93 protein-coding genes, 4 tRNA genes and 3 rRNA genes (2 of these 100 only partly in view) are annotated in these 115,343 nt (G+C 37.3%); 45 read left to right on the top strand and 55 right to left on the bottom strand.

The features are described 5' to 3' along the window. Window positions 1–551, top strand: partial view of an SDR family oxidoreductase gene (locus PFY10_18590; protein WBV56205.1) — the 3' portion only. It extends 184 nt beyond the left edge of the window; the window shows 551 of its 735 coding nt (coding positions 185–735); its start codon lies beyond the left edge, outside the window; its stop codon occupies window positions 549–551. A gap of 61 nt (window positions 552–612) precedes the next feature. Here the strand turns inward: PFY10_18590 and PFY10_18585 are convergent, their stop codons facing one another. Beyond that, complete coding sequence (locus tag PFY10_18585) at window positions 613–1,449, bottom strand: helix-turn-helix domain-containing protein (protein ID WBV56204.1); 837 nt, start codon at window positions 1,447–1,449, stop codon at window positions 613–615. 160 nt (window positions 1,450–1,609) lie between these two features. Between PFY10_18585 and moaA the strand changes: the two genes are divergently transcribed. The 5 genes from moaA to PFY10_18560 are packed head-to-tail and all read left to right on the top strand — an operon-like array spanning window position 1,610 to window position 5,925. Continuing rightward, complete coding sequence (moaA, locus tag PFY10_18580; protein ID WBV56203.1) at window positions 1,610–2,596, top strand: GTP 3',8-cyclase MoaA; 987 nt, start codon at window positions 1,610–1,612, stop codon at window positions 2,594–2,596. Window positions 2,597–2,598: 2 nt separating this feature from the next. After that, window positions 2,599–3,798, top strand: a complete 1,200-nt coding sequence (locus tag PFY10_18575; GenBank protein WBV56202.1) for a molybdopterin molybdotransferase MoeA — start codon at window positions 2,599–2,601, stop codon at window positions 3,796–3,798. 8 nt (window positions 3,799–3,806) lie between these two features. After that, window positions 3,807–4,283 (top strand): cyclic pyranopterin monophosphate synthase MoaC, encoded by a 477-nt coding sequence (gene moaC, locus PFY10_18570; protein WBV56201.1) that lies wholly within the window; start codon window positions 3,807–3,809, stop codon window positions 4,281–4,283. Then, window positions 4,264–4,866 (top strand): NTP transferase domain-containing protein, encoded by a 603-nt coding sequence (locus PFY10_18565; GenBank protein ID WBV56200.1) that lies wholly within the window; start codon window positions 4,264–4,266, stop codon window positions 4,864–4,866. Before moaC ends, PFY10_18565 begins: the two co-directional genes overlap by 20 nt. Before the next feature lie 18 nt (window positions 4,867–4,884). Next, window positions 4,885–5,925: a HesA/MoeB/ThiF family protein gene (locus PFY10_18560; GenBank protein ID WBV56199.1), complete on the top strand. Its 1,041-nt coding sequence runs from the start codon at window positions 4,885–4,887 to the stop codon at window positions 5,923–5,925. 8 nt (window positions 5,926–5,933) lie between these two features. Here PFY10_18560 and PFY10_18555 read toward each other — a convergent pair whose 3' ends face one another. From PFY10_18555 to PFY10_18510, 10 genes are read right to left on the bottom strand one after another with little or no spacing between them, the layout of a single operon-like run. Beyond that, entirely contained in the window at window positions 5,934–6,479 is a 546-nt protein-coding gene (locus PFY10_18555) for a DUF488 domain-containing protein (GenBank protein ID WBV56198.1), read from the bottom strand. A gap of 20 nt (window positions 6,480–6,499) precedes the next feature. Then, window positions 6,500–7,417: a bestrophin family ion channel gene (locus tag PFY10_18550; protein WBV56197.1), complete on the bottom strand. Its 918-nt coding sequence runs from the start codon at window positions 7,415–7,417 to the stop codon at window positions 6,500–6,502. Beyond that, window positions 7,417–8,658: an OFA family MFS transporter gene (locus tag PFY10_18545; GenBank protein WBV56196.1), complete on the bottom strand. Its 1,242-nt coding sequence runs from the start codon at window positions 8,656–8,658 to the stop codon at window positions 7,417–7,419. The genes PFY10_18550 and PFY10_18545 overlap by 1 nt, the downstream gene beginning before the upstream one ends. 6 nt (window positions 8,659–8,664) lie before the next feature. After that, entirely contained in the window at window positions 8,665–9,153 is a 489-nt protein-coding gene (locus PFY10_18540) for a molybdopterin-dependent oxidoreductase (protein ID WBV56195.1), read from the bottom strand. 37 nt (window positions 9,154–9,190) lie between these two features. Next, a complete protein-coding gene (locus PFY10_18535; GenBank protein WBV56194.1) occupies window positions 9,191–11,584 on the bottom strand; it encodes an FdhF/YdeP family oxidoreductase in 2,394 nt (797 codons plus the stop codon). A gap of 27 nt (window positions 11,585–11,611) precedes the next feature. Next, window positions 11,612–11,962 carry a hypothetical protein gene (locus PFY10_18530; GenBank protein WBV56193.1) on the bottom strand — a complete coding sequence of 117 codons (351 nt, stop codon included), beginning with the start codon at window positions 11,960–11,962 and terminating at the stop codon, window positions 11,612–11,614. Next, a complete protein-coding gene (gene fdhD / locus PFY10_18525; protein ID WBV56192.1) occupies window positions 11,959–12,834 on the bottom strand; it encodes a formate dehydrogenase accessory sulfurtransferase FdhD in 876 nt (291 codons plus the stop codon). The genes PFY10_18530 and fdhD overlap by 4 nt, the downstream gene beginning before the upstream one ends. Window positions 12,835–12,879: 45 nt before the next feature. Beyond that, the gene (locus PFY10_18520) at window positions 12,880–13,296 is read right to left on the bottom strand and encodes a molybdenum cofactor biosynthesis protein MoaE (GenBank protein WBV56191.1); all 417 of its coding nucleotides are present in this window, start codon (window positions 13,294–13,296) and stop codon (window positions 12,880–12,882) included. Between the two features lie 5 nt (window positions 13,297–13,301). Further along, window positions 13,302–13,544 (bottom strand): MoaD/ThiS family protein, encoded by a 243-nt coding sequence (locus tag PFY10_18515; protein ID WBV56190.1) that lies wholly within the window; start codon window positions 13,542–13,544, stop codon window positions 13,302–13,304. A 16-nt stretch (window positions 13,545–13,560) separates the two neighbouring features. Continuing rightward, a complete protein-coding gene (locus PFY10_18510; protein ID WBV56189.1) occupies window positions 13,561–14,349 on the bottom strand; it encodes a sulfite exporter TauE/SafE family protein in 789 nt (262 codons plus the stop codon). Window positions 14,350–14,698: 349 nt separating this feature from the next. Between PFY10_18510 and PFY10_18505 the strand changes: the two genes are divergently transcribed. The 3 genes from PFY10_18505 (at window position 14,699) to PFY10_18495 (ending at window position 15,966) form a co-directional block, all read left to right on the top strand. Beyond that, window positions 14,699–14,773 (top strand) — tRNA-Pro (locus tag PFY10_18505). A gap of 9 nt (window positions 14,774–14,782) precedes the next feature. Further along, window positions 14,783–14,856: transfer RNA gene (locus PFY10_18500), tRNA-Arg, on the top strand. Window positions 14,857–15,141: 285 nt separating this feature from the next. After that, entirely contained in the window at window positions 15,142–15,966 is an 825-nt protein-coding gene (locus PFY10_18495; GenBank protein ID WBV56188.1) for a 5'-nucleotidase, lipoprotein e(P4) family, read from the top strand. A 76-nt stretch (window positions 15,967–16,042) separates the two neighbouring features. Here PFY10_18495 and PFY10_18490 read toward each other — a convergent pair whose 3' ends face one another. The 8 genes from PFY10_18490 to PFY10_18455 all read right to left on the bottom strand — a co-directional run bounded on the left by PFY10_18490 (window position 16,043) and on the right by PFY10_18455 (window position 28,993). Then, entirely contained in the window at window positions 16,043–16,879 is an 837-nt protein-coding gene (locus tag PFY10_18490) for an SH3 domain-containing protein (protein WBV56187.1), read from the bottom strand. A gap of 17 nt (window positions 16,880–16,896) precedes the next feature. Then, window positions 16,897–17,724 carry a 50S ribosomal protein L11 methyltransferase gene (gene prmA, locus PFY10_18485; protein WBV56186.1) on the bottom strand — a complete coding sequence of 276 codons (828 nt, stop codon included), beginning with the start codon at window positions 17,722–17,724 and terminating at the stop codon, window positions 16,897–16,899. 112 nt (window positions 17,725–17,836) lie between these two features. Next, complete coding sequence (locus PFY10_18480) at window positions 17,837–18,550, bottom strand: 3-ketoacyl-ACP reductase (GenBank protein ID WBV56185.1); 714 nt, start codon at window positions 18,548–18,550, stop codon at window positions 17,837–17,839. Between the two features lie 143 nt (window positions 18,551–18,693). Then, entirely contained in the window at window positions 18,694–20,277 is a 1,584-nt protein-coding gene (locus PFY10_18475) for a calcineurin-like phosphoesterase C-terminal domain-containing protein (GenBank protein WBV56184.1), read from the bottom strand. 43 nt (window positions 20,278–20,320) lie between these two features. Continuing rightward, window positions 20,321–21,772 carry a SusD/RagB family nutrient-binding outer membrane lipoprotein gene (locus PFY10_18470; protein WBV56183.1) on the bottom strand — a complete coding sequence of 484 codons (1,452 nt, stop codon included), beginning with the start codon at window positions 21,770–21,772 and terminating at the stop codon, window positions 20,321–20,323. Between the two features lie 11 nt (window positions 21,773–21,783). Continuing rightward, window positions 21,784–24,756, bottom strand: coding sequence for a SusC/RagA family TonB-linked outer membrane protein (locus PFY10_18465; GenBank protein WBV56182.1), 2,973 nt, complete (start codon window positions 24,754–24,756; stop codon window positions 21,784–21,786). Window positions 24,757–25,107: 351 nt separating this feature from the next. Next, window positions 25,108–25,854, bottom strand: a complete 747-nt coding sequence (locus PFY10_18460; protein ID WBV56181.1) for a glycerophosphodiester phosphodiesterase family protein — start codon at window positions 25,852–25,854, stop codon at window positions 25,108–25,110. A gap of 64 nt (window positions 25,855–25,918) precedes the next feature. Further along, complete coding sequence (locus PFY10_18455; protein ID WBV56180.1) at window positions 25,919–28,993, bottom strand: carboxypeptidase-like regulatory domain-containing protein; 3,075 nt, start codon at window positions 28,991–28,993, stop codon at window positions 25,919–25,921. A 242-nt stretch (window positions 28,994–29,235) separates the two neighbouring features. On the opposite strand from PFY10_18455, the gene ligA reads away from it, so the two are divergent. The 4 genes from ligA to PFY10_18435 all read left to right on the top strand — a co-directional run bounded on the left by ligA (window position 29,236) and on the right by PFY10_18435 (window position 37,038). Continuing rightward, complete coding sequence (gene ligA / locus PFY10_18450) at window positions 29,236–31,242, top strand: NAD-dependent DNA ligase LigA (protein ID WBV56179.1); 2,007 nt, start codon at window positions 29,236–29,238, stop codon at window positions 31,240–31,242. A gap of 107 nt (window positions 31,243–31,349) precedes the next feature. Further along, window positions 31,350–33,632, top strand: a complete 2,283-nt coding sequence (locus PFY10_18445; GenBank protein ID WBV56178.1) for a T9SS type A sorting domain-containing protein — start codon at window positions 31,350–31,352, stop codon at window positions 33,630–33,632. A gap of 91 nt (window positions 33,633–33,723) precedes the next feature. Further along, complete coding sequence (locus PFY10_18440) at window positions 33,724–36,276, top strand: T9SS type A sorting domain-containing protein (protein WBV56177.1); 2,553 nt, start codon at window positions 33,724–33,726, stop codon at window positions 36,274–36,276. Between the two features lie 114 nt (window positions 36,277–36,390). Next, complete coding sequence (locus PFY10_18435; protein WBV56176.1) at window positions 36,391–37,038, top strand: MgtC/SapB family protein; 648 nt, start codon at window positions 36,391–36,393, stop codon at window positions 37,036–37,038. Between the two features lie 24 nt (window positions 37,039–37,062). Here PFY10_18435 and PFY10_18430 read toward each other — a convergent pair whose 3' ends face one another. Further along, window positions 37,063–37,545 (bottom strand): copper resistance protein NlpE, encoded by a 483-nt coding sequence (locus PFY10_18430; GenBank protein ID WBV56175.1) that lies wholly within the window; start codon window positions 37,543–37,545, stop codon window positions 37,063–37,065. A 160-nt stretch (window positions 37,546–37,705) separates the two neighbouring features. Here PFY10_18430 and PFY10_18425 point away from each other — a divergent pair, with 160 nt between their 5' ends. Together PFY10_18425 and PFY10_18420 are read left to right on the top strand one after the other, a co-directional pair. Next, window positions 37,706–39,844, top strand: coding sequence for a S46 family peptidase (locus PFY10_18425; protein ID WBV56174.1), 2,139 nt, complete (start codon window positions 37,706–37,708; stop codon window positions 39,842–39,844). A gap of 175 nt (window positions 39,845–40,019) precedes the next feature. Then, a complete protein-coding gene (locus PFY10_18420) occupies window positions 40,020–40,814 on the top strand; it encodes a hypothetical protein (GenBank protein ID WBV56173.1) in 795 nt (264 codons plus the stop codon). A 206-nt stretch (window positions 40,815–41,020) separates the two neighbouring features. On the opposite strand, the gene rrf is transcribed toward PFY10_18420, so the two are convergent. The 7 genes from rrf to PFY10_18385 form a co-directional block, all read right to left on the bottom strand. Next, a 5S ribosomal RNA gene (rrf, locus tag PFY10_18415) occupies window positions 41,021–41,129 on the bottom strand. Window positions 41,130–41,290: 161 nt separating this feature from the next. Then, window positions 41,291–44,045: ribosomal RNA gene (locus PFY10_18410) — 23S ribosomal RNA — on the bottom strand. A 172-nt stretch (window positions 44,046–44,217) separates the two neighbouring features. Next, window positions 44,218–44,291: transfer RNA gene (locus PFY10_18405), tRNA-Ala, on the bottom strand. A gap of 85 nt (window positions 44,292–44,376) precedes the next feature. After that, window positions 44,377–44,450 (bottom strand) — tRNA-Ile (locus PFY10_18400). 214 nt (window positions 44,451–44,664) lie between these two features. Continuing rightward, a 16S ribosomal RNA gene (locus PFY10_18395) occupies window positions 44,665–46,181 on the bottom strand. The 16S, 23S and 5S rRNA genes sit together here with 2 tRNA genes alongside, the layout of an rRNA operon. Before the next feature lie 588 nt (window positions 46,182–46,769). Continuing rightward, window positions 46,770–47,684: a metallophosphoesterase gene (locus PFY10_18390; GenBank protein WBV56172.1), complete on the bottom strand. Its 915-nt coding sequence runs from the start codon at window positions 47,682–47,684 to the stop codon at window positions 46,770–46,772. 293 nt (window positions 47,685–47,977) lie between these two features. Next, entirely contained in the window at window positions 47,978–50,845 is a 2,868-nt protein-coding gene (locus PFY10_18385; GenBank protein ID WBV56171.1) for an insulinase family protein, read from the bottom strand. A 282-nt stretch (window positions 50,846–51,127) separates the two neighbouring features. On the opposite strand from PFY10_18385, the gene PFY10_18380 reads away from it, so the two are divergent. From PFY10_18380 to PFY10_18290, 19 genes are all read left to right on the top strand, one after another. After that, window positions 51,128–52,453 (top strand): sigma-54 dependent transcriptional regulator, encoded by a 1,326-nt coding sequence (locus PFY10_18380; protein ID WBV56170.1) that lies wholly within the window; start codon window positions 51,128–51,130, stop codon window positions 52,451–52,453. A 442-nt stretch (window positions 52,454–52,895) separates the two neighbouring features. Further along, on the top strand, window positions 52,896–54,590 hold the full coding sequence (kdpA, locus tag PFY10_18375; GenBank protein WBV56169.1) for a potassium-transporting ATPase subunit KdpA: 1,695 nt from the start codon (window positions 52,896–52,898) through the stop codon (window positions 54,588–54,590). Window positions 54,591–54,769: 179 nt separating this feature from the next. Further along, window positions 54,770–56,809 carry a potassium-transporting ATPase subunit KdpB gene (gene kdpB, locus PFY10_18370; GenBank protein WBV56168.1) on the top strand — a complete coding sequence of 680 codons (2,040 nt, stop codon included), beginning with the start codon at window positions 54,770–54,772 and terminating at the stop codon, window positions 56,807–56,809. Window positions 56,810–56,820: 11 nt separating this feature from the next. Beyond that, complete coding sequence (gene kdpC / locus PFY10_18365; GenBank protein WBV56167.1) at window positions 56,821–57,378, top strand: potassium-transporting ATPase subunit KdpC; 558 nt, start codon at window positions 56,821–56,823, stop codon at window positions 57,376–57,378. A gap of 233 nt (window positions 57,379–57,611) precedes the next feature. Next, window positions 57,612–58,982 (top strand): outer membrane beta-barrel protein, encoded by a 1,371-nt coding sequence (locus PFY10_18360; GenBank protein ID WBV56166.1) that lies wholly within the window; start codon window positions 57,612–57,614, stop codon window positions 58,980–58,982. 26 nt (window positions 58,983–59,008) lie between these two features. Continuing rightward, window positions 59,009–60,094, top strand: a complete 1,086-nt coding sequence (locus PFY10_18355) for a porin (GenBank protein ID WBV56165.1) — start codon at window positions 59,009–59,011, stop codon at window positions 60,092–60,094. 57 nt (window positions 60,095–60,151) lie between these two features. Next, window positions 60,152–61,261, top strand: a complete 1,110-nt coding sequence (locus PFY10_18350; GenBank protein WBV56164.1) for a sensor protein KdpD — start codon at window positions 60,152–60,154, stop codon at window positions 61,259–61,261. Between the two features lie 5 nt (window positions 61,262–61,266). After that, window positions 61,267–62,982 carry an ATP-binding protein gene (locus PFY10_18345; GenBank protein WBV56163.1) on the top strand — a complete coding sequence of 572 codons (1,716 nt, stop codon included), beginning with the start codon at window positions 61,267–61,269 and terminating at the stop codon, window positions 62,980–62,982. A gap of 616 nt (window positions 62,983–63,598) precedes the next feature. Further along, window positions 63,599–64,486: a hypothetical protein gene (locus tag PFY10_18340; protein ID WBV56162.1), complete on the top strand. Its 888-nt coding sequence runs from the start codon at window positions 63,599–63,601 to the stop codon at window positions 64,484–64,486. A 17-nt stretch (window positions 64,487–64,503) separates the two neighbouring features. Continuing rightward, window positions 64,504–64,767 carry a hypothetical protein gene (locus PFY10_18335; protein ID WBV56161.1) on the top strand — a complete coding sequence of 88 codons (264 nt, stop codon included), beginning with the start codon at window positions 64,504–64,506 and terminating at the stop codon, window positions 64,765–64,767. Further along, window positions 64,740–65,099 carry a hypothetical protein gene (locus PFY10_18330; protein ID WBV56160.1) on the top strand — a complete coding sequence of 120 codons (360 nt, stop codon included), beginning with the start codon at window positions 64,740–64,742 and terminating at the stop codon, window positions 65,097–65,099. The genes PFY10_18335 and PFY10_18330 overlap by 28 nt, the downstream gene beginning before the upstream one ends. A 43-nt stretch (window positions 65,100–65,142) precedes the next feature. Beyond that, on the top strand, window positions 65,143–65,904 hold the full coding sequence (locus PFY10_18325; GenBank protein WBV56159.1) for an AraC family transcriptional regulator: 762 nt from the start codon (window positions 65,143–65,145) through the stop codon (window positions 65,902–65,904). A gap of 24 nt (window positions 65,905–65,928) precedes the next feature. Then, window positions 65,929–67,077 (top strand): NAD(P)/FAD-dependent oxidoreductase, encoded by a 1,149-nt coding sequence (locus tag PFY10_18320; protein ID WBV56158.1) that lies wholly within the window; start codon window positions 65,929–65,931, stop codon window positions 67,075–67,077. Window positions 67,078–67,224: 147 nt separating this feature from the next. After that, a complete protein-coding gene (locus PFY10_18315; GenBank protein ID WBV56157.1) occupies window positions 67,225–68,538 on the top strand; it encodes a DUF389 domain-containing protein in 1,314 nt (437 codons plus the stop codon). Between the two features lie 107 nt (window positions 68,539–68,645). Continuing rightward, window positions 68,646–69,494 (top strand): hypothetical protein, encoded by an 849-nt coding sequence (locus PFY10_18310; protein WBV56156.1) that lies wholly within the window; start codon window positions 68,646–68,648, stop codon window positions 69,492–69,494. Between the two features lie 9 nt (window positions 69,495–69,503). Then, a complete protein-coding gene (locus PFY10_18305; GenBank protein ID WBV56155.1) occupies window positions 69,504–70,061 on the top strand; it encodes a YdeI/OmpD-associated family protein in 558 nt (185 codons plus the stop codon). Between the two features lie 2 nt (window positions 70,062–70,063). Then, complete coding sequence (locus PFY10_18300) at window positions 70,064–70,729, top strand: hypothetical protein (protein WBV56154.1); 666 nt, start codon at window positions 70,064–70,066, stop codon at window positions 70,727–70,729. Window positions 70,730–70,749: 20 nt separating this feature from the next. Then, window positions 70,750–71,097 carry a hypothetical protein gene (locus PFY10_18295; protein WBV56153.1) on the top strand — a complete coding sequence of 116 codons (348 nt, stop codon included), beginning with the start codon at window positions 70,750–70,752 and terminating at the stop codon, window positions 71,095–71,097. A 14-nt stretch (window positions 71,098–71,111) separates the two neighbouring features. Next, window positions 71,112–71,261: a hypothetical protein gene (locus tag PFY10_18290; protein WBV56152.1), complete on the top strand. Its 150-nt coding sequence runs from the start codon at window positions 71,112–71,114 to the stop codon at window positions 71,259–71,261. Between the two features lie 54 nt (window positions 71,262–71,315). Here the strand turns inward: PFY10_18290 and PFY10_18285 are convergent, their stop codons facing one another. The 3 genes from PFY10_18285 to PFY10_18275 form a co-directional block, all read right to left on the bottom strand. Further along, window positions 71,316–71,879: a cysteine hydrolase gene (locus tag PFY10_18285; protein ID WBV56151.1), complete on the bottom strand. Its 564-nt coding sequence runs from the start codon at window positions 71,877–71,879 to the stop codon at window positions 71,316–71,318. Between the two features lie 11 nt (window positions 71,880–71,890). Continuing rightward, the gene (locus PFY10_18280; protein ID WBV56150.1) at window positions 71,891–73,156 is read right to left on the bottom strand and encodes an MFS transporter; all 1,266 of its coding nucleotides are present in this window, start codon (window positions 73,154–73,156) and stop codon (window positions 71,891–71,893) included. 91 nt (window positions 73,157–73,247) lie between these two features. Further along, a complete protein-coding gene (locus tag PFY10_18275) occupies window positions 73,248–73,862 on the bottom strand; it encodes a TetR/AcrR family transcriptional regulator (GenBank protein WBV56149.1) in 615 nt (204 codons plus the stop codon). Window positions 73,863–74,051: 189 nt separating this feature from the next. Between PFY10_18275 and PFY10_18270 the strand changes: the two genes are divergently transcribed. Both PFY10_18270 and PFY10_18265 read left to right on the top strand, forming a co-directional pair. Then, window positions 74,052–74,687 (top strand): LysE family translocator, encoded by a 636-nt coding sequence (locus PFY10_18270; protein WBV56148.1) that lies wholly within the window; start codon window positions 74,052–74,054, stop codon window positions 74,685–74,687. Window positions 74,688–74,847: 160 nt separating this feature from the next. Further along, window positions 74,848–76,734, top strand: a complete 1,887-nt coding sequence (locus tag PFY10_18265; GenBank protein ID WBV56147.1) for a hypothetical protein — start codon at window positions 74,848–74,850, stop codon at window positions 76,732–76,734. 74 nt (window positions 76,735–76,808) lie between these two features. Here the strand turns inward: PFY10_18265 and polA are convergent, their stop codons facing one another. The 23 genes from polA to tssO (PFY10_18150) form a co-directional block, all read right to left on the bottom strand. Continuing rightward, window positions 76,809–79,634 (bottom strand): DNA polymerase I, encoded by a 2,826-nt coding sequence (polA, locus tag PFY10_18260; protein ID WBV56146.1) that lies wholly within the window; start codon window positions 79,632–79,634, stop codon window positions 76,809–76,811. Between the two features lie 114 nt (window positions 79,635–79,748). Continuing rightward, on the bottom strand, window positions 79,749–80,252 hold the full coding sequence (locus PFY10_18255) for a hypothetical protein (GenBank protein ID WBV56145.1): 504 nt from the start codon (window positions 80,250–80,252) through the stop codon (window positions 79,749–79,751). Between the two features lie 9 nt (window positions 80,253–80,261). After that, on the bottom strand, window positions 80,262–81,914 hold the full coding sequence (locus PFY10_18250) for a hypothetical protein (protein WBV56144.1): 1,653 nt from the start codon (window positions 81,912–81,914) through the stop codon (window positions 80,262–80,264). A gap of 47 nt (window positions 81,915–81,961) precedes the next feature. Next, window positions 81,962–82,357 (bottom strand): hypothetical protein, encoded by a 396-nt coding sequence (locus PFY10_18245; protein ID WBV56143.1) that lies wholly within the window; start codon window positions 82,355–82,357, stop codon window positions 81,962–81,964. 53 nt (window positions 82,358–82,410) lie between these two features. Beyond that, window positions 82,411–82,824 (bottom strand): immunity 70 family protein, encoded by a 414-nt coding sequence (locus tag PFY10_18240; GenBank protein WBV56142.1) that lies wholly within the window; start codon window positions 82,822–82,824, stop codon window positions 82,411–82,413. Between the two features lie 25 nt (window positions 82,825–82,849). Beyond that, entirely contained in the window at window positions 82,850–84,406 is a 1,557-nt protein-coding gene (locus tag PFY10_18235; GenBank protein WBV56141.1) for a hypothetical protein, read from the bottom strand. 1 nt (window position 84,407) lies between these two features. Continuing rightward, window positions 84,408–84,665, bottom strand: coding sequence for a hypothetical protein (locus PFY10_18230; GenBank protein WBV56140.1), 258 nt, complete (start codon window positions 84,663–84,665; stop codon window positions 84,408–84,410). Then, window positions 84,640–85,530, bottom strand: a complete 891-nt coding sequence (locus PFY10_18225) for a hypothetical protein (GenBank protein ID WBV56139.1) — start codon at window positions 85,528–85,530, stop codon at window positions 84,640–84,642. The genes PFY10_18230 and PFY10_18225 overlap by 26 nt, the downstream gene beginning before the upstream one ends. An 8-nt stretch (window positions 85,531–85,538) precedes the next feature. Beyond that, entirely contained in the window at window positions 85,539–87,704 is a 2,166-nt protein-coding gene (locus PFY10_18220) for a phage baseplate assembly protein V (GenBank protein ID WBV56138.1), read from the bottom strand. A gap of 248 nt (window positions 87,705–87,952) precedes the next feature. Continuing rightward, entirely contained in the window at window positions 87,953–88,366 is a 414-nt protein-coding gene (tssD, locus tag PFY10_18215; GenBank protein ID WBV56137.1) for a type VI secretion system tube protein TssD, read from the bottom strand. A 326-nt stretch (window positions 88,367–88,692) separates the two neighbouring features. Further along, complete coding sequence (locus PFY10_18210; GenBank protein ID WBV56136.1) at window positions 88,693–91,026, bottom strand: TonB-dependent receptor; 2,334 nt, start codon at window positions 91,024–91,026, stop codon at window positions 88,693–88,695. Between the two features lie 123 nt (window positions 91,027–91,149). Then, window positions 91,150–92,145 carry a DUF2931 family protein gene (locus tag PFY10_18205; protein ID WBV56135.1) on the bottom strand — a complete coding sequence of 332 codons (996 nt, stop codon included), beginning with the start codon at window positions 92,143–92,145 and terminating at the stop codon, window positions 91,150–91,152. Between the two features lie 73 nt (window positions 92,146–92,218). Then, window positions 92,219–93,187 carry a hypothetical protein gene (locus tag PFY10_18200; protein ID WBV56134.1) on the bottom strand — a complete coding sequence of 323 codons (969 nt, stop codon included), beginning with the start codon at window positions 93,185–93,187 and terminating at the stop codon, window positions 92,219–92,221. After that, window positions 93,180–94,859 carry a DUF2235 domain-containing protein gene (locus PFY10_18195; protein WBV56133.1) on the bottom strand — a complete coding sequence of 560 codons (1,680 nt, stop codon included), beginning with the start codon at window positions 94,857–94,859 and terminating at the stop codon, window positions 93,180–93,182. The genes PFY10_18200 and PFY10_18195 overlap by 8 nt, the downstream gene beginning before the upstream one ends. A gap of 2 nt (window positions 94,860–94,861) precedes the next feature. Then, complete coding sequence (locus PFY10_18190) at window positions 94,862–96,799, bottom strand: phage baseplate assembly protein V (protein ID WBV56132.1); 1,938 nt, start codon at window positions 96,797–96,799, stop codon at window positions 94,862–94,864. Window positions 96,800–96,850: 51 nt separating this feature from the next. Continuing rightward, window positions 96,851–97,699: a lytic transglycosylase domain-containing protein gene (locus PFY10_18185; GenBank protein ID WBV56131.1), complete on the bottom strand. Its 849-nt coding sequence runs from the start codon at window positions 97,697–97,699 to the stop codon at window positions 96,851–96,853. A gap of 60 nt (window positions 97,700–97,759) precedes the next feature. Beyond that, complete coding sequence (locus PFY10_18180) at window positions 97,760–100,255, bottom strand: ATP-dependent Clp protease ATP-binding subunit (protein WBV56130.1); 2,496 nt, start codon at window positions 100,253–100,255, stop codon at window positions 97,760–97,762. 85 nt (window positions 100,256–100,340) lie between these two features. Next, window positions 100,341–100,493, bottom strand: a complete 153-nt coding sequence (locus tag PFY10_18175) for a hypothetical protein (GenBank protein ID WBV56129.1) — start codon at window positions 100,491–100,493, stop codon at window positions 100,341–100,343. A gap of 191 nt (window positions 100,494–100,684) precedes the next feature. Beyond that, window positions 100,685–101,089, bottom strand: coding sequence for a type VI secretion system tube protein TssD (gene tssD / locus PFY10_18170; protein ID WBV56128.1), 405 nt, complete (start codon window positions 101,087–101,089; stop codon window positions 100,685–100,687). Between the two features lie 267 nt (window positions 101,090–101,356). Next, window positions 101,357–103,756 carry a type VI secretion system protein TssR gene (gene tssR, locus PFY10_18165; GenBank protein WBV56127.1) on the bottom strand — a complete coding sequence of 800 codons (2,400 nt, stop codon included), beginning with the start codon at window positions 103,754–103,756 and terminating at the stop codon, window positions 101,357–101,359. 44 nt (window positions 103,757–103,800) lie between these two features. Next, window positions 103,801–104,712 carry a PKD domain-containing protein gene (locus PFY10_18160; protein WBV56126.1) on the bottom strand — a complete coding sequence of 304 codons (912 nt, stop codon included), beginning with the start codon at window positions 104,710–104,712 and terminating at the stop codon, window positions 103,801–103,803. A gap of 45 nt (window positions 104,713–104,757) precedes the next feature. Then, window positions 104,758–105,279: a type VI secretion system TssO gene (gene tssO, locus PFY10_18155; protein WBV56125.1), complete on the bottom strand. Its 522-nt coding sequence runs from the start codon at window positions 105,277–105,279 to the stop codon at window positions 104,758–104,760. A gap of 3 nt (window positions 105,280–105,282) precedes the next feature. Then, complete coding sequence (gene tssO, locus PFY10_18150; protein WBV56124.1) at window positions 105,283–105,813, bottom strand: type VI secretion system TssO; 531 nt, start codon at window positions 105,811–105,813, stop codon at window positions 105,283–105,285. A gap of 185 nt (window positions 105,814–105,998) precedes the next feature. Here tssO (PFY10_18150) and PFY10_18145 point away from each other — a divergent pair, with 185 nt between their 5' ends. The 9 genes from PFY10_18145 (at window position 105,999) to PFY10_18105 (ending at window position 114,102) form a co-directional block, all read left to right on the top strand. Beyond that, window positions 105,999–106,670, top strand: a complete 672-nt coding sequence (locus PFY10_18145) for a response regulator transcription factor (GenBank protein ID WBV56123.1) — start codon at window positions 105,999–106,001, stop codon at window positions 106,668–106,670. Between the two features lie 140 nt (window positions 106,671–106,810). Then, window positions 106,811–107,101: an integration host factor subunit beta gene (locus PFY10_18140; GenBank protein ID WBV56122.1), complete on the top strand. Its 291-nt coding sequence runs from the start codon at window positions 106,811–106,813 to the stop codon at window positions 107,099–107,101. Window positions 107,102–107,467: 366 nt separating this feature from the next. Further along, on the top strand, window positions 107,468–109,027 hold the full coding sequence (locus PFY10_18135) for a ribonuclease E/G (protein WBV56121.1): 1,560 nt from the start codon (window positions 107,468–107,470) through the stop codon (window positions 109,025–109,027). A 75-nt stretch (window positions 109,028–109,102) separates the two neighbouring features. Next, complete coding sequence (locus tag PFY10_18130; GenBank protein ID WBV56120.1) at window positions 109,103–109,579, top strand: OsmC family protein; 477 nt, start codon at window positions 109,103–109,105, stop codon at window positions 109,577–109,579. Between the two features lie 130 nt (window positions 109,580–109,709). After that, entirely contained in the window at window positions 109,710–110,339 is a 630-nt protein-coding gene (locus PFY10_18125; GenBank protein WBV56119.1) for a CoA pyrophosphatase, read from the top strand. Window positions 110,340–110,366: 27 nt separating this feature from the next. Next, the gene (locus tag PFY10_18120; protein WBV56118.1) at window positions 110,367–111,173 is read left to right on the top strand and encodes a lysophospholipid acyltransferase family protein; all 807 of its coding nucleotides are present in this window, start codon (window positions 110,367–110,369) and stop codon (window positions 111,171–111,173) included. 16 nt (window positions 111,174–111,189) lie between these two features. Continuing rightward, a complete protein-coding gene (locus PFY10_18115) occupies window positions 111,190–111,624 on the top strand; it encodes a hypothetical protein (GenBank protein WBV56117.1) in 435 nt (144 codons plus the stop codon). Window positions 111,625–111,633: 9 nt separating this feature from the next. Beyond that, entirely contained in the window at window positions 111,634–112,971 is a 1,338-nt protein-coding gene (locus tag PFY10_18110) for a Mur ligase family protein (protein ID WBV56116.1), read from the top strand. 348 nt (window positions 112,972–113,319) lie between these two features. Beyond that, a complete protein-coding gene (locus tag PFY10_18105; protein WBV56115.1) occupies window positions 113,320–114,102 on the top strand; it encodes a C-type lectin domain-containing protein in 783 nt (260 codons plus the stop codon). 56 nt (window positions 114,103–114,158) lie between these two features. Here the strand turns inward: PFY10_18105 and PFY10_18100 are convergent, their stop codons facing one another. Continuing rightward, on the bottom strand, window positions 114,159–114,611 hold the full coding sequence (locus PFY10_18100) for a lipocalin family protein (protein ID WBV56114.1): 453 nt from the start codon (window positions 114,609–114,611) through the stop codon (window positions 114,159–114,161). Window positions 114,612–114,649: 38 nt separating this feature from the next. Further along, on the bottom strand, window positions 114,650–115,343 hold the 3' portion of the coding sequence (locus PFY10_18095; GenBank protein WBV56113.1) for a nitronate monooxygenase. Its footprint extends 371 nt past the window's final position; the window shows 694 of its 1,065 coding nt (coding positions 372–1,065); the start codon falls outside the window, past its right edge; it ends in the stop codon at window positions 114,650–114,652.

The following is a 115,343-nucleotide window of genomic DNA, read 5'->3' as shown; positions in this document are numbered from 1 at the left end:
CGAAAATACCAGACATTGAAACGTTGGCAAAAGAAGTTGCGGAAAGCGGAAATAAAATTGATGTACTTGTGCTGAACGCAGGTATAGCGAAACAACACTCCATTGAAGAAACGACTGAAGAAGTTTTTGATGATTTGTTCAACATCAATGTAAAAGGCTTATTCTTTACTTTGCAAAAACTAATTCCGCATTTAGCAGAAGGAGCTTCCATAATCCTGATCTCTTCCGGAGTTTCAGTCAGTGGATATGCACAAATGGGAGCTTATGCTGCAACAAAAAGTGCCGTTGATGCTATTGCCCGTACAGCAGCAACAGAATTGGCAGACAGAAAAATCCGAGTCAATACCGTAGCTCCGGGATTAACTGATACCCCGATGAATCATCAAACACCTGAGGATATTAAAAATGCTATCGCAGCAGCAGTTCCGCTGAAACGAATCGGGGAAGCTGAAGAAATAGCCAATGCTATTGTTTTCCTGGCCTCAAAAGAAGCGTCTTATATTTCGGGTTCGTACCTGTCCGTAGACGGAGGAGTAACCATTCGCAGATAATAAAATAGCAAACGGCATCCTTTAAAGATGCCGTTTTATTTAATTAAATAGATTATTAAACTTAACTCTTATCCATTGTTATTCTATAATTCTTCGGAGTCCAGCCTGTCTGTGTTCTGAAAAAATATGAAAAATGAGAGAAATTATTAAACCCAAGCTCAAAAGCTATTTCTTTGATTGATTTATTTGAACTGTGTAATAATTTCTTTGCTTCCAATACTATTCTTTGCTTTATAAATTCCAATGGAGATATTTTATACTGTTTCCTGCATAGAACACCTAGATAATTGGGCGTAATACATAGCTTTTCAGCATAAAAAGCTACACTTTTTTGTGTTTTGTAATAGGTTTCGACCAGTTCATGGAACCGGAAAGCAGGGTTATTATGGTCACTCAATGCAGATTTTCCATACATCTGCTCTATCCAAAGATTGATCATCAGAGCCAAAAGCCTCACCCTTGCATTAATAAGTTCAGGAAATACCATTTCCGAATGTATCTCTTTACGGATGGCATCAAATTCCATACTGAACTTTTCATAAGCTTCCTCGTTTGACTGGATCATTTCATAGGTACTGTGAGGGGAAAAAGTATGTTTTAATGTCGGAGAAAATGTTTCAAGAATAGAGTCATTAATGATCAATCTTCTGCCACTTGCATTTGAAGGCAGATCCCATATGTATTTTCTATTGGGAAGGTGAACAAATAATTGCCGGGAATTTAAAATATAGGTATCTATGTCGGTAACACAATTCCCTTTTTCACAGTCATCTAAAAGTATAATTGTAAAAGAATGATCGGGAAAACGATTAAGTTCGGAAGAACTTATTGTATCCTGATACACAACATACACATCTTTAATCTGATCTTTTAATGTTTTAAAATTATCGTGTGACATTTTCTATTTTAATGACGGATAAAGTTACTTAAAATAGATATGAATAAGAATCTATATCCGGAATTGTGAAATAAATATGGTCTATTATCTGCAATTATAGAATTTCCCTTCCCGAAGGGAAACATTCAGTATATTTGTAATAAGACTTATTTTATTTAAAATGTTGACAGATAAATTTGGAAGGAATATCAACTATCTAAGGCTTGCTATTGTAGACCGGTGTAATCTCCGGTGTACGTATTGCATGCCGGAAAAAGGTCTTACCTGGATTAAGCAGAATGAATTAATGACCGATGAAGAAATGCTGAGGATCTGTTCGGTATTTACAGCCATGGGAGTAGATAAAATCAGAATAACGGGAGGAGAACCATTTGTCAGAAAAAACTCTATTGACCTCATCAAAAATATATCACAATTAAACGGACTTACTGATCTCAGCATAACCACTAATGGCCTTCTCACCGAGCCATATATTCCGCAGCTTAAACAATACGGAATAAAATCTGTCAATCTAAGTCTTGATACAATGGATAGGGACCGTTTTTTCAAAATTACCCGGAGAAATAGTTTTGATAAGGTAATGAAAACTTTAGATAGTTTATTACAGCATGATATAAAAGTAAAAATCAATACCGTGGTAATGGAAGGACAAAATACCGAAGATATTATTCCGTTGGTTCTGCTTACAAAAGGTCTTCCGGTAGAGGTGCGCTTTATTGAAGAGATGCCTTTTAATGGCAGCGAAACAGATGTTTCCCTGAATTGGAACTTTACAAAAATTCATAGCTATATAAAAGATCATTTTCCTGACATCCAAAAGACAGTTGATCCTAAAAGTTCAACATCATATAATTATAAGATTCCTGGTTTTGACGGAGGTATAGGGATTATTGCAGCTTATACCCGTTCATTTTGCGGAGACTGCAACAGGATAAGAATCACCCCTTCCGGTATTCTGAGAACCTGTTTGTATGAAGGGGGCGGTATCAATCTGAAGGATGAAATCCGTATGGGAAAAACAGATGAAGAGCTGAAAAATATAATTATCAGCAGCATACACCAAAAACCAAAGGACGGTTGGGAAGCTCAAAAACTGAGTCTGACCGCATCACAAATACATCAGTCAATGGCAACTATAGGAGGATAATTATGGAAATGATCAGTGTACAGCAGGCAGAAAAAATTATCTTTTCGCAGATAAGAGATTTCGGAACAGAAGATATTTCCTATGAAAATGCCTTGGGAAGAATTTTAGCAGAGGATATTTTGGCAGATCGTGATTTACCACCTTTTGACAGACCTACGGTGGATGGAATTGCGATCAGTTTCAAATCCTATGAAAAAGGAGTGCGCAACTTTACCATCAAAGCTGTACAGGCAGCGGGTGAAGCTCCGGTTTTTATTGATGAAGAAAATAACTGCGTCGAAATTATGACCGGTGCTGCATTGCATTCTTCAATGGACACCGTGATTCGTTATGAAGATATCCTGATCAACAACAATGTGGCAAACATCAATATTGATGTAAAAAAAGGGCAGAATATCCACCTGAAAGGAAGGGATAAAAAAGTGGGAGAGATACTGGTAAAAGCCAATCAGGCTATAACACCGTCTATTCTCGGGATTGCCGCGTCCGTCGGAAAGACATTTCTGAAAGTGAAAAAGCTTCCGAGGGTGGCTATTATTTCCACAGGAGACGAAATGGTGCCACCTGACAAAACCCCTACCCCATTTCAGCTGAGACGTTCCAATGGAATTACCATACAATCTGTTTTGGAAAAATATAGGATCAGTGCTGACTGGCTGCATTGGAATGATGATCTTGAACTCATAAAAAAGGAACTTTCCCAATGTATTGACCGTTACGATATTTTACTAATGAGTGGCGGAGTTTCTATGGGAAAATTCGATTATCTGCCCAAGGCTTGTGAAGAGCTGGGAATCGAAAAACTTTTTCACAAAATAAAGCAAAGACCAGGAAAACCATTCTGGTTTGGAAAAAGCCGGAACGAAAAATTAGTTTTTGCATTCCCGGGAAATCCGGTTTCCGTATTTATGTGCCTGTACCGGTATTTTATTCCCTGGCTGGAAAAATCTTTAGAAATCCCGGAAACAGTACGGTATGCCGTTTTACAAAATGATATAGACTTTCCTTTTCCATTGCAATATTTTGCCCAGGTAAAACTCAGTGTGAATCGATCGGGACAAGTAATTGCAGAATCAGTGAATACCAATGGTTCCGGAGATTTCTCCCATCTTGCAGAGACCCATGCATTTATAGAACTTCCTCTGGAAAAAAATGAATTTAAGAAAGGCGAAGTCTATACCATCTGGAAATATAATTTTTAATTGTACTCATGACAAATTTTTCACATCTTAACGAAAAGGAACAACCAGGTATGGTGAATGTGGGTGATAAAAAAGTTACCCACAGGAAAGCAACCGCCAAAGCTATTGTGATAATTCCTGAAAATATTCTGGAAGCGCTTCAAAAGGATGACTTTAAAACTAAAAAAGGTTCTGTGTTTCAAACTGCCATCATTGCAGGGATAATGGCCGCAAAAAAAACAGGTGACCTTATCCCGCTGTGCCATCCTATTGGTATGGATAATTGTGAAATAGATATTGAAATCAATTCTCAGAATGAAATTGAAATCTACTGTACTGCTGAGATTGAAGCTAAGACCGGCATCGAAATGGAAGCCCTGACAGGGGCATCTGTGGCAGCACTTACCATCTATGACATGTGCAAAGCAATGAGCCATGATATTACGATCAAAGAAATACAACTCATCGAAAAAACAGGAGGAAAAAATGATTTCAAAAGAGACTGATTTCCCCAGACTCAACGGGCTGGTACTGGCAGGAGGAAAAAGCCGGCGAATGGGAAATCCTAAAGATAAAATCAACTGGCATGGCAAAGAGCAGAGGTATTATGCGGCTGATCTTTTAGCTCCATTTTGTGAGGAAGTCTTTATTTCCTGCAGACAGGACCAGCTGGAAAATTTTAATAGTGATTACAACGCCCTTACCGATACTTTTCTGGACATGGGCCCTTTTGGAGGAATACTTTCGGCATTGCGCTCCCAGAGAGATAAAGCATGGCTGGTAGTAGCCTGCGATCTTCCTTTGCTGGATAAAAATGCATTAGAATTTCTGATACAATCCAGAAACCCTGAAAAAGCGGCAACAACCTACGAAAGCCCTTTTGACGGACTACCTGAACCATTAATTACAATCTGGGAACCTAAAAGCTATCCTCTGCTTCTGAATTTTTTGGGATCAGGAAATACCTGCCCAAGAAAAGTTCTTATTAACAGTGATACGTTAATCCTGAAAACAGATAACCCGGATTCTTTAATGAATGTAAATACTCCTGAAGATATGGCAAAAGCACAGGAGATTTTAAGAAAATAAATTTAATTAAAGGCTGATATGAATACCTCTCTTGAACGTTATCATTGCCAGATGGCTTTACCCGGATTTGGGATAGCTTCTCAGGAACTCCTTAAAAATGCTAAAGTTCTCATCGTGGGCATGGGAGGACTTGGATGTCCTTCAGCACAGTATCTTGCTGCTTCTGGTATAGGAACGATTGGTCTTGCAGATGACGATATTGTTTCTGAAAGCAACCTGCACCGCCAGATTTTGTATACTCCGGAGGATATCGGGAAATCAAAAATTGACATTGCCACCAAAAAATTACAGCAACAAAATCCATTAGTGAAAATCACTCCTTTTAATTTTCGGGTAACTTCCGAAAATGTCATGGATTTAATTTCTGATTTTGATCTGATTATTGAAGGAACAGATAATTTTGAAACAAAATGCTTGCTGAACGACGCTTGCGCTTTAACCGGAAAACCTTTGGTTTATGGTGCTATTTACCAATATGAAGGCCAGGTAAGCATATGGAATGTTAAGCAGAAAGACGGTACATACTCACCCAATTACCGCGATGTTTTTCCTAATGCAGAAGAATCAAAGGTTCCCAACTGCAGAGAAGGCGGAGTACTTCCTACACTGGCAGGAATTGTAGGATGCATGCAGGCAAATGAAGCTATAAAATATTTTACAAATCCTGAAGATTTATTGGCAGGAAAACTCTGGATGATGAATATGCTGAATGGCAAAACCCAAATTATTAAATTAAGAAAACTTGCCGTACCCATTACAAGCTTATCTCAGACAGTTGAGACCATTACATTTGAACAGTTGATGCAGGATAAAGATCACTTTGAAATCATAGATGTCCGCACTCCAGAAGAGCATGAAGAGTTTAATATTGGAGGAGTCAATATAGCTGTAGATGAGCTACAACATCATTCAGAATATATTTCCGGGCTTACCCGGCCTATTTTAGCTTATTGCCTATCCGGAAAACGCAGCGCAGAAGCAGTGAGGAAAATTAAAAGTCTTTTTCCTGAGAAGGAAGTGTTTTCTTTAAAAGATGGTATTCACAAAATACACAGATAAAACAAAAACTAATCAAATAAACTTTCGTCGGAATAAAAAACTTTGCCATCACTTATTCTTGCCGGTGAAGTGTAAGGATGTTCTTCTGTTTTACCGACATTCATTATATGCTCGACTTTCCAGCCCTTTGCTTTAAGATAATCTGACACCATAGCCCTATGGCAGCTCCACCATACCGCTTCCGAACACATAAAAGCCGTAATTTTTTCCCTAGCAATATCTTCAAGTTTTTCTATAGCCGCTACAAATTCTCCGGTTTGCATATAATCGGCGTACCCACGGAAAGATTCATTCCGCCACCGGCTGTTTATTGAATCCGGCTGTACCTTTCTCCTTCCTCCCAATTCTTCAAGATGGGCATATCCTATACTATTTTCGCGTAGGTGTATTTCCAAATTTTCTCTATTAAACCATGGATATCTTTTTGATCCCGGAAACCGCCGGATATCAACCAGCATCTCAATCTTAAACGAATTAAGTATTTCAATAAAGTATTCTAATGAATGAACAGAATGTCCAACTGTATAAATCAATTGCTTTTCTGAAGCTTCCATACCTGTCTTTTGAGAAGGGATCAATCAATAATATTCTGGGTATTCTTTCTGGAAACAGCAATATGTTCTCCCACCATCTCATGAATGGTCTCGTCAATCATGATACACATGCTGTTAAGAGCTAAATCATTCGCATCTGTTCCGAACGGCTCCTCGATTTCATCCGCTATCGCTTCAAATGCAACAAATGTATACGCAACAAATACAACAATAAGAGGGGTAAACCATCCAAGAGAATCTACAAGTCCGAAAGGCAACAGAAAACAGTATATATATACAGTCCGGTGCAGTAAAACCCTGTAGCTGTATGGAATAGGGGTAGAAATTATTCTTTCACAACCTCCTAAGATATCAGAAAGCTTATCAAAGTTTTCATCAAAACGTGCCTGCTGGATAGAATCCATTCCCCCTTCATCTTTTAGCTTCTGAACCCATTCTGCAAGAAGGCGCATAATAACAGCCGGTTTATATTTTGATGCAGCAACAAGTTTCAGCTGATCTTCGTTAAGCCTGGATTTTAAATCTTCATAAGCGTCCGTTCCTCTCAGCTGGTGTTTCAGTGCAAAAACAAATGCACCCAGCAACTGCACAAAATTGTGAACTGAATCCTGATCTTCCTTTATATTTTTCAGCGTGATTGCCTGGCGGGTCAGTGCCCTGGAAGTATTCAGCAGAGCGCCCCACAGCTTTCTTCCTTCCCAGAACCTATCATAGCTGGCATTGTTCCTGAATCCCAGGAATAAGGCCAGTACAAAACCGAACAAGGTAAGTGGTGCAGGATTTAACGGAACTTTAAAAGAGAAAATGATTCCATGAAAATAAGTGACCAATAAAGAAAGAATTAAAAGCAATCCCAACCGGGGAAGCAATGCAGGCAAAACAGAGCCGTGCCAAACAAAAAGCATTCTGAACCAATGTTCTTTTTTTCTTATGATCATTATTTTTGCCTTTCTTTTTTCAATTGATTAATATTCATTTTCATCAGAACCGAAACAATAAGTGCGATCACGAACATTCCTGAAAAAACCTCTAAGGTAGTCGTTAGGGATCCGGTCTGTTTTTTAACATAGTCATATATCGAGGGACCGGCTACCCCTGCTAATGCCCAGGCTGTAAGCACAAATCCATGTATTGCACCTAATTGTTTTGTACCAAACAAGTCTCCCAGAAATGCAGGAAGTGTAGCGAAACCTCCACCGTACATTGTAATAACGGTAAAGAGAATAGCAAGAAATAAAATTTCTATGGAAATTTGAGGTAAGAAATAATAAGCTAAAATCTGAAATACAAAAAATAAAATATAGGTATTAGCCCTTCCCAGGTAATCTGATAAACCAGACCAAAGCAATCTTCCAATCCCGTTGAATACGCCAATTAAACCCACAACTGCAGCTGCCTGCAAAGCGGTATAATGAAGTTTCTCCTGAGTCATCGGACTCGCTGCCGCAATAATTGCAATACCACAGGTAATGTTAATAAACATCATGATCCAGATATAATAGAATCGTTTTGTCTTCAATGCAGTTTTTGCATCTATATAGGCTATATCATTTGTTGCGGTCTTACTTTCGGAAGGATTAAACCCTTTGGGCAAATAACCTTCCGGTGGTTTTTCTATGTAACTTGAAGACAAAAGAATCACAACCAGATAAATACTTCCCAAAATATAAAAAGCATTAGAAACACCTACTTTTTCAAATAAAATTTGCATCAGGGGACCGAATATCAAAGCTGAAAAACCAAATCCCATTATTGCCATTCCTGTTGCCAGGCCACGCCTGTCAGGAAACCATTTTACCAGGGTGCTTACCGGTGTTATGTATCCAATTCCTAATCCTATACCCCCTATGAATCCATAGCTGATCAAAAATAAAGGCAGGGATACAATTTGTACGGCCAGCCCAGAACCTAAGATTCCCACTCCGTAAAAAATTCCCGCAACAGTTCCACTTTTTTTAGGTCCTACTTTTTCTACCCAGGTTCCCATAAACGCTGCGGATAAACCAAGTAATAGAATGGCAATTTTAAATGCCCACTTTATGGTTCCTTCATCTATTTTAAAAATCTCTCCCACAGGATTTGTCATTACAGAATAGGCATACACAGAGCCTATAGAAATATGAATACCGATTGCAGAAGCAGCTATCAGCCAACGATTTTTAAGTTTCGATGAGTCCATTTACAATTAATTTTTTATTGAACTAATAAAAATTTCTCTAACCTGATAAGAACTTCTTGCCGGCTTCTTTTCCCCTTCCGCAATAATCCTGAGGGGACCTTTTTCCTTTGGCAAAGGTTTCCCATCTACAGTATCTGCAATAATGACATTTTTATCCTGAATGGAAGCGTCCAGCTCTGCCAGTGAAAATAAAACCTGATAACCATCCGAACATTTTATCAGTACATATTTTGAAAGGTTTTCTGCTCCATGAAGTGCTTTTCCGGACGGAACTCCTGCCTTTTCCAAGACGTCCAGGATAGGAACCCCCGTAAAAATATGTGAGCTTCCATCTTTGTCCTTCATTACGGCGTCTTTTCTCGGCATTTTTGAAAGGTCGGATACGCTTAAATCCAAAGGATGGGCAACTTCACCGGAAACTTTTAATTTGAATTCTGTCTGAGCTGACAGCAATCCACAAAAAGAAAATATGAAAACAAAAAACAGTCTTCTCATGTCTATAATCTGTTTAAGCAATAAAATATTTCACGCATTACTCCACACTTGTTCCGGCTGCTGCAATCACATGGTCATCAATCTTTTTAAAAATATCAGGATCATGTTTTCGGATTTTAATGCGGACATATTTTGAAGCCGGCATATTGGCTCCGTTAACTACATTATTGATTGATACCAGAACGTTGGTTTCCGGGAAATAGGTCATGGTGCTTTTCTGTGGAATAGGATATTTTACGACAATGAAAAGCGGTGCAATCCTTTCGATACCATCATCATAATTGAAAAGATCTACATGATCCCCTTCTTTAAGACCTGCCTTTTCGATATCTTTTTCATTCATCATAACGACCCTCCTTTCATTGAAGATCCCGCGGTAACGGTCATTTAAACCATAAACAACCGTATTGAACTGATCATGGGTTCTGGTTGTTCCCATCAGGTATTCGTCATCTGCAAGCGAATTATCCGGTACAGCAGTTATATTGAAAGCAGCTTTGCCCGGGTAAAATTCACTATTGAAGATCCCATCTCTGGGCCCGTTCGGAAGATAGAAACCTCCTTTTTGCACTACCCTTTTGTTATAATTTTCAAATCCGGGAATACATTGCTCAATATCGTGACGAACGGCATCATAGCTGTTGATAAACTTATCCCAATCCACAACTGAGCGTTCCCCTAACACCGCTTTCGCCATTCTGCAGGCAACATGGGTTTCATTGATCAGGTTTTTTGAAATAGGATCGAGAACCCCTCTTGACCATTCCACAACGCCCATTGAATTTTCTGTGCTTACATGCTGAAGTTCCCCATTGATCATATCTTTTTCACTTCTGGAGATGACCGGTAAGATCAAGGCTTCCTTCCCGTGGATAAGGTGGTTTCTATTTAATTTTACTGAAACAATCACAGACATTTCAAGACTGCGCATCGCTTCTGCTGTAAAAGTGGTATCTGGTGCAGCAGAAAGAAAATTACCTCCCATGCAGAACATGAATTTCACTTTACCTTCATGCATCGCTTTGAGTGCATTTACAACATCATATCCACCTTTTCTTGGTACTTCAAAGCCGTAATATTCCTGCAGCCTATCCAATTGTTCCTTCGTTGGATGATGGTTAATAAGTAACGTCCTGTTACCCTGAACATTGCTATGCCCTCTAACCGGACACGCACCTCCACCCTGAATTCCTATACTTCCTTTCATCAATAGGAGATTCACAATATTGTAAATCATTTCCACACCATTATGCTGCTGTGTAATTCCCATTCCCCAACAAATGATAATCCTTTTTTTTGAGGCAATCATTTGTGCAGCTTCTCTCAAGCTCTCAACCGGAATACCACATTCTTCCGATAAAAAGTTGAGATCATATTTTTTTAATTCCTCAACCAATTCATTAAATCCGGCGGTGTTGTTCGCTATAAAATCCTGGTCAAGAACTTTTCCCGGATTTTTAGCTTCTTCTTCCAGCACAAGAATTTGCAGTGCTTTTAAAAGCGCCATATCTCCATTAATCCTAACAGGAAGATACAGATCTGACAATTCATATGGTTTATTGAGCAGAGCCCGAACATCCTGAGGATTTTTGAATCCTTTTAATCCGGCTTCGGGAAGCGGATTGACAGCCATAATTTTTGCTCCGTTTTTCTTTCCTTTAGTTAGGGCGGAGAGCATTCTTGGTGAATTGGTCCCGGGATTCTGCCCTATGATTATGATAAGATCCGTGTCATAGAAGTCTTCTAGCTTTACGGTTCCTTTTCCAATACCTATACTTCTTGATAGAGCATAACCGGAAGTTTCATGGCACATATTAGAACAGTCCGGAAAATTATTGGTTCCGAATTCTCTGGCAAACAACTGGTAAACCCATGTTGCTTCATTACTTGTTCTTCCGGATGTGTAAAATATGGCTTCGTCGGGCGAGTCCAGAGCGTTTAGTTTTTCAGAGATTTTCTTAAAAGCATTATCCCAGCTGATTGGCTGATAATGTGTTCCTCCTTTAGGCAGATACATAGGCTCCGCTATTCTTCCCAACTGGCTGATTTCAAAATCTGTCATCTTTGCCAAATCATATACGGAGTTTTCTTTGAAAAAGTCAGCCCCGATCTTTTTTGAAGTCGCTTCTTCTGCTAAGGCTTTTGCCCCGTTTTCACAATATTCGCCCAATCTGGAACGTTCGTCATCCGGGTCTGGCCACGCGCAGCTCGGACAATCGAAACCATCAAACTGATTCATACTGAAAAGAGCTCTCCCTCCACGAAGAACAGAGGCATTCAGCACCAACTGATCCAATGAATGAATAACTGCAGGAACTCCTGCTGCCCATGCTTTTGGTGGTTTCAGCTTCAGATCCAGCAGTTTATAAGGTGGTTCTGCAGAAGGTAATCTGCTGATCTCTTTTTTATTGAATATATCTTTGTTTTCCATAATTTCTACATTTAAAAAGATGAAAAATTAGCATTTTATGTTCGGGTTGGGATAATTGTCACTTTGGTCTTCCACTGTATTATCAATACATACAAAATCTTTTTCTATCAAGAGTTTGATTTTTCCGGTCTGCCCTTCAAAACCGACTCTATCCGTGGAAATCCATTCCGTGATCATTGTTGCCGGCATTTTCAGAACAATCCTGTTTTCAATGAAAGCCGCGGAGAGATCCACATCTTCTGTTCTTTCGATAGAGTAAATAAACGGACGGTCCACAAATTCCGTAAAGCTGGAGATCATTCCGTCTTCTCCTAATTTTGCCACTTCGGATTGGGTAAGACGAAATCTCATCGAGTTATCTTTAATTCTTATTTTCATAATACATTTTCAATTTTAAAATGGCTGCCGGAATGGTAAATATTAAACCGGTTGTCCCGGAGAAAGCCTAATAAAGTGATATCAAATTCTTTTGCCAGATCTACCGCAAGGCTGGAAGGAGCTCCTATTGCTGCAACAATGGAAATACCGGCCATTGCCGCTTTCTGAATAAGCTCAAAACTGGCTCTTCCACTCAATACCAAAATTTTATCATGAAGCGGCAGGAGCCCTGCTGATAATGCATGACCGATGAGTTTATCCAAAGCATTATGTCTTCCCACATCTTCACGCAACGCCAGAAGGTTACCTTCCCGGTCAAAGATACCGGAGGCATGTATACCGCCTGTAGCACTAAAATTATTCTGGAAAGACTGTAGCTTTTCAGATAATTGATACAGGGTTTCCAGAGAAACCTCTATATTTTCTTTTGTCTGGTTATGAAAAGAACTCACTGTTCTTATAGATTCAATGGATCCTTTTCCACAAACCCCACAACTGGAAGTAGTATAAAAGTTCCTGTCAGCATTCATAAGGTCAGGAACAAAACCTTCTGCAAGTTCAACAATGATAATATTTTCGCTGTTCCTGGCACATTCTGCCTGAGGAGCGTATATGCTTTCAATTTGTTTATGGTCAAAAATAATCCCTTCCGTAAATAAAAAGCCAGCAGCCAGCTCTGCATCATTACCAGGTGTTCTCATTGTTACAGATATATTCCTCGATTCTTTTTTATCTGCTAAATGATAGACCACCCTTATTTCTAAAGGTTCCTCAACAGAAACATCATCCGTATATTGGAAACTGCTGTTGTCCTTAACTTTGACGATTTCTATCTGCTTTACCGATTTATTTGATAACAGATGGGCTTTCATAATTTAATAATTGATACTTAAAGATACAAAATTTTATTCCTCAAATTACGGGTGGGCTGAAACCCACTCTTCTCCATTATCAAAAATTTCTTTTTTCCAGATGGGAACGTTTTTTTTTATATTTTCAATAACATAGCTGCACGCATCAAAAACAGTATTCCGGTGACCATCGCTCACCACGATTATCACTGCTGCATCACCAGGAAATAAAATCCCTGTACGGTGATGAATTACAATATTTTTTACCGAAAATAAGGAAATAGCTTCATCTGCTATTTTCCGCATCTCCTTAACCGCCATAGACTCGTAACATTCATATTCCAAACGGATGACAGCCTGGCCTTTCGTATGATTTCTTACCGTCCCTACAAATGACGCAATCCCTCCATATGCAGGATCGGAAGCAAGGGTAAAGCAATTTGTAAGATCCAGTATATTTTCTGTTATTTTAATATCAACCATAGTTGTTACCCTCCGCTTACCGGAGGGATTATTGCTATTTCGTTAGAGACTTCAATGATCTGATTGTCCTCCGCATATTCATCGTCAATGGCAATAAAATAGGATTTTAGTTTTTTAAGATCCGGAAAATCTTTTTCCAGAAACTCCTTGAGTACTTTGACGCTTGCTCCTTCATTTATTTCTATTTCTTTTTCTGAACCTCCGAAAATATCTTTCGTTATTCCGAATGCTAATATTTTAATTATCATTTTTACATTTAGCTTTTTACCAATATTTTATTAAAACATTTATCCCGGCCACCAGTACCAAAATAGCGGTCATTCTTTTGATGACCAAAGGATTCCATTTCAGGGACATTCTGGAACCTACCTGTCCACCGATAAATACGGCAAAACATAAACTCAGAATTCTGAAATAATCCATATCGGCAGAGAGTTTGGATAACTGTCCGAAAATCCCTGACACTGAATTGACCAGGATGAAAACACTTGATGTTGCTGCAATTTTTCGTGGAGTATCCCATTTCATAAGGTTTAAGAGAGGGGAAAGAAAAATTCCCCCACCAATGCCTACCAATCCAGATAAAAATCCTATTCCACCTCCCAGGAGTCCGTTTTTGAATAGAGAAGTGCCCGTACGTTCCGGGTGATCTTCTCCATTTTTTAAATCTGTTCTTATCCAAAGCAACAATGCCGCAATGATCAAAGTGATCCCTAATATCAGAAAAAAAGTTTCCTGGCGTATTTTTAAAACCGCTCCCAAGAATGCCATAGGAACACTTATAATGGTAAGCGGTATTATTTTCCTCCAGTCCGTCTGCTTATTTCTGATGTAAATGAATACCCCTCCAATGACCACAATAACATTACAAATAAGTGCCGTTAAACGTATTTCCTGGTAAGGAAGGTTATACATGGCAAGAACTGCAAGATAACTGGATCCTCCGCCAAAACCCACGGAAGAATAAATGAAAGCGATGATTAAAAAAAACAAAAAGATCTCCCAATGCCCCATATATTTTGCAGAAATTAATTTTCTTACAATAATACTCATTTTTAAGGCGCCATCCACGGTTGTTACATAAAGTTTCTGCTACAATTTGTGAGAAGAATGTTGTAAATTGTTTATTTAATGTATTGATTGTTTTGTGAGCAGATGATTTTGTCAATTTTTTACATTTAATAAATATTAACCATACTTACCATATAAAAGTAATTTGATTGACCTGCATTGCAAAACAAAAAATCCCTTATACATTTAACATAATGATTAAAAGCCTTATAGCAAGTCTTTCGTTTAATTAAAAAATATTTTATTGATTTTTATTTTTATAATTCAAAAAAACTCTATATATTTGCACCCACAAAAAACGACGTAAAATTCGTTTCAGATGACCTTTAATCGGGGCGTAGCGTAGTCCGGTCATCGCGCCTGGTTTGGGACCAGGAGGTCGCAGGTTCGAATCCTGCCGCCCCGACTTTTTCAAGGGTGCGTAGCTCAGCTGGATAGAGCATCTGCCTTCTAAGCAGACGGTCAAAGGTTCGAATCCTTTCGCGCTCACTTTTAAACTCACAATTTTTATTGTGAGTTTTTTTATGTCCTATAACTTCAATTAATTTATCAGACAGGATAGAGCATCCCGATTTCAATCGGGACGGTCAAAGGTTCGAATCCTGAGTTTTTTTGTGCTCCATATTCACCATATTTTTATGTCATAAAAACACTGATTATATACTACTTAACTTTCTTAAATTTTCAAAGAGACAAATATTTATCCGGCAATCTATCCATTTAATTGCAGCAAAAACCAAATAGCCCTAAATTTGTTTTCTCTATATTAATTCAATGAAAAATTTTAAATTCATTATCGCAAACTGTTTGTTTGTTTTGGTATTATCTTGCAAAACAGCAGCTCCGGTTTCAAACGTTTCTGTCCAGGACGGTCCTTCTCAGAATCTTGGGCGTGACGGAAAAATATACGCTGCGTTTTATCAGCAACGGGCAGCAGAATACGAAGCACTTTGTCTCCAGGCATATAATATAGCCAGGCTCCGTTTGGATGAAGCTTTACTACAAAAATCAGAAAAACCTTTAGCTATTGTTTCAGATATTGATGAGACTTTTTTAGATAATTCTTATTATGCCGTTGAACGTTCTAAGATGGGAAAGGGTTATGACCAGGCCACCTGGGAGGAATGGACCGCTAAGGGAATTGCAAAACCGCTTACGGGCTCTCAGGAATTTTACCAATATGCCGCTGGCAAGGGTGTTCAGGTATTTTATGTAACCAATCGTCTGGAGCAGGAACGTGCAGGAACAGTAAAAAACTTGAAGAAATACAATTTCCCGCTTCAAAATGATACCAACCTTATCCTCCGTGCAAAGGAAAGCAGTAAAGAAAACCGAAGAGCTGATATTGCTAAAGATTATAATATTGTTTTATTGTTGGGAGATAATCTTTCTGACTTCTCCGGCATATTCGACAAAAAATCAGAAACAGAAAGGTCTGCTGCAGTAAAGAATTCAGCAAAGGATTTCGGAAAAAAATTCATTATCATTCCTAATGTTGGTTATGGTGATTGGGAATCTTCATTTTATCACTACAAATATGATTATACTGACCAACAGAAAGACTCAATGATGTATAATGCAGTAAAAACTACTCCTTAAAATAAGAAAGTCTTTTTTACAGTTTTATCTATACCTGATAAATAACAAAAAATCCCGCTGTTTTACAGCGGGATTATTATTTTAGTTGGTAAGAAGTTCCATTCCAGAGATAGGTTTTTGAGGAATATTTTTTCTTTTCCCTGTCTTTTTCATCCTTTTCCATTTCCTCCATTTTGAAGATAATGGTATTAGGAGATCCTCCTTTATCATTGGGAAATATAAAATTTTCACTGTGATAATAAACATCGGCATCTCCAACATTCATCAGCTGCGGCAATGCAATTAACTTTTTATCTTTAAACAATACATATTGGTCGTAGCTGGCAATACCACACGCTTCCCCGGAAACCACAGCTTTTAGGGTAAGCTCCACATTTTGCAGTTTATGGTTGCTTTCTACGGTAAAAGTTCCATAGCTCAATTCTTCCCCACGTCCTGTATTAAAGAAAACCTCATCTACCAGGGTATTACCTTCAAGCACTTTAATACTGGCTATATTTTGTTTAAAATTTTCCCCTGATCTTTTATCCTTTCTGTTTTCAGTTTTTGAAAGACCAAAAAGAAAATCATATCCGTTTTTATTTCTGTATCCTACACAAAGATTTCCGCCCCAGATGTACCCTTCAGCAACCTGTTCTCCCTTCTGATAGGATATTTTATACCAGTTGGAAGACCTTTCTCCTAATTTTAAAACTACTTCTTCTTTCTTAACAATAAGAATCTGCTGATTGGTTTGCAAAGAGTCGAGAATTTGTGCATCTACTTTAGGCTCCTGCCTTACCCTCGTCCAATCGGTAAATATTTTTTGTGTTTTATTTTCCTGAAAATTAAAAACCCCGTAAGGGTATTCCTCCTCCTGTGCTGAAAAGAACTGCAGAAGACCCAAAAATAAAACAATGAAAAGAGATTTCATACAATAATTTTATATTCTTATTTTTCAAGCAATAAGCTTACCCACTCTTCTCTCTGCAGCTGTTTTTTTAACTCAAGGTTATTTGCCTTACATACTTCAAGAATATCATCTACATCGAAGAAGCACAATCCTGACAGCAATAATTTACCCCCGTTATTTAAAACAGAAACATAAGTAGGAATATCTGAAATCAAAATGTTACGGTTGATATTCGCCAAGATAACATCATAATGCTCTTTTCCCAGATTCTCTGCGGTTCCCTGCTCAATATCAAGGATAACATTATTTCTTTCAGCATTTTCTTTAGAATTTTCAACAGACCATTCATCAATATCAATAGCTTTCACATCATCAGCTCCCTGTTGCTTTGCATAAATGGCCAATACTGAAGTTCCGCAGCCCATATCCAAAACCTTTTTACCATGAAAGTCAATATCCATCATTTGCTGGATCATGAGATGGGTCGTAGGATGATGTCCGGTTCCGAAAGACATTTTAGGCTGGATAATGATTTCATGCATTCCGGGTACGGAATCATGAAATTCAGCTCTGATCAAGACTTTATCATCAATATTAATGGGTGAGAAATTTTTCTCCCATTCCTCATTCCAGTTGATGTTTGGCATTTCCTGGAAAGTATATTCAATTGTTACATTTTCATTTTCAAAAAGAGGCAGTGCCTTCAATTCATTTTCATTAAATAAATCTTTCTGGATATAACCCAGAATTCCTTCCAATTCTTCCGTAAAACTGTCAAAGCCTATTTCGATAAGTTCTGCCATTAATATTTCATTCCATGGTTGAAGCGGAGAAATTCTGAAGTTGAATTCTAAATAATTTTGCATGTGATCAATTTGGTACAAAAATAAAGAAAAGCGGGTTAAAACCCGCCTGTATTCATATAAAATAAATCATTCAGCAAATAGCTCATCTATCTGTATTGCTAAAGATCTTTTCTTATGGATTTGTAGAAAAAATAGAACCGTTTGCAATTAATGCTCTTCTGTTCATTTTCAGGATATCTCTTACCCATTCTGCGAAATCTTCCGGCTGAAGAACTGTTTCAGGGTTTCCATCTGTTAATCCTCCCTGAATGCTCATATCGGAAGCAATAGTACTTGGCGTTAAGGTTACGACACGGATATTCTGCTTTCTCCATTCTGCCATCATGGATTGTGAAAGAGAAATAACGGCAGCTTTTGAAGCTGCGTAAGCTGACATATTTCCTCCTCCTTTTAAACCGGCCGTGGAAGCAACGTTTACGATATCTCCTTCTCCTTTTTCTTTCAGAAACGGATATACTGCTTTTGCCGCATAATACACCCCAAAAAGATTGGTTTTAATAACCTGTTCCCAGGTTTCAGAAGGCATTTCTTCGATCGTTCCAAAATCTCCGATCCCAGCGTTATTGATTAAAATATCTACACCTCCAAGTTCTTTTACTAAAGATTCGATACCGGCTTTTACTGCTGATTCGTCATCAACACTGAAAATAGCATACGCCGCATTGACCCCAATATTTTTAATTTCTTCAACAGTCGCTTTTAAGTTGGCTTCATTTCTGCCTGTAATGGCAACATTTACTCCTTCATTCGCCAAAGCCAAAGCAACTGCTTTTCCTAAGCCTCTTCCACCACCTGTTACAATGGCATTTTTTCCTTTTATGTTCATAATAATACTTTTTCGTCATACAAATTTACGAAAGCATATTTTGTTTAAAGATGAATCATGTGAATGTTTTTCCACGATATTCTTTAAAATAAAACCGGCTTACAGAAGCCGGTTCTCAGAAAGTATAGTAAAAAAAGAATAAATTAAGGAATAAGCACGGGTTCTTTCACTTCGAATTCTTCAGAAGCTGAAAACTGGTTTCCATACATATCCATAGCTCTCACTTCCACCTTGTGCTTCCCTAGTGCTAATTTATTAGTAAATCCACCGATCCATATGTGTTTTGCCATTTCAGGATTTGAGGGTCTTCTTCCCGGGAAAAGATTCTGTGTGGTATCCCATTTGAATACGGACAAAGCAAAATTAGGATCGATCGTTTCGTCATACTCCATATCTTTCCATTCCGCATTATCTATCCTGTACTCCACTTTATCTTTTTTACTCCCCATAAAGAAGTTGGCAAGAATTTTAGCTGATGTTTTTGATGGATAAGGAATGACCTTCGGAACATACAACTTTATCTGATAGTCATCAGGTTTACCAGCTGTTTTGTATTTAACTTTATACTGGTTATCCGCAAAACTTATGAATGAATATCCTTTGGCTGTTCCGTCTCTCATCGTAGAAGTAGGCAATCCCATTTCATCAGGAGTTCCGGAATACCAGTCACCACAAGTTGTTCCTACATTATATTCATGAAGGTCTTTAGCTCCATTCCAACCTGCTTTTTTGCCATAAAAGATCTGCTGTTGGATATGAGTATGTGCTGATAAAAGAAGCGCGTTAGGAAAAGGGCTTAAAAAATCAAACAATTTCTGACGGTCCGCATTTCTGAAATTATCTTCATTAGTATGTTCCAACGGAATGTGGAAAGAGATCACAATCAGTTTGTTTTTATCCACCAGCTTCAGGTCATTTTCAATGAATTGCAGCTGATCATTTCGGAATCCTCCCCAATATCCTTTTCCGTCTCTCGGATCCGGATAAAGAATATCGTCTAAAATAATAAAATGTACATTCCCGTAATTAAAAGAATAATTGGCAGGTCCAAAATTAGCTTCAAAAGTTTCGTCTGAAAACTGATCTTCCTTTGCATCATAATTCATGTCATGATTTCCCATTACATTGTACCATGGTAAACCAATCTCTTTCATGACATCAGCATACGGTTTCTGAAGGCTCAGATTATCTCCTACAAGATCTCCAAGACTGATTCCCAGAACCGCATTCTTTTTTGTGTTCTTTACTTCATTTACAATTCCTCTTTTGAAATAATCCAGTTCTTTCTCCGTATAAGGCTGAGGATCTCCAAAAACCAGGATATCAAAGTTTTTATCCTCCTTTTGTCTGTACAATGCAAAGTTGAGCTCTTTTGGTAACTCTCCTGTCGGCAGCGTTCCTTTGTATTTAAAATCCGAAGGAGATCCTTTTGGTTTGTAATGATAGTAATATTGAGGTAAATTATTACTGTTAACAGGTGTCATATAACCCGATGGTTTGATCACAAAAATGGTTTGATTTTCACTAACCGGTAAGCTATATCTTCCATTTTTATCTGTTAAAACAACCTGGGCACCGTTAGATACCGCAACTCCTTCGATTCCTTTCTCACGGCTTTCTTTTTTTTGATTTTTATTCATGTCTTCGTACACATAGCCGGATACGGAAGTTTGTGACCATGCCATTGCTGAAATCAGAAGGCATGGCATTAATAATTTAATATTCATAGGATGATTTATTTTTATTAAGATGTATTACTTCAGGTTTTTATTAGTTATTCCACCAGGTTTTAATATTGATATTATCTCCTCCCATCTGCTGAACAGCAGCCTGATAGTTTGCTGTATTTAAAACTTTTGGATTAGGTGGATACATCAACCTTTGGGGCAGATTCCCATTGTTAAGGAGACCTCCATTATTGGGAAGTACAGGAAAACCGGTTCTTCTCTTTTCAAACCATTGTTGCTGATCTACAAAGAACAATGCAATATATTTCTGAAGCATAATCCTGTCGATATTTCCATTATAAGCGACATTCGGATTCGCAAAATAATTTGCAGGTACAACAGCTCCCCATTGTTCTATTGCAGCCTTTACCCCATTTTCATAAAAGGTCTGGGCATTTCCCTGAATGATTCCTTTGTTTGCTAATTCCGAAAGGATGAACTGCAGTTCTGCATAAGGATAAATGAGAATATTCAGCGGAGCTTTTGCTAGATTCTGATTCATATTGGACGGTTGATAACTGAATATCGTTCCATAAGCATAACCTGATGGAGCACCTTTATACCCTATATTCTGCTGGCTGGCAATATCTTTAGCCTGGCCGAAAAACATAGCCAGACGTGGATCGTTATTCGCTTTCAGAGCTTCTACAAAAAATTCCGAAGCCGCTCTTCCTGTAGTAAAATCCTGAGGCCTTGCAATAGGAGGAAGAAGTGGTGATACTCCTGTAATATTGAGCTTTGCTGTCTCATTGTTATTTTGAAAGAGAGGATATGTGGCAGGATCATTTACAATCTCCTGAATTCGCTGATGAACATTTACTTCTCCGTTTTTCTTCAGGATTCTTGTCAGCAACCTCAACGACAAAGAATTACAAAACTTCTTCCAGTTTATAATCCCATTGGCATCCGATTCTGCCTTATAGAAAAGATCATTCCCTGTAAGTGGCTTATTGGTAATAAAAAGTGCATTGGCTGCTTTCAGATCATCCAGCAATCGAATATAAATGTCTTTTTGTTTATCAAATTTAGGCTGTGATATCCCATCGTCTAATCTTGAAGCTTCAGTAAAGGGAATATCACCATAGGTATCTGTAAGATTGGAATAAATCCAGGCATTTAATACCATAGCAATAGCCTGATAATTCTGGTCTTTTTCTACTATTGCTGCCTCTTTCAGGTCTTTTACCTGTTTCAGCCATTTATATGAGTTATTCCAGAATCCGGCTCCTGTATTTTCGGTAATATAATACCGGCTCAACGAATTTCCTTCATTCGGAAAATCAAGTGACACCTGCATAATGTCAAACGTAAAATCATTGGCTCGCATGTAATTAACGGAAGCCATGTTATATTGAATAGGAACAAGTAATTTAGCCGCTACCGGATCACTTATCCTGCTTTCGTCAATATTTACTTCATCAAGACTTCTGCTGCAGGAAACAGGGATAAGAACTATTCCTGAAATTAATAATATGTTGAGTAATAATTTTTTCATGATTTTCAATTTTAAAATTTAACATTAAGCTGAATTCCCACTGTTCTGGCCGTAGGCAGCTGTCCCATTTCCACTCCCGGTGTAATCTGGCTGTCATTAAGAGTTGCAGCTTCAGGATCGAATAACGGGAACTTTGTCCACATCCAAAGATTTCTTCCAAATAATGCTATTGTAAGATCGGTCAGTTTAAGCTGCTCCGTTACACTTTTAGGAAAAGTATAAGATATTCTTGCATCCCTTAATTTGACAAAAGAGGTATCAAATGAGTTGGTTTCTACATTGGCTCTTCTGTAATAATCAGCGTAATAAGCCGAAACGGCGACACCTTTGGTGTTTGGTGAGTAAGATCCGTCAGGATTTTGTACCACTCCTTCTCCTACGATCAGACCATTCGGATTATCTCTTCCGATCAGGGTATGCGTTAATTTGCCCTGTTCAGTCATTTTGTGATGCGACTGGGAATAGGCCATTCCTTTGTATTGTCCGTCAAAAGAAAAGCTGACGGTAAAATTCTTGTATCTGAACTCGTTTTGAAGACCGGCCCTCCATTTCGGATATGCATTTCCTATCTTTTTCATCTCAGTTGGCTTCGCTGTTAAGCCGTCACTTCCATATAAAACCTGTCCGTCAGGTGAATACATCAGTCCATAGCCATACATATCTCCCAATGATCCACCAACTACTGCATTATAATACACCACTCCACCTACACTGCCTAAAGTATAAGGCTGTCCTTGAAATTCATCCGGAAGTGAAAGGATCTTATTTCTGTTCATTGACCAGTTCGCATTTACACTCCACGAGAAATTTTTATTTTTAACGGGAAAGGTATTTAAAGTCATTTCCAATCCCCTGTTTCGTATCTCCCCTGCGTTGATGGTTCTTTTACTATATCCTGTTTCATACAGAGCCGGGATATCAACGATCTGGTCCTTAGAATTGTTCTGGTATGCGGTAATGGAATAGCTGATCCTGTTTTTAATTATACTGAAATCCATTCCGGCTTCAATATTGGTAAGCATCTCAGGTCTCAGGTTAGGATTAGGAAATAAAGAGGGAGCCTCTACTGATCCGGAGAACACACTGTTGTTATAATATTTTATAAGTTTATAAGGGCTTGTGTCATTTCCAACCTTTGACCAGGAAGCCCTTAATTTCCAGTAATTGAACTGGTTTGAGCTAAGTTTGAATATGTCTGAAAGAATAAAAGAAAGCCCTGCTGAAGGATAAAAATAGGATCTGTTGTTTTTAGGAAGTGTGCTGCTCCAATCATTTCTTGCCGTAAGGTCAAGGAAGATCTTATTCTGATACCCCAAAGTCACCAAACCATAGGCACTATTGACCTGCTTATCGTTTGGAGTTGCAAATTTTGTAATGTTGGCAATGCCATTGGGCAGTGTATAAACTCCCGGCTTCAAAAGACCGTCGGCGAGATAATCATACATCGTGTATTCGGAATAACGGATATTTCCTCCTACTGATGCACTGAAATCAAAATCTTTAAATGTATTTTTATAAGTAAATAATAAATCGTTATTAAGATCCATCTGTTTAATATGCTGCTCCCTGTACATTCCCTGAAGATAGTTGGCAGAACTCCATGGCCTTTGCTGAGTACGTTCTTCATTGGTGAGCTCCATACCGGATCTGAACATGACCTCAAAGTTTTTGGCCAATTTATAGTTAAGGTTTATGTTTCCTGTGATAAAATTCTTATCCACCCCGTTTAACATTTCGTAGGCGATCATGTATGGATTATCAATATAGGAACTGAAGGGATGGATCTGATCCACCTGGTATTTATCTTTTTTCCATATTGGCCGATACCAGGCAAGATCTACATTCGGGTTCTGGAAAATCATGAAGTAGGAAATCGATTGATTGCTGTAACCTGTCGCAGGCAGGTTATCACTTGTCATTTTATTATAGTTGAATTTAACTCCTATTTTTAATTTTTCATTGATCTTATGGTCAAAAGAAATCGCTGCATTAAATCTGTCGAAACCCGTATTAGGCATCATCCACTCATTTTTAAGATAGGTTAATGAGGACCTGAAAGAGGTATTTTCATTGGATGCCTCTACAGCAATATTGTTTGAAAATGTGCTACCTGTTTGCCAGAAGCCTTTGATATTGTCTTTGTAAGGTCTCCATAATTCTCGTTCCGCACTCTGACCTTCCAATGTGGGATCATATTGAAAATAATATTGGCCTGCAAATTTCGGCCCGAATGCACTACTAGTACCACCGGTATTTACTCCATCCGGTGAAGCCCCATACGAATAGAAATAATTCCCTTTCGAATCCTTTTGCATAGTCCCCTGACCATACTCATATTGATAGTCCGGCCATTTTAGCACTGTATCATAGCTTGAATAGGAATTTAAGGTAACCTGTATCTTTCCCTTTTTGGTTTTTCCGGATTTAGTTGTGATCATTACTGCACCTCCCGCACCTCGTGATCCGTATAAAGCTGCTGCGGTAGATCCTTTTAAAACTGTTATTGTTTCAATGTCATCAGGGTTGATGCTGTTGATTCCATTCCCGTAATCAATAGGTAAATCAGCTTTTGCTCCTGCTCCATAGGCTGAAAATCCGGTACCTGTGGTTGAATTGCTTAATGGAACACCATCCACTACGATAAGTGCATTATTCTGATCCATATTCATCGAGATATCACCTCTAAGTTTGATGAGTGAGCTTCCTAAAGGCCCCGCTCCCGCTGTTTGGATCTTCAAACCGGCAACTTTACCTTCAAGAGCCTGAGCCCAGTTATTATTCTGGGTTTTTAACAGCTCTTCAGATTTGATGGTTTCAGCAACATATCCTAAAGATTTATCGTGTCTTTTAATACCTAAAGCAGTAACGACCACTTCATCAATATTTTTAATGGTATCTTTCCTGGCTTTCTGTTGGGCTGTCAGGCTGGAACTAACTAATCCCAAAAATGATAAAAACAATAGTTTCTGTTTCTGTTTACGCATATCTTTTTGTTTGCGCAAAAGTAAAAGCTACTGGTGAAGATGATTTTAATACTATTTTAACATTTATTAAAAAAATATTAAACACAATATGAACTTATTATCAACAAGGGTTTGTACTTTTCTGGTTAACAGCACATTAAAATGATGAATATTATTTAATGTGATATGCATAGCTTATTTCATTATCTTTATTGTCTTTTTATGATACATTACTTTCACATCACAATAAAAATCTAGTAATCAAATACTTGATCACCAGAACCGTTCTCATCTGAATGTATATTATAAAAAAAGCAGCTTGCCATGGGCAAGCTGCTAAAAAATATCTACGTTTAAATAAACTTTTAAGGTCTATTTACCTTTTAACTGATCAGGAATATTTGTTGTAATAAAACCGATTCCCTGGCTTTTTAATTTCTCATAAACCGCAATATCATTCACAGTCCATGAATTGGTAATTAAACCCAATTCTTTAGCTTCGGAAATCCATGTCGGATTTTTGTCGAAAACACTGTAATGATAGTCCATCCCGTCCAGACCTTCATTTTTAATCTGTTCCGGAGACAATTCTCCATTAAGGTATTGAACTTTAAATTTCGGTTCTGCCTTTTTAATTTCTTTACAAATATTCAGGCTGAAAGAAATAAATTCACTCTGAGATTCCAGTTTCAGGTCCTTTATTGTTTTGATTGTTTTTTGAACCAGCTCATCTTCTTTTTCTTTTGTCTTATCGGGCTTAATTTCAACAATCAGTCTAAGAGACTTATCTTTCTTTCCCTGTTTCAGATAATCTTTAAGGGTCGGGAAGTTTTCACCGTTTGAAAGCTTCACTTTTTCTAACTCTTTGAAGTCTGTTTCGGAAATTTCCATTTTTCCATGGTGCTCATCATGGTTAACGACCAGGACTCCATCCTTTGTCATTCTCACATCGAATTCAGCTCCATAAATCTTAAGCTTTTGGGCATTCTCCAACGATTTTAATGAATTTTCGGTGGTTGGAGGTTGTGTTTGCCAATAACCTCTGTGTGCGATAATCTGGGTTTGTGCCTTCATTGCAACTGTACTTAAAACTGCTAACCCTAAGATAAAATTTTTCATAATATAATCAGATAATTAAAAATGTCAAAGTCCGGGACTTTGACATAAAGGTAGTATTAAAATTTTAGAAAGTATATTTCGCTCCTAACTGAATCTGGTAAGGATTACCTGATAAAGGTTCTAATCCACTGGTATTCAGTTTATATTGATATTGTTGTGTTGCTGCATCAAATCCTGTAATTCTATACAATGCTGTATTTCCATAGGATTTATTGACTCCCCACTCTTTATTAAGAAGATTGGCAACATTAAAAATATCAACTGAAAGTTCAAATCCACCAATTTTTTCAAACTTGATCTTCTTAGCAATACGGATATCCCATACTCCATAGAAACCGTTCTTACCTCCATTACGTTCAGCAATTTTGTTATTGTAATCGCTGATATAGTTTTTCAATGCTTTACCTACTTCAGGGTTATCAATTAAAGTCTGTGTAAGATTCGGGAATATGTATGCCAGATCGTTCGTATCAACAAAATCTCCGTTCGTATTTCCTCCGGAAGTCACTGAGAATCTGGTTCCTCCTATCCCTGAATATCGTATACCTACGGTAAATCCAAAAAAGGTAGGTGAATTCCCATACAATACCACCTTATTACGGAACTGATTATCGGAATAGGTCATTCTCAGATTTCTCGGGTCACTTTCAACCATTGTGGATAAAGTTGCAGAATTGGCAACATTCCCATTATATGAGGTATTATCCTTGATATCAGACCATGTGTAGCTTGCTGTAATTTCTCCATCTTTGTAATAACGGTAACTTGTATCAAATACAAACGAAAACTGATTTACTTTCCCGTCGCTTACAAGTTCAAGTACCCTTCCGAAATTATTATTAATTCTGCCTGCTTTCCAATCAACAGTTCCATTAGCATTTACTGTATTCAGAGGAACAAAAACACCTCTTCCCCCTTCATTATTTAATGTAAAATAAGGATTGGCTACCATGTTTCTGTCATAATAGAAATAATTGTTTCTTCCTAAGGCAGCATAAGCAGCAACACCCGCTCTGAATCTTTCATTAAAGAAGTGAGTATAGGAGATATTCGCCTTATAAACGATTGGAATTTTAGCATCTTTACCTGTATAATTAATGGTAGGAATCTGATATTGTGATAAAGTAGGAACAGTTCCGTAATCATTCCTATAGCTGGTGAAGTTCGGGACAGGAACATCTTTACCAGTCACATCTACCGTTGCCAAGTGTCTTCCGTCAAATACAAGGTTGTTGATCACCATATAATTGTTGATATCCGAAGAGAAGATTCCTGCACCAAATTTCAAGAAGTCTTTGCTTTCTTCATTGATATTCCAGTCAAATTGAAATCTGGGTTGAATAACAAATGATTTAATACGGTTATCGGTTCTGATTCCCATTTGATCATATAGCTTTTGATTAAGCTCGGCTTTAGGATATCCACCATAATCCAGCCTTAAACCAGCCATTAAGTCAAGTCCTTTAGCAATTTTTGTTTGAATCTGACCATATACGCCAACATTCCAAATGTTCGATTTTACAGAAGGATCATCCATTAAAGGAACCTCTCTGTAAAACCTGTAAGGCGTAAGGTTATTAAAATTATCAATTCCTAAGAATTGAAATCTTCCGTTCACCTCGCTACCATAAATAGATTTTGATTTCGTGTACATCAGGTCGATACCTGCTGTATATTTAATCTTATCTGTATTATAGTATAAATTGTCTACGATCTGGAATACATTATTTCTAAAGCTTTCCTGTCCGAAACGGTGTCCGCCGATCTGGATATTGGTTGTAAGGTCCTTTCCATCAATGGTAGACGGTACACGTTCTACAATTGCCCTGGGAACAGCATGCCCCAACTGATTGTTCTGGTAGCTGTTCTGGTAAGTATATAAATATTGTGCTTTTAATTCATTGGTAAGATTTGACTTCAGATTTGATCTTAAGGTTAATAATAAGCTATTATCCAGGTTTTTATCATTTCCATATGATTCAAAAAAGTTGATGGCTGTGTTATCTGCCAATCCGTTTTTATTAAAATCATAAGTAAAGTTATTTCTTAAGGTTAGTAAGTTTTTAGGGTTGATCTGCCAGTCTAAACGTAGGAATCCGGCATCAGAATTCCTTACTTTATCAAAGCTTCCGAATTGCGGAGTATTTCCGACACCATATTTAGCTCTCCCAATATTTAAAACCTGATTAAGTGTTTCATTGGTTACATTAAACCTTAAAGCATCATCTTTAGTTCTTACATCTGCAATGATCAAAGGCCTGGAATCCAATTGATGATCCCATGCGGCAAAGAAATGCAACTTATTTTTAATAATCGGACCTCCTAAAGATACCCCGAACTGTGAGGTTGAAAAGTCGTTTACCCTTTCATTTCCCCTGATATCATATTTGCTGGATAACCATCCTGTTCTCAGATATTCCCAGGCACTTCCCGTAAAGGTATTGGTTCCTGATTTCGTTACAGCACTCACCGTACCTCCTCCACTTCTTCCCAATGTAACATCATACTGGTTGGTCGTAATTTTAAATTCACGTACTGCTTCAATTGAAATGGAATAGGGTGCGCCACTTCGGCTGGTTGTAGATCCTGCAGAAGTTGGATTCTTGGCAGTCATTCCATCGATGGTAAAGTTGGTTGAAGATCCTAATTGTCCTGATAAATTCCCTCCCTTTCCACTTAACGGAGACAATTCTGTAAGATTGGTAAAGTTTCTTCCATTAACTGGCAATATTCCCATGTTTTTAGCAGAAATAGCTGTTGCCGCACCAAGATTTCCGATCTTATTTTTAAGGTTTCCCGTTACAACTACGGTTTCAATTACCTTTTCATGATCCCCAAGATTAACATCTACGGTAACCTGATCTCCAAAATTGACATTGTAGCCCTCTCTTTTTTCATCGTTTACAATAACCGTATAAGGACCACCAAGAGGAATTTCTTTAAAAATATACTCTCCTTTTGAATTGGTTTCAGTTTCTGTTCTAAAACCTGTAGACTCATTAACGATGGTTACCTTTACTTTTTCCTGGGCTTTAGTCCCGGTGATTTTTCCGGTAATGGATGCCTGTGTGGTCTGTGCATAAGCCATTGTACCAAAGCTCAAAAACAATAATCCCAATACAATCTTTACTTTTCTCATCTTTTCAAATTAGCTGGGGCAAAGGTATTGGGTCTGTACAAGCTTGCTATTTAAGGAAATTTTAACATTTCTTTAATTAAATTAGAACGATATGTTAAGCTATTACTAACAAATAAAATAAAGAAATGGCAATCAACAACTTATCATGTATTACAAATTTTTAATGTATCCATATTATTTAATTATGTTATTTTCTTAATGATATTAGTTTTAGCTATTTTTGCTTAAAAGAAAAAATAGCAATGTCCGAAAACATTCAACAAAAGATAGAACAGCTTCGTAAAGAACTTCATCAGCATAATGAAAATTATTATTTACTGGATGAACCTACCATTTCAGATTTTGAATTTGACCAATTATTAAAGGAACTTCAGGATCTCGAAGCAAAGCACCCGGAATTTTATGATGCCAACTCTCCCAGTGTACGTGTTGGAGGTGGGATCACTAAAGTCTTTCCTACTATTCAGCATCAGTTCAGAATGTATTCCCTGGATAATTCCTATGATTTTGATGATCTTGAAGACTGGGAAAAGCGAATTATTAAAACGATTACCGGCCCCGTGGAATTTGTTGCAGAATTAAAATATGATGGTGCTTCTATTTCTATTTTGTATGAAAATGGTAAACTGATACAGGGAGTTACTCGTGGAGACGGTTTCCAGGGAGATGAGATCACTGCTAACGTACGTACTATTTCAGATATTCCTTTGACATTGAAAGGAGATTTTCCGTATCGTTTTTTCATGCGTGGGGAAATATATCTGACGAGAAAAAATTTCGATAAAATCAATAAACTAAGAGAGGAAGAAGGATTAGATCCTTTTATGAATCCACGAAATACGGCAAGCGGAAGTTTGAAAATGCAGGATAGTGGTGAGGTAAGAAAACGCGGGCTTTCTTCTGTATTGTATCAGTTTATTTCCGAGGAAATTCCGGCAGAAACGCATTGGGAATTGCTTCAAAAAGCTCAGACCTGGGGTTTCAAAACTTCCCAACAGGCAAAACTTTGTAAAACTTTAGATGAAGTAAAAGATTTCATTACTTTCTGGGATACAGAACGACATAATCTTCCTTTTGAAATTGATGGAATTGTACTAAAAGTAAATTCTTTACAACAGCAGAGACAACTTGGATATACTGCAAAATCACCTCGCTGGGCAATGGCCTATAAATTTAAAGCTGAAAAAGTAGAAACGGAATTACAAAGTGTATCCTATCAGGTCGGAAGAACAGGAGCCATTACTCCGGTAGCTAATCTGAAACCTGTTCTATTGGCAGGAACCACTGTTAAGAGGGCATCTCTTCATAATGAAGATATCATTAAAAAGCTGGATCTGCATGAACACGATTTTGTTTATGTAGAAAAAGGAGGTGAAATTATACCCAAAATTGTGGGTGTCAACAAAGACAAAAGAACAGAAAAAAGCAGGGAAATCGAATACATTAAACATTGTCCTGAATGCGGAACCGAACTTATAAAAGTGGAAGATCAGGCGATTCATTTCTGTCCGAATGAACTCCACTGCCCTCCGCAGGTAGTAGGAAGAATGATTCATTATGTTTCAAGAAAGGCTTTAAACATAGAAAATTTAGGGAGCGAAACCATTGAACAACTCTACCGGGAAAAATTAATTGAAAATCCGGCAGACTTTTACACTTTAACCAAAGAACAATTACTTCCGCTGGAAAGAATGGCTGAAAAGTCGGCACAAAATATTATCTCAGGAATTGAAAAATCTAAGGAAATTCCTTTTGAGAAAGTATTGTATGGAATCGGTATCAAACATGTAGGAGAAACAGTTGCCAAGAAACTGGTTAAAAACTTCCCTACTATTGATGACCTGAAAAATGCAACTGCCGAAGAATTGTGTCAGGTGGAAGATATAGGAGGTAAAATTGCATATAGTATTGAAGCGTTCTTCAATAATCCGGAAAATATTTTAATGATTGAACGCTTAAAAACCTACGGTGTTCAGCTTGAAAAAGGAGAAAGTACCAACGAAGTTTTATCCCATGTTCTGGATGGAAAAACATTCCTGTTCACCGGAAAACTGTCTCTGTTCACAAGAGAATCTGCAGAGGATATGGTGGAAAAACACGGTGGAAAAAATATTTCTGCGGTTTCTAAAAACCTTAATTATCTTGTTGTGGGCGAAAAAGCCGGCAGTAAATTGAAAAAAGCTCAGGATATCGGGACTATTGAGATCCTTGATGAACAACAATTTTTAGATTTGATAGAAAATCAATAAAAAAAACAGACATTTTAACAATAATTAAATAATAAGCCATTGATATATACTATTGATGGCTTATTTTTGCTTTTTAAAATAAAAAAATAACTACTAACTAGTAATACATGAAAAAAATCTACTTAATCATTTCTCTGATTATATTTGCTATGTTTCAGGCACAGATTGTGAATATTCCAGATGCTAATTTTAAAGCCAAACTTCTGTCAGCAAACACAACAAACGGGATCGCATACAACAATAACCACCAAAAAATTGTAATTGATACAAACGGAGATAGTGAAATTCAGGTTTCAGAAGCATTGAATGTATCAGAACTTTTTATTCCCGGTCAAACAGGTAATATGATTGCTGATCTTACAGGTATCAATCAGTTTACCAATCTTACGGCTTTAAGTGCTTTTAATAATGCTTTGACTAATCTTCAAATAACAGGATTATCCAACCTTACACTTATACATGTAGCCAACAACAATCTTACTAACGTTTCTTTTGATAATTTGAACAGTCTGCAGACTTTATCTATCGCTAACAATCAACTTTCTGGTTTCTCAATTACTAACTCCCCCAATCTACAAAGTCTCTCATGTAGTGGAAATCAATTAGTATCGGTAGATATTTCCAATTTCCCAAATCTGGTCACTTTAGAATGTAATAATAATTTAATTACAACATTAATTTTAAATAACAATAATAATTTGACAAACATTGTTGCCTCACATAATAAGCTTGTAACCATTCCGTTTGGGGAGGCTCCTAATGTGGCAAATTTATATATTGATTATAATCTTTTTACTACAATTGATGTGGGACAACTTACACAGCTTGGTAATTTTAATTTTTCTAATAATCCCAATCTCGTAAGCTTTAATATTAAGAACGGAAAAAATAACTATACTCAAGGAGCAACTCCATATTTTTCAAACACACCAAGTTTAAGTTATATATGCGTTGATGATATCGAGTTGGGAGCGATAAATGCACTGGTCAATTATTACAATCAGCCTAATGTTGTATTAAACTCATATTGTTCTTTTGCTCCCGGAGGAAATTCTTATACCATACAGGGAAGCACGAAATATGATTCCAATAATAATGGTTGTGACATCAATGATCCTATAAAAGCGTTTCAAAAATTCTCAATAACAAATCCTTATAATGCCGGTAATATGATAGCAAATGCTTCAGGAAATTATTCAATTCCAGTTCAAGCCGGCAATTATACCATTACACCTGTATTAGAAAACCCTACTTATTTTAATATTTCACCAACAAATGTAACTGCAAATTTTCCTACACAAACAAGTCCCCTTACTCAAAATTTTTGCATGTCCGCCAATGGAACACATAACGATCTAGAAATTATCATTATTCCTGTGACTGCTGCTGTACCAGGTTTTGATACAAAATATAAAGTTTTTTTCAAAAATAAAGGTAACACATCACAATCGGGAACTTTAGTTTATAATTTTGATGACAATCTGATGAATTATCTAAACTCCACGATTGCTCCAAACACTCAGTCAACTGGAATATTATCCTGGAATTTTACCAATATTTTACCCTTCGAGACTAAAGAAGTTACATTAACCTTTACATTAAACACACCAACACAAACACCACCCTTAAATGGCGGAGATCTATTGCACTACACAGCACAGATTAATGGAGGTACAGATGATACACCAACAGATAATATATTTACTTTAAATCAACCTGTAGTTAATTCTTTTGATCCCAATGACAAAACATGCCTTGAAGGAACCTCAATTGCACAAGCAAAAGTTGGAGATTACGTTCATTACCTAATCAGATTTGAAAATACAGGGACAGCCAATGCGAAAAATATTGTGGTAAAAGACGAAATTGATCTTACGAAATTCGATTTATCCAGTTTGATTCCTCTTAATGGAAGCCATAATTTTGTAACGAGAATCAATGGAAATGTAGTCGAATTTATTTTTGAAAACATTCAGCTTCCTTTTGATAATGCGAATAATGACGGATATGTTTCATTTAAAATCAAAACAAAATCTAATTTGGTTATCGGAGATAGTTTCAGTAATACAGCCAAGATCTATTTTGATTATAATGCGCCTATCATTACGAATACTGCTACAACTTCTGTTCAGAATACCTTAGGAACATCCGAAATTACTAATGATAAAGACCAGTTCAGTATCTATCCGAATCCGGTAAAAGATATTGTATTCATAAAGTCAAAAGAGAAGATTGTAAAGGCAGAAATCTATGATACAGCTGGAAGGATTTTAAATTCAATAAGCGTAAGCAATAATTCTGTCAACACCTCTGAACTTGCTAAAGGAAGCTATATGATCAGATTGTTTACAAAAGATCAGGTTATGGTACAGAAATTCATAAAAAATTAATTTCAATTAAGTATATTTTTTAGATACCATTAAATAGCAATTAAGTAATGCTAAAAAAACTCACATAAAAAATGATAAACCAATAAAATTTATGAAAAAACTTTACCTCATTCTTTTCGTAAGTATTCTGCCTATATTTAAAGCACAAATCTTAAATATTCCAGATCCGAACTTTAAATCTTATTTATTATCTGCAAATAATACAAATTATATCGCTCTCGACGTTAACCACAATCCTGTTGCTATAGATCTTAACGGCGACAACGAAATTCAGGCTAGCGAAGCAAGTTTAATAAAAACTCTTGATATTAATGGAACAACGAGTACAGTGGGATCGCAAATCGGCGATATTACAGGTATTAAAAGTTTCACAAATCTTACGAAACTCTCTGTACAATTTATACCGAACAATAACTTCACCTCTTTTGATGTTAGCGGGATGACTTCCCTTACAGAATTATTTGCTGCTGGTTATTATCTTTCAGCGCTTAATGTAGATAATTGTACCGGTCTTAAGAAATTGAATATTCAAGGTGGAAATTTCCAGACACTTACTTTAAATATTCCCTCTTTAACACATTTGTCTATTTCAGAGTATTTAAATTATTTAAATTTTCAAGGTTGCCCAAATATCAAAGTCCTAAATTTAGAACGAGTATTGCTAAGTAATATTAATCTAAGCGGTATAAATAATTTAGAAGAAGTTACGATTTCAAGTTATGGTTATTCATGGTTAAATAATACTATAAATATTAGTGGCTGTAATGATTTAAAAAAAATCTCCCTTTTTGGCCCGGACATACAATCTTTATCTGTTTCCAATAACCCATTGCTCACAGAAATTACCTCCAATTATAGCACTACAGTTCCTAATGTAACAATATCTAACAACCCACTACTAAAAAGTATTTCACTGGTTGATAATGAAATTACAAACCTGACAGTAACCGGATCCCCATTGCTCGAAATTTTTGATGTTGATGAAAATGCTCTTAACAGTATTGATTTAACAGGTTTTCCTATTCTTACAACTGTAAAGTGTTCAGAGAACCAACTCACACTATTAGATTTGAGTTCTAATCCTTTACTTTCTTACTTAGATTGTTCGGATAACAATATAAAGATTTTAAATTTTAAAAATGGAGGACAAGGTGTTCCATATAATTTCAATATTGATGATAATTCAGAATTACAATATGTATGTTGTGATTTACAGCATACCAATGCTGTTTTATCCTACTTGAATATGTATGGTTATACTAATGTTAATGTTAATTCTTATTGTTCTTTTACTCCTGGTGGAACTTTTTACACCATAAATGGAGACACAAAATACGATTCCAACAATAATGGCTGTGATATTTCGGATCCAGGAAAAGCATTTCAAAATTTCTTGGTTACAAGTGGGTCTTCCACTGCTAATTTTATTGCAAATTCGGCAGGTGTCCATTTCATACCGTTACAAGCTGGAACTCACACTATTAGTCCTATACTCGAAAATCCTACTTACTTTAATGTCTCGCCAGCAAATTTAATAACCACCTTTCCTACTCAAGCAAGCCCATTTACACAAAACTTTTGTTTAACGGCTAATGGAATACATAATGATTTGGAAATTATGATTATTCCAATTGAATCAGCAAGACCTGGATTTGATACAAAATATAAAATTGTTTACAGAAATAAAGGAACTTCCGCACAATCAGGAACCTTAGCTTATAATTTCAATGACAATCTAATGAATTATCTAAGCTCCACGATTGCTCCTAATTCACAGTCAACTGGAATCTTATCCTGGAATTTCAACAATATCTTACCTTTTGAGACTAAAGAAATTACAGTAACCTTTAAATTGAATACTCCTACACAGACTCCTCCTTTAAACGGTGGTGATGTACTGCATTACACAGCACAAATCAACGGAGCTACAGATGATACTCCTTCAGATAATACATTTACATTAAACCAAATCGTTGTCAACTCTTTTGATCCTAATGATAAAACCTGTCTGGAAGGCTCTTCTATCACTCAGGCACAAGTCGGAGATTATGTTCATTATTTGATGAGATTTGAGAATACAGGAACGGCCAATGCTCAAAACATTGTCGTAAAGGATGAGATCGATACTTCAAAATATGATATATCCAGCTTAGTTGCACTGAATGGTAGCCATAATTTTGTAACGAGAATCAATGGAAATGTAGTCGAATTTATTTTTGAAAACATTCAGCTTCCTTTTGATAATGCGAATAATGACGGATATGTTTCATTTAAAATTAAGACAAAATCCACTTTAAATATTGGTGATAGTTTCAGTAATACTGCCAAGATCTATTTTGATTATAACGCACCTATCATTACGAATACTGCTACAACTTCTGTTCAGAATACCTTAGGAACATCCGAAATTACTAATGATAAAGACCAGTTCAGTATCTATCCGAATCCGGTAAAAGATGTTGTATTCATTAAGTCAAAAGAGAAGATTGTAAAGGCAGAAATCTATGATACAGCAGGAAGGATTTTAAATTCAATAAGCGTAAGCAATAATTCTGTCAACACCTCTGAACTTGCTAAAGGAAGCTATATGATCAAATTGTTTACAAAAGATCAGGTTATGGTACAGAAATTCATAAAAAATTAAATCACTTTACATCAATAAACGAAAGACTGCCTTAAGAAGCAGTCTTTTTTTATATGCTTGAACGATCACGTAAGAATTTATTGTATTTTTATTCAAGGTTTTAATTATACACCCATGGATTTTCTACAAGATCACTATTCCATTCAAAATGAACTGATACTGATATTTATTTCAGTTATGCTCGGGCTTTTTATCGGTGCTGAACGTGAATATAGAAATAAGTCTGCAGGACTCCGCACGTTTATTCTGGTATGTTTCGGATCTTGTCTTTTCACCATATTATCAATCAAAATAGGAGTTCAGAATCCAGATCGTCTGGCAGCCAATATTATTACCGGTATAGGTTTCTTGGGAGCAGGGGTCATTTTCAAAGGAGATAATAAAATCGATGGAATTACAACGGCAACAACCATCTGGGCAACTGCTTCAATAGGAATGGCTGTGGGTTCAGGATATGTATACTTTTCGTTGCTGGGCACTACATTGGTCCTTCTTGTCTTGAGCTCGCTAAGTTATTTGCAGAATTTTATCGACAATAATCATAAAATCAGGGAATATAAAATATCTATCTCCGCTTCTGATCACATCAGTCATTGTGAGGAATTATTCAGGAATAATCATTTAAAATTTCTTATCATGAGACAGCAATATTCCAAAGACAGTTTAATTACGACCTGGAGACTTACGGGGAATACCCGGCAACACGAGCTTTTGATTAAGCAAATGATGAATGACCCTAAAATTATGTCCTATCAATTTTAAAATAAAAAATAAAGGCAGCAGCCTTTATTTTTTATTGAAAACATACAGATCTTTATTGGGACCGGTAATCTCCTTTCCATCCAAATCAAGCTGAGTAAGATGGTTTTCACCTACCTTGTATTTGTAATTAGCGGATTTTCCTTTTAAAGTCACAATACTGCCCGTTTTATCCCACTCCAAGGTTCCTTTATCTTCATTCTTTGATTTTCTGTCGATATATTCTTCTGTAATATGGAACGTATTATCCTTATTCAATGTGAGAGAAGTTTTGATCCCCGGGCAATCTGCACATGGAACCACAGCCTCATAAGTTCCGTTCCAATCCAATGAATTCTGAGAGTTATGCCCATCAATCAAAGCGTTGCCAGCCACTGAATCCAACGGTTTTTGGATCGAAGCTGAATCTGTTTCCGGGGCAGAAAATATTTCTCTTTGTTTTTCTTTGGGTGAACATGAAGCCAGTAATATGGCCAGTACAGTTCCGGATAAAAAAGTTTTGTTTTCCATAAATATTGTTTGTTACTGGTTATTAAATAACGGAATCCATCCCATTATATTTTTCAATACAAATTATTAAATGCCATTATCAATGAATCTACCTCGTTTTCAGGATGACTTGTAACTTATAATCCTAATTTTCTTCGTAAATTGGACAAAATTTTTGATTATGATAAAAAAGATACTTTTATCTGCATTTCTTTTGCCTGCCGCAATGGCTTTTGCCCAACAATATGGGGGAATGTGGATTCCAACGGAGCTGAATGAAAAGGAAATGAAAGACCTGGGAATGAAAATCTCTGCAAAAGACATCTTCAATCCTCAAAAGGCCAGTATTAAGGATGCCGTTGTTCAATTTAACGGTGGCTGTACAGCAGAAATTATTTCTCCTAAAGGACTTTTATTAACCAATCATCACTGTGGCTTCGGACAAATTCAGGCACATTCTACAGTACAAAATGATCTCCTTTCCAATGGATTCTGGGCAACGAATATGAGCACCGAGCTTCCTAATCCCGGATTAAAAGTAGATTTTATTGTAGATATCAAAGAAGTAACCAATCAAATTCTGGAGGGTACGGATCATCTTTCCGAACCTGATCTTTCAAAAAAAATCAACAACAATATTGAGATATACAAGAATTCTCAAAAAATAGAAAATTATCAGTCTATCACTGTAAAGCCTATGTATTATGGAAATAAATACTATGCTTATACAATAGAAACTTATAAAGACATCCGTTTGGTAGGAGCACCGCCACAAAGTATAGGGAAATTCGGAAGTGATACGGATAACTGGGTATGGCCAAGGCATACGGGAGATTTCTCCATGTTCAGAATTTATGCAGATAAAAACAATAAGCCTGCAGAATATTCCAAAGATAATGTCCCTTATGTACCTAAACATTTTCTACCTGTTTCCATCAAGGATAAGAATGAAAATGATTTCACATTTGTATTTGGCTTTCCGGGAAAAACCACTGAGTATCTTCCATCAATTGCAGTTGAAAAAATCATGAATGAGATTGATCCTGCAAAAATTGCAGTCCGCGATGTCGCTTTAAAGACTTTGGATGAAAAAATGCGTGTGGACAATGCAACACGTATTAAATATGCTTCTAAATATGCTTCAGTGGCAAATTACTGGAAAAAATGGATTGGAGAAGTAGAAGGCCTGAAAAAGTCTAATGCTGTAGAAAAGAAAGTAATGTACGAAGGATCCCTGGTAGCTAAAAATCCGGAAATCAAAACAACATTAGACCAGCTGAATAAGCTATACACTGAGCAGGCTCCTTATGCTTTAAATAATGCCTATTATTCTGAGTTAATTAAAAATGCTGAGACATTAGCATTAGCTAATATGTATTCCAACTATATCTTATCCGTAGAAGCAGGAAGAATGGATGAGAAGGAAATTACAGCATTTAAAAATAAGCTGACTTCTTTCTATAAAGATTACAGTCCGGAGCTTGATGCAAAAGTAACTGCAAAGCTCCTTGCTCTGTATGCCAACAAAACAAACGCTCAGTTTTTACCAGCGGGATTTGATAAATTTAAAAACGAAGCACAGAACATTCAGAATATCGAAGAGATTTCTAAAAACTCTATCATTACCGGCAGAACAGCTGTAAATGGAGCTTCTTTAAGTGCAGATATTGACAAGGCATTTTCTAATCAGGATAAACTGGTAAGAACATTAAAAAAAGACCCTGTTTATCAATTATTTTCAAATATCAAAGACACTTATTCAAAAACAGCTGATCCTCAGTATACCTCAATCCAGACAAAAATTGATGCGCTGCAGAAAAAATTCATGCAACAGCAAATGTCGACCGATAAAGACAGAAAATTCTTCCCTGATGCCAACTCCACACTTCGTGTGACTTACGGTAAAGTAAAAGGTTCAAATCCGAGAGATGCTGTTTCTTATGGTTATCAAACTCATTTGGCAGGAGTTATAGAAAAATACATTCCGGGTGATTATGAATTTGATGTTCCTAAAAAGTTAATCGATCTTTACAATAAAAAAGATTTTGGAAATTATAAAGATAAGGGAGGTGATGTTCCTGTAGGATTTACGGCAACCAATCATACCACAGGAGGAAACTCAGGAAGTCCGGCTCTTGATGCTTACGGAAATCTAGTAGGATTAAATTTCGACAGACAATGGGAAGGAACTATGAGTGATATTAATTATGACCCCCGTTTTAGCAGAAACATCATGGTTGACACCAAGTACATTCTATTCATCATTGAAAAATTTGCCGATTCCAAGTGGCTGATTGACGAAATGAAAGTTATCAAATAATTCTTATCCATAATAAGATGTTTTAAACCCTATCTAAAGTTAGATAGGGTTTTTAATTGAAAAGATAATCTTTCCTTATCCAGGAGCAGTTAAGCGCAATTTAAGGATAGGTAAAATCTATATAAAATAACATACCGATCACTGAACAGTATGTATTTTTAATAAAAACTTTTTTATGAATGATAACCATCTTAAAATGTGTACGGAATGTGGTATACAATATCCAGAAAGCTATCAGGGCAATCTTTGCCTAATTTGTAATGACGAAAGACAATCAGTCCCTCAAAGCGGACAATCGTGGACTGCCCATGAAAAGCTTCTGGAAAAGCATAGCATAAAAATTAAAAAACTGAATAATAACCTTTACGAACTGGTTGTTAATCCGAGGTTTTCTATTGGACAGCGGGCCTTGCTGGTACTTTCTAAAAACGGAAATATATTATGGGATTGCATTCCCCTTCTTGATGAAGCAGCTATTGCATTTATTAATTCTAAAGGAGGCTTAAAAGCTATTGCTTTCTCTCATCCACACTATTATTCCAATATGAAAATGTGGGCAGATACCTTTAATTCTAAAATTTATATTCATCAAAACGATAAAGAATGGGTTGTAAATGGAGGTGATTTTGTAGAATACTGGACCGGTCATCAGCTTAATCTATGGAATCAATTAAAGCTTCACAATATTGGTGGCCATTTTGAGGGAAGTTCTGTCATAGAAATACCATGGATGAGCGAAAACGGAACGCTTTTAATTGGGGATACCATGTATCTTTCCCCATCCATGAATCATTTTGCTACAATGAGAAGCTATCCCAACAGAATTCCTCTTCCTTTAAATGAAATTAAAAGAATCGAAAAACGTTTTGAAGAAATAAACTATGATACCATCTACGGCTTTTATTCTTATCAGAATGTAGAAAAGAATGCCAGAGAAGTTGTAGAGAAGTCATTTAGCAGATACCATTGAGGAGTGAAGAATTATGAATGATAAATAATAAATGATGATTGATAATTGATGAATGATCTTTTATCATTTATAATTCATCAATGATCAGTGATCATTGATCTTTTATTCCTATGGTATGGTGTAGTAGGTATAGATATGTATAGGTATAGGTATAGTTATAAAACAAAAAAGTCTCATACAAATTCATGTATGAGACTTTTAATAAAAACTGGCGGCGACCTACTCTCCCGCTTGTCGCAGTACCATCGGCGCTGGTGGGCTTAACTTCTGTGTTCGGAATGGGAACAGGTGAGCCCCACCGCTAAAACCACCCTAAAGAAGGTATATAAGATATCAGAGGCTAGATTTCAGATTTCAGACCTATTATAAAGTCTGTTATCTGATGTCTTGTATCTGACATCTGTTTTATCGGTAAATTTCATCACAAAGGCAAAACCAGTATTGCACTTATAAGACTTGAATTAGTGTAACCTATAGGCTATAAATCTACGGGTAATTAGTACTACTCGGCTATGCTGTTACCAACTTTACACCTGTAGCCTATCAACGTGGTCATCTCCCACGACCCTTAAAAGATGTCTCATCTTGAGGCGAGTTTCGCACTTATATGCTTTCAGTGCTTATCTCTTCCAAACATAGCTACTCAGCGGTGCACCTGGCGGTACAACTGATACACCAGAGGTTTGTTCAATTCGGTCCTCTCGTACTAGAATCAAGCCCTCTCAAACATCTAACGCCCGCAATAGATAGAGACCGAACTGTCTCACGACGTTCTGAACCCAGCTCGCGTGCCACTTTAATGGGCGAACAGCCCAACCCTTGGGACCTTCTCCAGCCCCAGGATGTGACGAGCCGACATCGAGGTGCCGAACCTCCCCGTCGATGTGAGCTCTTGGGGGAGACTAGCCTGTTATCCCCGGAGTACCTTTTATCCTATGAGCGATGGCCCTTCCATACGGAACCACCGGATCACTATGTCCTGCTTTCGCACCTGATCGACTTGTAGGTCTCACAGTCAAGCACCCTTATGCCATTACACTCTACGCACGGTTACCAAGCGTGCTGAGGGTACCTTTGAAAGCCTCCGTTACTCTTTTGGAGGCGACCACCCCAGTCAAACTACCCACCACGCAATGTCCTTCCTAAAGGAAGTTAGGCTCCAAGTAAGTAAAGGGTGGTATTTCAACGTTGACTCCACAAACACTAGCGTGCCTGCTTCATAGTCTCCCACCTATCCTACACATTACTTACTCAAAGTCAATACGAAGTTATAGTAAAGGTTCACAGGGTCTTTTCGTCCCATTGCGGGTAATCGGCATCTTCACCGATACTACAATTTCACCGAGCTCGTGGCTGAGACAGTGCCCAGATCGTTACACCATTCGTGCAGGTCGGAACTTACCCGACAAGGAATTTCGCTACCTTAGGACCGTTATAGTTACGGCCGCCGTTTACTGGGGCTTCAGTCAAACGCTTCGCTTACGCTAACGCCCTTCCTTAACCTTCCAGCACCGGGCAGGTGTCAGACCCTATACAGCATCTTTCGATTTAGCAGAGTCCTGTGTTTTTGATAAACAGTCGCCTGGGCCTCTTCACTGCGGCCACCATTGCTGATGGCGTCTCTTCTTCCGAAGTTACGAGACTATTTTGCCTAGTTCCTTAGCCACGACTCACTCGAGCACCTTAGGATTCTCTCCTCGACTACCTGTGTCGGTTTTGGTACGGGTTGCTTCACTTCGGCTTTTCTTGGAAGCACTTTCCCTGCAGCAGCTTCGCCCGAAGGCTAGGCCTTGACTATTCCGTCAGTCTCCAGCAGGTACGGCACTCCGTCCCCTTTTTAGTGTGAGCAAGTATGGGAATATTAACCCATTGTCCATCCACTACCCCTTTCGGGTTCGCGTTAGGTCCCGACTAACCCTCAGCTGATTAGCATGGCTGAGGAAACCTTAGTCTTTCGGTGAGGGGGTTTCTCGCCCCCTTTATCGTTACTTATGCCTACATTTTCTTTTCTGTCCGCTCCACAATACCTCACGATACTGCTTCGGCGCAAACAGAATGCTCCCCTACCAGATGTACAATGTACAAATCCATAGCTTCGGTAATATGTTTATGCCCGATTATTATCCATGCCGGACCGCTCGACTAGTGAGCTGTTACGCACTCTTTAAATGAATGGCTGCTTCCAAGCCAACATCCTAGCTGTCAATGCAGTCCAACCGCGTTGCTTCAACTTAACATATATTTGGGGACCTTAGCTGTTGGTCTGGGTTCTTTCCCTCTCGGACATGGACCTTAGCACCCATGCCCTCACTGCTGATCAACATTTATTAGCATTCGGAGTTTGTCAGGAATTGGTAGGCGGTGAAACCCCCGCATCCAATCAGTAGCTCTACCTCTAATAAACTTATAATCAACGCTGCACCTAAATGCATTTCGGGGAGTACGAGCTATCTCCCAGTTTGATTGGCCTTTCACCCCTACCCACAGGTCATCCGAAGACTTTTCAACGTCAACCGGTTCGGTCCTCCACTCTGTGTTACCAGAGCTTCAACCTGCCCATGGGTAGATCACAAGGTTTCGCGTCTAATCCTACTAACTATCCGCCCTATTCAGACTCGCTTTCGCTCCGGCTCCGGACCTGAAGTCCTTAACCTCGCTAGTAAAATTAACTCGTAGGCTCATTATGCAAAAGGCACGCCGTCACCCAACTTGTGGGCTCCGACCGCTTGTAGGCGTACGGTTTCAGGTTCTATTTCACCCTTCTATTCGAAGTGCTTTTCACCTTTCCTTCACAGTACTTGTTCACTATCGGTCTTTCAGGAGTATTTAGCCTTGGAGGATGGTCCCCCCATATTCAGACAGGATTTCACGTGTCCCGCCCTACTCATTTATCATCTATATATACCTTTCGAATACCGGGCTATCACCGTCTATGGCCGCACTTTCCAGTACGTTCTTCTAAATATATAAAGACTTTTGGGCTAATCCGCTTTCGCTCGCCACTACTTACGGAATCTCTTCGATTTCTTTTCCTCCGGGTACTTAGATGTTTCAGTTCTCCGGGTTTGCTCCTCTTACGAGGTAATACATCTTCAATGTATTGGGTTGCCCCATTCGGACATCTGCGGATCAATTCGTGTGTGCCAATCCCCGCAGCTTTTCGCAGCTTACCACGTCCTTCGTCGCCTCTGAAAGCCTAGGCATCCGCCATACGCCCTTAACGATTTCTTTCCTATTTTTAGGTTACTCAAGCACTTATAAGTGCTCGGTTTTCTCTTTGTGATGTCTTTACCGTTAATGTCAATGATCTTTATTTCTTCTGTATTAATGTAAAACGTATTCATGTATCAATGACGGCTCTCGTCATGAGGTTTACATGCTTCTTTTTTACATATACAAACTGTGGAGAATAAGGGAGTCGAACCCTTGACCTCCTGCGTGCAAGGCAGGCGCTCTAGCCAGCTGAGCTAATTCCCCTCTAGTAGACTTCAGATATCAGATCCTAGATCTCAGACTTAATGTCTCATGTCTTATATCTGATCTCTTCCCGTCTTATAATTAGTAGTCTCGGGCAGGCTCGAACTGCCGACCTCTACATTATCAGTGTAGCGCTCTAACCAGCTGAGCTACGAGACTGTCTTGTTAGACTTGCAGATTCAAGATCCCAGATATCAGACTTACATGGTCTTTCTTCTTCTATCTTTCCTCTTGTCTCTCTTCCCTTTACTAATTTCTAGTGGGTGTTGTATTTTTTTATATATCAACCAAATAAAAAACTAAAGCTTCTCTTTAAGTAAGTACATGGTACACTTAAGTACCTTTATTTTGTTTAACGTTCTTCAACGCTCTAAAATGAGATGTTCCAGCCGCACCTTCCGGTACGGCTACCTTGTTACGACTTAGCCCTAGTTACCTGTTTTACCCTAGGCAGCTCCTGTTACGGTCACCGACTTCAGGTACCCCAGACTTCCATGGCTTGACGGGCGGTGTGTACAAGGCCCGGGAACGTATTCACCGCGCCATGGCTGATGCGCGATTACTAGCGATTCCAGCTTCATAGAGTCGAGTTGCAGACTCCAATCCGAACTGAGACCAGCTTTCGAGATTAGCATCCAGTCGCCTGGTAGCAGCCCTCTGTACTGGCCATTGTATTACGTGTGTGGCCCAAGGCGTAAGGGCCGTGATGATTTGACGTCATCCCCACCTTCCTCTCTACTTGCGTAGGCAGTCTCACTAGAGTCCCCAACTGAATGATGGCAACTAGTGACAGGGGTTGCGCTCGTTGCAGGACTTAACCTAACACCTCACGGCACGAGCTGACGACAACCATGCAGCACCTTGAAAAATGTCCGAAGAAAAGCCTATTTCTAAGCCTGTCATTTCCCATTTAAGCCTTGGTAAGGTTCCTCGCGTATCATCGAATTAAACCACATAATCCACCGCTTGTGCGGGCCCCCGTCAATTCCTTTGAGTTTCAAACTTGCGTTCGTACTCCCCAGGTGGCTAACTTATCACTTTCGCTTAGTCTCTGAATCCGAAAACCCAAAAACGAGTTAGCATCGTTTACGGCGTGGACTACCAGGGTATCTAATCCTGTTCGCTCCCCACGCTTTCGTCCATCAGCGTCAGTTAAGACATGGTAACCTGCCTTCGCAATTGGTGTTCTAAGTAATATCTATGCATTTCACCGCTACACTACTTATTCCAGCTACCTCTACCTTACTCAAGACCCGCAGTATCAATGGCAGTTTCATAGTTAAGCTATGAGATTTCACCACTGACTTACGAGTCCGCCTACGGACCCTTTAAACCCAATAAATCCGGATAACGCTTGCACCCTCCGTATTACCGCGGCTGCTGGCACGGAGTTAGCCGGTGCTTATTCGTATAGTACCTTCAGCTACCCTCACGAGGGTAGGTTTATCCCTATACAAAAGAAGTTTACAACCCATAGGGCCGTCATCCTTCACGCGGGATGGCTGGATCAGGCTCTCACCCATTGTCCAATATTCCTCACTGCTGCCTCCCGTAGGAGTCTGGTCCGTGTCTCAGTACCAGTGTGGGGGATCACCCTCTCAGGCCCCCTAAAGATCATTGACTTGGTGAGCCGTTACCTCACCAACTATCTAATCTTGCGCGTGCCCATCTCTATCCACCGGAGTTTTCAATATCAAATGATGCCATCTAATATATTATGGGGTATTAATCTTCCTTTCGAAAGGCTATCCCCCTGATAAAGGTAGGTTGCACACGTGTTCCGCACCCGTGCGCCGCTCTCTAGATCCCGAAAGATCTATACCGCTCGGCTTGCATGTGTTAGGCCTCCCGCTAGCGTTCATCCTGAGCCAGGATCAAACTCTCCATTGTATGTTTGTCTGACTCACTCAAAGTTTTGACGCTTTAGTTTTTCCTTACTTGGTTGTTATATTGTATTTCAATGATCTCTCTTCTTCCGCTTTTCTCTAAAGCTTTTTTTCTGTCGTTTTTGCTTTAGATTTGCGAGTGCAAAAGTAATTAATGTTTTTGAACTGACCAAATGTTTTTGAAGAAAATTTTAAAGTTTTTTCTGTAACCTTAATCCATCTCTAACACTTATCTCAATTTTACTCCGCGCTCCCTTAATTGGGACTGCAAAGATACAAACTATTCTCAATTTTCAAAATAAATTATTATTTATTTTTTTAAATCTTTCGTTTATAATTACCCTCTTCTGCGCTACCTACTATCTCTCGTTTTCAGTGGGGCAAAAGTATAAACTTTAATGATACCGGCCAAGCTTTTGATAAACTTTTTTAACATAATATTCATAACTCATTGACTACCGGAGACAAAACTTTTAATTGGCATTGCGAAAATTAAAAATAATAAGACAATCCAGATTTCAGAATGTTTATAAAGTACTGTAAAAACAGAGACTGACTTAAAAAGCCAGTCTCTGTTTACATTATATATATATTAATAATGATGAATTATGTATTCATTCTCAAATGAGCCGTCATCATAAAATTTTAATATAGCATATCCCGGTGGTGTTTCCTGATAATAGAAAGGTTTCGCGGAACGCTTATCACCTTCCCCCCACCAAAATCCTGACATAGCTCCGTTACAGAAATAATATACATCATTATACCATGCTCTGTCGAGGAGATGCTGATGACCACTAAGACAGCCTTTCACTTTATCTTTATGCTTATAAAACAAGTCTTTCAATGCATTATGGTCTTTATGCTGCCCTCCTTCCCAGAATCCTGTAACCGTAAGTATAGGATAATGCGACATAATTAATGCATATTCTCCCTGCGGAATATTTTCTAATTGTTGTTTCAGCCAGTTCATTTGTTCAGGATCAAGGGTAATACTAGAGTTATTGCCATCCAACATTATAAAATGCCATTTCTCTTTTTTAGCACTGTAATAACGCTTAGGCATTTTAAGCCTTTTGGCCGCATAGGGAACTCCATGCATTTCATCTGATTTTTCACCTGCCCACCAGATGTCATGATTTCCGACGCAACTATACATATCATAGTCTGCAATTTCCTTCATACAGTTATCCCAGGCATTCCACTGGTCATATACTTCCTGACGGGTAGAGTTTTCCCGGTCCACAGCCATAATGGAGTCTCCTGTGTTAAGGAAGAAATCTACTTTCCTGTTTTTGATTTCTTTAAGACATTTTACAAACCGCTCCATTATTTTAGGATCTGCCGGTAAGTGTACGTCTGTAATGTGAGCTACCGTAAACAGCAGTTTCTTTTTTTTGCTTATATCATCCTTCGGAGCTTCGGCCAGCAAGCTGGCTGCAGGTCCTCCCAGAAGTACCCCTGAAATGGCAAGCGGAATATTTGTCAAAAATTTTCTTCTTTTCATAGTCAATGTTTCTCTGATACCAGCGTTGTATATAATTTTATCTTCAAAGACAATACAGCAACAGTTCCATATACAGAATACCAATAATATTTCGGTGGACAAATTTGACTCAATATTTACAAATAAAAATTTCTTACATATTATAAAATTGTTAAGCTCCCATTAATTTTTTACTGCAGTGTTCAATAATGCAGAAAAAAGCATAGCTTATATTTTTAATCAAAGATTATGAAATATTAAACCCCGAATTTCTTCGGGGTTTAATATGATTAGTATATTATATATATTAATATCTAATGTCCAAAAATATCTTTTAAACTGACTTCTTTAAAACTCCCCATTTTATTGACAGCGTCCATATCAAGATTTTCTTTTTTGCCAAGAATAGCTGTATTAAAACGCAAGGGTTTTATTTCTGTCCGGTAAAATTCTTTTATCCCGTTAAAATCCAACTTTTGAATTTCCTCATACATATCTTCTCTGAAATCATGACTAATTCCGATTTTCTTTAATCTTAATGTATTAAAGAAAATGTTCGTTCTGGTAATTCTCGTAGAAGCGATCTGTTTCAGAGCTGTACTTTTTGCATTTTCAAATTGGATGGGCACTTCAGGGAGTTCATTCATCAGTTCAGACATCGTATCTACGGCAATCTGTAGCTTATCAGGCTGTGTCCCAATATATGTCGTTACATAATCCGGGTGTCCGGATTCTGAATTTGCAGCATAAGAAACGTATGCTGAATAGGCTAAGCTCTTGCTCTCCCGGATCTCCTGAAATACAATGGAAGACAATCCCCTTCCAAAATATTCGTTGAAAACGTTAATCTTACCCAAGTTAGCAGTATTGATATTGTGCCCTCTCCCGATTTTGCTCATTTCAACCTGTACCATATCATAATTGATGAAATTCACTTTCCCATCGGTTTCAGGCTCTGGATATTTCTTAGGCTCCGGAATTTCAAGGCTTGAAACCTCAACATAATTGTCAATATACGTTTTGAAATTCTCCAGATTTTTTCCATAAAAGAATATCTGGTATGGAAACGCAAATATTCTTTTCATCCTGTCCGTAAATATTTTAACTTCACTGTTTTGAAGTTCCTCTTTAGAAATCACATCTGTAAACCTGGAAAATTCGCCCAACTTGGTGTAATTCGTTAGAGCTGTCATGATCCGGTTTTTATCTTTTTTCATCGCTTCACGGTTTTCAAGAACTGTTTCTACAAACTGTTTGTAGATTTCCTGCTCCGGCTTTACGTTATACATCCAATGTTGAAGAAGGCGAATTCCTTTTTCAATGTTTTCCTCCAAACCGCTCAATGAAATCGTTAACTGATCATTGGTCGTTTTAAAATCATTACTCACACCAATTTTAAAGAACTCTTTCTTCAGATCTTCAGGAGCATAATCTTCAGTTCCCAAATATTGTAGCAGCTGCGTTGATATTGCCAGATCACGATCATGATCACTTCCAAGTGGGAAAATGAAATAGACCTGTGCTATATCGTTATATTTGTTTTTGACAAAGCTAAGTTTCTTATCCTTAACCTGTCCGGTTATGATCTCTTTATCATAATCAATAAATTCAGGTTGAATATCTTCCGTTTTTTCCGCTAAAATCTGTTTTAAAAATTCCGATTGAGCATCTCTGTTAATTTTAATCGGTGTAATTCCGGGGTTTTCAACCCTGATCAGCTTGTCATTAACTCCTTTTTCCTTATTTATCAGAACATAATTGTCCTTAAAAAAATCATTGGCAAAATGAATAACATCCTGTTTTGTGAATGAAGCATATACATCCATTTCATTAAGCTCCTCTTCCCAGGTTCTTCCTTTTATATAGGTATCATAGAGATTGGTAGCCAAACCATCAGCGGTTTCAAGAGCCTTCATTCTCTGAAGTTTGAAATCATTGATGATGGCAGGAAGCATCCAATCCGGAAATTCTCCTCTTTTGATCAGTTCTATCTGCTCCAAAACCATATCCTTTGCATCTTTCAAAGATTGGGTTTCTTTAGGAACAGCCACAATTGAAAAATATCCATATTGCTTTAATCCTACTGAAAATGCCTGTGCCCATAACATCCGTTGGGTCTGATTAATATTAAGGTCCAGTAATCCGGCTTCTCCCCTGTTACTCATAATATTTGCAGTAATATCTGCCAACATAGCTTCCCGGGATCCATAGCTATCCGTTCTCCAGGCCATCTGAACCCTCGGTGTGGTAGGACTTTTTACAGTTCTTTCTACAATTCCCCGGAGAGGCTGTTCTACCACCGGAGTTTTCTTTGGTAATTCTTTATAAGGAATTGTTCCGAAATATTGATCTATAAGCTGAATCGTACGTTCATAGTCAAGATCACCAACCATGACCATGGCATAGTTATTAGGAACATAATATTCATCGAAATATTTGTGAATCGCCTTCATGGAAGGATTTTTCAAATGTTCGGCTTTTCCCAGAGTTGTTTGTTGGCCATTGGCATGGGTAGGAAAAAGAGCATCCATCAGTTCATAATTTACTAACCTAGAGTCATTATCCTGCGCCCGGTTAAATTCTTCGTATACTGATTCCAGCTCGGTATGAAAAAGGCGTAACACAATTTCTGAAAATCGCTCTTTTTCAACTTTCAGCCATTTCTCAAGCTCGTTACTGGGAATGTTGTTTTTATAAACCGTCTCATCAAACCACGTATGAGCATTAGTTCCGCTTGCTCCCAATGATGAGATCACTTTATCATATTCATTCGCTATAGCATATTGACTGGCGTCCTGGGATACCTCATCTATTTTTTTATAGATTTCTTTCTTCTTTTCAGGATCTGCCTCTGCCTTATGTTGTTCGTACAATTCTGAAATCTGATCTAACAAAACCTTTTCTTTTTCCCAGTTTTGGGTTCCGATTCCTGAGGTTCCTTTAAACATCATATGCTCCAGATAATGGGCAAGCCCTGTATTATCAGAAGGATCATTGTTACTTCCGGTTCTTACGGGAATATAGGTCTGAATCCTTGGCGAATCAAAATTCTGGGCAAGAAATACTTTTAATCCGTTTTTAAGGGTATAGATTCTGACTCCGTTTTCATCGTGAGTAATGGTTATATATTCGTAGTTGTTTTTATCAGTATGAATTGTTTCCTTGTATCTTTTGTCCGTCATATGTAAATTCATTTTCATTCATTAAAATAGAATGCTTTACAAATGTAAGGAATACTAAAAGAAAGCATATTACTTTTATAATTATTACATCTATGATGGCAATTCAAAAAGTGGAATTGCTGAATTGCCAATTTGCCGAATTGAAAAGGCTATTTATTACCCACCAGGATCATATGGTACTTTATCCAATAGTACATTTTACAATAAATAAAATCTCTCACATTCGGTTTGTATCTGTAAGTTTGATTAAGTTTGCATCAGGTTTTACCTAAAATTTATACCATGTCCGGAAATATTCTGATCATCGATGATGAGCTTAAACTTCTCAAACTTTTGGGAATGATTCTTTCTCAGGAAGATTTTAATGTTAAAGAAGCGTCTACTGCCCGTTCTGCCATGACGATGCTTGAGCAATACGAATTTGATGTTGTTTTAAGCGATGTCCGGCTTCCGGATGCATTTGGAGTTGAGCTTGTAAAATCCATTAAAACAAAATATCCGCATCAGGAAGTTATTCTTATGACTGCCTTCGGAAATATTACGGATGCTGTTCAGGCAATGAAAAACGGCGCCTACGATTACCTGGTAAAAGGGGATGATAATGATAAAATTATTCCTTTGGTGTATAAAGCACTGGATAAAGTAAGGGATAATAAATCTAAAATTGTCCAGAAGAAGGATTCACAAAAAGGATTTAATCAGATCATCGGTCATTCACCTGCCATCCTGGAGGCTAAAAAATTAGCGGAAAGGGTTGCTCTAACGGATGCTACAGTACTTTTAACAGGGGAAACCGGAACAGGAAAGGAAGTCTTTGCCAACGCTATCCATGAAGGAAGTGAGAGAAAGAAAAATAATTTTGTTGCCATCAACTGTTCTGCATTCAGCAAAGAAATTCTTGAAAGCGAACTTTTTGGCCATAAACAAGGTTCATTTACGGGAGCGGTAAAAGACAAAAAGGGTTTGGTAGAAGAAGCTAATGGCGGGACTTTATTTTTAGATGAAATCGGAGAAATGCCTATAGAGCTTCAAGCTAAATTACTCCGTGTTCTTGAAACCCATGAATTCATTAAAATGGGTGAAACCAAGGTTTCGAAGTCAGATTTCAGGTTGATCGCTGCTACAAACAGAAACCTGGAAGAAGAAATAAAACAAGGAAACTTTAGAGAAGACCTGTATTTCAGATTGAATGTCTTTGAGATTAGCCTACCTCCTCTTCGTGAAAGGAAAGAAGACTTAAAAATTCTTGCAAAGAATTTTATTGATATGTTCTCTCATAAATTGCACCTCAACGCTGTACAGGTGTCTCCTGAGTACTATAAAACACTGGAAAAAAATGACTGGAAAGGGAACATCCGCGAATTGCGAAATACGGTAGAAAGAAGTTTGATATTAATGAACGAGAATATTCTGAATGCTGAGAGCCTTCCGCACTACTCAGAAAAAGTGACCGGTGATAAGGATTCTTTAAGCATCCGTTCCCTAGAAAAAGAACATATACAAAAAGTTTTACATTATACTAAAGGAAACAAAGCCGAGGCTGCAAGACTTCTGGAAATCGGTATTGCCACATTATACCGCAAGCTGGAAGAATACGGATTACGATAAAACCGAGCCTATCATTTTAATAAAGAGCCTATCATTTTGATAGGCTTTTTTGTTTTCAACACCTTTTCAGAATACCAATAAAACACTGTAATACAAAACATTAAAATAAAAAACAAAAGAATGGATTCTTTTTTGGCATTAAGGATAACATAATAAATATTTTAAAATGACTATTTCAAAAAAAACATTCAAAACACGGCGTCATTCGAAGTTCAGCTTCCTGATCGTGTCTTATGTACTGTTTACCCTTTTAACCTTAATTATGATAAGATGATGTTGATAATTTTATTAGTCCTGAGCGCCATTTTATTTTGGCTATTGTATAAGTCCGTTGAATTTTTTGATAAAATATAAAGCTATGTGGAGTTTGTTTTTTCTTTCAATACTGGCCTTCGTGTATATCTGCTATGTTCTTATAAAACCAGAAAAATTTTAATCTATCATGAACACAGAAATTTTAGGCATCATAGCGATGTTTGTTATCACATTGGTAATAGGAATATTTTTAGGAAAATATATTGCTAATGTTTATGGCCATAAAAAAACTTTTTTGGATCTTGTTTTTCAGCCCATTGAAAAATTAATTTATAAAATATCCGGAATTAACCCTAACCGTCAAATGACATGGAAGCAAAATATGTTTGCCATGTTGAGTATCAATCTGGTTTGGTTGATTATTGGATTTTTCATTTTACTCAATCAATCCTGGCTTCCTTTAAATCCCGACGGAAACCCTAATATGTCTCCCGATCTTGCTTTTAATACGGCAATATCATTTTTAGTCAACTGTAACCTTCAGCATTATTCAGGGGAAACGGGTGTCAGTTATTTAAGCCAGCTGTATTTAATGTTTCTTCAATTTGTAACTGCTGCAACCGGAATGGCTGCTATGGCCGTACTTTTCAAAGCATTTAAAGAAAAGACAACAACAGAATTGGGAAACTTCTTTGATTTTTTTACTAAATCCATGATCAGAATCCTGATCCCAATAAGTATTGTTGTTGCTCTGATTCTTTCTGCCAACGGAAGTCCGATGACTTTTGAAGGAAAAGATCACATCACTACTCTGGAAGGACAAAAAGTTGATATCTCCAGGGGTCCCGCTGCGGCTTTTATTGCCATCAAGCATTTGGGAACGAATGGTGGAGGCTTCTTTGGAACCAATTCGGCACATCCTCTTGAAAATCCTAATTACTTAACTAATATGACAGAAATGGTCACTCAGATGATCATTCCATTCGCTTTAGTATTCGCATTGGGATTTTATTTAAAAAAGAAAAGACTTTCATGGACGATATTTTCAGTAATGACCATAGGCTTTCTGGCATTGGCCACTCCTACCATCTTAAATGAAATCCATGGAAATCCACTGATCACACAGATGGGTGCTGATCATCAGCTAGGTGCAATGGAGGGCAAAGAAATACGTTTTGGAAGTGCTGCTTCGGGATATTGGAGTATTGCTACAACTGTTATTTCTACAGGCTCAGTCAATGCAATGCACGACAGTATGATGCCTCTTTCAGGAATGAATCAGCTTCTTGCTATGATGATCAACTGTTTTTACGGAGGTTGTGGTGTCGGAATTTTAAACTATTTCATTTTTATTATTCTGGCTGTGTTCATTAGTGGATTAATGGTGGGAAGAACACCCGAGTTTTTGGGTAAAAAAATCGAAGCCAAAGAAATGAAAATTGCGATGATTGTGGCTTTATTTCACCCGTTTTTAATTCTTGTGGGAACAGCATTAACGGCTTATTTCCCTGAGTTCGGAGCCAAAACGCTGAATAACCCGGGATTCCATGGCTTCAGTGAAATGCTATATGAATTCACTTCTTCATCTGCCAACAACGGATCAGGGTTTGAAGGATTAGGCGATAATACTCCATGGTGGAATATCTCTACAGGAATAGTACTGCTGCTTTCAAGGTTTATACCTATTATCGGTCCTATCGCAATTGCAGGATACCTGGCTCAGAAGAAATATATCCCTGAAAGTGCCGGTACTTTAAAAACAGATACTGCAACTTTCGGATTTATGACTCTCGCGGTGATACTTCTGATAGCAGCATTATCTTTCTTCCCTGCATTGACACTGGGACCTATTGCAGAGCAAATCCAGTATTTTTCTAAATAAACGTGAACACTACCAAGTAAAAATCAACAGTACCATTAAGGATCTGAAATCAAGGAAATTCAAACTAGTCTGATATCATAGAAACATTCACTTGAATAATATTATCCATACCTCACCTTATTATTTTAACCAACCTTAATGGTTCCTCTTGATTAACAATTATATAATTCTTTTCAACAATGAAAAATCAATCACAAACATTATTTCAAAAAGATTTGGTCAATGAGGCTATCAAACAGTCTTTCGTAAAGCTGAATCCGAAAATTATGTTTAAAAATCCAGTGATGTTTCTGGTAGAAGTCGGAACCGTCGTTATGCTCATCGTAAGCTTATTCAGCTTAACGGGTGATAAAACACAGGGTAGCTTCTTATATAATTTTTTAGTATTTATCATTTTATTCTTCACCGTATTGTTTGCCAACTTTGCTGAAGCCATTGCTGAGGCAAGAGGAAAAGCCCAGGCTGATACCCTTCGAAAAACACGTGAAGAAACTCCTGCTAAACTAATTGTTGACAACAAGCCCGGATTTCAGGTAGACACTACATTAAAAATGTCTGCTGAAATGAAGTTAGGAGATATCTTCCTTTGTGAAGCTGGTGACCAGATTCCTATGGATGGTGAAATCATCGAAGGGCTCGCAACAATTGATGAGTCAGCCATTACTGGGGAAAGTGCCCCGGTCATTCGTGAAGCAGGTGGTGATAAAAGCTCTGTAACCGGAGGTACCAAAGTACTTTCAGACCGTATCAAAGTGAAAGTAACCACAAAACCCGGTGAATCTTTTCTTGATAAAATGATTGCCCTTGTTGAGGGTGCATCCAGACAAAAAACACCTAATGAAATCGCATTAACCATACTTTTAGCCGGGTTCACCCTTACTTTTATAATCGTTACCCTTACTTTAAAACCCTTTGCAGACTATGCGCAAACCCCAATTACTATTGCGGCATTTATATCCCTTTTCGTTTGTTTGATCCCGACAACAATTGGAGGTTTGCTTTCTGCAATCGGTATCGCCGGGATGGACCGAGCTTTAAGAGCAAATGTGATTACCAAAAGTGGTAAAGCTGTAGAAACAGCCGGAGATATTGACGTTCTGCTTCTGGATAAAACAGGTACCATCACCATTGGGAACCGTAAAGCAACCCAATTTCATCCTGCCAATAACATACGACTTGATGAGTTTATTAAAGCGGCAGCTTTAAGTTCTGTAGCGGATGAAACACCGGAAGGGAAATCAATTATTGAACTGAGTGAACTACAGCCTCAGGACCTGATTGTCTCCAGCCCAACTTATATCGATTTTACGGCAGAGACAAGGACGTCAGGGATTGATTTCGAAGATACACGTATCCGAAAAGGAGCTTACGATACGATTAAAAAATTAACTGAAAAAGCAGGAAATATCTTTCCTCAGGAAACTCAGGATGCAACCACTAAAATTTCTGAAAACGGAGGAACTCCGTTGGTGGTGTCGGTTAACGAGAAAGTATGGGGAGTAATTGAACTACAGGATATCATTAAAACAGGAATCCAGGAACGTTTTCAGCGTTTAAGAAAAATGGGTGTAAAAACCGTAATGGTAACCGGAGATAATCCTTTAACGGCCAAGTTTATTGCAGAAAAGGCAGGTGTTGATGATTTTATCGCTGAAGCTAAACCTGAGGATAAAATGAACTACATCAAAAAAGAACAGCAGTCCGGAAAACTGGTTGCGATGATGGGAGATGGAACGAATGATGCACCGGCTTTAGCTCAGGCAGATGTAGGTGTTGCAATGAACAGTGGGACACAAGCAGCGAAAGAAGCCGGAAACATGGTAGATCTTGATAATGACCCTACGAAGCTGATTGAAATTGTAGAGATCGGAAAACAATTATTGATGACCCGTGGAACTCTTACCACTTTCAGCATTGCGAACGATGTGGCTAAATATTTTGCTATTATCCCTGCATTATTCATCACTTTTATTCCAGCTCTTCAGAAGTTGAATATCATGAATCTTCATAGCCCTGAATCTGCGATATTATCTGCGATCATTTTCAATGCGGTTATCATTCCTGCACTAATTCCATTGGCATTGAAAGGTGTGGCTTATAAACCCATTGGTGCGAGTGCATTGCTCAGAAGAAATCTTTTGATCTATGGTTTAGGAGGTGTAATCGTTCCATTCATCGGAATAAAACTTATTGATCTGTTTATCAGTTTATTCTTTTAAAATTTAAAACAATGAAAATTTATTTTATTTCAGCATTAAAATTAACATTCGTCATGCTGGTTTGTACTGGCTTTTATTTACTTTTTGTATTGATAGGTTCAAAATTACTTCCTACACAGGGAAATGCAGAAACCATTACTTATCGGGACCAGAAGTTCTACGCTAATATCGGACAGGAGTTCAAGTCGCCAAAATATTTTCACAGCCGTCCATCCGCAGCTAATTATAATGCAGCGGGGAGCGCCGGAAGCAATAAAGGACCAGGTAATAAAGAGTATCTGGAAACAGTTCAAAAGAGAATCGATACTTTAAAAATGCAGAATCCTGAAATGAAAGATACAGAAGTACCTGTAGAGCTTGTTACCGCCAGTGGAAGCGGGTTGGATCCTGATATTTCAGAAGCAGGAGCTCTTTACCAGGTAAAAAGAGTGGCAAAAGAAAGAAATCTTTCTGAGGCCAGAATTGAAAGTCTTGTTAAAACAAATACTGAAAAACCCCTATTGGGACTTTTTGGACCTTCAAAAGTCAACGTACTGAAGCTTAACATTGCTTTAGATAAATTACAATAGAAACAGATCTCCTTTACATTAAAATTTAGTAATCAAAAGAGAACCTCAGCTTATAATGAATTCTGTAATCTAAAATTCTAACTAAACGGATATCAAAGTTTCCATTACGAAAAGATTTAGTTTCTATATCATAAAAATATTCCTATCGTTTACAGAATTCATTTTTTTAACCCCCTTTTATAGTGGAAAGCCTTTTCCACCATTACTGCAACACATTATTATCAATATTTATAATGAAATCAAAAACTTTTCATGCAGCATGTTTCTTAGGACTTACTGCTTTGAGCCAAATCAACGGCCAGGAAATAAAAAAAGATTCCCTTCTTGGCAAACCCAAAGATTCATTAATCACAAAAACGGAATCCAGAACTCCTTTTGATGGATATGACCTGACGTGGATCAACGGTCAGAATCGTCAAACCGATTTTCCTTTAACCCTAAAAGACAAAGATGGAGAAACTATACTTACAGGTGTAACCTATGTGGACGCTTATTACAATTATGATTTTAACCGCCCAAAAGATAACACACACACTATTTCCTCAGCTATAGGACGTTCTAATGAAGTGACCATTAATATGGCTAGTATTGGTTTAGAGACCAATTATAAGAATGTAATCGGCCGTTTATGGTTACAATACGGACAAATGGGCTCTATCGTTCAGGATCTTGATGGAACTGTAAATCACGGTAAAAATACGAGCGTAGGTAATTTAAAATATATCCGTGAAGCAGCAGCAGGTTATCACTTTAATGTAATGCACGGCTTGAATGTGGAAGCCGGAATTTTCATGAGCTATATCGGTTTGGAAAGTTATGTACTGGGAGAAAACTGGAACTACCAGAGAAGTTTGGTGTGCGATTTTACCCCTTTCTATTTTCAGGGAGCAAGAATTCAGGCTTATCCTTCAAAAAAATTCAAAACTGAGATCTGGGTTCTCAATGGATGGCAAACTTACAATTCCTGGAATACGGGGCTTGGTTTAGGGGTTTCCAATTATTATCGTCCTACAGAGAATCTACAGCTGGTAGCTAATTTTTATCTTAACGGAAAAGATACAAGAAACAACCCTGGAGTTCGCCGTTTTCACCACGACCACAGTATTGTAGCCAGATACTATAAAAATAAAGAAAGCAAAGGCTTATCACAGGCAGCATTCAGTATCAATAACCATTACGGGTTTCAAAGTGGAGGCGGTATAAAGGCCAGGGACAATTATATGATTGGTACTTCTGTTGCTAACAGACTCTGGTTTCACCATAATAAAATTGCTTTAACTTTAAGAGCGGATGCGGTTTCGAATCCGGGAGCTTATTTAGCATTTTCACCTTCTCCTGTTGCTCAGAATGATTTCAACGATGCAATTGCATCAGGAGAAAAACTTAAAATGTTTCAGGGAACAGCAACAGTAGATATCATGCCTAATCAGTTTGTGACCTTCAGATTAGAATATGGCTTCAGAAAAAGCAATATCCCCTATTTTGCCGGAAGAGAAGGAACAACCAGTCCGGATGGATGGATAGATACTCCTATAGAATCATGGAGACCGGATCTGAGAAAGTCTGACAGCAGATTTACACTCGCTGTAATGTTCAGATTGTAATAATATCATTTAACTATTAAAACCACATGAAAAAATATATTGTTGTTGGAATACTATTAGGATTTTTTTTTCCGAAAGCACAATCTTCAGATTCAATGAAACTGAGTCCTAAAGTAAAATTTTCTGCTTATGCAGAACTGTTTTACACTTATGATTTCAATGAACCCAGTAATCATCTTCGCCAAAATTTCTTGTATTCCTACAACAGACATAACGAAGTAAATCTTAACTTAGGTTTGGTAAAAGCTTCTTACGAAAGTGATCATCTCCGTGCCAATTTTGCCTTGATGGCGGGAACTTATGCACAAGATAATATGGCAGCAGAACAGAACGCCTTACGTTATGTAAATGAAGCAAATATTGGAATTAAAATTTCAAAAAATAAAAATTTATGGATCGATGCGGGGATAATGCCTTCTCATATCGGATGGGAAAGCGCAATAGGAAAAGACAACATCAATCTGACCAGAAGTCTGGCCGCTGAAAACTCCCCTTATTTTGAAACCGGTGCCAAAATTTCTTACACTTCAGATAGTGGAAAATGGTTTTTAAGCGGATTGATATTGAACGGATGGCAGAGGATAGCGAAGCCGGAGGGAAATCAAACCATTTCTTTCGGACATCAGCTAACCTTCAAACCTAATGATAAAATAACACTAAACAGCAGTTCATTTATAGGAAATGATAAGCCAAAAGACGATAAAAGAATGCGATACTTCCATGACCTACATGGGATTTTCCAGGTGACAGAACAGTTTTCTACCGTAATAGGTTTTGATATCGGTGCGGAACAGAAATCAAAAGGAAGTGAGCAATATAATATCTGGTATACTCCCAATGTCCTCATGAAATATCAGCTTGACAATAAGTGGACCTTAGGTGGAAGATTAGAATATTATAATGATAAAAACGGGGTCATTATCAATACAAAAACACCAAACGGATTTCAAACCTTTGGGTATTCTGTGAATGTTGATTATGCCATTTTAAAAAACGTCCTCTTCCGTACAGAAGCCAGAGGCTTTACCTCTAAGGATGCGATCTTTGTAAAGAATAATGAAATGCAACAAGGTAATTTTTTCATTACAGCAAGCCTTGCAGCCTGGTTTTAATAATATCATTTAATCACATAAAAAGTGTTTAAAATCAAATTAAAAAGAATAAAATCAATGTCTTCAGCAAAACAATTTTTAGAACTGATTCAAAAATCCAAAAAGGGAAAATTCAAGATCTATATTGGAATGAGTGCAGGCGTGGGAAAAACCTTCCGAATGCTTCAGGAAGCTCATGCCCTGTTACGAAATGGTATTGATGTAAAGATTGGTTATATTGAGACCCACGGTCGGGAAGAAACCGTGGCATTGGTTGATGGCATTCCTGAAATAGCAAGAAGATCTGTCTTCTACAAGGGTAAAAATCTTGAAGAAATGGATCTTCAGGCTATTATTAATGAGCATCCGGAGGTAGTTCTTGTCGATGAGCTGGCTCATACAAATGTTGAAGGTTCAAAAAATAAGAAAAGATGGCAGGACGTCCTTGAAATTCTTGATAATGGGATCAATGTGATCAGCGCAATGAACATCCAGCATATTGAGAGCCTAAATGAAGAGGTAAAAAAGATTACCGGTGTGGAGGTTACTGAGCGTGTTCCGGATAAAGTTCTAGCCCTTGCTGATGAAGTTGTGAATATAGATCTAACGGCTGATGAGCTTCTCACGCGGTTGAAAGAAGGAAAGATCTATAAAAAAGATAAAATTCAGACAGCACTGAACAATTTCTTTCAAAGCGGACATATTCTTCAGCTCCGGGAACTTTCCTTAAAAGAAGTTGCTACCCACGTTGAACGAAAGGTAGAAACGGAAATTAAAACTGAAAACTTTAAGCCTATAAAATTCCTCGCCTGCATAAGCAGTAATGAGAAAATTGCCAAAAATATTATCCGGAAAACAGCACGTCTGGCAAGTTATTACAACAGTCCGTGGACAGTGTTATATGTACAGAAACCTTCGGAAAATCCGGAAAAAATAGCTCTAAATAAGCAACGATATTTAATTAATAATTTTAATTTAGCACAGGAAATGGGGGCTAAAGTAATCAGGATAAAGGAAAACAGCGTTCATAAAGGGATTCTGGATTATGTGATCCAGCATAATATTACAACGGTTTGCATTGGAAAACCACATTCTCATTTCTGGCAAAGAATTTCGGGATATAGCTGGATTTATACCTTAATGAACCGATTGAACGAACGACAGATAGACATTATCATTTTATCTTAAGAGTAATGAAACTTAAAACTAAACTCACATTAGGCGTTGGTCTTTTATTTTTACTGATTGTTTTACTGTCAGTGATCGGTTCTGTGTACATCAATAAACTAAAATCAGACACCGAGAAAATCCTTACAGCCAATTACAACAGCCTTGAGTATTCTAAAAATATGCTGATTGCCCTGGACAGAATGAGCACAGACAGCGTTGTTTCCGTCAGAGATTTTGAAAAAAATAATGCACTACAGGAACATAACCTTTCAGAAATCGGCGAAAAAGAAATCACTCAGAATCTGAAGATCCACTTCAGCAGTTATCTGAAGCAACCTGATTACAAAAAAGAAAAGCTTATCCGTGAAGATTTAGTAAAGATCATGTCTCTGAACATGAAAGGAATTGAGCGTAAAAGTGACATTGCTATTGTTACTGCTGAACGCGCCACATTCTGGATCGTAAGTTTAGGAACCGTATGTTTTCTTATCGCTTTTATCCTCTTATTTAATTTGCCACAGACTATTGCTGAACCCATCAACCAACTGACCTTCAGCATCAAGCAGATCGCCAATAAAAATTATAATGAAAGGGTTCATTTTAAAGGAAGTGAAGAATTCAATGATCTGGCCAACTCTTTCAATATCATGGCAGAGAAATTACAGGAATACGAAAGCAGCACCCTTTCCACACAGCTGATGGATAAAAAGCGGATCGAAACATTGGTTAATAATATGCATGACGCTGTCATCGGCCTTGATGAAAATCATTACATCTACATGATCAATGATGAAGCTTTAAAAATCACCAACCTTCGTAAGGAAGAAATTATTGGTAAAACAGCTCATGAAGTTGCTGTAAACAATGATCTGATCAGGGAGCTGCTTAAAAATATGGACCATCCTGTAAAAGATCCGATCAAAATTGTCTCTGATAATAAGGAGAACTATTTCGAACAGGAAATTGTTCCCATTAATATTGCCAAAACAGGCGAAAAGGAAAAAAAATATATCGGAAAGGTAATCCTTCTCCGGAATATCACCCCTTTCAAAGAGCTGGATTTTGCAAAAACCAATTTTATAGCAACGATTTCCCATGAGTTAAAAACCCCGATTGCGGCTATAAAAATGGGGGTTCAGCTTTTAGGGAATCAGAAATTCGGAGAACTTAATGATCAACAACAAGAATTATTGAAAAGCATCAACGATGACGGGCAAAGGCTCCTTGATATTACAGGTGAGCTTTTAAATCTGTCGCAGGTGGAAACCGGAAATATCCGTCTGAATATCAAAAGCTGCTCACCGAAAGAAATTGTTGCTACCGCTATTAAAAATGTTGAAAAACTAGCGGAACAAAAGAATATTTCTATCAGCACCGACTTTCTCACAAGTGAAGAAGATCTTGTTTCCGCAGATTTTGATAAAACCGTTTGGGTGATGAATAACTTCCTGAGTAACGCCATTAAACATTCTTTTCAGGATGAAAACATCCGGATACTCGTGGAGAAGTCTGAAGCAATGATCTTATTTAGCATCACAGACACAGGAAGCGGAATTGATGAAAAATACCACCGCCAGATTTTCGACCGCTACTTTCAGGTACCGGGAGAACATCAGAACGGAACCGGCCTAGGGCTGGCCATTTCGAAAAACTTTATTGAAAAACAACATGGTGAAATTGGAGTAAAAAGTGCACCCAACCAAGGAAGTACTTTTTATTTTGGGTTGCCGGTGGCTTAGATTAAAATTTTAGGATAAGATTTCATAAATTTGGTTGTTATAATTTAACAGCCAAATTTAGCATATCAAGTAAGGTGATAATGAAAGAAATCCATTTTTATTCAAATAAGATTAAAAGCTTATTTCTACTCATTGTTTCAATTGGTTTTTGTTTACTACTTAGTCAATTTTATAGAAAGTTAGGAAATGACGGCTTAGGTAAAATTATTCTATTTTACCTTGGGTTCACTATCTTCATTTTTTCATCCATTCTTTCAATACTGTTATTATTAAGAACAAAACCATTGCTTACTATTACTGATGCGGAGGTCATAATTCATAACCTATTAAGAAAATCTGTTTCAGTAAAATTTGAAGAAATTTCAAAATTTCTCGTATCCGACACAAGATACCGTGGAATTAAAACAACTGAACATATTTATATTGTTATGAAATATTCAAAAAAAGAACCATCGAAAGTATTTTCGGGCTATTTTAATGTCGAACATATGATACAAACTGATAATTTGAATATTAAAACAAATAAATTACTAGAAATATTAAATAAAAAATTGAAGTCTTACCAAGTATAAAGTAATTTCAAAATTGTAATATATTAATAAAAAACTAACTACTAATGATTCCAGAAAATCTTATTGAGTTTTTATACTGGGTAAAAGAAAATACCGAGACTCTATGGAGTGAAGACCTTGAGACTTCAGGCTGTGAAGAATGGATTCATGGTGCTAAATGGATACCATTAACTGATCAGCAAATTGATGAAGTTGAGAAAAAGTATTCAATACAATTTACTCCCGAACATAAAGAGTTCTTACGAATTTTACATACCATTGACAAAAAAGAAAAAATTGAATATACTGAAGATGGTGAAGATGATGCAGAAACATTGATTGAGGAAAACTCACTTTTTTATAATTGGCTGCAAGATGATGATGAAATTAAGAAAATGCTAGAGTGGCCTTATCGTACAATTTGTGAAGATGTAATTGGCAAAAATCAGGTTTGGCTTAAATCATGGGGAAAGCGCCCCTCAGAAAAAGAGGAAAGAAAAAAAACATTCACGGATTGGTATAATGAAGCACCCAAATTAGTTCCAATGCACAGACATCGGTTTGTAGTTGGTGATGGCTCTTTTATGCACAACCCTGTTTTATCGATATGGGGCTCTGACATAATTGTTTATGGATGGAATTTAAGAACCTATTTACTTAATGAATTGAAATATCACTTAGATATTTATGAAACAGTCTACGATGAAACTGAAAAAGAGAATGTAATCAGTTTCATTCCACAAGTCAAAACAATATTTGAAGAAGATTATATTTTTGATGAGAATAAACACATCCCTTTTTGGGAAGAACTTATTTTACTTTGGACTTCAGGCTGGTCCTCCTTTGGTTTAAAATTTCCTGGTCAAGATGATTCTAGTGTATTTCCCATAATGAGAACTTATATTCCTGAAGATGGAGAAAATCAACAAAAGACCTTTGACGATTTTAAATAAAGTTAAAATTCCCAATTATGAAAGTAGAACTAATTCCCGTTATAGAAATCACCAATTATGATCAAGATATTCCCACCCCCTCTATCAGGTCCATATTGGAATATGCTGATGAATGGGAAAATTATCATATTTCTATTAATTTAAGTGCAGGTTATACAAAACAATTAAAACCTTATTTTAAAGGATCTTCCTTTTATAAAATTTCTGAAATTTCTGATGCTGATCTATTAAAAATTATCAAAAAAAAATTGCCGTGGAACAAACTGAAGAAAGCGGATTAGTACATCTTATTTCTCCTCTGGATGGAGGATATGTTCTTAAAATAGATGCTAGAGATAAATATTTTCCTCAATGCTGTTGTGGACTGGATGATATAAAGAGTTGGGAAGAATTACTATCAGAAGATTCTGACAGTTATTTTTATATTGACCACCCTTCCCCTATTGTTACCCAGAATGAAAATCAAATTATTTTCGATTTTAGTGATAGTAGTATAAGTGAGGCTTTTACTCCACCTATTGCAGAAAAAATACTTATAGTTGATAGAATTCTATTGGACAAGGCGATTGAAGTCGTAAAAAATGAAGTTAATTTATTTGCAGAAAGGCTTTAAAAAAATAAATTAGAAAATTTAAATATTCCTGAAGTATTAATTTATGGAACTGACTAATAATCTTATCTATGCTTCTCAACTGCCTGAGCCTTCTCTTAAAGACTTTGTAGAAAGTTTCTGGATGTTGGATAATCCGTCAGAAACAAAAGAAACTATTCTTTTACCTGACGGAAGGATAGATATTATATTGTCACAGTCATCCACAATGCCTTTTCATATTGTTCTTTTAGGCATTGGAACACATCCTGAGGAAATTGTAATTGCTGAAAAATCCAGAACCTTTGCAATTAGTTTTAATTTACTGGCAACCGAATATATACTTCACGAAACTGTTTCTGATATTTTAGATTATGCTAAAAACCTGCCTGATAATTTCTGGGGTTTCACAGTGGATGATATGAACGATTTTAATCAGTTCTGTAAAAAAGCAACAGAGAAAATAGCATCTGAACTTTCTCTGCGGAAAATTGATGAGCGGAAACGGAAGCTGTTTGACCTTATCTACTCTGCCAACGGAGATATTTCTGTGAAAGAACTTTCTGAAAAGGTGATATGGAGTGAACGGCAGATCAACCGTTATTTTAATCAGCAATACGGTATTTCCTTAAAGTCTTATTGTGGAATTCTCAGATTCAGAGCCTCTTTTACACATATTAAAGAAGGAAAACTTTTCCCCGAACAAAACTTTAGTGACCAATCTCATTTTATAAAAGAGATTAAAAGGCTTTCCGGATTTCTCCCCAAAGAACTCAGCCAAAATAAAAACGACCGATTTATACAATTTTCTGTTCTTCCCGGGAAGTAATTTTGCTTCATAATTTAATAGATTATGATAATACAAAATAAAAAAATAGCCATTATTGGTGGTGGTCCCGGCGGGCTTACTTTGGCAAATCTCCTGCAGATCAACAAAGCTGAAGTTCAAGTTTATGAGCGTGATGAGCATAAAGATGTCCGTGTACAGGGAGCAACTTTGGATCTGCATGAAGAATCAGGACTGGAAGCTTTAAAAAGAGCCGGGTTAATGGATGCTTTTATCGCTCACTACCGTCCAGATGCGGGAAAATTAAAAATTTTAGACAAAGACCTTACAGTTTATCTCAATGAACATGACTCAGTGAATTCACATAGTGAAGACCGTCCTGAAATCGATAGGGCTCCATTAAGAAAAATTCTGTTGGAAGCACTTACTCCGGGAACCGTGGTTTGGGATAGTCAGTTTTTATCTATGGAAAAACAAGGTGATGGCTGGAGGCTTTATTTTAAAAACGGGAAATCGTATGATGCAGACATCGTTATTGCCGCTGACGGAGCCAACTCCAGAATACGACCTTATATTACAGATATTCAGCCTGTTTATTCAGGAATAACTATGGTTGAGGGAAATATTTACCACGCAGCTATTAATGCTCCAAAGCTCTGGAAGCTTGTAGAAGGGGGTAAAATTTTTGCGTTGGATGAAGAAAAAACATTATTGTTCAGCACCAAAGGAGATGGTACGCTCACTTTTTATACAGGATGTAAAGTCGATGAAAATTGGGTCAGAGAATCCGGAATCGATTTTAGTAACCGAGAGCAGATCTTCGAATGGTTCAGAAAAGAATTTGGAACATGGAATGAGATCTGGCAGGAATTGTTTATGAGTGAGGATTCATCATTTGTTGTACGTCCTCAGTACCACTACCCGCTTGATCAAAAATGGGAAACACTTCCTAACCTGACCATGTTAGGGGATGCTGCCCATAGAATGCCACCTTATGCCGGAGAGGGAGTAAATATGGCGATGCAGGATGCATATGAGCTTGCAGAATGCCTCACTAGCAACAAGTATGACACCGTCCAGGATGCTTTATCTCATTATGAAAGCCAAATGCTAAAAAGAGCTTCAGAAATTACCCGGGTTACTTTGGATAATACGGTGCTGATGCATGAACCTAAAGCTATAGAAAAACTAATGAAGATGTTTAATGGGGATTAAAACAGCTCTGTGAAGGCCATAACAAAGAAATCATAGATTGTGTTTTATACTCATATTTATTTTTTGGAATTATATCCTAAACATTTATATTTGCGAAAAAGTGAAGTAATGAGATTTTATTCTTCACCCTTATAACACACAACAAAAATGAGAAAAACGATTTCCAATTTTTTAAATCTCCATAACGGAGAAGAAAATCCTGCTATTGTTCTTGAAAATGTGACCAATAATGTATCCTTCAGGGGAGCCAATTTATGGATTCTGGCCTGTGCTATACTTATTGCGTCGGTAGGATTAAATGTAAACTCAACGGCTGTAATTATAGGAGCCATGTTGATTTCCCCACTTATGGGACCTATTGTAGGAGCAGGTTTTGCTTTGGCTACGTTTAATTTCAGTCTTTTAAAGAAATCCATGAAAAATCTGCTGATCGCCACGGTGGTCAGCTTAACAGTTTCAAGCTTATATTTTTATTTAAGTCCGTTCAAAGATATTCAGTCTGAACTGCTGGCTAGGACTTCGCCTAATATTTATGATGTCCTGATTGCTTTTTTCGGTGGAATTGTGGGAGCGATATCCATCACAAGAATTGAAAAAGGAAACCCCATTCCGGGAGTGGCCATCGCAACAGCGTTAATGCCTCCATTGTGTACTGCAGGATTCGGTATTGCAACTGCAAACTGGTCTTTTGTGGCAGGGGCATTTTACCTGTATACCATCAACTGTTTCTTTATTTGTATTTCTACCTTCCTGATCATAAAATCTCTCAAATATCAGGCTGTAGAAACCACCAATAAAGCGTTTGAAAAAAGAATACGTTATGGCATTTCGATCCTGATCATTATTATGATTGTTCCGAGTTGTTATTTGGCTTATAACCTTTTAAACCAAAAAAAATACAACCAGAATGTAGAGAACTTCATCAATGAAGAATTTTCAAAAAAAGGATATACTGTAATCTATAAAAAAGTGGATTATAATGCCAATCCCAAATCTATTGAACTTGCTTTTTTATCTACAAAATTCGACAGTACGGAAATAAAGAAATTTAATACTTCATTACAGGATTTTGGGATAAAAAACACCAATCTCGTTATTAAACAAAACACCAGCGATCTTAAAAAAGAGATCTTAAGCGAAATCAATCTTCAAAAAACCAATATTACAGAAAAGGATCTTCAGGTTAATGAATTAAAGAATGAACTGAACCTCTATAAAATGGATAATCCTGAATTGGTAAAAGAAGTAAAGATCCTCTTCCCGGAGGTTCAGGAGATGGCTATCGGAAAACTCCAAAATTATTTTACTACGGATTCAACAAGTCTGGAAACTGCTTTTATTTATCAGTCGGAAACCAAGATAGATGAAGAAAAATTAAAAACATGGTTAGTTAACCGGCTTAAGACCAGTAATATTATTGTATTCAACACCCGGAAAGATCCTGTAAAGAAAAAGAATTGAGACACACCAGCCTTGTCCGGTAGGAATAAAAGCAGATGAAATTTCATCTGCTTTTATTTTTCTCTGTAATTTGTGTAAATTCGGATTTGAATATTAACTGATATCTGATGAAAATCCAAAGAAATAAATATCTTCTTCTCAATTATATATTTGTAGTCTGTCTGCTCATTTTGTTCCTGAATGATCATTTTTTTAAATATGAATTCGCAAACTTCCTTACAGGCAAACTCTCGGATGTTGTTGGAATTATCATCCTGCCTTTACTCCTGTCTTATATTTTTCCGAGACTTAAAATTCATTCCATATGGATTGGTGCTTTACTCTTTCTATTCTGGAAATCCGGTTATTCCGAAGGGGCGATCAATTGGTATAATCAATATGCATTGATTCCTGTAACAAGAGTTGTTGATTATTCTGATCTGCTGGCTTTGCTGTTCTTGCCCATCCCATATTTCATCATTCAAAGAGCTGACAACTTACACAGGATCAAAATACCATATCTTCATCCAACCTTTATTTTAATTCCTTCATTGTTTGTTTTGATGGCTACTTCTCCCCCGCCAAGCTTCAGCTATACCGTAAGCCGTGGTAATCTGCAATGTTCAAAATGCCATATTACAGTTAATTATTCACAGGAAGAAATTGTAGACAAACTTAAAAATAACAATATTATTTTCGACACCATCTTCCCAATGAGTGAAAGAATGTTGGAAAGATATCCGGGTTTCCGTAAAAATGACATTCGCTTTTATAAAATCAAAAAGTTAGTTATTGACCGGGATACATTACGAGATCTTGATTTTGCCATGCGAAGTATTAACAGTCATAGAACCAAATTTTATTTTAACGGGATGCAGGTCAACGAAAATATTTCTACCCCTGAACTTATGAGGAAAGCTAGAAAATATTACCGGAAAATAGTATTCAGGGAATTGAAAACATCTTTAAAAAAGTAAAAGTAACGGATGGAAATACAATTTTTTTCAACACCACAGGATTTTCGGGAATGGCTGGAAAAGAACCACGAAACAAAAACAGAACTGTTGGTAGGATTTTATAAAATAGGGACAAAGAAACCCTCTATGACCTGGTCGGAATCTGTAGACCAGGCTTTATGCTATGGCTGGATTGATGGAGTAAGAAAAAGTGTAGACGACGAAAAATATACCATCCGCTTTACTCCCAGAAAACCGACAAGCATCTGGAGTGCGATCAATATAAAAAAGGTTGAAGATCTGACTCAAGCAGGATTAATGAAAACAGCGGGTCTCAAAGCATTTGCATTGAGAAAACAGGAAAAAACAGCAATATATTCCCATGAAAATGCTCTGGCCGAATTAAGTCCTGCCTTTGAAAAACAATTCAAATCGAATAAAAAAGCCTGGGATTTTTTTAGTAATCAAGCACCATCATATAAGAAAGTCATGCTGCACTGGATCATGTCTGCCAAACAGGAGAAAACCATGATATCCAGATTGGAGAAAACAATCCGTGAAAGTGAACAACAAAAACGAGTTTTATAATTATGGAAAAAAACTTCACATTAACAGGTGGTGCAAGGATTGGTCTTGCCAATGCCACTTATCCATTTGCTGACCTGTATGTTGATGCAGATATACTAAAGATTAATGCTTCCCTGGTAGGCAATCTTGTTTTCCAACCTCAGGATATTATCTCTATAAAGCCGTACACTTCAATTCCTCTGATCGGACAGGGAATCAAAATCGATCATCGCGTTGAGAAGTACAATTCAAATGTTATTTTCTGGACCTTTAGAGATCCTGCAGGAATAATCAATGAAATAGAAAAAACCGGATTTTTAGCAGCTAAAGAAAATACTGCACCTCCAAAGAATTATACAATTATTGAACAGCAAATGCAGGGTGGATTTCCTTTAAAACCTTTAGTCCCTATATTGCTGATTATTGCGTGGAATGCACTTTTCCTGTATGATTTTCTTCCTCATTCCGGAAATAAAAATACCTTACAAACATTTCCCGGGCCGGGAGTATGCTCTGCTCTGGGACTGGTCTTTATCACAGCATTACTCTCATTAATATCAAACGGCTTCAGAAGATTGATCTTAAAAAAAGGAAGGAGTTTTGAAGATATTAAGAAATTTTCCATTTTTATTTTAGGTATTACAGGTTTTATGCTGATCGTTTTTCTGGCTATAGGAACCGTGAACTAATATACAGTATCTGAGAACCTATGAAACCAACCATTTTTGATAACGAACAATACCGGATCTACATTCCTTTCCGAAAATCCATAGACTTCGAAAGCAAGCTCTGCGAAGCTAATATTGAATACTGGACTGATTCTGAAATGCAAACTGCTTCCGGTGATATCAGATTTTACTTCAATAAAAAAGATGCTGCCAGAATTGAAAAAATATTGAAGGAAAATAAGATTCAGTCAGCTGATGATTTTAAAGTTCCTTCTGATTATCCGGCATATCAAAAGCTTTATTTTAGGGCTATTGTTCTTGCTATAGCACTTTTTGTGATTGGATTTATTATTTTAAAAGTTTATCAAATTTTATTTAAAGACCGCTGATCAAATATTTAACAATGAGAAACAAACTGATCTTTATATCAGTAAAAGGCGAAAAAAAATATAAAGAAACAGTGCAACCCTACTTGGATAAAAGAAATGGAAAAGGCTGGGAAAACAGAATGGAGAAAGAAGTGGAAAATATAAAGAAAACTCCATTAAAATAAATGAGAACTAAGAAAAAATCAAAACTCCGGATTATTATCCGGAGTTTTGATTTTTTATCCTATCCAATTACCCAAACTGACCACCTCGGCCTGAATAGGAAATACTTTAGCAGTAAGTACCTGATGAACTTCAGAATCCCTGTCTGCACAACAATCTTCAATCACCGTCAATTCATAATCCTTATCTGCAGCTTCCCGTAAAGTAGATAATACTACTCCCGAAGTACTGATGCCAGTCAGTATAAGATGTCGGATCTCCTTTCCTCTTAATACAACCTCCAGATCACTTCCTGTAAATGCACTGAACCGTTTTTTTGTTACGATCACTTCATCTTTTTCAGGTTGGACTTTCTGGTGAATCTCCTGCCATTGTGCTGCAAATTCCGGAGTCCACATTTCTTTGTTTCCAAATCTGGAAAAAGTTTTGTTATGTTCACTGATCTCAGGAGCTCCGGGTCTGAAAGCAACCACGACGTAAATAACCGGGATCCCGTTTGACCTCGCATGAGAAATGGCTTTGGAAATATTGCTGACTAATGGCTTCGGATCGTCAATATTCTGTAAAATAGAATTTTGCATATCCATTACCAGCAAAGCGCTTTTGTTTGTTTCTTGCATTTTTTTTAATATTAAATTGTTTCACGAGTGAATTCCTCTTTTTCCGGAGAGGATACTTTATTTTTTTCAGGAATTGTAAATAACCTGTAGAAACATATTGCTATCAGGATTGCGAGTATTCCTTGAATCAGGAGTGTATTACTACTTCCTATATGCTCTGAAGCATATCCTGTGACTAAACTTCCCAACGGAAGCATTCCAAAAATAGCCGTTAATAAAATACTGATCGCCCTCCCTTTCATATGAGGTGCCGCTTCGGACTGCACGATAATATTACAGCTGGTCAGTTGCATCACACTTCCAAATCCTGTAAAGACCACAAACAGCATTGCCCAGTAAAAATTTGTTGACTGCGAAAACAGAATGAGCCCCAAACCAAGGGCTGCTGTACTCAGAACAAGATAGAACCTGAGCTTATCATTTCTTTTGAGTGAGGCCAGTAAAATGGTTCCTGAAACAGCTCCTAAACCTATAAATCCTGAAATATATCCAAAAGTGGATGCACTTCCTTTAAAAGTAATTTTAGCAACCTCAGGAATTAAAGTATCGTAAGGTAAAACCAGTAAACCCATCAGGGAAAGCATAAGAATTACCAAGCCGATTCTGGACTCATTTTTAAGATAAACCCACCCCTCTTTGAATTCTGAGAGTACTTTTTTATGCGTTGTTTTCTTTTCATATGTCGGCAACTTCATCATCGAAAAACAGACAATTACAATCATAAAACCAATTGCATTAAGTACAAAACAAAAACCGACATTCCAATGCTCTAATACAAAACCCGCAACTGCAGGACCTAATACCTTGCTGATACTTGATGTTGCAGAGCTGAGAGAAAGTGCACTTGGAACATCACTTTCCTCCATCACTACCTGGCTGATCATTGTTTGCCTTGCCGGAACATCAAAAGCATTGATTATTCCCAACACCACACTTAAAGCCAGAATTTGCCAGACAACAATATGATGGGTTAAAAATAAGACCGCCAGTAATGATGTTTGCAATACTGCCGCAATCTGTGTCCATCGTATGATCGTACTCCTGTTGAACCGGTCTGCCGCAACCCCTCCGGCAAAAGAAAAAAGGAATGAAGGAAATTGCTCAGCAAACACTGTAACCCCCAACATAAACGAAGAATGGGTAAGCGAATAGATGAGCCATACAATAGCTGTTCGCTGCATCCATGTTCCAAACTGGGATATGGAACGTCCTGCAAAATAATATTTGAAATTGCCACTTTTAAAAGCCCTGAATGTGCTTACACTGCTGATATTCATTATGTATAATATCTTGTTTTAATTACTAATACAACTCCAATCTAACTATTTGACAAAAATCATCAAAACGTCAAATTTTGAATAAAAAAAATCATCCTTTTATCTTCTCAACAATCATTTGGGCAAACATTTCTGCACCATCTTCCCATTGATCCTTATAATTCTCACTAACTGATTCACGTCGGATCCCACGAATGCTGCTCAGTAAAACAAACAAGAGAACATCTAGAGCTGTGGAATCAGGTTCATTAATTTCACCTGCTGTTACAGCATCGCGAATTACTTTTTTTAACAAAGCAGTCTCAGAACGCATCATCCTCTGATGAATTTCCCATATAATGTCAGAATATTTAGAGCGTTCCTCGCTATCCATACGTGCTTCAATAGCTGTTATAAAGTTTCTGGTCTTTTTAAAACCCTTTACTTTAGCAAAACAAAAAGCCCGGATGCGCGATTCTAAAGTTTCTTCTTTATAAATCATCTTTTCCAGCTCATCCTTCACTTCATCTACTAAGGAAATCATAACTGCCTCAAAAAGCTCATCCCTGTTTTTGAAATAATAATAAAGAGCACTTCTGGTCTTTCCCACAGCTTTAGCTACATCATCCATCGTCACCTTTTTAATGCCATACCTTTGATACAGATCCTGTGCGGTCTGTAAAATCTGGCTTTTTAAAATTTCTTCCTGGGAAAGTGGTTGACTCATCTGGTTAATTTTCTGTATAGAAATATTTGACAAATTTACAAATTTTGTCGAAATGAAAAATATTTTTATCTATTTTTTACTCTTTTTGATTAAAAAAACCTCTAAAAAAGTTTTATGAAGTGAAAAAGCAAGATCGGAATAGTATTTAGACTCTCCTTTTAAGGCATTTTTATACCTTTGTGAAAAATTATGATTCCTATCCATGATCTTTTATTTTTCGCTCTGGCAGCGCTTATTCTGGTCATAAGTCCCGGGCCTAACATGATCTATTTGATTTCAAGATCCATTACACAGGGAAAAAAAGCGGGACTGATTTCTCTTGCCGGTGTGGTCTGTGGCTTTTTATTTCATATTGTCATGGTTTCTTTTGGACTTACCGCTGTATTATTTGCGGTTCCATACGCTTATATTATTTTAAAAACATTGGGAACAGTATATCTTTTATACCTTGCTTATCAGGCTATCAAACCCAACAGTAAGAACATCTTTGAAGTGGATAAAGACATGACCATAGACAGTCCCCGAAAACTCTTTACCGTTGGTTTTTTAACGAATGTTCTTAATCCAAAGGTCGCTGTTTTTTACCTTTCCTTTTTCCCACAGTTTATAAAACCTCAATATGGCTCTATTTTTACACAAAGTATTGAACTTGGGATGATACAGGCCTTCACAAGTTTCACCATCAATTTCATCATTGTTCTGACCGCAGCAAAAGTAGCTTCCTTTTTTGCTAAAAATCCTCTCTGGGTGCGAATACAAAAATGGTTTATGGCCAGTGTACTGGTTTTTCTCGCCGTGAAAATGGCACTTTCAAAAGCTAAATAGATTCAGAATTCTAATAAAAAAATTAACCGTAATAATGGCAGCCTTAACAATAGTTTAAGGCTTTTTCTTATTTAAAAAAAATAGCGAAAAAGGGTAATTGAAACTGAATGGTGATTATTCCAACTTTGTTTAGAGATAAAACTAACCAAAACAAAGAGCCATGAAAAATTATTTATCAAAAACTTTAAGCCTATTCAGCGTCTTGCTTTTTCTAGGCAGCTGTACTCCGCTAAAAACCGCATTGAATAAAAAATTTCCGCCTGTTTCTACCATCGACCAGCAATATACCTCGGTTGAAAAAAACCTTTCTGAGCTTACTGATTTCAGCCCCCATATAGGAGTAAATATAGATAGGGATATCATTCTGCAATATTTACCTCCTGAGATCAAAAAAGCAGCGGAAGCGATAAATGATGAGAACATCCTGGTACAAAATGTAACTCCAAAACTATCCTTTGATAAACAGGGAATATTTGTAGAAGCTGATTTTTCAGTCAGGTTTCCTAAATATAGTATAGAAGCCACGGGGAATTTCAAAGGGGTTACTGCTGTTTCTACCAAATCAGATTCTTTATACCTGAGAAGTGCTTTAACTTCTTTAAAAATTGAAAGCATTCAATTTTTGAAACATCCCAAAATATCACAAAAGGTATTGGCAAAATTGCTTTCCCCCATTCTTAAAAATTATATCGACAATGTGAACGGACAAATTTTTAAAAAGCCAACAATTATTAATATTGGCTGGGGACAATCTTATCAGCTTAGCCTAAAGGAAATGTTTAAAAATCCGGATACTGAAATTATTGCTGACTCCATAAGAATATCACGGTTTGTAAAAAAATCATCAGTAAGAATACAATCCACAGGTATTTCGATAATGGCTGAATTAACAAAAGAGAAGCCTTTAATTAATGACTTAATAAGTCTTTCTCAAAGCAAACCTAGAAGTGAAGCTGAGTTATCTAAACTGTTCAAATCATTTAGTGAAAGGTATGAAAATTTATGGCTAAGCGTTTTTGAGCCTATTGATACAAAATCTTCAGTAACGGCTAATGTAAGCAAAGCAGAGATTTCATCGATTTTCAATGAAGCCTTTTCCAATCCTATTATTTTAAAACAAAATTTCATTATTCCTCAGACTTCATTCAATGAGAAGCTGGAAGTAAAAAGAGATGATATCAACTGCCAGAAAGTAAGAACTGATTTTAAATATCCTGATTTTAAAGGCCCAAGCTGTAACTGGAGATGCTCCAGATGGGACCCGATATGTCACAGTACAAGGGCTGCGTGCAGAGTACGAAGAGAGGCGCAAAGAGTCATTTGGCAGGCCGCCCGTGAAACGGCTCGTATTGCCCATCAAGTTGAAAATGAAGCCAAAGTAGCAGCCTGTAACGTCTGGAGGGAAACACTGGATTTCTTAGCTTTGGGAAGATTTAAAGGAGAAATATCCGGTAACGGAAAAGCGTTTGTTCATTTTCAATCTCTCCGTTTCAATCCGGATCTTTCAGAAATGAGCATGCAATACTATGGTAATGTCGATGCTACTCTGCAGTCCAATCTTGAGTTAAAGCCTGTGGACCTTGGACATATTTTCTTTTGCTTTTCCGATTATGATAAAAGAGTATCAAGTGATATTGACATTAGTATACCAGAGTCCGTATCAAAAATATCTATCATCTCAGCACGTGAAGGAGAAAACCTTCTTTTACATATCAAGCCCGATGATATATTATACAATGCATCTATACAACCAAGTCCTCTTCATAGTCTTCTGCTGGACCCTAAATTTCAGGTACAATGTCCTATCAGTGTTTTATTAACCTTAGGGCAAATAGGAATTGCTGCCGGAGAGTTTCTTAACATGGTTAAATTAGCTCCCGAACAAAAATTATTACTTTTGGGACGGACAAATGGAAAATACAGCATCGATAGCTTTAGAATTCCGTTCAAACCCATTGAGTTTAAAATCAATGGTGTCCAAAAAAAATCATCTGTATTCTGGAATAGTAAATCGATACAGTTCACCTATTTGGAACCAATCCTTTAAGATCAATAATTATCAACGAAAAAATGCTGAATTCAATTCAGCATTTTTTTATTGTTACATGAAACAATTGTATTTTAATGGGCTTCCAGCCAGTTGTTCCCTACTCCAACCTCAACCAATAAAGGAACCTGCGTTTCGATGGCACTTTCCATTTCGGTTTTGATAAGTTTTGTAGCTACTTCAATTTCTTCGATCGGTGATTCAAATACCAATTCGTCATGTACCTGCAGCAGCATTTTGGTTTGAAGATTTTGTTCATCCAATTGCTTGTCAATTTTGATCATTGCCATTTTTACAACATCTGCCGCGCTTCCCTGAACAGGAGCATTGACGGCATTCCGCTCTGCATGGCCACGCACAACAAAGTTATTGGAGTTGATATCTTTTAAATAACGCTTTCTTCCTAAAATAGTTTCTACATATCCTAGCTCGCGGGCTTTTTTAACCTGCTCAGCCATATACTCTTTCAGCTTCGGATAGGTCTCAAAATAAGCTTCGATCATCTGTTTGGCTTCTGATCTGGATAGCCCTGTTTGTTCTGCTAGTGCGAAAGCGCCCTGACCGTAAATGATTCCGAAGTTAACTGTTTTAGCCTGCCCTCTTTGTGTTTTGGATACTTCTTCCAAAGGAATTTTAAAGAGTTTCGCAGCTGTAGAAGCGTGGATATCTTCACCGTCCTGGAACGCTTTGATCATATTATTTTCACCTGAAATCTCAGCAATCAAACGTAATTCGATCTGAGAATAATCGGCTGAGATGATTTTCTTTCCTTCTCCGGAAACAAATGCACCACGAATCTGTTGTCCTCTCAATGTTCTGATCGGAATATTCTGCAAATTCGGATTTACACTTGCCAGACGTCCGGTTGCAGCAGTTGTCTGCGAGAAATTGGTATGTACACGCTCATCTTTATCAATCTGGGATGGTAAGGCATCTACATATGTTGATTTCAGTTTCTGATAGGTTCTGTATTCCAGGATATGCTGAATGATCTCATGCTTTGAAGAAAGTTTTTGAAGAACATCTTCTGAAGTAGCATATTGCCCTGTTTTAGTTTTTTTAGCTTTCGGATCAAGCTGCATCTTTTCAAATAATATTTCTCCTAATTGCTTAGGAGAGTTCATATTGAATTCCTCTCCTGAAAACTCGAAAATTTTAGATTCAAGCTGTTTCAGATCGTTTTCAAGGTCAATACTTTCCTGAGCCAACCATTTTTCATCAAGAGAAATCCCCGCCAGTTCCATTTTTGCCAGAACGACCATTAATGGCATTTCTATTTTAAAAAACAGGTCTTCAAGGTTTTCTTTTTTCAATTGCGGAGCAAAAAGCTCATATAATTGGAACGTTACATCTGCGTCTTCCGCAGCATAGTCCGTTTGTGTCCTTAAATCTGCGTCTCTGAAAGTTCCCTGCTTCTTACCTTTTTTACCAATAATGGTTTCTATGGAAACAGGTTTATAATTTAAATATACTTCTGAAAGGTAATCCATTCCGTGTCTTCCGTCCGGATTCAGAAGATAATGAGCAATCATAGTATCGAACATTGCACCTTTTACAGTAATGCCGTATTGCTTTAATATCTTGTAATCGAATTTCAGGTTATGGGCTACCTTAAGAAGATCTTCTTTTTCAAAAAAAGGTCTGAAAATTTCTAATGTTTGCAGCACTTCTCCTTGATCTTCTGACAAAGGTATGTAATAAGCCAATCCTTTCTTATAGGAGAAACTCATTCCTACCAATTCAGCTTCCAACTCATTTAAAGAAGTTGTTTCTGTATCAAAACATACTACCCTTTGCTGTAATAAATTGTTAACAAGGATTTTCTGTGCCTTAGGATTATCTATAAACTGGTATAAATGTTCGTTGTGTTCTATTGTTGATTTTGTAGAAGTCGCCTGATCCAATTCCTCATAAGTAGCAAACAGATCAAGCTGTGTAACCTGACCCTTTACCTGAGTTCCGGCAGGAGTCTGTGTAACCTCAACCTCACTTACCACAACAGTTTCTGTAGGAGCAAAAGCACGGTAAAGATTTTCATATAATCTTCTGAATTCTATCTCGTCAAAAACCTGTTTTACTTTTTCAAAATCAGGAGTTTCAAGATCGTATTGTTCCTGATGGAACTCGATAGGAGCATCACAAATAATGGTGGCTAGTTTTTTAGATAAAATTCCTCTTTCTGCCGATGCTTCTACTTTTTCTTTCAACTTTCCTTTTAACTGATGGGTATTGGCTAAAAGATTTTCGATACTTCCGTATTCTTTCAGGAATTTCATCGCAGTTTTTTCTCCTACTCCTTCTAATCCCGGAATATTATCTACGGCATCCCCCATCATCGCCAGGAAGTCAATCACCTGTTTCGGATCATCGATTTCATATTTAGCTTTTACTTCTTCTACACCAAGAATTTCTATATCTCCTCCCTTTAAACCTGGTTTATAGATCTTGATTTTATCGGTAACCAATTGGGCAAAGTCTTTGTCGGGTGTTACCATAAAAGTAGTATATCCTTCTTTTTCTGCTTTGCAGGCAATGGTACCGATTACGTCATCCGCTTCATATCCTTCAACCCCTAAGTAAGGGATATGCATGGCTTCCAAAATCCTGTGAATGTACGGAACGGCAATCTTGATCGCCTCAGGGGTTTCACTTCTGTTCGCCTTATAATCTGCAAAATCATCTGTTCTTACACTGGCTTGTCCTACATCAAACACCACTGCCAAATGCGTAGGTCTTTCTCTTCTGATCAATTCGATCAGAGAGTTTGTAAAACCAAAAATAGCCGAAGTATCAATTCCCGTACTCGTTAACCTTGGATTTCTGATCAATGCGTAATATCCTCTGAAAATCATCGCATAAGCATCGATGAGAAATAACCTTTTATCTTGAGTTGCGTCCATATTTTCTATAATGAACAAATATAAGAAAATAGGAATATTTATGTTCTACAATTAAAGATGAGATTTTTAATTTTAAAGTTCCATCAAATAAAAGAAGACCTTTTCAGGTCTTCTTTATTTTTTACTATAATTAAGATGCGGATTATCAGGTTTAAATTCATAATTAAACAATTCTTCTTTGGAAAGGCTTAACAATTCCCGTAAATAATCCGGCAAAAATTCTCCGAATTTATCCTGGTAAGAAGTTGTTTCCTGAAATGTCCCATCAATAAGTTCAATAGATTTCAGATACTCATTATTAAAAACGATGCTTGCATTTACAATATTCCCATCTTCATCATATTCTTTTGAAACACCATACATTACATTGCCTTTGTTTTCATTAGCCTGCTCCAGATTTCCGTCAGAATCATAGATGTATTCGATCCCATTTTTGTAGCCATTCTTATATTGGGCTTCAGATTCTATAGCATCTTTGAATTTTACATATATTTCTCCCGTAAAGGGTTCTTTACATTCTTTATCTAAAAAATATACAGCAAATCCGTTACTATCATTTTTAGTATACAAACGATCATCAGTATCTTCTAATCTCAGCTCTGCATTTTTGTCAATCATATAAGTTTATTATTTATGTCCATGAGTGTTTATTCCATCTGTCAGGAAACCACAATGAGGGCATCTTACCTTAGGAGGAGGTGTTCCATTATTATTTTTAATTGCATTATTCTGTAAATCCCTATTGTGAAGATCCATTTCCCGGATTGAATTTTCATCTACCGGAAGACCGGCTTCCCTTCTTGCTTTTAAAGCCTGATCGTAAGCTCTTATTTCAGAGTGAGCTGCTAATCGGTTGTCTGCAGTTTCAGGAAGTTTTATTTCACCACTTTTAATTTTAGCTTCGTACTCTGCTACTTTTTGTTTGATAAGAGGATCTGCACCACCCAATTCAGGAGGATCACTCAACCATTTTTCATAAGCATTCTTGCCTGTTACGTTATTTTTAAAGTTTTGTCCAAAAAAGGTTTTACCTGTTGCAGGATCATATACGCCTGATAAACATGGTCCCCTTTCTTTAGCACTTTGAGTTTCTACAATTTCTTTAGCCTTCGCCTCTGTATCAGCAATTAATTTATCACTAGGTTTTTGAGGTGTACTTTCATAAGCATCACCTTTTTTATTTTCTCCGGAATTGTTTTGCCCTTCATCACCTTGTCCTTTATTTCCGTTAGGTCCATCTTCCTCTGCCGCTTGCTGTTTCTCGTCTTTTGGTGGTTCTTCGTCCTTTGGCTGACCTTCATCTTTTGGTTTTCCTTCTTCTTTATTACCGGTATTTGCGTCATTATCGGAAGGAGTATTTCCATCCTTATCACCACCGCTGTTTGATTCTTTTATAGGCGGAGCAGGCTCTTTCACTTTAATATTAAGCAAATATAGGAAAAGAAGATAATCGGACGGATGGGCCTGTCCGGTAAAAATACGTTTTCCCATACCTATTTCAGGAATTCCTCCATTGACTAAAGCAGCTCCGGCATCACCGGCATCCTGAACATTTCCATAAGCATGCTCATTAGCCAGCGCATTTAATCCGAACAATGCACGGCTGCCTCCCCAAATTCCGGTAAAACTTCCGGCAACGTTTGAGAGAACACTGGAAAAGGTTGGCGCTGCTACGGCTAGTGATCCGCCTGCCAGTCCCGAGACCAGAAATCCTCCAGCCCCTACCGCCGCACCACCAAGGGCACAGCCTGCAAGCTGAGTGACATAATTAAAGCTACCCAAAGCTAAAGCATGGGTCCAGCTTTTGATTTCAGGAGCAAATTTTACCACTCCACCTATAGAACAGGTCATGGTACGGTCCCCTGTAATACCTGGAGTTCCCGTAAGTATTAGATTGCTCTTACTTCCATCCCATGTTCTTGCCGTCGCATTTTTTTGCCCACACTTCAATGCTCCGTCTACGGCTGCAATAACTCCACCTGCAACCCCAGCAGCTGCGCCTATAGCCATCATTCCGATAAGACCTATAGCAGCAACTCCTCCGGTACCTACAATTAAGGCAACTACTACCACTACAGCCACAGCAGTTAAAAGTGCGGCCCAAAGCATATTTTTTGTACAGCCGAAATCGATCCAGCTGCTTGTGGCGGTATCCGCTACAGTGATATAGACTTCTCCTGAGCTTTTTTTATTGCTTTTTCTGGTTCCCTGCAATTGTGCAGGCATTGCACCACTGGAGCACATCCAGAAGTCTTTTTCTGTAATAATCTTATTTCCCATATCTGGTTTTTAGGATTTATATTTTATATGGGGTTGTATATTTTAAATTAAAAAATAAGGCAGTTCCTTACATTTACCAGAAACACTCTTTTATTAAGAAATTTCATTTTATTATCTTCTATTTTATAAACCAGGCCAAAAGAATACCCTGAACCTTCATCAACATTATATACCTGAGAAACAATAGCATCAAAACTATCGTCTTTAAGAGTAATCTTATTACTGTAGATTAAAACCACCGTCTCTTCATCAATGCTTTCTATTTCTTCTTCTGCCATTTCAATAGCTTCATCCAAAGAGTCCGCAATCATCTTTTTAATATTTTTTTCGCCAAAATAAATAAATGGAGAAAACCGCACGCCATTCTGAATATTTTCAATCGCAATCTCTTCTCCTTTTTCTACTTCAGCTTGTAAGTCTTTTTCTAAATCTTCAAATTCCATGAATCTTCATTTCTCTTGGTAAGCTTTGTTTTTTAATATACTTCTAGTAAAGATTACATACTATGGATATTAATATCTTTATTAATACTTTTTGCAGCATCAAAGGCTTTATAGAAGACATTAAAAAGATCTTCACCATCATTGGTATAAAAATAATTGGACAGATCGGTTATTCTTTCGGCAATATTATCTCCCCAAGGTGGTTGTTTCGACAGATCCTCAATATCCCACACTATCATAGATGGTGAATATTCTTCCAATTCTTTTTGGATCGTTTTTAATTCATTAATTGCTTCATCTACCTTATCTGCGGGTAAAGTTTTATAATACAATTCATTCATTAGCAATGGAAATCTACTGCCCCATTTATTATTTTCCAGATTATAAGCAATTGTAGAAAAAAAAGAATGTAAAAAATCACCCGTGCCTATCTTATAAAATATAGGTCCTACCTTTAATCCTGTCATTATTTATTTTTTATAAATATATTAATTATTGAATAAAAATTACCTCTAGATTCGGACAACTCTTTTGAATACTAGATTCTAACTGAACTAATGCCTCAGGAGACATATTTTGGCCTCTAACATCAATTACTGCTGTCTGTCTTGTTCCTGGTGGAAGATTTTGTAATCTGTCTGTATATTGTCTGTTAAGCTCATTCGTTAAATTTCTTCGACCCGTATTAGATGTGACATCATAATTTTTCACCTCAACACTATGTCCTGTATTATATAAATCAGGCCTTGTACTTCCTTCCGTTCCATACGGCACTTCTTTGCCATCAATGAAACTTTTTTGAGTATCATAACCAGGATACATTTGTTCCGCATCAATTTCACTTTTTCTCCAGCTTGGTCGATTTGTATCATTTGGGTTATTAGGATTAGGTTCGGTTGGTTCTGCAACCTGGGCATTAGGATCCTTAACGAATTTATGAGTTTGAGAATCTTTCAATCTTCCATTGCTATCTCTATAGGTACCAGGCGGATCACCAGGCTGACTACTTTCATAAGAATTTGCTTCCCCGCCTTCATTGGGTTTTGTTGTTGTTTCTCCTTGTCCTTTGCTTCCATTAGCTCCTTCTTCTTCAGGCGTTTTGTTTCCTTCTTCTTTAGAAGTATTATTTCCATCTTTATCGCCTCCACTATTCTGCTCTTTAATGGGTGGTGCAGGTTCCTTCACTTTTATATTTAATAAATATAAAAACAGAAGATAGTCAGAAGGATGAGCCTGTCCGGTAAAAATACGCTGTCCCATACCAATTTCCGGAATTCCTCCATTGACTAAAACAGCTCCGGCATCCCCGGCATTCTGAACATTTCCATAAGCATGCTCATTAGCCAGCGCATTCAATCCGAACAATGCACGGCTGCCTCCCCAAATGCCGGTAAAACTTCCGGCAACGTTTGAGAGAACACTGGAAAAAGTTGGCGCTGCTACGGCTAGTGATCCGCCTGCCAGTCCCGAGACCAGAAATCCTCCGGCTCCTACCGCCGCACCACCAAGGGCACAGCCTGCAAGCTGAGTGACATAATTAAAGCTACCCAAAGCTAAAGCATGGGTCCAGCTTTTGATTTCAGGGGCAAATTTTACCACTCCACCTATAGAACAGGTCATGGTACGGTCTCCTGTAATACCTGGAGTGCCTGTAAGTATTAGATTGCTCTTACTTCCATCCCATGTTCTTGCCGTCGCATTTTTTTGCCCACACTTTAATGCTCCGTCTACGGCTGCAATAACTCCACCTGCAACCCCTGCCGCTGCGCCTATAGCCATCATTCCGATAAGACCTATGGCAGCAACACCTCCGGTACCTACAATTAAGGCGACCACTACCACTACAGCCACAGCGGTTAAAAGTGCGGCCCAAAGCATATTCTTTGTACAGCCAAAATCTATCCAGCTGCTTGTAGCGGTATCCGCAACAGTAATGTAGACTTCTCCTGAGCTTTTTTTATTGCTTTTTCTGGTTCCCTGTAGTTGTGCAGGCATTGCACCACTGGAGCACATCCAAAAATCTTTTTCTGTAATAATCTTATGTCCCATATTACAGTCTTTTTAGGGTTTGTTTTCGAGTATGGGCTTTTATCCTGTTTCTATCATCGATCCGCTGATGTTCAATTCCGTAAACGGTTTTTCTGATAAATTTCTCCTGATCTTTTTCATATTCTTTAGCCATAAAGATGAAAAAGCTTTTAATACAGTTTTTCCTGTCGAATTTTAAATTAAATCCGAGGCGGTAATTTCTTATAGAAATGCTCTTTATATAAGACTTTACATCAGGAAGTCGCTGTATTGTATTCATCTGACATTTTATATTTAAGAATTTCGTCGCTATAAAATGTATATTTCAATTTTGCATAAAGATTTTCAGGATCGGCAATTTCTTCTCTCGTAAGGGAAGCTTCTATGATTCTTCCTGTAGATTTTTCCGTTCTGTAAATCCCTTTTTCGTTGAGTGAGGTTTCCAGTTTGGAAACATCGATCTGATTGGAAAACTGAATATACGCCCGGTTATAAAATCCTATGTTCAATAAAATGGATGGTTCTCCGGAAAGTTCTACAATCATTTCATCGGAAGACAGTAATGGATTACTGCTATTCTTCAGGTCAAAACTCCAGTGTACATTGGCTGAATTAAAAAGGTTTAATGCATTTTCCTTGTAATTTCCCGGGATTTTTCGTCCATAGATTTTATTAAAATACATCAGGAAAAATTCATTATTCTGAATGCCTTCTATCAGCTTCTTTTCATCTTGGAAGATGTTATCATTTAAGATAATCGCATTTTTAATTTCAGGATTATTTTCTGCTATCTTTTCCATTTCAGCCTTGGTCTGCTGCCACTTTGAACGAATGACATTCATATTGGAAACTTCCACTACTTTGCCTTCATTATTTATGGTCAGATACAATTCATTATACAACCTGGAAAACGCATTCGTAAGTGCTGCCACCTCTTTAATTAGAGGATTATTGGCTTCAAGAAGAATGTGGTCCAGAACAATTATTTTTACTTTAATATGATCCTCTGCTACCTGTAGAACGGTGAAATCCCATCTTAACTGTGAACGGGAAATCATGTGTACATTTACCGCTTTAATATCTGAATCTATTATAAGAGTATATTGTTCAGAAAATTTATCTTTTATGTTGAATGATTCACTCATAGATCTGTTTAATTAATAAATGCGTCCCCACCATCAATCTTGGTCTGTCCGCCACCGAGATGATTGGCAGGAGATGAAAGATCAATTCCTTTGGTACCTACAACTCCGATTCCCTCTCCACTGATCCCAATGATCTTTCCGCTGAGGATAATTGTTCCGTCAGCTTTTAATGTAATTGAACTGGCACCTGTCTTGATCGTTACATTTGTGTCGCACTCTAAAGATATATTTCCGGCATTATCCATTGAAAATACAGAATTGGCACCACCGCCATCTTTACTTCCGACATTGATGACATTTTTGCTGCCTGTATTTACTGTATTGTTATTACCTACTTTTACTGTCTTATTGTTATTGGCATTGGTCGTTGCATTACCGGCACCATCAAACTTCATATTCGCACCTCCCTGATCTGTTAAAAAAACAGAACCTGCTCCGTCATCCAGTTCCAGTTTATTACCACTTCTGCTGCTTAAGCTTTTAATATTATTTCCTGCGCCACCGCCACCGCCAACACCTCCGTGAAACATGCCTCCCATAACAAAAGGACGATCCGGATGCTGATGAACGAAATTAACCACAACCTGATCTCCGACTTCAGGGATGGCCATAAATCCACGATTTTTGCTTACTTTTTCACTTCCTCCACCATCGGGAGTCATCACTCTGATAAATTCCGTGGTTGCAGATCCGTTTTGCCAGTCAAACTGTACCTGTACACGACCCTGGTTTAAGGGATCGGTATTGGAGATCACTTTGGCAAACTGAGGTTCTGCTTTAGGAGTTTCAAACTCCGGCCGTGGAATAAATCCTGTATCAGATGCAATCGCATCAAATGTTCCTGTATAATATCCTCTTGCATCTACCTCATGAGTCATATCTATGATCATGAGTTTCGTGAAATAAGAGGTTTCATTACTGTCTGTTTTCCGCATCTCAATATCGGCAGTACATCCTGGATACAGGAAAGGAACAGTAGTGGTTCCTGAAGTAATGAAAACACTGGATGCTTTACTTCCCGCAGTACCTTTTTGGGATGCGTCAATGTCCATAAATGATGAAGCCTTAATCGGAGCTACTCTCAGAGATGGCGTTGTAAATGTTTTTTCTGAAATTTCGTATGCACGCTTGGCAATATCTGAAGTATGGGTAATTTTTGAATTACCGGTGGTAAGTTTTTCATTTTTACTGCTGTTATACCCATAAAAAGTAGGATTAACATGCTGAGCCTTCATTCTTATTTTTATATCCTGAACGCTGCTGCCATAAGTAAGCTTGATTGGTTTTTCCTGAGGCGGCAATTTTCCGAAATGAAGAACTTCACCGTCATAATAGAATTGCTCACCATAGGCTTCGGCAATTCTTGCAAGATAATTATAATGGGTTTCCTCATATTGGGAGCTGTAAGAGACATTTCCATGTTGTGAATCAACCCGGAAGTCAAACTTATTTTGCCCTAATCCTTCTTTTATAACCTGATCTGCGATGCTATTTAAACTTATTTCTTTACCTCCTCCAAAGCTCTGGATATGAGGAGCCGCATCAAGCAGAACGGTAGGGCTTGATCCCGTAAGTACTACATTTCCAAGGCTGCCCTTCTCCTGGCTAAAACCTACTTCGGTAATAACCCCTACAAAACTTCTTTCAGGTCCATCTTCAACATCTTTGTATTTAAATACGACAGTGATTCTTTTTCCAAGGAAATTTTGGGCTTCTTCAAGGTTATGGTTTTCCGGATTTCCCAGTGTATCATGAGCAAGCATTAAATCGAATTCATGATGTTTTGTAGCACTCTGTTTAAGCTTAAAGTGTTTAAAGTGTTTTACAATTTTTCCTTCAATAATAATATCAAGTTTCACCACCCTATTGATACCCATGATCTGGCTTTGAGGGAGCGCATTCGCATTATGTATTTTGGAAGTAGGTTGCTTGGACCATACTTTATCTTCTATAACAGAAGGAGCTGTAGGCTGTACAACCTGGTTCATAAAAAGACCGGAAGCATTTTGTGCCATGCCTGAATAAGCCTGAGCCTGGGATAGCTTTTGGGTTACTTTCTGAACTTTCGGATTTGCTTTTTCCTGTATTTTTTCACTACCCTTTTGTATTGCCTGTGTTTTCACTGTATCTCCCAGTTGTTCAGCAGGACCTTTTATATTTTTGGGCGCCGACATTTTCGGCGATTGACCATCCTTAAACATAATCTTAATATTTGAATTGATTAGCTGATGTTGTGAAATAAAATCATCTTATGATCAGATAATTTTCTATATTCCCTCTAAACCAAAAATCATAAACACCTAATTAATAGACATATATGATATTTTTATAGAGTTATGGATCTCAAAACGAAAAAACAGAATAGTCAACTCTGGTGAGTAAACTATTCTGTACCAATTTTATTTTTACTAGGATGGTTTAATTAATTGCTGCTTCCACCTGGCCAGATACCTTCATAGATACCGTTACCATAATGGATTTTTTCTGCACTTACGATGAAGCTGATCAGCATACTGTTGTCATCCACAGCATCAAAGTCTACTTCGTGCTGAATAACATATCCGTTCTCCCATGTCAAAGTAATTAATGTTCCTTCTTCGTGAGATTTATTGAAAGTAACTTCACCTGTTGTAGGCTTGTATTTCCCGTTAAGTAAGCTTTCTAAGATGTCAGATTTTTCTGTAGCTTCGATCGTTAATTTGATGATTGCGTTGGAAGGGTCAGAAGCTACACGTCCTGAAACGTCTGTAGATCTTGATACGCTGTAATTAAGCTTTAATAATTTCTGACCTTCGCCTCCGTTGAATTTTAAGATTCCTCTTGAATTTGCTGCCATGATTTGTAAATTTTAATCGTTAATATTTTGTGATGTGGTGTTCAATTGTATAGCAAATATAGATTGCTTATTCTTAATCTAAAACTTTTTGATCACCTATCTGAGTTTTTGTAGTAATTCTACGATTTGGTGTAGTAATTCTACGACAATAGAAATAAATTATACATTAAAATACTTATAATCAATTTATTACATTTAAAATCCAGTCAATATATCTAATTATTTTTAACACCCATCCGAGAAATATTAACAAAAAATTAATAAAATTTAGAAGGTGTTAACATAAGATTAGATTCAAAAAAAGCTGTGAAAATCACAGCTTAAATTTAAAATTTATATGCAATACTCCCGAGGACCTGAGTCGGATTTTGTGGAGTTAATCTTACCGACCATGTTTTTTCATTGGTCAGGTTATTCACTTTTATTCCTGCTCTGAAATTTTTATGATCATAAAAGACTGTAGCATCTAAAGTAGTATATGCCGGGATAATAACTTTAGCTGTTGTCGTATTGGTCTGGAAAGAATGATTTCCCTTATTTCCTCCAAAACCCACTCCGAGTCCTTTTAATTCTCCCGCCATGATTTGATAGCTCATCCATAAATTGTAAAGATTGGATGGTCCGGATAAAGCAGGACGCAACCCATTGATTTTTTCTTCTGCTTTGGTCATTTTACTGTCATTATAGGCATAGCCTGCAATAATATTGAATCCACGAAAAGGGTTTGCAGTAAATTCTACCTCTACTCCTTTACTTCTCTGTCCTCCGTCTTGTAAAGAATACAGATTATTAACAGGATCAGGTCGCACCATATTTTTTACATCAATATCATAATAGCTTACTGTTCCTACCAGCCTATGTCCAAAAAGGTCTCCCTTTATTCCTATTTCTTTCTGGTTTGCCTGTTCCGGTTTGAAAGTGTTTCCGTTGATATCTGATCCTCCTTTATTGGTAAATCCATTCATATAGTTTCCGAAAATGGATACTTTGTCTTTTACCACCTGGTAAACCAAACCGAATTTTGGGGAAAAATTAGTCTGCCAGTAATCACCTGAGTTTACATTTTTAGCAATATCGGTAACTCCAAGATTTTGATATCGGTCTGCCCTCAGACTTACCATAGCCAGAAATCTGTCGGTAATATTGAAGACATCGGATGCATAAATAGCATAGCTGTTGTCTCCATTTTTTTCGATCCTTGGGGTTCCTGAACTAGCAAGATTATCTATCGTAGATTGATTGGCTGAATAGGGCGTATTGCTGGTAAAATCAAATGGAGCACCTGTCACCGTTACCCTGTCGAAACTATTCGCATTGTTGTAATAATCCAGCCCAATGATCAATCTGTTTCTATGTCCTGAAATCTGAAAGTCCCCAATAAAATTTTGTTGAATATTGGTCGCAATGAAATTGGTATTTCCCTTCATCACCTGTAAGCTTGCTTTTGTATCAGAAGTCCCATTGATGGCAGTAATGTATCCGTCTATGGTCGATCTTGCACGTGAGAAAACGGTTTGAGATGTCCAGTAATCAGAAATCTTATAGTTCATTTGTGCAAAAATATTCATCATTTCTGTTTCATAAGCAATATCATTGCTTCCAAATAACCGGTTATAAGGAAATCCCATATCAGCAATAGATTGTACTTTATTGCTTTTCAGGTAAGGATTAAACCTCACAACAGAGGTAGCCTTCTCGTGACCATATTCGATGTCAAATAAAAGAGAAAGCCTGTCATTGATCTGATAGGAAATAGAGGGTGCCATTGAGATCGCATTACTAAATCCAAGATCCTGAAAGCTTTTCTGGTACGTGGCCGCACCATTTAACCGGAAAAGAATGGTCTTATCCTTATTCACTGGTGTATTAATATCTGCAGTAAACCTGTTGTAGTTCCAGCTTCCTGCCGTATAGGACACTTCTCCTCCGAAACCATTATACGGCTTTTTGGTTACCCTGTTAAATAAACCTCCATATGTCGACAGATTTGAGCCAAATAAGGTTGCCGAAGGTCCTTTAATAGCTTCAATTTTTTCAAGGTTTGCCGGATCAATGGTAGTGTAGGCAAAACCTGAGATCCCGTTTCTTACCATAGGCTCCGTGGTAAATCCACGGGAAAGGAATGTAACACGTCCCTGATTGGCAAGCATGGGAATTCCGGAACCCGGAATATTTTTTGAGATACTTCCCAGATTAACTGCAATCTGTTCCTGAATTAACTCTTTTGGAACACTGATGTAAACCTGCGGGGTCTCGATATTTTTCAAGGGAAGCTTGGAAACATAAGGACTTTCCTTTTTAGAAAACTTATTGGTGAGCGTAGATAAAGTAATTTCCTGAATAACGGAAATATTTTCTTTCTCCAGCTGGTAATTGACCACTGCCGGTTCATTCTGCTTTACATGTACTCCTACAATTTTCTCATTGGAGCCAATAACCTGTATTTTAAGGTGGTAATCTCCTTCCGGCAATTCATTAAAACTGAAGTTACCATTCTGATCAGTTAGGGTATGCTTATGAGTCTCTATCAGCTCTATGGTCGCTTCGGAGAGATTATCTCCATTATACTGTTTGAGAGTCCCGGAGATAGATCCTGAATTTTGGGCAAAAGCCCAACCCAAGCCCCCGAAAAAAAAGGCAACAATAACGGCACGTTTCATTTAGTCAATTTTTCAGCCGCAAATGTAAGTTTTATTTATACTAAGTAAAAATAAGAATAGATAACATTGATTAAAATCATGTCCTTGTTCAAAAAGAAAAACCTTCTTTTATTTCTCTATTGATTATTTATAAGAATCGTGAAACTCTTTTTCGGTCTTGAAAATTCTTATGCTATCAGCCGGAAAAGGCTCCCCATTCAGAGAGATCTGAAATCCGCTGTTATCAGGAGCTATTGTTAGTTCAAGATTTCCCTTGCTTCCTGTTTTCCTGAAGGCTTCATTTGCTTTTTCCCAACTAAAAAAAGCACGCCCCAGGTATTGTTGTCCTTTTCCTGTTTCCCAGGTAAAGTTCAATTCTTTAGGTATTGCCCTTTCTTTGATCTGAATGTTATTAATCCATGGACGAAGCATCACTTCTGTTTCACCATTGTAAAAATCCAGGTTCATATCAAATAAGCGGAGTCCTTTATTCTGGGAGGTAATCAAAGGTTTCCAGGAATACTTTGTTCTATAATTATCCCATGTAACGGGTGATGCATCAGGATTAAAATCCCTTTTTTTAACCTCTTCTCTGGTCATGCTCCATTTCGCAAACAGCTTTTTCTCAAGCTCTTTATCATTTTTTACTACATCGGCCTGAAACCTGCCTAATTCTATTTGAACAGCACGAAAACGAAGCCATACAACTACCATTCCCTTGGGAGCAAAACCAAAAACCAAAGTTGAAAAGCTATTGTAAGGATTCTGTGCACTTCCAAAAGTTTCATTTCGTCCCAGGTTTTTATATTCCTGAAGTTCTTCGGTGTAAAGAGGAGCTTCACTTTGGGCATAAGCCCGTTCCATATAGTCTTTAATTTTATCTTCCGGAAAGTCCGCTTTCAGATGGTAAAAAGTATCTTCATACCCTGCATAGTAAGTAATATCAGCTCCAATCGGAGTTCCATGCTGCTCGGTCCATCCTTTTCCGGATGTCCCCCATTCACCTGATGTTCCGCCATAAGGCAAGCTGGCAGGAATGCCTTCGAGGGTTATGATCTTATCATCAACGAACTCTATTCTATATGGATTGGCTGGAGCACATATTTCTACCTGAAACTGGGGTATTTCTTTTTCTTTCATTTTCTGACAGCTTATATTTTGGGCAAAAATTGCCAATAAAAACAATATCTTAATCAATCTCATATCAATTTCATTATTTTTGAGAAGCGGGTTGTACAGGAAGCGGGGGATCAGAATCATTGCTTTCTTCCCTTATCAGTCCCGGATCCTTCAAACATTTTGCGACAAGGAAGTTTTGGGGATCATCTCTGTATTTCAGTTCTTTAGCCGGCTTCTGTTTTATTTTAACATATGGATAAATGATCCTGAGATGCTGATCGTTTGTACTATTCTTTTTTTCGTATTGATTTTTATTTTTGTTAAAAGAATAAGTTCCGAGATCTATTTTATCCTGAACAACATGATAATCTTCATTCAAATATATCTTATCCTGATCGAAAATTGAATATATTTTGTCGAATTTCGCTAGTATATTTTCCGGTTTTTCTTCTTCAATATCAGTGGTGTTTCCCAACTTAAGCGGTGAGCGGCGCACGAGGTCACTATCTTTAATGTGTCCCTCCTTAATCGTAATGATGCCATTAAGTTCAGAAATATCCTGTTCTTTTTCAAGAAAGAATAACAACAGATCGTTGCTCATATTGTCCAGCGGAAATACATTTACAACATCAGCGTTATTTTTTACGGTCAGATCCTGTACTTTATTTTGAAATGGAATGAAGTAACCAGTTTGTCCGCAATCTTCGGTAAGGCGGACAGGACGCAGAATATCTGATTCTGTACTCATGTATATCTTGTTCCGGATGATCTGCTGATCGGTAATAATCAATCGGTTTTCACCAGGAGTTTTCCTACTATATAAGAGGTATTCTGATTTTTGATGGATAGGATTAAAAATCAAAGCATTATTTTGTATTGACGCTCTTCCAATAGCAACCGTGGACGCTCCTATCGCAACAAACCGGTTATCAGGAAAAATATACAGATAAATCTGCTTTTCTCCAAAATAATATTGTCCGGTTATGTCTGGCGTTTTCTGACCATAATTATAATTAAAAATGAGTACTAAAAATAAATAGATCAATCTTTTCAGCTTATCCATCCTGTATATTCCTTTTTCTGTATTTCGCTTCCAATGCGCCTCTTTCCTTAGGAGCATTATCATTAGGTCTTGTATCTAACCCAATCTGATTGGTCTTAGCAGACCAATGAAGGTACTGATTTCTAAGTATTTTCAGATCTTCTTTATCGATATGCCCTAAATAGGAAATAGCTTTAATATCCTTTATATAACGGGAAGAGGAAGAGGTATCCCCTGAGTTATATGCTTCTATATATTTATTCCGGAGATCATTGCATGCATTCATATATGTGGATAACTGCGAATAGATCTTCTTCATAAAGCTGTCATTTATTTTATGATTTTTTTCGATGACATCTTCTAGATACTTAATATCATTATTTCTGGAATAATGAAACATTTGGTTTAAGGGAATTTTATCATACATATTGGAAAGCTTCCTTGTTCCTACCAAACCATAATATTGTGCTCCTTTATTCCACCACCGGTCATAATTGACGTCTTTTTGGTAAAAATATTTAATTTTCAATTGGTCTTCATGATACCAGCCTTCCTCTACAACAATTTTTTTAAATGCTTCACACTCTTTATGCGTTTCTACATTCTGATAAGGATCATAAGGATCACAATACAACACGGAAATTTCCTCTCCAATGCCGTAGGACCCTCCAATATCGGAGTGAACTCCCGGAAGGGTAAATTCCAGACCATACAATCCTGTACTATTGATGTTCGTAAGGTCAAAATTATCCCTGTATTCATCATCAGAAGCCAACTGTAGGGCAAACTGTACTTTCCCTCTTCCAATGGTATCCAGCCCCAGCTGTTTGGTATCATTATCAATACCAAAGCCCCCTCTGTGATTAAGTCCATAGGACGCTACCGTATCATATAGCCCGGCAAATCTGAATCTGATCTCTTTAACCTCCAGTCCCTGCGCCAGGAGACAAGCTCCAAAATAACCATGTTGATTTATAAATGCATCTTTGGATCCATCTTTATCACTGATGGTCAGATATCCGTCTTTGATGTCTTCAGGTGGAAAAACCTGCAGGACTTTTCCAAAGTTAGAATAAGAGACATAAGCTTTTGAGTTGGCTACATGTACAAAATGTCTTGCCGCCGCGGCTCCGCGGCTAAACCCGAACACATTTACAGTTAGAATATTGATCGGCCTAATGTTATTTTTTAATTTATCTAAAATCGCCTGTGCTCCCTTTAAACATCCTTTAGCCACCTTGGCGACTACTCCTGTGCTTCCGGTACCTTGTGCAACTCCTTTCAGGATACTATCGCTTTCTTTATTTTCTGTTCCGATCCCCTCAATGTACCACGACACCTGGTTATCAGCATTGGGATCTATAGCGTCATATCCTTTCGCTACGTTCGTAAATTCATTGTTATAGCTATCATCCTTATCGCTGCTGGCTTCCTTAAAACCTCCACCCAGCATGGTATTGGTTTTATTATTCTGGGTTCCGTCAAAAAAAAGATTCAAGCTGATATCAATCGAATTTACGGGCTTATCATTGGGGTTTACTTTTTGTGCCTGTCCATAGCTTACCCCGGAATCCTTGCCTTTCTGCTCTACCGAAACCGAACTATTATGCTCTATGCCTTCTTTGGCGTAGGTTAAATAATTCCCTCCGGTTCTCGTAGTCGTCTTACCTTCTACAAAATACTCGATGCTCATGACTAGTGATTTTTAGATTTCTCACCACTATTGTTTTGAACTTCTTTTTCAGCGTGATGTTCTACTTTTCCTTCACTATTGACCTCAACTCCTTTTAAGCTGGTCAGCTTGTGTTCTTTTTCTCCGTATACCTCCATGTCCCCTTTCACATAATGGCTCATTTTTCCAATGACATTGGTTGTAAAATCCGCCCCGGTAGTCAAATATTTCATAGACCCTACGCTTTCCGTATTATTGAGCATTATTTTATCCATTTTGTTCATCCCGACATAGGTATTCATATTTTCTCCAACATTAATATTCATATTCCGGCAGTTCAATGTCATGGTTTCAGGAGCTGTGATTGTGATGTTACTTCCGGTGGTGTCCAAATGGATCTTATTTCCCGATTTATCCGTAATAATGATGCTTTCATCTTCCGTAAAAATAATACGGTGCCCACTTCTTGTCTGAATGGATTTTACACGGTTATCTACTCCTCCTCCTAAACCTACACCACCATGAAACATTCCCCCCATTACAAACGGGCGGTCAGGATGGCTGTGAACAAAATTGACCATCACCTGGTCTCCTACTTCCGGTATGGCTACGTAGCCTCTGTTTTGAGTAATCTGATCCGTTCCCCCTGCATCAGGAGTCATTACGCGGATAAAATGGGTAATATCATTAGTCTGCCAGTCAAATCTTACCTGTACCCGTCCCTGGTTTTCAGGATCGGCATTGGAAATTACAGTGGCAATCTGTGGTTCTGCTTTCGGAATTTTAAAATCCGGTTTTGGTAAAAATCCGGTGTCCGATGCAATGCCTTCAAAGCTTCCCTGATAATGACCGATTGTATCAATTTCATGGGTGGTTTCGGTGATCATGATCCTGGTGAAATAATCACTTTCATTGGTATCAGGCTTACGCATCTGCACATCTACAATACATCCCGGATGTAAAAAAGGAACCGTAGTTTTTCCGGAAATGGAAAAAACACTTACCGCTTCACTCCCCGCAGCACTTTTCTGGGAATATTCCACATCAAGGTGTGTTGACGCTTTTACAGGTGCTACCTGTAGAGCCGGTGTTTTGAAGATTTTATCATTATGGGCATACGCTGTCTTAGCAAGATCACTTACATGCTGGATTGGTGTTTCACCGGAAGTAAGTTTTTCATTTCTACTGCTGTTGTATCCATAAAACTGAGGCTTTGTATGAACTGCTTTCAGTTCTACTTTTACATCATTGGCATTACTCCCGTAGGTAAGTTTGATCGGTTTATTTTGAGCAGGAAGCTTTCCAAAGTGCAAGACTTCTCCATCATAGAAAAATTGCTCACCGTAAGCTTCCGCCATTCTCGCCAGATAATTATAATGGGTTTCATCATACTGGCTGCTATAAACAATCTGGGAATAATCATTAGTATCTATCCTGATATCAAACCGGCTTTTATCGATGCCCTGCTTAATCACTTCCTCTGCAATAATCCCCATATTAACGGCCTGGTCACCTCCAAAACTCTGAATATGCGGAGCACCGTCCAAAAGGATGGTAGGGCTATATCCTGTTAAAACAATGTTCCCAAGGCTCATTTGCTCCTGGCTGAATCCCACTCCCGTAATTACTCCCACAAACGTTCTTTCGGGGCTGTTTTCTATGTCTTTGTAAGAAATCACAGCTGTAAGACGCTTACCCAAAAATTTATTGGCTTCTTCCAAAGTATGCGTTTGTCTTCCTCCAAGTGCATCGTGCGCTAAAGTAAGCGTAAACTCGTGGTGACGTTGTGCACTTTGCTTCAAAGTGAAATGCTTATAGTATCTGATCACATTTCCTTCGATCACAAGAGACAATTTTACGAGACGGTTGATCCCCGTATGATGGCTCTCCGAAACGCGATCAGCATTTTGTGAAGGACGAAAAGAAGGATTTTGGGATATGTTGGGTGATTTTGTTTTCATATAAACTGCATTTGGATCGTTAAACATTATTATTAAACCTTAATCATTACTTTATTTCTTCCTGACAGAGCGGCTCAGTATTTTATTCTTTTTTAAAAGAAAATCAGGCATGAGATCTACCGGCAGATAGAATATGCTTTCGCCGCTTTGCTTGAGCTCATCCATGATTCCCGGATTCCAGGTAAGTATTTTATCTACATCTACATCCAGTTCTTCGGCTATAATACTTAAGTCAAACCCGGCATTGATATCTGTTTCAGCTAAATTAGGTGCGGTATATTTGCCTGTCCTGTTTTCAAATATCATATTCATGCGTGAATTGTTATAATCATTCAGAACGCTTTGCAATTCACCTGTGGCATAGCAGGCATTTAAATATTTTTTAACATGGTTTATTGTTTCTCCGGGAAGATATTTACTAAAAATATGATATTGCGAAGATCCCGCAGCATCCATTGCTCTTGAAATATTACCCTCGCCACAGTTATAAGCAGCAACTACAGTTACCCAGTTGTTGTATTTTTTGTACAGCTTCCCCAGGGAAATCACCGCTGTTTTGGTACTTCTGTATAAATCCGAACGGCTTTGCTCAGAAAGACCGTATTGATTGGCATGTGCTGTCATAAACTGCCATACACCTACCGCACCGGCACCGGAAATTTGTTTCCGGTCAAAACCGGATTCAATCAGGGCTAAATTTCTAAGATGCCTGGGTAACCCTTTTTGAGAAAGTGAATATTCTATAAATTCTACGATCTCTTTGTTCGAACTGATGATACTTTTATATCTTCTCACACTGTTTTCGGAAGTATCAGAAGCTGAAAGAAACTGCCCATTTACAAAATGAGAAGAAATCAGCAACAACATTCCAGTTACAATATGTTTGAAATTAAATTTCATTGTACTAATAACTATTTTAAATTAAAAATAAAAACATTTTCAAATGGATTTATCTTAACACTACGCCACACTCCATGTCAATTTATCCTCTTCAGCATTCCAGCCTACATGGATTGTTTGCCCGGATTTTACTTCTTCACGAACGATCATTTTGGAAATAGGTCTGGCCAGCTGTGCACGAATAACACCTGAGATCTGCCTTGCTCCGTATTTACTGCTAAAGCCTCCAAGAGCAAGGTTTTTTACAGCCTCGTCACTTATTGTAAGCGTCATACCTAGTCTGGTTAGTGAAGTATGGAGTGATTTCAGCTGAATATTAAAGATCCTTTCTGCAATAGATTCGGTAATTGGGGCAAAAGGAATGATCTCCGTAATCCTTGCCAAAAATTCCGGTCTGAATCTTCCGGAGTTCGACATGATCTGCATTAATGAAGATGATTCAGGAACCTTACCTTCTTCAAATTGCTTTACAATTTCTTCACTTCCGATGTTGGAAGTAAATAATATAAGGGCGTTACTGAAATCTCCTTCTTTTCCGAGTTTATCATGCACTTTACCCTCATCCATAATCTGAAGGAATACATCAAAAACTGAGTGGTGGGCTTTTTCAATTTCATCAAATAAAACGACTGTGTACGGTTGCTGTCTTATTTTATTAACCAGCATTCCTCCTTCTTCATATCCTACATATCCCGGGGGAGCTCCATAAAGCAGGGCTGCGGAATGTTCTTCTTTAAATTCAGACATATCGAAACGCACCATCGCTTTCTCATCATTAAAAAGAAGTTCTGCCATTGATTTGGCCAGCTCTGTTTTTCCTGTTCCTGTAGGTCCCAGTAAAAAGAATGATCCGATTGGCTGCCCCGGCTTGTTCAGTCCGCTTCTGTTTTCAACGATAGCATCAGAAAGGATCTTTAAGGCATGATCCTGTCCGACTACACGGTTCATAAGAAGCGATTCCATATTAAGAAGCTTCTCTTTTTCCTGTGCCTGAATCTTACCTATCGGGATATTTGTTTTTGCAGCCATCACTGCCGCCAGTTCCAGACGGTCAACTTTTTCTCTTTTTATGGAAGCATGCTGAAGAAGCTCAGTATGGGTATCATCGATGATCTTTTTGATCTGGTCTACAGGCATTGAGTTATCGATCGTAGGTTGCTCACTCAACGATCCCCACAAAATAGGGCTGATCTTATCCCTTAACAAATTATAAGTCCATATCAGCTCATCTGCCTGATCCTTAGCATCAGGATATTCTTCTTTTAGAATTTCTTCATAACTTTCTTTCCAGCTCTCCAGCTCTTTTTCGGAAAGTTCATCAAGCATTTTGATGGCAGCCATAGTCCTGTCCAGCAGATCAATCGCCGCATCAGGAAGTTTTTTACCTTTTGAATAGCGCTTCGCTAAACGTACACATTCCGGAAGGGCTGTTTTTTCAACCTCAATGTTATGGTGTTTTTTGTAACCTTCAAGAAGAACATCGATCATTTTCACACAGGTTTTCTCATCCGGTTCATTTACCGTCAATACCTCAAAGCGTCTGTTAAAGGCCTGTTCAGGTTCGATAATCTTCCGGTATTCCTCCTGAGTGGTAGCTCCGATAACCGTGATCTCGCCTCTTGCTAATTCAGGCTTCAGTAGATTGGCAACATTTCCGATGCTCCCCTTTGGATCTAAAAGTGTATGAATTTCATCGATGAATAAAATAGCTTTTTCAATCTTTTTACATTCATTAATTACTTTCTTAAGGCGATCTTCAATTTCACCTTTATAGGATGTTCCTGCCAGCAGTGCTCCTGTGTCCAACTCCAATAAAGTGGCATTTTTTAGCATTTCCGGAACATTTCCCCTGATGATTTCAGTAGCAAAGCCTTCTACTAAAGCTGTTTTACCAACTCCGGGCTCACCAATGATAATCACATTAGGTTTGCTTCTTCGGCAAAGGATCTCTACGAGCATCCTCAATTCTTTGTCCCGTCCGATAATATTTTCCAATGTTCCTTGCCTCGCCTGTGCTGTTCTGTCTACACAATAGTTTTTGATCGAAGGAAATGAGGCGTCCGTAAAATCCGAAGTATTGGAAAAAAGTGACGAAAATTCACCATCTTCCGCTGTGCCGTAAGGCATATCCTTCCTGTATAGGGCGAATATTTCATGCTCTCTTAAGGGAAGGGATTTCAACTGCTGTAATGTAAATGCAACCTGAGGCTTTACAATAGCAGTAAGTATACAAATAGGAGTGATCTCATCAAGTCCAAGTTTCAGCCTGATGTCATCTGCCTCTTCGGTAATTTTATCTACATATTCATCTTGTCCCACATCATCAGGAAGGTGGGTTGTTTTAGGGTAATCTTCTATGCGAACATCAGCCCATTCATAAAAGTATCCAGGGTCTTTATCAATATTTTTCAGAAATTCGTTAAGTCCTATATCTTTGTGCATCAAAGCCTGTAAAAGATGTGGAGCTCCATATGTGGCATTATAATTTTCTCTTGCAATGGATTGTGCAATATGAAAAAGCTGTTTTACGGTTTCGTTGGTTACTAGTACTCCCATTGATAATGTTCTTATTAATATGTTTTGTGTTGTTGTATGCAAATAGTTTCACGTCTGCCTGTACAGTTCATCAGCAGGAATGTTCTTACATTAAAATATCATGAGCCTCATCAGCAATAATATGATCAGAATAGGGTCTTATTGGTAAAGTACACATCTGCAGATCCTTAATGAATCTGCCGGGTTTCTGTGATAAACGGAAAGAAATTCCGTAGGTATGTTCAGGTATCGGTAGCATATTTTTGCGATTGTGGTGAGGCTTAAAGGTAAAAAAAAATATCCAATCAGGATTTCTTTTAGGCAAAGTATTCCCTGATAAAGATTTCAGATTGTCTTTTCTGTGGGTATCTAAATTATCTCAGGCAAAAAAGACTGTCTTTTTATGGACAGTCTTTTTCTATGAATGTGGATTAAATGTGCCTTTTTTAATTAGCTTGATGGCCATAGACCTTCATAAATACCCTGACCATAATGAATGGTCTCAGCGCTTACGATAAAGCTGATCAGCATACTGTTTTCATCTACTGCATCGAAATCTACTTCATGCTGAATAACATATCCGTTTTCCCACTTTAAAGTAATTAAAGTACCTTCTTCATGAGATTTGTTAAATGTAACTTCTCCGGTGGTCGGCTTATATTTTCCATTAAGTAAGCTTTCCAGAATATCAGATTTTTCCGTTGCCTCTACTGTAAGTTTTATAAGTGCATTTGAAGGATCTGATGCTACCCTTCCCGATACATCTGTAGATCTGGAAACGCTATAGTTAAGTTTTAATAGTTTTTGACCCTCGCCTCCGTTGAATTTTAAAATCCCTCTAGAATTTGCTGCCATGATTGTAAATTTTTAATCGTTAATTGTATATTGTAACTCAATGAATGTACAACAAATATAGTACCCCTGCTGCTTTTATAAAAGTTTTCAAATGGATTTTTACAAATTTGTAGTAGTTCTACGATCATCGATGTAGCAACATTTTAGAACTCCCTGGCAATGATTCTTTTGCAATAATCCGGAATTGATAATCCGGAGATATTTCTTCAGGATTTCAATATGTGTAAATACAAAAAAGGCGGAAATAATTCCGCCCTATAATTGATTTTAATGTTTTGTATACTCTGGTTCCTCTACCGGAAGCATGGTCGGCATAAAATATTCATTTAGCCAATAGAAAGTCTGTCCGTTTTGCTGGATTTTCACCGCCGGATTATTTCTGTGAGTAAGCAATCTTTCTCCCAATTCTTTGTAGTTAAGGAAATATTTTCTTACTGTTTCATTTAGAACGATCTTAGATTTTCTCCATCCTTTAAGCTTATATTTTGACATTAGCTCTTCTTCAGACAAATCGAAACCTGTCGTCAATCCCACCGCATAAGACATAGGCTGCTCATAAAGATCACCTTTATCTATGAATGTTGTTGTCGGATTATATTTTTTAACAAGACGAACATATTCTTTAATTGCTTTTGACTGGTTGAAGTCTGCTCTTGCCGGACCAGTTTTCTCATATACTTCCCTATAGAAAGCTTTTAGGTTATCATATTCTGTTTCAGAGATCAGAATTCCTTTTTCAAGACCTGGTTTATAATCTTTAAGATCTTTTGGAATATACCCTTTTACCAGAAACGGACTTCCGTAATTGATCAGCTGAGCGGCAATTCCCGCCGGAACGCGATTGGTAAGTCCCGGATACAGATATTTATATTTCAGATCCACATCTGTTCTTCCCGCTCCTACTGAGGAATGGAAATAAGCATTCAGGGAATTATCTATCGACATATTATCCATGGTTACCTGTGAAATTAAACTATCAACTGATTTTTTCAGATAGCCCGGTGTCGTTACATCTCCTTTTTTAGGGAATATTACAAATCCCTGAGACATACTTTGCTTTGGATAGTCTAAAGAGAAGAAACCTTCATCTCCTTCCACAAGGTTAAAGTTATTCTTAGTTAAAACATCATTCTGGTTAATGATTTTTTGCTTTTTCAGCTCGGCAATATTTTTTGCCGTATTGGAAACAACATTTTGCCCCAGCAAAACGAAGTCATTATACGTATCAGATGATCTAGAGCTCGTCTGGAACATGATCAGCCTTGCCTGTGCTTGCGTAAGAGAATTGATTACGCCATACATATTCCCGCTCTGGTTGGCAGATGTCCCCACTGTAATTACAAGGTTCGTTTCATCAGGAACCGCTGAAAGAAGATTTCCTGCCGCCGTTAAACCTTCACTTACGGGTTGATATCCACTGTTGGTAGGACAATTCATCTCATTAATCTTATCTTCTATGAAAGAGATTATTTTACTGTAATCAGCATTTAAGCTGGAAACAGCTACATTATCTCCGCAAGAATTGTTTTTATAGAGAACCACTCCATATTTTACAGAATTGAAATAAGAAGGTTTTTCAAATCTTAACTGCAGGTCCTGTAACAGGGACTTTACAATCGGAGCATAGAGTGCATTAGGTGCACTGATATCTAAAGCAAAAACAATATTGATGTTTTTATTTCTTTCCGTGATCTCACGATAACGGTCAAAATAAATAGGTTCTCCCAATACATTTAAGACATAGTTCTTACTATAGTCCAGGATATTGGTAAAATATTTGGTTTTAGAATCCGGAGTTGGTGCTTCTTTTAATGCAAGCTTAACAGGGTAAATATTTTCAAGTGGCGTTCTCTTATTAACATCCGTAAGAAGAATTGCAGTCCTGCTTGCGGCATCACTACCTCCCGGCGCTCCTTCATGTAACCCTAAAGCCGTTTCTGTAACACCGGTTGTATTCTTCATTTTTACTGCAGAACGTTCCCCCCATGCTGAAATCACATTGGAACTTACCCATCCATACAATCCTGTGCTGATACTATCGATGTCAATATTCGGTTTTTTACCCACTAAAAATCTTTTGTTATTCTCAGCTTGTTTGTAAACATATACAATTTGACCGTTAGGTATCTTTACATTCGCATTTTCGATCAGACTTGGAGAGTTGAACACCATGATCGAATCATTTTTGTAATATCTTTCAGCACTTCTGATAACATCACTATTGCTTGGTACCACAGCAACCCTTACCGGATAACCGGTCTTTTCATCTTTTAAAGAGCTGTTCCAAAGCAATAGCTCGGACTCAGGAATCCATCCATAGGTCTTAATAGCCTTCGAAGAAACTTTTTTCATTAAAGCGTCCGGAATATACTCGGCTACTTTTACCATGCCGTCTCTATGCTTTAAGACCATTAAAGGTTCTAAGAATTTTACTTCTTTATATGATTTTTCGTCATTTTTATCAAGATAAGCCGTATTTCTGGAACGATCCGAAATGGCAATCCATGGAACGGACTTCTTTGGATAACCATTCATCACTGAGGCATTATCAATTTGCCCGTATTGCGTTGGCTCCGGAGTTCTTTTCGATGGTAATTTTACCTGACAGCTGGTCAGTAAAAATGAAACTCCGATATAATATGCTGCTAGAGGAAATTTATTTTTCATCCTATTTTCTTTTATAATTTGGTGTGCCCGATACAGGGTTGTAATTATTTACTTTGGTTAATATCCACTTTGGTTACACAATTCTGTGTATCATCAAAATTTACCTTAACGGTCTGAATAACATTATTTTTATCAAACTGAAGTCCCGCGCAATACATGTAAAAGTTATTTACTTTACTGTCATTCACCTTCACAACCGTATTCTCATTATTACAAAGGTATTTCTGAAGAAGGTAATTATAGTGTGAATTGAAATTACTCCCGTTGGCAATCTGCTGCAAATGATATTTAAAATCATTATCGATTTTTGCATAGGCGTCTTCTACGCTTACATCCTGATCATTTAATGCATCATAAGAAGGATCAATTCTAATGTGGTGTATAATCGGTTCAATGCTTTCATCCGTGTATAAAGTAACAATATAATCTCCCGGTTCTTTATAGGAGTAGATTGCTAGCTTATCTTTAGAATCCGTAGTTCCGCTTTCCCCGAATTTCCAGCTGAACTGTTTAGCATCGGAGATCGCACGAAACTGTACATTCTCGAATTGCATAGCCCGTAATGGTGCATCTATGGTTGTTTTTACCATCGCTGTATCTTTTGCTTTCTGAATTGCTCTGGCAGAAACCAGTACAGGGAAGGATTTAGAGTATTTATTATCGATAATAAGCGTTACCGGATAATATCCCGGTTTGTTATAAAAGTGGATACCACTGCTTTTCTCAGAAGTTGTCCCGTCTCCGAAGTTCCATTTTTTGCTTTTGGCAAATTGTGTTTTATCTTCAAATACCAATGTATCCCCTACACTTAATGTAGATGGATATACAACCCCTACAATATCATCTGCAGAATGAATGACCTTTTTCTGCAACCAGAGTGCAACAAGAGCCGCAATCAGCAATGTCGCTATAACACCGATAATAATGTTCTTTTTGTTCTTTTGAAAATAATTCATAGTTATAATGTGATGTGTGATTGATTGAGTATTAGTTTTTACCGTTTACTGGGTTCTTTCTTTTAATGCATTCTGTCGCTGAAAGACACGGTCTTTGGTTTCTTTAAGTCCGATCAGGCAATCCTGATACTGTTTTTGAAAGAGTTTGATATCTTCTGTAGTTCTTGAGATGATCTTTTTGTCCTCAAAATACATTTTATAGAATTGTGCAATCTGGGGATAAGCATCTTTTCTGATGTCTATATATTCCGGACCAAAGCTGTTATTAATATCATTAATCCCTGTCTGAATAGAATTTTCCACAAAAGGTTCTGTGGTTTCATCCGTAAGTCTGCTCACCTGGATGAAAGTACTATCCTGCAAACGCTGGGTTAATTTTTGTTGCTGATCAAATTTGGCTTTTTGTTCAAGTTTCTGAATGGCAATAATATCATCTTCAGAAAATGGCGATTTGAATCTTTTCAGGAAAATAATTCCTAAAAATATGAGTGCTGCCAAAAGCATTAAAATCAAATAAAAAAATTGATATTGCTTTTCTTTTTTGGATAATGTGATGTGTCCCTGCATAACTTATCTTTTTCTTCGACTTCCTGTAAACTTTCTGGTAGGATCTATCTTCAGTACCTTTTCCATACTTCCTACTTTCCCCATGCATCCGTTGACATCTCTTATTGCGATTTTTTTCTGGTTGGAAACCTCTACAATACGATTTTTCAAAGTCAGCATCGGACTTATTTGTTTCATTAAGACAGCATAATGCTTAAAATTATCCGCACTGTCTTTTCCCATAATGTTTTTAGCATTATTCACATTGTCTATAATATCATTTCTTAGGAAAATATCATTTTCCACTCTGTTGAGCCTGCTCATTCTGCTGAAAATAGTATCCACCTGAACTCTAAGAATATCGCTGCGGCCCAGTAATTCTCTGTAGGCTTCCGCATCACGGCTTACCCCTTCCGTTTGGGCATCATAGCTTTTAAAAAAGAAAAATACGCTGGTGAAAGAAACAGCAGCCAGGACAACAAAAGACAGAACAAACTTCCAAATGCCTATTCTGACGTCTGATTTATTTAATTTTTTCTCTCTATTTGAAGACATATTTTGTGGTTTGTTTGGGTCTGTGAAAGTATAAAAAAAAAATTTCCTGCACAATATCTATCTTTTCCGTGATATAACGGATCATTTTTCATTTAAATTAAGATTAATTTTAACTTTAATAAGTTTTTATTAATTTAGACCCCTAAATTTAATTATCATAAGCCAAATCGATATTAAATATTAACGTGAGTAAAATATTAACTAATACTGTGCGATTCTCAATAGCAGACAGCGATTTTTATTTTAAAAAAATACTTGTCAAAACGCTTTTGGAAAACCCGTTTTACATGCTTCTCAATGATTGTAATAACGGGCATGAACTTGTGAACAGAATTTACAGAAGACAGGAAGACGTCTTTATCATTGAACTATTTATGCCTGTATTAAGCGGAATTGAAGCGATAAAATACATCCGTAAAAGCAATTCCGAAACTCCCATTATTACCTATTCAGGAACCTATCAGGAAGATATGGCTGAAATACTTTCCAAAATTCCCAATATCTATTATTGCGAAAAGAAAAGTAATATCATTCGAGATATCATAAAAGGACAGGTAGCGTCAGACACCTTCAACTATGAAGCATATTCCAAAGAATGGGAACAGCAACCCCTTGCTGTTATGGAGTATATGGAACGGCAAAAAAAGAGCCAGGAAGAGCTTTCTTCCACAGAGATCCAGCTGATGAAATTTTGCTATGAAGGCTTTAGTAATAAGGAAATCGGAGAGAAACTTAATCTTAGTACGAGAACGATTGATACCTACATCAACAGGTTAACGGAAAAACTGGGACTAAAGACAAAACTTCACCTGATCCGCTTTTGCGTAGAAAACGGATATTACAATTCCAGCATGTAAAAAACATCATTACGTAATATATATAGAGAGTAAATATAAAACCATCAACCGTTTACCGAAATTTTTTTTACCACTAATTTGCTAGTATTCAATTTTTTTAACTAAATTTGCACACCTAAAATTTAAAATTAAAAAAGGAAATGACAAAGGCAGAATTGGTAAACACCATCTCAAATAAGTTGGGAACAGAAAAGAATGAAACACAGAAAGTTGTAGAAGCTTTTATGCAGGAGATCAGAACTTCTATGTATAATGGAGATAACGTTTATCTAAGAGGTTTTGGTTCTTTTATAATTAAAACAAGGGCTGCTAAAACAGGAAGAAACATTTCTAAAAACACTGCAATTGAGATCCCTGCTCACAATATTCCTGCTTTCAAACCATCAAAATCTTTTGTTGAGAAAGTAAAAACTAAAGTTGCAGTAAAATAAAAATTAACTGAATATTAACTAGTTACTAAAAAATTTAAAATTATGCCAAGCGGAAAGAAAAGAAAAAGACACAAGGTTGCAACTCACAAAAGAAAGAAAAGAAGAAGAGCGAACAGACATAAGAAAAAATAATCTCCTTTTTCGAGATTTAAAAATATATTAATATAGTTGGTGTTTTTAATTTTTTAATCTACACCGACTATATTTTTATTTATAACTATAGGATTCCCAAAAGATCGGGACAGGTTTTATTTCATTGAAATAAATAACACAACTTTCATTATGAATTCGTAAATTTATACATGCATTTATTAAAGAAAACCATGCCTGTTTCCTATAATCTTAACAATTTTATCTTATAACAAAATGAAGAAAGAACTAATAGTTTCGCATGAGGATGAACTTACAAAGATTGCATTACTGGAAGACGGAAGACTATGTGAACTTCATGAGGAAGAGGACAAAAGTGATTTTATAGTTGGAGACTTATTTATAGGAAAGGTAAAAAAGCTGGCACCTAACCTTAATGCCGCATTCGTAAATATAGGTTACGACAAAGATGCGTTTCTGCATTATCAGGACCTGGGGCCACAATATCTTACTTATAGAAAATTTTTAAAGGACACCATTTCTAAAAAGCAAAGTTCTTCAAGCTTAAAAAATTTCGAGATACAACCCGAAATAGACAAAAACGGAACTGTGGATAAGGTCATTGCAAAGGATGACATTGTCCTGCTGCAGATTACCAAAGAGCCTATCTCCACAAAAGGGCCAAGGATCTCTACCCAGGTATCTTTAACAGGACGTTTTTTGGTTTTAATTCCTTTCGACAACAAAGTTTCTATCTCCAAAAAGATTAAAAGCTTTGAGGAAAAAGAAAGACTAAGAACTCTTATCGAGAGTATCAAACCTGAAGGTTTTGGTGTGATCATAAGAACCGTTGCCGAAGGAAAAAAAGTGGCTGATCTGCATAACGATATGAATCAGCTGATTCAGAAATGGGAAAGTACTTTTAAAAATATCCAGAAAAATAAAGTTCCATCTAAGGTCTTAAGCGAAGAAGATAAGGCTTCAGCTATTTTAAGGGACAATTTTAATCAGGATTTCGTAAGTATCATTTGTGATGATGAACAAATGGTAGAAGAAATGAAAAATTATGTAGAAGTAATTGCTCCTGAAAGAAAAAATATTGTTCAGTTTTATGATTCTCACATTCCTCTTCTGGAATATTACAATGTTGAAAAACAGCTTAAACAAAGCTTTGGAAAACACGTCAACATTCCAAGTTCTAAAGGAGCTTACCTTGTTATTGAACATACGGAAGCTTTACACGTAGTCGACGTGAACTCCGGGAATAACATTACAACCGGAAATGCAGCCAATAAAGAACACGCTCTCAACGTGAATAAAATGGCCGCAACAGAAATTGCAAGACAATTGCGCCTTCGTGATATGGGTGGTATTATTGTAATCGATTTTATCGATATGCCGAACGCCGATCACAGAAGAGATTTGTACGAACATCTGAAAGAAGAAATGAAGCGCGACAAAGCTCGCCACAAAATTTTACCTCCAAGTAAATTTGGATTGATACAGATTACCAGACAGAGAAACCGTCCGGAAAAACAAATCGAAACCAAAGAAGAAAACCCTAACAAGGACGGAGAAATCGTAGCTCCGATTGTTATTGTGGAAAGAATGGAAGAAACCATTAGAAACATCATGCAAAAGGAAAAAGGAAAACTTTACCTGCATGTACACCCATTCGTGGAAGCTTATCTTACAAAAGGAATTAAGAGCATCCAGATGAAATGGTTTGTAAAATATAAAAAATGGGTAACCATCATCCCAAGGGATTCTTTTAAATATTTGGAATACAAGATCTATAACTCTAAGAAAGAAGAAGTATCAGGATATTCCAATTAATACAAAATTACAACCTCCAGTTTTCTGGAGGTTTTTTTATTTAAATTAGTACCTGTTTTAATAAACACAAAAAACATGAACAAGGAACACCACTACTCCACTTCCATTGAATGGACCGGAAATAAAGGAACAGGTACCAGCGGCTACCGGAATTACGACAGAAGCTATACCATCTCAATAGAAAATAAAGTTACTATTGATGGGTCTTCTGATCCGGCATTTAGGGGTGATAAGACCAAACATAATCCTGAAGAGCTTTTTTTAGCATCCTTATCTTCATGCCATATGTTATGGTATCTCCATTTTTGTTCGGAAGCGGGAGTTATCCTAACTGAATACACAGATAAAGCAACCGGAATCATGGCAGAAACCGCCAATGGAAGCGGCCATTTTACAGAAGTAACACTACACCCTGAAATAATCGTGACGGATGAATCCATGATTGAAAAAGCGGTGGAACTTCATCAAAAAGCTAATGAATTTTGTTTCATTGCCAACTCAGTTAATTTCAAAGTAAAGCACAGCCCGACAGTACAGGTTAAACAAGGATGAATTTAGCAGCATCAATAGCCTATTCGCGTCCGGTATCTTTAATTTTTTCATCTTTAATTTTTCAAAACCATATGGTTAATTAATGTTAATGGCTATTCCATTCTTCAGGATATATTGCTAAATTTGAGCTATGGAAAGTTTTGGAAAAGATTTATTAAGAAAAATTAAAAGTGTGGAATTACCAGGAGAGAATGCTCACGGCGTATTTTCTCCACCTTATCGTCCTGTTTTCAACCACGATGAAATCTTAAAGAAAAATCCAAAATTCGCGGCAGTAAATATTGTTTTATATTTAAAAGATGATGAATGGTATTTCCCTCTGATTCAAAGGACCATTAATGAGCACGACAGGCACAGTGGTCAAATATCACTTCCTGGCGGAAAGCGCGAAGAAATGGACCGGGATTTTGCCGACACTGCTATTCGTGAAACTTCAGAAGAAATAGGAATAGATAAACATTACGTAAGGATCATAAGAGAGATGTCCCCTATTTATATTCCTCCAAGTAATTTTTACGTATATACCTATATTTCATATACAAAAAAGAACCCCACTTTCGTTTTACAACAAAGTGAAGCAGTAGAAACCATAGAATTTCCTATTACTTCGTTTTTAAATCTTCCCGACCAGCCTGAAATTATGGCTCTGCCAAGTGCCGGAGGACATGAAGTTCCGGTCATTAATTTCAATGGATATATCATATGGGGAGCTACAGCAATGATATTAAGTGAATTCAGTCAGTTGCTGAAAAAAATGTAACTTTGCACAACCGTGTTTAATTGAGAGATGGCGAAGAAAAATATTTTCACCGATGCATTCGGGACACCTTACTTTTTGAAAAGGTTAGTTATTTTTATTTTAGGATTTGTTTCTTACAGAAGATTCAATGGTTTTAATAAGCTAAAAATAACCGGTACTGAACACCTTGTTGATCTGCCCGATTCCAATGTGTTGTTTGTATCTAACCATCAGACTTATTTTGCAGATGTTGCAGCAATGTACCACGCATTCTGTGCTGTAAATAATGGCTATTTAAATACCATTAAAAATCCGATCTATCTCCTCAATCCAAAGATTGATTTCTACTATGTGGCAGCAGAAGAAACCATGAACAAAGGAATTCTTCCTAAAATTTTTAAAATTGCAGGTGCTGTTACGGTAAAGAGAACATGGCGTGCGGAAGGAAAAAATGTAAACAGAATGGTAGACCTCACAGAGGTTGATAATATAATGAAGGCTCTTGATAACGGCTGGGTAGCCACCTTCCCTCAGGGTACTACTTCCGCTTTTGCACAGGGCCGTAGAGGAACAGCAAAACTGGTAAAAAACCAGCGCCCGATTGTAATTCCTATCAAGATCAATGGTTTCAGAAGAGCCTTTGATAAAAAAGGATTACGGGTAAAGGTTACCGGTGTAAAACCTACCATGGAGTTTAAGGCACCTCTGGATATTGATTATGATAAAGAAAATGCACATGAAATTTTATTAAAAATCATGACTGCCATAGAGCAAACGGAGGACTTCAATCTGCTGCACCAGTATGATGAAGAATTAAAAGCTAAAAAACTAGAGAAGAAAGATTCAGATAATTAAAAAAGGTAAATTACATATGAAAAGAATAATAGAGATCTTATTCGCAATCATAGTATTAGTTTCATGCAACAGTCAAAAAGTATATTCAAATTTCGACATTAGCTATTCCAAAAGCGGAGGCTACGCTCCTGCTTATGAAAACCTGCTTATAAAAGATAATACTGCACACTATTCTTTTGAGGGCGAAGGAAAAAAGATCAAACAGGATTTTAAGGTTTCGGATGAAGACCTGAAGAAACTCAATAACATTTTGTCTCAGAATAACTTCAGAAGGATACAGGAAGATCACAAAAAACTGTATGATAACGTAACGACTTCTATTAATGTAAAGAAAGGCCCTAATGAAGGAAGTAAAACGGATGCCAGCCTGATTATGCCGAATTTCAGGACCAATTGGACGAATATTACCAATGCATTTCAGGAGATCATTAATAATAATGTTAAAAAATAATAAATACAATTGAAGACCCATTTCATTGCGATCGGAGGAAGTGCCATGCATAATCTTGCCATAGCACTAAAAGATAAAGGATATCAGGTGACAGGCTCTGATGATGCCATTTTTGAACCGTCAAAATCAAGACTTGAAAACAAAGGAATACTTCCTCAGGAAATGGGTTGGTTCCCCGAAAAGATCACTTCAGATCTTGATGCAGTCATTTTGGGGATGCATGCTCATCAGGATAACCCTGAATTGGCAAAAGCAAAAGAATTAGGCCTGAAAATATACTCTTATCCTGAATTTCTTTACGAACAGTCTAAAGATAAAACAAGAGTAGTTATTGCAGGATCACATGGGAAGACCACCATTACTTCCATGATTCTGCATGTCCTTAATTTTCATCAGAAAGAGGTGGACTTTATGGTAGGAGCACAATTGGAAGGCTTCGACTGTATGGTGAAATTAACTCCTGATAACGATTTTATGGTATTGGAAGGTGACGAATATCTTTCGTCCCCTATCGACCTGCGTTCTAAATTTTTATTATATCAGCCCAACATCGCTCTTTTAAGCGGAATTGCCTGGGATCACATCAATGTGTTCAAAACATTCGATGATTATATAGAACAATTCAGAAAATTTGTAGCCAGCATCACTCCTGGTGGTGTATTAGTATACAATGAAGAAGATCCGGAAGTGGTAAAAGTAGTGGACAATGCGGAAAATTATTTCAGAAAAATACCCTATAAAACTCCGGAGTATGAGATCAGTAATGGGCAGGTCCTGTTAAAAACTGAAATGGGAGATATCCCACTTTCTGTTTTCGGAGCCCATAACCTTCTGAACCTGGAAGGGGCCAGACACATCTGCCGTCAGCTAGGTATTATGGATGAAGACTTCTACGAAGCAATTATGAGCTTTAAAGGAGCCTCAAAACGTCTTGAAAAAGTAGAAAGAGAAGATAAAGCCATTCTTTACAAGGATTTTGCCCACGCTCCAAGTAAAGTAAAAGCTGCGGTAAAAGCTTTTAATGAACAGTTTAAAGGAGAGAAAAAATACGGATTCCTTGAACTGCACACCTATTCAAGTTTAAATCCTGCTTTTTTAGAGCAATATGATCATGCCATGGATGGCCTGGATGCGGCTATTGTATTCTATTCTGAAGATGCTTTAAAGATTAAAAGAATGGACCCGATATCTCCTGATCTCATTAAAGAAAAATTTAAAAACGACCATTTAAAAGTATTTACCAATGCAGAGGAGCTTCATGCGTATTGGGATATTCTGGATAAAAAGCAAGGTGTTTTCCTAATGATGAGTTCGGGTAACTTTGGTGGATTAGATCTCACAAAATAGAAAATTACATTATTCATGTACCTATAAAAAAGCTTCCCTCTTTAAAAGAGGGAAGCTTTTTTATTCTTGGAAATAAAATAGTAAACTCCAACGAGAAATTTTCATCAGTTTAGATATTGAAAAATTTCTAAGGTTAGATTAAAAATTATTCTAAGTGGCAATATTTTCAATTACAATAATTAAGATGCAATGAAATTATAAAAAATAATTTCAAACAAATTATATAATCAGTAATAAAAAAAACACAAAACAAAAATCATATATCAATGATTTACAGTAAATTAAAACAATATTCCTCTTGATAACTTGAATATTTTTAATTACTTTTATATCAAATAATACACAGCAATGAAAAAGAAATTACTGTTTTTTATGGTATTGCCTATGGCCATATCAGCACAAGTAGGGATTAATACAACCCAACCCACAAAAACTCTTGATGTAAATGGAGAGCTAAGGGTTCGAACTTTAAATCAGGGAACTGAAACGGATGTTATTCTCTCGGCAGATGCAGCCGGGAATGTAAGAAAAATTTCGAGAAATGAATTGAACGGTGGTGGATCATCAGGTTTCAATTCCACGATTCTGGGATATGATCCCCAGCCTGTCTCCAAAAGACAAATTCCGCCAGGACCAGTTCCGGGAGGGGGAACAGCTACAGAACTCGGATGTAAAAAATGGGCTGTTAATAACCATACCTATTGTGCGTACCAGATTTCTCAACCTATTACCTGGTTCAATGCGTTTAACTTTGGAAAGCAAATGGGAGGCTATCTTGTAACAATGCCCAGTGATACAGAAAGAGCATGGGTAAATACAAATATTGTAGCATCCGGAACTGGATATAATCTGGCCAACAATATTTGGATAGGATTCAATAAGATCAGAAGACCGGGGAACCCCGACCAGCTACAATGGATCACCGGGGAAGAGTTCAGAATCAATTGGTCCACGAATCCGGCAACAACTGAAAACTGGTTCGCATCCGGAGAGCCTAATAACGCCGGAGGTACAGAAGGAGCCACACACATTCTGGTTGGTGGAGAAAGAAAATGGAATGATATGGCTGGAACTGTAACCAATTCAAACAGCAGCCCGATGGATCAGCTTATTATTGAGTTCAACGAATAAACAAATAACGACCTTTATTTTCAAAAAAAGCTCCTTTCGTCCGAAAGGAGCTTTTTTTAATTTATTCTGGTAAAAAACCTTCTGATCACATCATTTATTCCATCGCCATCCATATCTTGGGTACGGTCTTCCATGATCATTTCGGATTGAGTAAGTTTTGTAACGAAATATGGATAATCCTGTTCCCCCTCATACCAAAATTGACCGGTTGGTTTATCAAAAGTATAGTTTCTGGTAACAACATCAGTCTGAATACACATAGTACTTTGCTGGGCATAAGTTGTTGAAGTCATATTGGTTTGCCTGAACTCATGCGTGCTTTTCTTCTGACAATCTGTAGAAAAATTGGTTTTTGTCTGATGATCTTTTGAAGTGTACAATTCAGATTTTTCAATATACCACTTTCCGATTATTGTTCCTACATTGGGATCAATAGTATCCAATGTTTCACTATCACTACCACATGCAAGCATTGACAATAAAGCTAAAGGTAAAAATATTCTTTTCATATATGCTGGGCTTAAAGCCTGCAAAAATAGACAATTTTTCAGGATATTTTTTCAACATCAAGAATCAGTCTTTTTAAAATATCCATAGTGGATGCTTCACTGTACGGATGAACCGATTGCCCTAGCCATATATTCACAAACTCCACATTACCCTTAAGTTTTGCCGTTTTTCTTAAAATCCCTGTCAGCTTGTTTTGATAAGGGTAAGGCAGAATATAGTCAGAATTCTCAAGGGCTTCAATAAATCTATTTCTGATTCCTCTTGCATAACGTCCCGAGAAGCTTTTGGTCAAAAGAATTTCGTCTTCTCTTACTTTCTTTAATCTTTCTTTCTCAAATGACTGCAATGCGCTTTCCTGAGAAGCCAATAATATACTGCCCACCTGAAACCCTTTTGCTCCAAGTTCATTTGCCGCCAATATGGTTCTTGCATTATAAATCCCGCCTGCATAAATCAAAGGAACTTTCACATGATCGAATACCTGTGATAAAAGAGATAGACCTCCGATCTGCGGGATCCGATCTCCGTCAAATGTTCCCCTATGCCCTCCAGCCTCAATTCCCTGAACACAGATTATGTCAATCCCAGATTTCTCCAGGATCAAAGCTTCTTCCACTGAAGTACACGTTCCAATAAGGGTTATTCCATTTTCTTTTAATTTCTGAATGCTATTATCGTCAAGATTTCCAAATGTAAAGCTCAGGATCTTACATCCTTCTTCAATGATGGCG

It is taken from the genome of Chryseobacterium daecheongense (assembly GCA_027920525.1).
GTDB classification, from domain to species: domain Bacteria; phylum Bacteroidota; class Bacteroidia; order Flavobacteriales; family Weeksellaceae; genus Chryseobacterium; species Chryseobacterium proteolyticum.
This window is presented reverse-complemented; position numbering and strand designations above follow the sequence as displayed.

What these genes read in the sequence shown, in the direction of transcription:
- PFY10_18585 (WBV56204.1), bottom strand. Translation starts at nt 1,449, where the DNA reads ATGTCACACGATAATTTTAAAACATTAAAAGATCAGATTAAAGATGTG.
- moaA (WBV56203.1), top strand. Translation starts at nt 1,610, where the DNA reads ATGTTGACAGATAAATTTGGAAGGAATATCAACTATCTAAGGCTTGCT.
- PFY10_18575 (WBV56202.1), top strand. Translation starts at nt 2,599, where the DNA reads ATGGAAATGATCAGTGTACAGCAGGCAGAAAAAATTATCTTTTCGCAG.
- moaC (WBV56201.1), top strand. Translation starts at nt 3,807, where the DNA reads ATGACAAATTTTTCACATCTTAACGAAAAGGAACAACCAGGTATGGTG.
- PFY10_18565 (WBV56200.1), top strand. Translation starts at nt 4,264, where the DNA reads ATGATTTCAAAAGAGACTGATTTCCCCAGACTCAACGGGCTGGTACTG.
- PFY10_18560 (WBV56199.1), top strand. Translation starts at nt 4,885, where the DNA reads ATGAATACCTCTCTTGAACGTTATCATTGCCAGATGGCTTTACCCGGA.
- PFY10_18555 (WBV56198.1), bottom strand. Translation starts at nt 6,479, where the DNA reads ATGGAAGCTTCAGAAAAGCAATTGATTTATACAGTTGGACATTCTGTT.
- PFY10_18550 (WBV56197.1), bottom strand. Translation starts at nt 7,417, where the DNA reads ATGATCATAAGAAAAAAAGAACATTGGTTCAGAATGCTTTTTGTTTGG.
- PFY10_18545 (WBV56196.1), bottom strand. Translation starts at nt 8,658, where the DNA reads ATGGACTCATCGAAACTTAAAAATCGTTGGCTGATAGCTGCTTCTGCA.
- PFY10_18540 (WBV56195.1), bottom strand. Translation starts at nt 9,153, where the DNA reads ATGAGAAGACTGTTTTTTGTTTTCATATTTTCTTTTTGTGGATTGCTG.
- PFY10_18535 (WBV56194.1), bottom strand. Translation starts at nt 11,584, where the DNA reads ATGGAAAACAAAGATATATTCAATAAAAAAGAGATCAGCAGATTACCT.
- PFY10_18530 (WBV56193.1), bottom strand. Translation starts at nt 11,962, where the DNA reads ATGAAAATAAGAATTAAAGATAACTCGATGAGATTTCGTCTTACCCAA.
- fdhD (WBV56192.1), bottom strand. Translation starts at nt 12,834, where the DNA reads ATGAAAGCCCATCTGTTATCAAATAAATCGGTAAAGCAGATAGAAATC.
- PFY10_18520 (WBV56191.1), bottom strand. Translation starts at nt 13,296, where the DNA reads ATGGTTGATATTAAAATAACAGAAAATATACTGGATCTTACAAATTGC.
- PFY10_18515 (WBV56190.1), bottom strand. Translation starts at nt 13,544, where the DNA reads ATGATAATTAAAATATTAGCATTCGGAATAACGAAAGATATTTTCGGA.
- PFY10_18510 (WBV56189.1), bottom strand. Translation starts at nt 14,349, where the DNA reads ATGAGTATTATTGTAAGAAAATTAATTTCTGCAAAATATATGGGGCAT.
- PFY10_18495 (WBV56188.1), top strand. Translation starts at nt 15,142, where the DNA reads ATGAAAAATTTTAAATTCATTATCGCAAACTGTTTGTTTGTTTTGGTA.
- PFY10_18490 (WBV56187.1), bottom strand. Translation starts at nt 16,879, where the DNA reads ATGAAATCTCTTTTCATTGTTTTATTTTTGGGTCTTCTGCAGTTCTTT.
- prmA (WBV56186.1), bottom strand. Translation starts at nt 17,724, where the DNA reads ATGCAAAATTATTTAGAATTCAACTTCAGAATTTCTCCGCTTCAACCA.
- PFY10_18480 (WBV56185.1), bottom strand. Translation starts at nt 18,550, where the DNA reads ATGAACATAAAAGGAAAAAATGCCATTGTAACAGGTGGTGGAAGAGGC.
- PFY10_18475 (WBV56184.1), bottom strand. Translation starts at nt 20,277, where the DNA reads ATGAATATTAAATTATTAATGCCATGCCTTCTGATTTCAGCAATGGCA.
- PFY10_18470 (WBV56183.1), bottom strand. Translation starts at nt 21,772, where the DNA reads ATGAAAAAATTATTACTCAACATATTATTAATTTCAGGAATAGTTCTT.
- PFY10_18465 (WBV56182.1), bottom strand. Translation starts at nt 24,756, where the DNA reads ATGCGTAAACAGAAACAGAAACTATTGTTTTTATCATTTTTGGGATTA.
- PFY10_18460 (WBV56181.1), bottom strand. Translation starts at nt 25,854, where the DNA reads ATGAAAAATTTTATCTTAGGGTTAGCAGTTTTAAGTACAGTTGCAATG.
- PFY10_18455 (WBV56180.1), bottom strand. Translation starts at nt 28,993, where the DNA reads ATGAGAAAAGTAAAGATTGTATTGGGATTATTGTTTTTGAGCTTTGGT.
- ligA (WBV56179.1), top strand. Translation starts at nt 29,236, where the DNA reads ATGTCCGAAAACATTCAACAAAAGATAGAACAGCTTCGTAAAGAACTT.
- PFY10_18445 (WBV56178.1), top strand. Translation starts at nt 31,350, where the DNA reads ATGAAAAAAATCTACTTAATCATTTCTCTGATTATATTTGCTATGTTT.
- PFY10_18440 (WBV56177.1), top strand. Translation starts at nt 33,724, where the DNA reads ATGAAAAAACTTTACCTCATTCTTTTCGTAAGTATTCTGCCTATATTT.
- PFY10_18435 (WBV56176.1), top strand. Translation starts at nt 36,391, where the DNA reads ATGGATTTTCTACAAGATCACTATTCCATTCAAAATGAACTGATACTG.
- PFY10_18430 (WBV56175.1), bottom strand. Translation starts at nt 37,545, where the DNA reads ATGGAAAACAAAACTTTTTTATCCGGAACTGTACTGGCCATATTACTG.
- PFY10_18425 (WBV56174.1), top strand. Translation starts at nt 37,706, where the DNA reads ATGATAAAAAAGATACTTTTATCTGCATTTCTTTTGCCTGCCGCAATG.
- PFY10_18420 (WBV56173.1), top strand. Translation starts at nt 40,020, where the DNA reads ATGAATGATAACCATCTTAAAATGTGTACGGAATGTGGTATACAATAT.
- PFY10_18390 (WBV56172.1), bottom strand. Translation starts at nt 47,684, where the DNA reads ATGAAAAGAAGAAAATTTTTGACAAATATTCCGCTTGCCATTTCAGGG.
- PFY10_18385 (WBV56171.1), bottom strand. Translation starts at nt 50,845, where the DNA reads ATGACGGACAAAAGATACAAGGAAACAATTCATACTGATAAAAACAAC.
- PFY10_18380 (WBV56170.1), top strand. Translation starts at nt 51,128, where the DNA reads ATGTCCGGAAATATTCTGATCATCGATGATGAGCTTAAACTTCTCAAA.
- kdpA (WBV56169.1), top strand. Translation starts at nt 52,896, where the DNA reads ATGAACACAGAAATTTTAGGCATCATAGCGATGTTTGTTATCACATTG.
- kdpB (WBV56168.1), top strand. Translation starts at nt 54,770, where the DNA reads ATGAAAAATCAATCACAAACATTATTTCAAAAAGATTTGGTCAATGAG.
- kdpC (WBV56167.1), top strand. Translation starts at nt 56,821, where the DNA reads ATGAAAATTTATTTTATTTCAGCATTAAAATTAACATTCGTCATGCTG.
- PFY10_18360 (WBV56166.1), top strand. Translation starts at nt 57,612, where the DNA reads ATGAAATCAAAAACTTTTCATGCAGCATGTTTCTTAGGACTTACTGCT.
- PFY10_18355 (WBV56165.1), top strand. Translation starts at nt 59,009, where the DNA reads ATGAAAAAATATATTGTTGTTGGAATACTATTAGGATTTTTTTTTCCG.
- PFY10_18350 (WBV56164.1), top strand. Translation starts at nt 60,152, where the DNA reads ATGTCTTCAGCAAAACAATTTTTAGAACTGATTCAAAAATCCAAAAAG.
- PFY10_18345 (WBV56163.1), top strand. Translation starts at nt 61,267, where the DNA reads ATGAAACTTAAAACTAAACTCACATTAGGCGTTGGTCTTTTATTTTTA.
- PFY10_18340 (WBV56162.1), top strand. Translation starts at nt 63,599, where the DNA reads ATGATTCCAGAAAATCTTATTGAGTTTTTATACTGGGTAAAAGAAAAT.
- PFY10_18335 (WBV56161.1), top strand. Translation starts at nt 64,504, where the DNA reads ATGAAAGTAGAACTAATTCCCGTTATAGAAATCACCAATTATGATCAA.
- PFY10_18325 (WBV56159.1), top strand. Translation starts at nt 65,143, where the DNA reads ATGGAACTGACTAATAATCTTATCTATGCTTCTCAACTGCCTGAGCCT.
- PFY10_18320 (WBV56158.1), top strand. Translation starts at nt 65,929, where the DNA reads ATGATAATACAAAATAAAAAAATAGCCATTATTGGTGGTGGTCCCGGC.
- PFY10_18315 (WBV56157.1), top strand. Translation starts at nt 67,225, where the DNA reads ATGAGAAAAACGATTTCCAATTTTTTAAATCTCCATAACGGAGAAGAA.
- PFY10_18310 (WBV56156.1), top strand. Translation starts at nt 68,646, where the DNA reads ATGAAAATCCAAAGAAATAAATATCTTCTTCTCAATTATATATTTGTA.
- PFY10_18305 (WBV56155.1), top strand. Translation starts at nt 69,504, where the DNA reads ATGGAAATACAATTTTTTTCAACACCACAGGATTTTCGGGAATGGCTG.
- PFY10_18300 (WBV56154.1), top strand. Translation starts at nt 70,064, where the DNA reads ATGGAAAAAAACTTCACATTAACAGGTGGTGCAAGGATTGGTCTTGCC.
- PFY10_18295 (WBV56153.1), top strand. Translation starts at nt 70,750, where the DNA reads ATGAAACCAACCATTTTTGATAACGAACAATACCGGATCTACATTCCT.
- PFY10_18290 (WBV56152.1), top strand. Translation starts at nt 71,112, where the DNA reads ATGAGAAACAAACTGATCTTTATATCAGTAAAAGGCGAAAAAAAATAT.
- PFY10_18285 (WBV56151.1), bottom strand. Translation starts at nt 71,879, where the DNA reads ATGCAAGAAACAAACAAAAGCGCTTTGCTGGTAATGGATATGCAAAAT.
- PFY10_18280 (WBV56150.1), bottom strand. Translation starts at nt 73,156, where the DNA reads ATGAATATCAGCAGTGTAAGCACATTCAGGGCTTTTAAAAGTGGCAAT.
- PFY10_18275 (WBV56149.1), bottom strand. Translation starts at nt 73,862, where the DNA reads ATGAGTCAACCACTTTCCCAGGAAGAAATTTTAAAAAGCCAGATTTTA.
- PFY10_18270 (WBV56148.1), top strand. Translation starts at nt 74,052, where the DNA reads ATGATTCCTATCCATGATCTTTTATTTTTCGCTCTGGCAGCGCTTATT.
- PFY10_18265 (WBV56147.1), top strand. Translation starts at nt 74,848, where the DNA reads ATGAAAAATTATTTATCAAAAACTTTAAGCCTATTCAGCGTCTTGCTT.
- polA (WBV56146.1), bottom strand. Translation starts at nt 79,634, where the DNA reads ATGGACGCAACTCAAGATAAAAGGTTATTTCTCATCGATGCTTATGCG.
- PFY10_18255 (WBV56145.1), bottom strand. Translation starts at nt 80,252, where the DNA reads ATGATTGACAAAAATGCAGAGCTGAGATTAGAAGATACTGATGATCGT.
- PFY10_18250 (WBV56144.1), bottom strand. Translation starts at nt 81,914, where the DNA reads ATGGGAAATAAGATTATTACAGAAAAAGACTTCTGGATGTGCTCCAGT.
- PFY10_18245 (WBV56143.1), bottom strand. Translation starts at nt 82,357, where the DNA reads ATGGAATTTGAAGATTTAGAAAAAGACTTACAAGCTGAAGTAGAAAAA.
- PFY10_18240 (WBV56142.1), bottom strand. Translation starts at nt 82,824, where the DNA reads ATGACAGGATTAAAGGTAGGACCTATATTTTATAAGATAGGCACGGGT.
- PFY10_18235 (WBV56141.1), bottom strand. Translation starts at nt 84,406, where the DNA reads ATGGGACATAAGATTATTACAGAAAAAGATTTTTGGATGTGCTCCAGT.
- PFY10_18230 (WBV56140.1), bottom strand. Translation starts at nt 84,665, where the DNA reads ATGAATACAATACAGCGACTTCCTGATGTAAAGTCTTATATAAAGAGC.
- PFY10_18225 (WBV56139.1), bottom strand. Translation starts at nt 85,530, where the DNA reads ATGAGTGAATCATTCAACATAAAAGATAAATTTTCTGAACAATATACT.
- PFY10_18220 (WBV56138.1), bottom strand. Translation starts at nt 87,704, where the DNA reads ATGTCGGCGCCCAAAAATATAAAAGGTCCTGCTGAACAACTGGGAGAT.
- tssD (WBV56137.1), bottom strand. Translation starts at nt 88,366, where the DNA reads ATGGCAGCAAATTCAAGAGGAATCTTAAAATTCAACGGAGGCGAAGGT.
- PFY10_18210 (WBV56136.1), bottom strand. Translation starts at nt 91,026, where the DNA reads ATGAAACGTGCCGTTATTGTTGCCTTTTTTTTCGGGGGCTTGGGTTGG.
- PFY10_18205 (WBV56135.1), bottom strand. Translation starts at nt 92,145, where the DNA reads ATGAAAGAAAAAGAAATACCCCAGTTTCAGGTAGAAATATGTGCTCCA.
- PFY10_18200 (WBV56134.1), bottom strand. Translation starts at nt 93,187, where the DNA reads ATGGATAAGCTGAAAAGATTGATCTATTTATTTTTAGTACTCATTTTT.
- PFY10_18195 (WBV56133.1), bottom strand. Translation starts at nt 94,859, where the DNA reads ATGAGCATCGAGTATTTTGTAGAAGGTAAGACGACTACGAGAACCGGA.
- PFY10_18190 (WBV56132.1), bottom strand. Translation starts at nt 96,799, where the DNA reads ATGAAAACAAAATCACCCAACATATCCCAAAATCCTTCTTTTCGTCCT.
- PFY10_18185 (WBV56131.1), bottom strand. Translation starts at nt 97,699, where the DNA reads ATGAAATTTAATTTCAAACATATTGTAACTGGAATGTTGTTGCTGATT.
- PFY10_18180 (WBV56130.1), bottom strand. Translation starts at nt 100,255, where the DNA reads ATGGGAGTACTAGTAACCAACGAAACCGTAAAACAGCTTTTTCATATT.
- PFY10_18175 (WBV56129.1), bottom strand. Translation starts at nt 100,493, where the DNA reads ATGCTACCGATACCTGAACATACCTACGGAATTTCTTTCCGTTTATCA.
- tssD (WBV56128.1), bottom strand. Translation starts at nt 101,089, where the DNA reads ATGGCAGCAAATTCTAGAGGGATTTTAAAATTCAACGGAGGCGAGGGT.
- tssR (WBV56127.1), bottom strand. Translation starts at nt 103,756, where the DNA reads ATGAAAAATAAATTTCCTCTAGCAGCATATTATATCGGAGTTTCATTT.
- PFY10_18160 (WBV56126.1), bottom strand. Translation starts at nt 104,712, where the DNA reads ATGAATTATTTTCAAAAGAACAAAAAGAACATTATTATCGGTGTTATA.
- tssO (WBV56125.1), bottom strand. Translation starts at nt 105,279, where the DNA reads ATGCAGGGACACATCACATTATCCAAAAAAGAAAAGCAATATCAATTT.
- tssO (WBV56124.1), bottom strand. Translation starts at nt 105,813, where the DNA reads ATGTCTTCAAATAGAGAGAAAAAATTAAATAAATCAGACGTCAGAATA.
- PFY10_18140 (WBV56122.1), top strand. Translation starts at nt 106,811, where the DNA reads ATGACAAAGGCAGAATTGGTAAACACCATCTCAAATAAGTTGGGAACA.
- PFY10_18135 (WBV56121.1), top strand. Translation starts at nt 107,468, where the DNA reads ATGAAGAAAGAACTAATAGTTTCGCATGAGGATGAACTTACAAAGATT.
- PFY10_18130 (WBV56120.1), top strand. Translation starts at nt 109,103, where the DNA reads ATGAACAAGGAACACCACTACTCCACTTCCATTGAATGGACCGGAAAT.
- PFY10_18125 (WBV56119.1), top strand. Translation starts at nt 109,710, where the DNA reads ATGGAAAGTTTTGGAAAAGATTTATTAAGAAAAATTAAAAGTGTGGAA.
- PFY10_18120 (WBV56118.1), top strand. Translation starts at nt 110,367, where the DNA reads ATGGCGAAGAAAAATATTTTCACCGATGCATTCGGGACACCTTACTTT.
- PFY10_18115 (WBV56117.1), top strand. Translation starts at nt 111,190, where the DNA reads ATGAAAAGAATAATAGAGATCTTATTCGCAATCATAGTATTAGTTTCA.
- PFY10_18105 (WBV56115.1), top strand. Translation starts at nt 113,320, where the DNA reads ATGAAAAAGAAATTACTGTTTTTTATGGTATTGCCTATGGCCATATCA.
- PFY10_18100 (WBV56114.1), bottom strand. Translation starts at nt 114,611, where the DNA reads ATGAAAAGAATATTTTTACCTTTAGCTTTATTGTCAATGCTTGCATGT.